General features: G+C 38.4%; 87 protein-coding genes (2 of these 87 cut by a window edge). 41 read left to right on the top strand and 46 right to left on the bottom strand.

Annotated elements, in window-relative coordinates:
- Positions 1 to 277, bottom strand: the 5' portion of a protein-coding gene (locus EZ428_RS12725) for a PA2169 family four-helix-bundle protein (protein WP_131553552.1). The gene continues 182 nt to the left of window position 1, outside the view; the window shows 277 of its 459 coding nt (coding positions 1-277); it begins with the start codon at positions 275 to 277; its stop codon lies off the left edge, out of view.
- Positions 278 to 375: 98 nt separating this feature from the next.
- Between EZ428_RS12725 and EZ428_RS12720 the strand changes: the two genes are divergently transcribed.
- Positions 376 to 864 (top strand): DUF4385 domain-containing protein, encoded by a 489-nt coding sequence (locus EZ428_RS12720; RefSeq protein ID WP_205945695.1) that lies wholly within the window; start codon positions 376 to 378, stop codon positions 862 to 864.
- 110 nt (positions 865 to 974) lie between these two features.
- Here the strand turns inward: EZ428_RS12720 and EZ428_RS12715 are convergent, their stop codons facing one another.
- Together EZ428_RS12715 and EZ428_RS12710 are read right to left on the bottom strand one after the other, a co-directional pair.
- Complete coding sequence (locus EZ428_RS12715; protein ID WP_131553551.1) at positions 975 to 3200, bottom strand: S41 family peptidase; 2226 nt, start codon at positions 3198 to 3200, stop codon at positions 975 to 977.
- Between the two features lie 207 nt (positions 3201 to 3407).
- Positions 3408 to 4043 carry a pyridoxamine 5'-phosphate oxidase family protein gene (locus EZ428_RS12710; RefSeq protein ID WP_131553550.1) on the bottom strand — a complete coding sequence of 212 codons (636 nt, stop codon included), beginning with the start codon at positions 4041 to 4043 and terminating at the stop codon, positions 3408 to 3410.
- 203 nt (positions 4044 to 4246) lie between these two features.
- On the opposite strand from EZ428_RS12710, the gene EZ428_RS12705 reads away from it, so the two are divergent.
- The 12 genes from EZ428_RS12705 to moaCB all read left to right on the top strand — a co-directional run bounded on the left by EZ428_RS12705 (position 4247) and on the right by moaCB (position 15529).
- Positions 4247 to 5131 (top strand): oxidoreductase, encoded by an 885-nt coding sequence (locus tag EZ428_RS12705; RefSeq protein ID WP_131553549.1) that lies wholly within the window; start codon positions 4247 to 4249, stop codon positions 5129 to 5131.
- Positions 5132 to 5211: 80 nt separating this feature from the next.
- On the top strand, positions 5212 to 6009 hold the full coding sequence (locus EZ428_RS12700; protein ID WP_131553548.1) for an AraC family transcriptional regulator: 798 nt from the start codon (positions 5212 to 5214) through the stop codon (positions 6007 to 6009).
- Between the two features lie 271 nt (positions 6010 to 6280).
- On the top strand, positions 6281 to 7519 hold the full coding sequence (locus EZ428_RS12695) for a PQQ-dependent sugar dehydrogenase (RefSeq protein WP_131553547.1): 1239 nt from the start codon (positions 6281 to 6283) through the stop codon (positions 7517 to 7519).
- Between the two features lie 653 nt (positions 7520 to 8172).
- Positions 8173 to 9282, top strand: coding sequence for an XdhC family protein (locus EZ428_RS12690; protein ID WP_131553546.1), 1110 nt, complete (start codon positions 8173 to 8175; stop codon positions 9280 to 9282).
- Between the two features lie 3 nt (positions 9283 to 9285).
- On the top strand, positions 9286 to 9876 hold the full coding sequence (locus tag EZ428_RS12685) for a nucleotidyltransferase family protein (RefSeq protein ID WP_131553545.1): 591 nt from the start codon (positions 9286 to 9288) through the stop codon (positions 9874 to 9876).
- Positions 9873 to 10853 carry a GTP 3',8-cyclase MoaA gene (gene moaA, locus EZ428_RS12680; protein WP_131553544.1) on the top strand — a complete coding sequence of 327 codons (981 nt, stop codon included), beginning with the start codon at positions 9873 to 9875 and terminating at the stop codon, positions 10851 to 10853. Before EZ428_RS12685 ends, moaA begins: the two co-directional genes overlap by 4 nt.
- Positions 10854 to 10860: 7 nt before the next feature.
- Complete coding sequence (locus EZ428_RS12675; RefSeq protein WP_131553543.1) at positions 10861 to 12039, top strand: molybdopterin molybdotransferase MoeA; 1179 nt, start codon at positions 10861 to 10863, stop codon at positions 12037 to 12039.
- Positions 12040 to 12042: 3 nt separating this feature from the next.
- On the top strand, positions 12043 to 12783 hold the full coding sequence (locus EZ428_RS12670; RefSeq protein ID WP_131553542.1) for a sulfite exporter TauE/SafE family protein: 741 nt from the start codon (positions 12043 to 12045) through the stop codon (positions 12781 to 12783).
- Between the two features lie 50 nt (positions 12784 to 12833).
- A complete protein-coding gene (locus EZ428_RS12665) occupies positions 12834 to 13067 on the top strand; it encodes a MoaD/ThiS family protein (protein ID WP_131553541.1) in 234 nt (77 codons plus the stop codon).
- Between the two features lie 3 nt (positions 13068 to 13070).
- On the top strand, positions 13071 to 14174 hold the full coding sequence (locus EZ428_RS12660; protein WP_131553540.1) for a HesA/MoeB/ThiF family protein: 1104 nt from the start codon (positions 13071 to 13073) through the stop codon (positions 14172 to 14174).
- A gap of 1 nt (position 14175) precedes the next feature.
- Positions 14176 to 14619 carry a molybdenum cofactor biosynthesis protein MoaE gene (locus tag EZ428_RS12655; protein ID WP_131553539.1) on the top strand — a complete coding sequence of 148 codons (444 nt, stop codon included), beginning with the start codon at positions 14176 to 14178 and terminating at the stop codon, positions 14617 to 14619.
- Position 14620: 1 nt separating this feature from the next.
- A complete protein-coding gene (gene moaCB / locus EZ428_RS12650) occupies positions 14621 to 15529 on the top strand; it encodes a bifunctional molybdenum cofactor biosynthesis protein MoaC/MoaB (RefSeq protein ID WP_131553538.1) in 909 nt (302 codons plus the stop codon).
- Positions 15530 to 15546: 17 nt separating this feature from the next.
- Here moaCB and EZ428_RS12645 read toward each other — a convergent pair whose 3' ends face one another.
- Positions 15547 to 16776 carry a helix-turn-helix domain-containing protein gene (locus EZ428_RS12645; protein WP_131553537.1) on the bottom strand — a complete coding sequence of 410 codons (1230 nt, stop codon included), beginning with the start codon at positions 16774 to 16776 and terminating at the stop codon, positions 15547 to 15549.
- A gap of 220 nt (positions 16777 to 16996) precedes the next feature.
- Here EZ428_RS12645 and EZ428_RS12640 point away from each other — a divergent pair, with 220 nt between their 5' ends.
- Both EZ428_RS12640 and EZ428_RS12635 read left to right on the top strand, forming a co-directional pair.
- Positions 16997 to 19900, top strand: a complete 2904-nt coding sequence (locus tag EZ428_RS12640) for a TonB-dependent receptor (RefSeq protein ID WP_205945693.1) — start codon at positions 16997 to 16999, stop codon at positions 19898 to 19900.
- 44 nt (positions 19901 to 19944) lie between these two features.
- Positions 19945 to 20757: a tyrosine-protein phosphatase gene (locus tag EZ428_RS12635; protein WP_131553536.1), complete on the top strand. Its 813-nt coding sequence runs from the start codon at positions 19945 to 19947 to the stop codon at positions 20755 to 20757.
- A 94-nt stretch (positions 20758 to 20851) separates the two neighbouring features.
- Here the strand turns inward: EZ428_RS12635 and EZ428_RS12630 are convergent, their stop codons facing one another.
- The gene (locus EZ428_RS12630; protein WP_131553535.1) at positions 20852 to 22138 is read right to left on the bottom strand and encodes an esterase-like activity of phytase family protein; all 1287 of its coding nucleotides are present in this window, start codon (positions 22136 to 22138) and stop codon (positions 20852 to 20854) included.
- A 155-nt stretch (positions 22139 to 22293) separates the two neighbouring features.
- Between EZ428_RS12630 and EZ428_RS12625 the strand changes: the two genes are divergently transcribed.
- Positions 22294 to 23076 carry an HAD-IIA family hydrolase gene (locus EZ428_RS12625; protein ID WP_131553534.1) on the top strand — a complete coding sequence of 261 codons (783 nt, stop codon included), beginning with the start codon at positions 22294 to 22296 and terminating at the stop codon, positions 23074 to 23076.
- 105 nt (positions 23077 to 23181) lie between these two features.
- The gene (locus EZ428_RS12620) at positions 23182 to 23460 is read left to right on the top strand and encodes a hypothetical protein (protein WP_131553533.1); all 279 of its coding nucleotides are present in this window, start codon (positions 23182 to 23184) and stop codon (positions 23458 to 23460) included.
- Positions 23461 to 23509: 49 nt separating this feature from the next.
- Here EZ428_RS12620 and EZ428_RS12615 read toward each other — a convergent pair whose 3' ends face one another.
- The 8 genes from EZ428_RS12615 to EZ428_RS12580 all read right to left on the bottom strand — a co-directional run bounded on the left by EZ428_RS12615 (position 23510) and on the right by EZ428_RS12580 (position 34124).
- A complete protein-coding gene (locus EZ428_RS12615; RefSeq protein WP_131553532.1) occupies positions 23510 to 24238 on the bottom strand; it encodes an esterase family protein in 729 nt (242 codons plus the stop codon).
- Between the two features lie 85 nt (positions 24239 to 24323).
- Positions 24324 to 24920 carry a GDSL-type esterase/lipase family protein gene (locus EZ428_RS12610; RefSeq protein ID WP_131553531.1) on the bottom strand — a complete coding sequence of 199 codons (597 nt, stop codon included), beginning with the start codon at positions 24918 to 24920 and terminating at the stop codon, positions 24324 to 24326.
- A 96-nt stretch (positions 24921 to 25016) separates the two neighbouring features.
- Positions 25017 to 25520: a hypothetical protein gene (locus EZ428_RS12605; protein WP_131553530.1), complete on the bottom strand. Its 504-nt coding sequence runs from the start codon at positions 25518 to 25520 to the stop codon at positions 25017 to 25019.
- A gap of 37 nt (positions 25521 to 25557) precedes the next feature.
- The gene (locus EZ428_RS12600; protein WP_131553529.1) at positions 25558 to 26739 is read right to left on the bottom strand and encodes a chromate transporter; all 1182 of its coding nucleotides are present in this window, start codon (positions 26737 to 26739) and stop codon (positions 25558 to 25560) included.
- Positions 26740 to 26819: 80 nt separating this feature from the next.
- Entirely contained in the window at positions 26820 to 27659 is an 840-nt protein-coding gene (locus EZ428_RS12595; protein WP_131553528.1) for a chromate resistance protein ChrB domain-containing protein, read from the bottom strand.
- A gap of 153 nt (positions 27660 to 27812) precedes the next feature.
- Entirely contained in the window at positions 27813 to 29837 is a 2025-nt protein-coding gene (locus EZ428_RS12590; RefSeq protein ID WP_131553527.1) for a M1 family metallopeptidase, read from the bottom strand.
- Between the two features lie 132 nt (positions 29838 to 29969).
- Positions 29970 to 31127, bottom strand: a complete 1158-nt coding sequence (locus EZ428_RS12585; protein WP_131553526.1) for a transglutaminase-like domain-containing protein — start codon at positions 31125 to 31127, stop codon at positions 29970 to 29972.
- Positions 31128 to 31970: 843 nt separating this feature from the next.
- Positions 31971 to 34124: a GH92 family glycosyl hydrolase gene (locus EZ428_RS12580; protein ID WP_131553525.1), complete on the bottom strand. Its 2154-nt coding sequence runs from the start codon at positions 34122 to 34124 to the stop codon at positions 31971 to 31973.
- 242 nt (positions 34125 to 34366) lie between these two features.
- On the opposite strand from EZ428_RS12580, the gene EZ428_RS12575 reads away from it, so the two are divergent.
- Positions 34367 to 35269, top strand: a complete 903-nt coding sequence (locus EZ428_RS12575; protein WP_131553524.1) for a response regulator — start codon at positions 34367 to 34369, stop codon at positions 35267 to 35269.
- Positions 35270 to 35336: 67 nt separating this feature from the next.
- Here EZ428_RS12575 and EZ428_RS12570 read toward each other — a convergent pair whose 3' ends face one another.
- The 10 genes from EZ428_RS12570 to EZ428_RS12525 all read right to left on the bottom strand — a co-directional run bounded on the left by EZ428_RS12570 (position 35337) and on the right by EZ428_RS12525 (position 55911).
- Positions 35337 to 36752 carry a glycoside hydrolase family 125 protein gene (locus tag EZ428_RS12570; protein WP_131553523.1) on the bottom strand — a complete coding sequence of 472 codons (1416 nt, stop codon included), beginning with the start codon at positions 36750 to 36752 and terminating at the stop codon, positions 35337 to 35339.
- A gap of 30 nt (positions 36753 to 36782) precedes the next feature.
- On the bottom strand, positions 36783 to 37673 hold the full coding sequence (locus EZ428_RS12565; RefSeq protein ID WP_131553522.1) for an ROK family protein: 891 nt from the start codon (positions 37671 to 37673) through the stop codon (positions 36783 to 36785).
- A 35-nt stretch (positions 37674 to 37708) separates the two neighbouring features.
- Positions 37709 to 39973, bottom strand: a complete 2265-nt coding sequence (locus EZ428_RS12560; RefSeq protein WP_131553521.1) for a GH92 family glycosyl hydrolase — start codon at positions 39971 to 39973, stop codon at positions 37709 to 37711.
- 18 nt (positions 39974 to 39991) lie between these two features.
- Positions 39992 to 42166, bottom strand: coding sequence for a hypothetical protein (locus EZ428_RS12555; RefSeq protein WP_131553520.1), 2175 nt, complete (start codon positions 42164 to 42166; stop codon positions 39992 to 39994).
- Between the two features lie 6 nt (positions 42167 to 42172).
- Entirely contained in the window at positions 42173 to 43333 is a 1161-nt protein-coding gene (locus tag EZ428_RS12550) for a glycoside hydrolase family 76 protein (protein ID WP_131553519.1), read from the bottom strand.
- Between the two features lie 95 nt (positions 43334 to 43428).
- Positions 43429 to 45246, bottom strand: coding sequence for a RagB/SusD family nutrient uptake outer membrane protein (locus EZ428_RS12545; RefSeq protein ID WP_131553518.1), 1818 nt, complete (start codon positions 45244 to 45246; stop codon positions 43429 to 43431).
- An 11-nt stretch (positions 45247 to 45257) separates the two neighbouring features.
- A complete protein-coding gene (locus EZ428_RS12540; protein ID WP_131553517.1) occupies positions 45258 to 48437 on the bottom strand; it encodes a SusC/RagA family TonB-linked outer membrane protein in 3180 nt (1059 codons plus the stop codon).
- A 53-nt stretch (positions 48438 to 48490) separates the two neighbouring features.
- The gene (locus EZ428_RS12535; RefSeq protein ID WP_131553516.1) at positions 48491 to 50953 is read right to left on the bottom strand and encodes a glutaminase family protein; all 2463 of its coding nucleotides are present in this window, start codon (positions 50951 to 50953) and stop codon (positions 48491 to 48493) included.
- Between the two features lie 285 nt (positions 50954 to 51238).
- A complete protein-coding gene (locus EZ428_RS12530; protein WP_131553515.1) occupies positions 51239 to 52891 on the bottom strand; it encodes a RagB/SusD family nutrient uptake outer membrane protein in 1653 nt (550 codons plus the stop codon).
- Positions 52892 to 52902: 11 nt separating this feature from the next.
- Positions 52903 to 55911 carry a SusC/RagA family TonB-linked outer membrane protein gene (locus EZ428_RS12525; protein ID WP_131553514.1) on the bottom strand — a complete coding sequence of 1003 codons (3009 nt, stop codon included), beginning with the start codon at positions 55909 to 55911 and terminating at the stop codon, positions 52903 to 52905.
- Positions 55912 to 56375: 464 nt separating this feature from the next.
- Here EZ428_RS12525 and EZ428_RS12520 point away from each other — a divergent pair, with 464 nt between their 5' ends.
- From EZ428_RS12520 to EZ428_RS12510, 3 genes are read left to right on the top strand one after another with little or no spacing between them, the layout of a single operon-like run.
- A complete protein-coding gene (locus tag EZ428_RS12520; RefSeq protein WP_131553513.1) occupies positions 56376 to 57107 on the top strand; it encodes an ImuA family protein in 732 nt (243 codons plus the stop codon).
- A 1-nt stretch (position 57108) separates the two neighbouring features.
- The gene (locus EZ428_RS12515; RefSeq protein ID WP_131553512.1) at positions 57109 to 58605 is read left to right on the top strand and encodes a Y-family DNA polymerase; all 1497 of its coding nucleotides are present in this window, start codon (positions 57109 to 57111) and stop codon (positions 58603 to 58605) included.
- Positions 58606 to 58615: 10 nt separating this feature from the next.
- Positions 58616 to 61846, top strand: a complete 3231-nt coding sequence (locus EZ428_RS12510; protein ID WP_131553511.1) for an error-prone DNA polymerase — start codon at positions 58616 to 58618, stop codon at positions 61844 to 61846.
- A 235-nt stretch (positions 61847 to 62081) separates the two neighbouring features.
- On the opposite strand, the gene EZ428_RS12505 is transcribed toward EZ428_RS12510, so the two are convergent.
- From EZ428_RS12505 to EZ428_RS12485, 5 genes are all read right to left on the bottom strand, one after another.
- Positions 62082 to 62780: a DUF1826 domain-containing protein gene (locus EZ428_RS12505; protein ID WP_131553510.1), complete on the bottom strand. Its 699-nt coding sequence runs from the start codon at positions 62778 to 62780 to the stop codon at positions 62082 to 62084.
- Between the two features lie 57 nt (positions 62781 to 62837).
- Entirely contained in the window at positions 62838 to 63083 is a 246-nt protein-coding gene (locus EZ428_RS12500; RefSeq protein WP_262711794.1) for an SLATT domain-containing protein, read from the bottom strand.
- A 381-nt stretch (positions 63084 to 63464) separates the two neighbouring features.
- Complete coding sequence (locus tag EZ428_RS12495; protein ID WP_131553508.1) at positions 63465 to 64865, bottom strand: amidohydrolase family protein; 1401 nt, start codon at positions 64863 to 64865, stop codon at positions 63465 to 63467.
- A gap of 642 nt (positions 64866 to 65507) precedes the next feature.
- A complete protein-coding gene (locus EZ428_RS12490; RefSeq protein ID WP_131553507.1) occupies positions 65508 to 66089 on the bottom strand; it encodes a TetR/AcrR family transcriptional regulator in 582 nt (193 codons plus the stop codon).
- Positions 66090 to 66157: 68 nt separating this feature from the next.
- Positions 66158 to 66907, bottom strand: a complete 750-nt coding sequence (locus EZ428_RS12485) for a glucose 1-dehydrogenase (protein WP_131553506.1) — start codon at positions 66905 to 66907, stop codon at positions 66158 to 66160.
- 241 nt (positions 66908 to 67148) lie between these two features.
- Between EZ428_RS12485 and EZ428_RS12480 the strand changes: the two genes are divergently transcribed.
- The 5 genes from EZ428_RS12480 to EZ428_RS12460 all read left to right on the top strand — a co-directional run bounded on the left by EZ428_RS12480 (position 67149) and on the right by EZ428_RS12460 (position 73569).
- On the top strand, positions 67149 to 67961 hold the full coding sequence (locus EZ428_RS12480; RefSeq protein ID WP_131553505.1) for an MOSC domain-containing protein: 813 nt from the start codon (positions 67149 to 67151) through the stop codon (positions 67959 to 67961).
- Positions 67962 to 68261: 300 nt separating this feature from the next.
- Positions 68262 to 68798: a hypothetical protein gene (locus tag EZ428_RS12475; RefSeq protein ID WP_131553504.1), complete on the top strand. Its 537-nt coding sequence runs from the start codon at positions 68262 to 68264 to the stop codon at positions 68796 to 68798.
- A 716-nt stretch (positions 68799 to 69514) separates the two neighbouring features.
- Positions 69515 to 71920, top strand: coding sequence for a TonB-dependent receptor (locus EZ428_RS12470; RefSeq protein ID WP_131553503.1), 2406 nt, complete (start codon positions 69515 to 69517; stop codon positions 71918 to 71920).
- 13 nt (positions 71921 to 71933) lie between these two features.
- On the top strand, positions 71934 to 72899 hold the full coding sequence (locus EZ428_RS12465) for an NAD(P)-dependent alcohol dehydrogenase (protein WP_205945691.1): 966 nt from the start codon (positions 71934 to 71936) through the stop codon (positions 72897 to 72899).
- Between the two features lie 49 nt (positions 72900 to 72948).
- Positions 72949 to 73569 carry a Crp/Fnr family transcriptional regulator gene (locus tag EZ428_RS12460; protein ID WP_131553502.1) on the top strand — a complete coding sequence of 207 codons (621 nt, stop codon included), beginning with the start codon at positions 72949 to 72951 and terminating at the stop codon, positions 73567 to 73569.
- A gap of 709 nt (positions 73570 to 74278) precedes the next feature.
- On the opposite strand, the gene EZ428_RS12455 is transcribed toward EZ428_RS12460, so the two are convergent.
- The 3 genes from EZ428_RS12455 to EZ428_RS12445 form a co-directional block, all read right to left on the bottom strand.
- A complete protein-coding gene (locus EZ428_RS12455; protein ID WP_131553501.1) occupies positions 74279 to 75307 on the bottom strand; it encodes a S1 family peptidase in 1029 nt (342 codons plus the stop codon).
- A gap of 7 nt (positions 75308 to 75314) precedes the next feature.
- Positions 75315 to 75548 carry a hypothetical protein gene (locus EZ428_RS12450; protein ID WP_131553500.1) on the bottom strand — a complete coding sequence of 78 codons (234 nt, stop codon included), beginning with the start codon at positions 75546 to 75548 and terminating at the stop codon, positions 75315 to 75317.
- 151 nt (positions 75549 to 75699) lie between these two features.
- Positions 75700 to 76899, bottom strand: a complete 1200-nt coding sequence (locus EZ428_RS12445) for a serine hydrolase domain-containing protein (RefSeq protein WP_205945690.1) — start codon at positions 76897 to 76899, stop codon at positions 75700 to 75702.
- A 736-nt stretch (positions 76900 to 77635) separates the two neighbouring features.
- Between EZ428_RS12445 and EZ428_RS12440 the strand changes: the two genes are divergently transcribed.
- The 3 genes from EZ428_RS12440 to EZ428_RS12430 are packed head-to-tail and all read left to right on the top strand — an operon-like array spanning position 77636 to position 78999.
- Positions 77636 to 78025 (top strand): hypothetical protein, encoded by a 390-nt coding sequence (locus tag EZ428_RS12440; RefSeq protein WP_131553499.1) that lies wholly within the window; start codon positions 77636 to 77638, stop codon positions 78023 to 78025.
- Positions 78026 to 78049: 24 nt separating this feature from the next.
- A complete protein-coding gene (locus tag EZ428_RS12435) occupies positions 78050 to 78547 on the top strand; it encodes a hypothetical protein (RefSeq protein ID WP_131553498.1) in 498 nt (165 codons plus the stop codon).
- Between the two features lie 41 nt (positions 78548 to 78588).
- Positions 78589 to 78999 (top strand): DoxX family protein, encoded by a 411-nt coding sequence (locus tag EZ428_RS12430; RefSeq protein WP_131553497.1) that lies wholly within the window; start codon positions 78589 to 78591, stop codon positions 78997 to 78999.
- Positions 79000 to 79236: 237 nt separating this feature from the next.
- Here the strand turns inward: EZ428_RS12430 and EZ428_RS12425 are convergent, their stop codons facing one another.
- From EZ428_RS12425 to EZ428_RS12410, 4 genes are all read right to left on the bottom strand, one after another.
- A complete protein-coding gene (locus EZ428_RS12425; RefSeq protein ID WP_131553496.1) occupies positions 79237 to 80118 on the bottom strand; it encodes a helix-turn-helix transcriptional regulator in 882 nt (293 codons plus the stop codon).
- Between the two features lie 8 nt (positions 80119 to 80126).
- A complete protein-coding gene (locus EZ428_RS12420; RefSeq protein ID WP_131553495.1) occupies positions 80127 to 80510 on the bottom strand; it encodes a VOC family protein in 384 nt (127 codons plus the stop codon).
- A gap of 258 nt (positions 80511 to 80768) precedes the next feature.
- A complete protein-coding gene (locus EZ428_RS12415) occupies positions 80769 to 81578 on the bottom strand; it encodes a helix-turn-helix domain-containing protein (protein WP_131553494.1) in 810 nt (269 codons plus the stop codon).
- Between the two features lie 204 nt (positions 81579 to 81782).
- Positions 81783 to 82175, bottom strand: a complete 393-nt coding sequence (locus EZ428_RS12410; RefSeq protein WP_131553493.1) for a hypothetical protein — start codon at positions 82173 to 82175, stop codon at positions 81783 to 81785.
- Between the two features lie 560 nt (positions 82176 to 82735).
- Here EZ428_RS12410 and EZ428_RS12405 point away from each other — a divergent pair.
- The 8 genes from EZ428_RS12405 to EZ428_RS12370 all read left to right on the top strand — a co-directional run bounded on the left by EZ428_RS12405 (position 82736) and on the right by EZ428_RS12370 (position 92919).
- Positions 82736 to 82942, top strand: a complete 207-nt coding sequence (locus tag EZ428_RS12405; RefSeq protein WP_131553492.1) for a hypothetical protein — start codon at positions 82736 to 82738, stop codon at positions 82940 to 82942.
- Positions 82943 to 83114: 172 nt separating this feature from the next.
- Positions 83115 to 83627 (top strand): hypothetical protein, encoded by a 513-nt coding sequence (locus EZ428_RS12400; protein ID WP_131553491.1) that lies wholly within the window; start codon positions 83115 to 83117, stop codon positions 83625 to 83627.
- 287 nt (positions 83628 to 83914) lie between these two features.
- A complete protein-coding gene (locus tag EZ428_RS12395; RefSeq protein WP_131553490.1) occupies positions 83915 to 84994 on the top strand; it encodes a serine hydrolase domain-containing protein in 1080 nt (359 codons plus the stop codon).
- A gap of 722 nt (positions 84995 to 85716) precedes the next feature.
- Positions 85717 to 88845 (top strand): SusC/RagA family TonB-linked outer membrane protein, encoded by a 3129-nt coding sequence (locus EZ428_RS12390; protein WP_131553489.1) that lies wholly within the window; start codon positions 85717 to 85719, stop codon positions 88843 to 88845.
- 12 nt (positions 88846 to 88857) lie between these two features.
- A complete protein-coding gene (locus EZ428_RS12385; RefSeq protein ID WP_165501767.1) occupies positions 88858 to 90540 on the top strand; it encodes a SusD/RagB family nutrient-binding outer membrane lipoprotein in 1683 nt (560 codons plus the stop codon).
- A gap of 13 nt (positions 90541 to 90553) precedes the next feature.
- Positions 90554 to 91519, top strand: a complete 966-nt coding sequence (locus tag EZ428_RS12380) for a DUF1735 domain-containing protein (RefSeq protein WP_131553487.1) — start codon at positions 90554 to 90556, stop codon at positions 91517 to 91519.
- Positions 91520 to 92012: 493 nt separating this feature from the next.
- A complete protein-coding gene (locus EZ428_RS24285; RefSeq protein WP_262711789.1) occupies positions 92013 to 92225 on the top strand; it encodes a hypothetical protein in 213 nt (70 codons plus the stop codon).
- Between the two features lie 217 nt (positions 92226 to 92442).
- The gene (locus tag EZ428_RS12370; protein ID WP_131553485.1) at positions 92443 to 92919 is read left to right on the top strand and encodes a DinB family protein; all 477 of its coding nucleotides are present in this window, start codon (positions 92443 to 92445) and stop codon (positions 92917 to 92919) included.
- A gap of 251 nt (positions 92920 to 93170) precedes the next feature.
- Here EZ428_RS12370 and EZ428_RS12365 read toward each other — a convergent pair whose 3' ends face one another.
- The 5 genes from EZ428_RS12365 to EZ428_RS12345 all read right to left on the bottom strand — a co-directional run bounded on the left by EZ428_RS12365 (position 93171) and on the right by EZ428_RS12345 (position 97760).
- Positions 93171 to 93839 carry a YceI family protein gene (locus EZ428_RS12365; RefSeq protein WP_131553484.1) on the bottom strand — a complete coding sequence of 223 codons (669 nt, stop codon included), beginning with the start codon at positions 93837 to 93839 and terminating at the stop codon, positions 93171 to 93173.
- A gap of 189 nt (positions 93840 to 94028) precedes the next feature.
- Entirely contained in the window at positions 94029 to 94442 is a 414-nt protein-coding gene (locus EZ428_RS12360) for a cupin domain-containing protein (RefSeq protein WP_131553483.1), read from the bottom strand.
- Positions 94443 to 94544: 102 nt separating this feature from the next.
- Positions 94545 to 95138 (bottom strand): DUF2652 domain-containing protein, encoded by a 594-nt coding sequence (locus EZ428_RS12355; RefSeq protein ID WP_131553482.1) that lies wholly within the window; start codon positions 95136 to 95138, stop codon positions 94545 to 94547.
- Between the two features lie 61 nt (positions 95139 to 95199).
- Complete coding sequence (locus EZ428_RS12350; RefSeq protein WP_131553481.1) at positions 95200 to 96390, bottom strand: epoxide hydrolase family protein; 1191 nt, start codon at positions 96388 to 96390, stop codon at positions 95200 to 95202.
- An 83-nt stretch (positions 96391 to 96473) separates the two neighbouring features.
- Positions 96474 to 97760: an epoxide hydrolase family protein gene (locus EZ428_RS12345; protein WP_131553480.1), complete on the bottom strand. Its 1287-nt coding sequence runs from the start codon at positions 97758 to 97760 to the stop codon at positions 96474 to 96476.
- Positions 97761 to 98069: 309 nt separating this feature from the next.
- On the opposite strand from EZ428_RS12345, the gene EZ428_RS12340 reads away from it, so the two are divergent.
- Together EZ428_RS12340 and EZ428_RS12335 are read left to right on the top strand one after the other, a co-directional pair.
- Complete coding sequence (locus EZ428_RS12340; RefSeq protein WP_131553479.1) at positions 98070 to 100409, top strand: tetratricopeptide repeat-containing sensor histidine kinase; 2340 nt, start codon at positions 98070 to 98072, stop codon at positions 100407 to 100409.
- Positions 100406 to 101785, top strand: coding sequence for a sigma-54-dependent transcriptional regulator (locus tag EZ428_RS12335; protein ID WP_131553478.1), 1380 nt, complete (start codon positions 100406 to 100408; stop codon positions 101783 to 101785). Before EZ428_RS12340 ends, EZ428_RS12335 begins: the two co-directional genes overlap by 4 nt.
- 373 nt (positions 101786 to 102158) lie before the next feature.
- Here the strand turns inward: EZ428_RS12335 and EZ428_RS12330 are convergent, their stop codons facing one another.
- The 6 genes from EZ428_RS12330 to EZ428_RS12305 form a co-directional block, all read right to left on the bottom strand.
- Complete coding sequence (locus EZ428_RS12330) at positions 102159 to 103547, bottom strand: serine/threonine protein kinase (protein ID WP_131553477.1); 1389 nt, start codon at positions 103545 to 103547, stop codon at positions 102159 to 102161.
- Positions 103540 to 104340, bottom strand: a complete 801-nt coding sequence (locus EZ428_RS12325; RefSeq protein WP_225871056.1) for an FHA domain-containing protein — start codon at positions 104338 to 104340, stop codon at positions 103540 to 103542. Before EZ428_RS12325 ends, EZ428_RS12330 begins: the two co-directional genes overlap by 8 nt.
- Before the next feature lie 28 nt (positions 104341 to 104368).
- Complete coding sequence (locus EZ428_RS12320) at positions 104369 to 108442, bottom strand: FtsW/RodA/SpoVE family cell cycle protein (protein ID WP_131553476.1); 4074 nt, start codon at positions 108440 to 108442, stop codon at positions 104369 to 104371.
- A complete protein-coding gene (locus tag EZ428_RS12315; RefSeq protein WP_131553475.1) occupies positions 108429 to 109865 on the bottom strand; it encodes a PP2C family protein-serine/threonine phosphatase in 1437 nt (478 codons plus the stop codon). Before EZ428_RS12315 ends, EZ428_RS12320 begins: the two co-directional genes overlap by 14 nt.
- 92 nt (positions 109866 to 109957) lie before the next feature.
- The gene (locus EZ428_RS12310; protein ID WP_131553474.1) at positions 109958 to 110908 is read right to left on the bottom strand and encodes a hypothetical protein; all 951 of its coding nucleotides are present in this window, start codon (positions 110906 to 110908) and stop codon (positions 109958 to 109960) included.
- 45 nt (positions 110909 to 110953) lie between these two features.
- On the bottom strand, positions 110954 to 112294 hold the full coding sequence (locus tag EZ428_RS12305; protein WP_131553473.1) for a serine/threonine protein kinase: 1341 nt from the start codon (positions 112292 to 112294) through the stop codon (positions 110954 to 110956).
- Between the two features lie 776 nt (positions 112295 to 113070).
- Here EZ428_RS12305 and eat point away from each other — a divergent pair.
- Positions 113071 to 114390: an ethanolamine permease gene (eat, locus tag EZ428_RS12300; RefSeq protein WP_131553472.1), complete on the top strand. Its 1320-nt coding sequence runs from the start codon at positions 113071 to 113073 to the stop codon at positions 114388 to 114390.
- A 2-nt stretch (positions 114391 to 114392) separates the two neighbouring features.
- On the top strand, positions 114393 to 115343 hold the 5' portion of the coding sequence (locus EZ428_RS12295) for an ethanolamine ammonia-lyase subunit EutB (RefSeq protein ID WP_131553471.1). It continues 438 nt past the right edge of the window; only the first 951 of its 1389 coding nucleotides appear in the window; its start codon is at positions 114393 to 114395; its stop codon lies beyond the right edge, outside the window.

Genomic DNA, 115343 nt, shown 5'->3' with positions numbered 1-115343 from the left:
CGCTTTTATCTGTTAAGGCTTCCTTAATATCTATCCAAGTACGGTGTATAGCGCCTAATATACCACCCTCTTCATTCTCTGAGTGCCCACCATGCCTGGCAAGATGAGACTTCAGTTCATTTTCGTATAAGGCCCTTTCGGCAACATACTTTAAAAATACAGCTTTCAATTCTACATTGTCGGTAGATTCAGCTGCTGATTGATAACCTTCTTTACCATCGTTAATGATGGATACTAAGCCTTTTAGGTCTGCTATAATTTCTTGATTGTTTTCCATGATAAATTATTTTTTATACAAACCCACAAACAGCACTAATGTTTCAATAAATCATACAACCAAAAGAAACATAACACAAGCTTAGCTGTTACTGAACCATGTTAACAATAGCCAAACCCTCCTACCTAGATTTTGAAATAGATGATTATCCTTGGAAAAAGGGCATTGATTATAAAAAGCATCCTGAACGGTACAAGGTTGGCAAGGGAGAGCAAGGTGTATTGATTTGTGAACCCTACAAATCGGCAATTGGCCAATACTGGCGTTTTAAAAACCCTGAAATTGCCTCAGAAAGTAGCACAAAAATCTACCAGCTTTTTATCGAGTACTTAAAAGCAAATGACTTTGTAGGTGCCGATATGGCAAGGAAATACCTACAGATGGGCTATACCCGGGCAAGAAGATATGCCAATTATAAGGGCGGGAAAAAATACGACAAAGACAATGATTATAAACAGCTAGAAAGAGGAACAGGTTCTGCCGAAAAAGCAGCCGCGGCGGCAATCTTTTACAAGGCCTATAAAATTGCAGCAGCTCACCCTATTTATAGTAAACTTAAAGCAGATTGGAAAAATAAATATGGTTAGGATGTTCGTTTATCGTTGAGCGTTTTTCGTCTTTCGGACTTTCGGACTTTCGGCCTTCCATCTTACCTCTTCAATCGTACATAAAGCATAGGTATTTAGGAGTTCAATAACTATTTAATTAGCGCTAATGCCTTTTCGAGGTACTCATCTTTACCAGCAGTAATGCCAGAGATGGTTTGGTTTACAAACACATCTGGTTGTATGCCTAGGCTAAACATTTGCCCCCCATCATGCAGTTTTACCTTCAGCCCTGTAAATCTTATGGAATAGTTTCCTGGCAGGACAAAAGCGTTAACATCCCCATTTGCTCCGGCTGTGGGCTGCCCTACAATGGTGGCTAATTTATAGTGTTTAATAAAGCCCATGTAACTTTCTGCATAGCTTACCGCACCACCTCCAGTAATGAAAATTATTTTAGCGGAGATATGAGGTTTTTTAGGCGTCATTTCCCAACCCAGCCCTGTATAGGTAACGTTTTGATAGTCAGGAGAAATGATTTTGGGAACAAACATCCACTCGTCTTTGTCTTTTTTGGTTAACAAGTAGGATATGAGATCGTGGTTGCCTCGCGGATAACCACGTAAGTCGCAAATAATGGCTTTAGCAGTAGTAAACTCAGGTAGCATGGCAGTTATATCTTTCATCTCGGTGTTTCCAATATTAACGTAGTATACGCCATCGGCTAATTTTCTGGTCTTAGCTTGTTCTGGTGATTTTCTAAGGTTGGCTCTTGTGAAACTAAATTCTTGCTCCTTTCCGTCGCGGCTTACCTTCAATGTGAATGCGGTATCTTTATAACCCTGAAGAAATTGCCTTGTTGCATTGCTGTTTTTCCACTGATCTGACCCTGAAATTTCGCTTTTAATGTTATTAAAATAATCAAGGGCTGGTATGCCGTTAATTGATAGGATGATATCGCCCACTTTTAAGGGAACTGTATCATCAGCGTGGCTGATGAGTAGCTTATTTTCTACGCATGCAACATCTGCTTGGATGGAATAATAATTTTGCTGCCCGAAAGTAACGCTAACATGCCCATCCTTTAATTTTGCTGTCATTACCCGTAAAACTTGACCAAATTCTTGGCGGGTATTCGATTTGTACGCTGCATCTAGCGCTAGCGGGAGTTCTTTTTCCCACTCCAATTTAATCTCTTCTTTATAAGGGAAGAAGTGTTGAAACACATTCCAGGCAATGTTTATGGAGGTTAGTCTGGTATACACATCGCTTGCATCAAATAAATCAGGGCTTGCCTTAGCCATGCGCTGCTGCAATTCCTTTAACAGATTGGCATTGGCTGACGGATAGGTTTGGCGCTCATCGCCTAACAACACCTGCGGCACCATACATTTAAGTCCGTTGCCTATGGGTTTTGTAAAATAGGCACCAAATGCAAGCTTTTCATCAAAAATACTTTTAATGATTTCATAACTGGAATTGTCGGAGATCAGCAATGCTTGTTGTCCATCAACATGGTCATCCTTTACCGTAGCATAGTTATAGCCTTTAGACTTGGTGTACCAACCCTGGGTGTCTGCTTGTTCAAAAGAGCTGTTCTGTAAAGGTATTTTGTTCCAAATACCATTCTCCTCTATTTCCAGTGTAAAGTTATCGATCCAAATTTTCCCTTCGCTAACCAGAAAAGCACCAAAATATAAGTAACTGGCATCAATGTCAATTGTTCCAGCTATTTCGTAGGCTTTCCATTCCTTTGATTTTATGGGCCTATCATCCATGTTATTAAAGAAGCCATAACTCTTTCCTTCACGATCTACCCTCACCCAAAACTGGCCTTGGCCATCTTTTACATCCGTTCTCATCCAAGCTTTTAACCTAAACTTTTTACCTCTATAGGCTTCCGCCTTAATGCTACTTGAAGCACCACCGATTTCGGCTCTTGTTGGATCTTTAGTCTTAAAACCTCGATTGGTTCTCGCACTTTTGTAAAAACCTCCTTCACTACCTAAACCATAATGTTGCCAAGTAATCTCTTTCATGCCCACCTTATTGGGAGGGCTAATTGACTTTAAATCAAAGGGCTTTGCGTTGTTCTCCTCAATTAGCTGTACAGCTGGTGCGATCGGGTTGAATAAGCCTTTAAGCTTTTCTACAAGCTCTTTTTGGTTAGCTGCATTTTCTACCTCTTTACTGCCATAATAAATAAACTTATCCCAATTGAGATTGGCTGCTTCATCAGAAGGATGGAAATACCTCACATATCCGCAAAGCCTGGTAAAAGTTTCAAGGTTGGCAACCTTTTGTTTTTGCGGAATGCCTTGAGCATTAACTATTAAACTTGTAAATATACAAACGAGGGTTAAGAAAGGTCTTTTCATTAAAAGAATTGATTTAGGGCTATCGTAAAACTAAAGTAGCCATAATATCCAGTCTCTGTACATAAGTCCCGTTGGCTTAACAACTTTTAACATTGTTTATCGCTGAAATCGTTTTTCGTTTATCGTTGATGGTTTTTCATCGTCCATCTTACCTATTCCCTATTCCCCATCTTCCCAACTCCACAACTCTACCACTTTACCGACAACTCAAGACTCTCTACTCCCACCTCCCAAATCGGCTATTTCTCTTCTCAATCTTTCGTTTGCCTCTTTTAACCGTTCTGATTCTTCTAGATGTCCCTTAAATGCTTCTTGGATTTCTTCCTGTGTATATCTAGGTGTGATGTGCTGGGGGCAATTCCAATCGTAACCTTGCACCTTAAAGAGCATGATGAACTTGGGTTTGTATTGATAATCTGCTAGGCTAAGTTTTTCAAGAAGATCGGGCCGTTCAGCCAGGGATACCACTTCCACTTCAGCGAACATCTTAAGCCGGGTTCGGGAAGCCTGGTCAAGAAAAAATAAAGCGGCCTTATTGTTGGTTTTAATGTTCCCGGCAGAGATGTACTGCTTGTTGCCCTCAAAATCGATGAAACCCAGAGTCGTGTGATCAATCACTTTTAAAAAACCTTTTGGGCCTCCCCTGAACTGTATATAGGGATAACCACTTTCGCTAATGGTTGAAAGGTAGAAATAATCCTGTTGCGTAATGAAGTCGATTTCCTCTTCTGACAGGCCATCGGTTGTTCGTGAATCTGCCATTCGGGCGTAAGCTGCCCTGCTGCCAAATTTTTCTTGTAAAGTTTTCACCTCCTTTGTAAAAGCAATTTCCGGATAGTTCATGTGATCAGCGTTTTTTATACAAATTACGATTAATTTTCAGGAACCGATCATTAGCATAGATTTTTATCATGGCGATGAATTGCTTTTCATTCAATTTTTACGAGACACTAGAAAATGAACTTTTCAACAAAGTAAATTGAGCCTTTAAACAAAACTGATACTGTGCTGCCCCTTTATCTTTGTATCAAATAAAAATCAACAACATGAAAAAAGTTTGGTTCATTACAGGAAGCTCCAGGGGACTGGGACGCAGCCTAACAGCAGCGGTATTAGCAATAGGCGATTTAGTTGCCGCAACCGCAAGGGATATTAGCGCATTGAAAGATCTCCATGAAAAATACCCCAATCAACTCTATCCACTCCAACTGGATGTTAACATAGCCGAAGCTATTGAAGCTGCCGTAACAGACACGATTGCACATTTTGGAAGGATTGATGTATTGGTTAACAATGCAGGCTTCGGCATCACTGGAGCCATTGAAGGTTACACAGCCGAACAAGTGAGCAGTCAGTTGCAGACCAATCTTTATGCCCCGATTGCATTAACCCGAGCAGTACTTCCCTATATGCGCAAGCAAAGATCAGGGCACATCCTGCAGGTAAGCTCCATCGGTGGCAGGGTTGGCAGTGGCGGCGTAAGTATTTACCAAGCGGCAAAATTTGGCCTCAGCGGTTTCAGCGAAGGTTTGGCGATTGAGGTGGCGCCATTGGGCATCAAGGTAACCTGCATTGAACCGGGCGGTTTTCGTACCGACTGGGCAGGAGATTCAATGACTTATGCCCCACACATTGAAGGGTATGAAACTACGGTAGATGCCAGGGTGAATGCCTTTAAGAGCGGGAGCATTAAACCAATGGGAGATCCTGATAAGGCAGCCAAGGTAATGATTGACATGGTGAACCACCCACAACCTCCACTTCACCTATTGCTTGGCAGCGAGGCCGTGGCCATTGTTAAGTATTCTGAGGCGGCAAAGCTCCGAGAGCTTGAGCAATGGGAAAACATCAGCACCTCTACAGATGCAGATGACGCCGAAAACTTTTTGCAGACAGAACACGGCAAAAAATACCTAAATTTAAAAAAGTAACATTCAATTAAGTTGATGGGCTGGGCAAGGACATTCATTCCCTAAAGCGAAATTGCTCTACCCCTCAACCCTTTAAAACTATGGCTCCCAAAATAGACCATCCAAGCATCGCTTATTCCTGCTATTACGTCAAAAATAGAGAGGGCGAACAGTTCGTGAGCGAGCATGTGTTCAGTTACCAGATTTCAGGTACCCTCACACTCAGTGACGGAGAAAAGCAGCATGTCTTTAACCCTGGAGATTTTAGGCTGATCAAGCGAAACCAATTGGTCAAATTCCTTAAGGAGCCCCCACCCGGAGGCGAGTTCCGCTCTGTTTCGGTGTACCTTGACCAACATACCCTGCGCAGCATGAGCGTTGAGCATGACATCCGCGCATCATCTCCATCGGGCAAGGGCAGTTTTGTTAGACTTGCTCCTCGTCCACTGCTCAAAAGTTACATGGATTCCCTTTCTCCCTACAACCAAGACGGAGTAAAAATCGATTCGAAGCTCGTAGATGTAAAGTTGCGTGAAGCCATCTTCATCTTATTGCAGGGTAATCCAGAACTAAAAGATATGCTGTTTGACTTTAGCGATCCCATAAAGACCGACTTAAAGGGATTCATGGAGAAAAACTTTCATTTTAATGTACCTTTAGAGCGTTTCGCCTATTTAACCGGGCGTAGCCTTGCTACCTTTAAACGTGATTTCCAGAAAATATTAGGCAGCACTCCTAGCAGGTGGTTACAGCAAAGGAGGTTGCACGAAGCCCATTACCAGATCAGCGAAAAGGGCAGGTCGGCCTCAGAAATCTACCTTGAACTTGGCTTTGAAAACCTTTCCCATTTTTCCTTCGCCTTCAAGAACAGGTATGGTGTATCCCCATCAAGGCTCTGAACATATCGGTCTTTCGTTGTTCGTTTGGCGTTGTTCGTTATTTGATCTAACCCCTCAACAACTCCACATCTCCACAACTAAACATCTTTTCTTCTTCTCTACTCCCTTATCTTCCGGACTTTCCGACTTTCGGACTTCTTCCATTATTCGTTGAGGTTAAATAAAACTTGATAATGATAAAACTTTATGTAACCTGTATACGTTAGAAGTTGAGGTAAAGACCGTGCTAAAAAAACACTCAGGTTAATTAATGGACGTTAAATAAATTGATATGAAAACTTATCTTATGATCCTTATGGCGAGTAGTTTAATGTTAGCCACATCTTGTAAAAAGAAAGATAAAACAGAACCTATTGATGAACCTGTACCTACTACTCCTACTAACCCATCGGTAGAAACCTTGCCACCAAATTCTAATTATAAACCTGCCTTTACCGGTCAGACAAGAATAGCTGCAGTAAAAACTACAACAAGTTATAGCACAAGCGTAGTTACTTCTTCGCTTACGGCACCTTGGGGAATTGCAGCCATGCCTGATGGCCGTTTTATAGTTACAGAAAAGGCCGGAAGAATGCGTATCGTTACCAGTGCTGGAGCTGTTACTGAAATTAATACAGGTATTCCTACGGTTAATGCCAACGGACAAGGTGGCTTACTTGGCATATGCCTTGATCCAGATTTTGCAACTAACCGTATGGTCTACTGGTCGTTTTCAGAACCAGGTACAGGCGGCAACGTTACTGCCATAGCAAAGGGAAGATTGGCTACCAACGAGCTTTCAATAGAAGGCGCCACCGTTATTTTTCGTGGAAGCCCTCGCTATTCTGGCGTAAACCATTATGGGGGAAGAGTGATATTTGATAGAAACGGAAATCTTTTTGCCAGCCTTGGTGAACGTTCAGATAATGTAACCCGTGCTCAAGCCCAGTCAACAAATGCAGCTATCGGAAAAGTAGTTAGAATTACTAAAGACGGACAGCCAGTAGCAGGCAATCCCTTTATCGGGCAAGCTGGTGCCCTCCCAGAACTTTACTCAATTGGCCATAGAAACCCACAAGGGCTGGCCATGCATCCCGTAACTGGAGATATTTGGCAAAGCGAACACGGACCTAGAGGTGGAGATGAAATTAATCGTGTGCAGCCAGGAGCAAACTTCGGTTGGCCAATTATTACTTATGGATTGGAATATAGTGGACAGCCAGTACTAACCGGGATACAGGCACAGAATGGAATGACGCAGCCAGTTTATTATTGGGATCCTGTGGTATCGCCAAGTGGCATGACGTTTTACAGTAGCAATCGAGTACCTGAATGGCAAAATAACCTTTTCATTGGCGCATTAAGCGGTATGCACATTGTACGTTTAATGATCACGAATAATGTGGTAACTGGAGAAGAAAGACTCCTGGCAAACGTAAACCAGCGTTTTAGAGACATTACCCAAGGAATAGATGGTGCGCTTTATGCCATCACAGACCAAGGAAGATTGTATCGCATAGACAAGAACTAGTTTTGTTTAAATTTTATAGATGAGATAAGTGTTTATGAATGTTTGAATAACGATAAATATGTGCAGTTGAGAAGAAGAATTTGGGGATAAATATTTTTGTTGAATAATGTGAGATCTGATAAATCGGATTAAAAATCCAGGGATAGGGCTTCGTGATTGCAAATCACGAGGAGCGGTTGCGAAGCTCTCTAACAAACTACGTCATTGCCAGCTTGACTGGCAATCGTAATGCTATTGTAGGCAAGATACATACATAACGCATTATATGCGGCTGGCAATCTTAAAGCCATGTGAAGGCTGATAGGCCATGAATGTTCGAATAACGATAAATATTTTTGTTGAATAATGTGAGATCCGATAAATCGGATTAAAAATCCTAGGATAGGGCTTCGTGACTTTCGGACATTTTCTATGTTCGTTTTTCGTTGATTGTTTGCTTTAGCGGACCGAACTTTTGATACACATTTAGGCAGAAGCATTTTTAAAGATTGGGGCTTTAAAGTTAGAGACCTCTCGTCGCTGCGCTCTGTCGAGGTGACGGTATGATGAAGAGACAGCATAACGCCTCCTCGCCTCAACACCTTAACGTAAAAATCAAACCATTTCTAGTCAATCGTAAAAAAAATAGCTAAATTCCCACCTGTAAAACGGCAATGAAAGAGATTACAGACATATTAAAAGCCTACATCAAAGCAGAACAAGAAAACAAAAGATCGGCATTAGCTACTGTAGTTAAAGTAGAGGGTTCATCCTATCGCAGGCCAGGAGCCAGAATGTTGGTTACCGAAGATGGCTTATTAACGGGTGCCATCAGTGGCGGCTGTTTAGAGGGCGATGCATTGAAAAAAGCGCTTTCGGCCATTCATCAACAACAAAAAAAACTGGTTACTTATGATACAACCGATGAAGATGATGCTAAGTTTGGCGTACAACTAGGCTGTAATGGGATTGTATATATTTTATTCGAGCCTATAAACAGTAAGGAAGTCAATAATCCAATCGACATATTAAAAGCGCTAGCAGCAGAACGCGAGCGTGCTGTGTTGGTTACCCTATTCTCTACAGATCATCAACAGCAATTGGGAACAAGCATGTTATATCGCCGAGCGAAAATAAGCTCCATTGTTTCAGACCAAATTTCACAGCAACTTACCGAACAAGCTCAGCAAGTATTGCTTAATCAAACCTCACGTTTTGAACCTTTAAAGGTTGATGAATTACCTTATGAAGCTTTTTATGAATATACCAGCCCTCCAATTGCCTTAATTATTGCGGGTGCTGGAAACGATGTGCAGCCATTGGTTCAAATGGCCGATGTATTGGGTTGGGAAGTAACCGTTGTAGATGGTAGACCAACACACGCAACAGCGCAACGTTTCCCTAATGCAAATAGGGTTTTAATAGCAAAACCTAATGATTTGCTTGATAAAGTTGAAATTGATGAACAAACCGCATTTGCGTTAATGACGCACAATTACAACTATGATACAGCATTGTTAAACTTGCTCTTAAACACCAATGCCCCTTATATTGGTACACTCGGACCAAAGAAAAAGCTAATCAAGATGTTGGAGGAGTTAAATTTGAATACTGAAGAAAATCAGAACCGAGTTCACGGTCCTATTGGCTTAGACATTGGCGCAGAAACGGCAGAAGAAATTGCCATATCCATTATTGCAGAAATTAAAGCTTTTTTTGCAGGTGCAGGCGCTGCCTCCTTAAAAAACAAAAAGAATTCCATCCATACCCACCAAATAAATTAAGGAATGGAAAACGGCATCATTATATTAGCAGCAGGAAGCTCGAGCAGGCTCGGAAAACCGAAACAATTGTTGAGTTACAAAGGCAAATCCTTATTGGAAATAGCTACGGAAGCAGCTATAGGAACAGGAGCTAAGGCCATTGTAACGGTGCTGGGGGCTTATGCTGATGAAATTTCGGCAACACATCAACAAGCTGGTATAAATTACGTTATGAATGAGCGTTGGGAAAATGGAATGTCGACCAGTATTCATGCCGGTTTAGCTGAATTACTTAAACTTAATCCAGCTACTGAAAATGTAATGATTATGGTTTCTGACCAAGCATTTTTAACCACAGCAACATTAATGCAGTTGGTGGAAGAGAAACAGCATACCGAATATCATATTATTGCTAGCAAATATGGTAACACCATTGGCACACCTGTTTTGTTTAACAAGAAATACTTTACAGCTTTAATGAATTTGAGCGGAGATACTGGAGCGAAACACCTGATACAACAACATCCAAAAGATGTAGGAACCATCTCTTTTGAAAAAGGAGATATTGATATAGATACTGAGGCAGATTACGATAATTTAACCAAACAACAATGATAGCAGATTCTTTTGGACGTGTACATGATTACTTACGGATATCACTTACTGATAACTGTAACTTCCGCTGCTTTTATTGTATGCCCGAAGAGGATTATGATTTCACACCAGCCTCAAGATTAATGCAACCTGACGAGATTTTAAGTTTGGCTAAGCTATTTGTAGCACAAGGTGTTAAAAAAATAAGGCTAACTGGTGGCGAACCATTGGTTCGTAAAGATGCAGCAGCCATCATTTCTAATTTAGGGAAATTGCCTGTCGAATTGGTAATTACCACCAACGGGACAAGAATTGCCGAACTGTTACCTACCCTTAAAGCTGCAGGCATTAAATCCATTAACATTAGTTTAGACACCTTACAGCCTGAGAAATTCATGCTCATTACCCGTCGCGACCTTTTCCATCAGGTACGTAGCAATATCGAACTTTTACTGCAACATAAGTTTACCGTAAAAATTAACATGGTGGTGATGAAAGGCTTAAATGATGATGAAATCAAAGACTTTATAGACTGGACCAAACATCATCCTTTGCAAATTAGGTTTATAGAATTCATGCCCTTCAGTGGAAATAGATGGACAAGTAATAAAATGTTCTCTTTGGCTGAGATACTGCAGGTTATTGAAAAAGATTTCAGCGTACTTCCTGTTAAGGCCGAGCCACATGATACCGCTAAAAGTTTCATGATACCAGGCCATGAAGGATCATTTGCCATTATAAGCACCATGAGTGCTCCATTTTGCGACACTTGCAATAGAATGCGCTTAACTGCCGACGGGAAATTAAAAAACTGTCTTTTTAGCGATGGAGAAACAGATTTGTTAACTGCTTTACGCAATAACGAAGATGTGCTACCACTTATCCACGCTTCTATTTTAAGTAAGAAAAAAGAATTGGGTGGTCAGCTGGGCAAACACTTTGAGCAGATTGACACCACCACCCTGCAAAACAGAAGCATGATTACCATTGGAGGATAAGCCAAATATGATTACCGTAGCTGAAGCAAAAACAATAATCCGTAACAACATCACGCCATTAGCAGCCATCAACTTAAGCCTTGCTCATGCTGCTGGTCATATATTGGCAGCAGATATTTATGCCAACTGTGACATTCCTGCATTTAGGCAATCGTCTATGGATGGTTATGCTTTAAAATTTGAGGAAGACTTAAAAGAATTGACCATTACTGGAGAAATGGCTGCTGGAGCACCAATAAAGTCGACGTTAAAAGCTGGAGAAACGCACAGAATTTTTACCGGTGCGCCATTACCTGAAGGAGCAGATACGGTAATCATGCAAGAGAAAGTCAGTGCAGCAAATGGTAAAATCATACTTCAAGATATTAAACTTAAAAAGGGATTAAATGCCAGGGAAAAAGGCTCTGAAATTAGTGCTGGAGATTTAGCGATGAGCAAGGGCAACCTTTTAACACCTGCGGCTATTGGCTTTTTAGCCGGCATTGGCGTTACCACTGTTTCCGTGTTCCCTATGCCTAAGGTTGCCATTATTGTAACTGGCAAAGAATTACAAAAACCTGGACTGGCACTTAATTTTGGCCAAGTGTACGAATCTAATTCCTACTCGCTTACGGCAGCATTAAAAAATGAAGGCATTACGGAGATTACTGTATTTGAAGCAGATGATGAGCTTGATATCTTAACCAATGTACTAAAACAAGCATTGGCAAGTGCCGATGTAGTTTTACTGACTGGCGGGGTAAGTGTAGGCGATTATGATTTTGTAATTGAGGCTTCGCAACAATGTGGCATAGCACAACTGTTTCATAAGGTGAAACAAAAACCTGGCAAACCTCTTTATTTTGGTAAAAAAGAACAACAATTAGTCTTCGGACTTCCAGGCAATCCATCTTCTGTACTGAGTTGTTACTACAATTATGTATTGCCTAGCTTGAAACAATTATCCCAGAAAGAAAATACCGTAATCGAACTAAAAGCAGCGCTTATGGTTGCTTATCAAAAACCAAAAGGATTAACACATTTTCTAAAAGGTTTTTATAAAGACGGACAAGCAACTCCGTTAAATGCACAAGACTCTTATCGTTTAAGTTCTTTTGCCCAAGCCAACTGTTTAATCTGTTTACCTGAAGAAGAAGAAAGCTTTAAGGAGAACCAATCGTTAACGATACTCTTATTACCTAACTAACAAATGCAAGAATCTTTTATCCTCTTTTACATCCTCCTCTTCGTTGTTGCATTTTTATATGCATCTGTTGGTCACGGTGGCGCTAGCGGTTATTTGGCCTTAATGGCCATTTTTGCGGTTTCCCCTGCCATCATGAAACCCACTGCCCTATTACTTAACCTTTTTGTGTCATCAACTTCATTTATACAATTTTATAGGGGTGGGCATTTTAAATGGAAGTTATTTTGGCCTTTTGCATTAGCATCCATCCCACTCTCTTTTATAGGGGGCATGATGGCTATTGAAAGTTCCATTTATAAAAAAATATTGGGTGTTTTATTACTCATCCCAGTAATTAGGTTTTTCTTTTTCAAGAACACCGACCCAAAGGATTTTAAGGCTGCAAATATTCCACTTTCTTTGCTTATTGGTGGTATCATAGGGCTCTTATCAGGAATGATTGGCATTGGTGGAGGTATCATCCTCTCTCCTGTTTTATTACTGTTAAAATGGACAGATCAAAAACAAACAGCTGCCATTAGCGCTGCTTTTATCTTTGTAAACTCTGTTGCTGGCTTGGGCGGTCAGCTGATCAAGGGGTTTGAATTTAACAACCACATGTTAGCTTATGTTGCCGTTGCCTTTACTGGAGGTATATGTGGTGCCTATTTTGGGGCTTTAAAGTTCCCTCAAGCTATATTAAAAAATGTATTGGCTTGCGTACTTGCCCTAGCAGCCTATAAATTATTATTTACGCATGCTTAAAAATGTAAAAGGATTGAGCAAAATTACCATCTTACGCGTAAATTAGTCAAATGGAAATCGAGATTATTAGTTTTGGGAAGATTGCAGAATTCATGGCAAATAGACGATTAACAGTAGATGGCATTGAAACTACTGCGCAGTTGAAAGATCTCCTTGAAAAAGAATTCCCTGCATTAGCAGACATCAAATACAAATTGGCAGTAAACAAAACCATCATTCAAGAAACCGCTGAGTTAAAAAGCGGCGATATTGTTGCGTTCATGCCACCATTTTCTGGAGGTTAATTTATGGCATCCGAAAGATATCACAGACAGCTTATATTGGAAGGTTTTGGTGCTAGTGCGCAATCAAAATTAACAGCAGCAAAAGTTTTGGTAATTGGTGCGGGAGGTTTGGGCTGCCCTGCCCTACAATATTTAGCCGCGGCTGGGGTTGGCTTAATTGGCATTGCCGATGATGATACCGTTGCTTTATCTAATCTACATCGTCAGATTTTGTATACCACCAATGATATAGGAAGACTAAAGGCAAAAGTAGCAGCGCTACGATTGCATGCAATGAATCCTGAGATTGAATTTGTTGTACATGTGCTGCGAATTGAAACAAATAATGTGCTTGAAATTTTAAAGGATTATGATTTTGTGCTTGACGGTTCAGATAATTTTGAAAGCAGGTACTTGATTAATGATGCTTGTGCCTTATTAAAAAAGCCATTGATTTTTGCTGCTGTAGCTGATTACGAAGGTCAGTTAGCTATATTTAATGCAACAGATGAAAAGGGAGAAACCACCAATTACCGAGACCTTTTCCCTATTGCACCCAAACCAGGAGAAATTGCCAATTGTGCCGACAATGGCGTAATTGGAGTATTGCCAGGGATAATGGGCACCATGGCTGCTAGTGAAACCATTAAACTGATTACAGGTATAGGCAGACCCTTAATTAATAAACTATTACATTATAACATACTCAGCAATGAGCAATATGAGTTAGCTATTATTGCAGGGAACGATTATCAACTACCCCAAAACGAAGCAGATTTAATGGCCTTTAAATACAACCACATTAGTTTAACTGAACCAATGGTGATAGAAATAGACGCAACAACTTTGAAAGATTTACAACAGAAAACATCAACCCTGTTAATTGATGTTAGGGAAATACATGAAGTTCCAGCGCTAGATCAAGCTATTTACCGTCAGGTGCCCATGTCTAGTTTTAATGATTTTTTATCAACCGATGTTGAAGCGCAAAACATTGTGTTAATTTGCCAACACGGAATTAGGAGTGTTGCCGCTGCAGAAGCTTTGTCCGAAAAGTATGGCAACACCAAAAACATCTACAGCCTTAAAGGCGGAATTGTGAAATGGCGCAATTATTTTATCAATTAAAATGAACGAGAAAAAGATAAAAAACATATTTGTTAGCGGACCCATCACGCCAGCCTTTATCGCCGATAGCATAGCTAAACATAGTGCTAAGACAGATATAGGTGGTCACAGTATTTTCATGGGGCAAGTAAGAAAAGATGAGCTAAATGGCAAGTTTGTTGCTGCCATTGAATATACCACTTTTGAAGAAATTGCCCTAGCCAAAATGCATGAGATAAGGGAAGCTATTTTTGAGAAATATCCATTGAACTGTATGCATGTGCATCATAGTTTAGGCACCATTAAGGCGGGAGAAATCTGTTTATTTGTATTTACTTCATCAGCACATCGTAAACCCGCTATAGATGCCTGTACCGAAATAGTAGAAAGATTAAAGGCAGAATTACCCATCTGGGGAAAAGAACTGTTTGAAGACGAAACACACCAGTGGAAGGAAAACAAATAACATGGTTAACATTACAGAAAAATCAAGCTCGTTAAGAATTGCAATTGCTACAGCAACGGTAAGCGTATCTAAAATAGAAACCATTGAAGCCATTGAGCAAAGAAAAGTACCTAAGGGAGATCTATTCGAATTTGCACGTGCAGCAGGATTGTTGGGTGTAAAAAAAACAAGCGACCTTATTCCAGATTGCCACCCACTCCCTATCGAATATACGGCTATCACTTATGCAATTGAGGGATTAAACGTAATCATCACAGTTGAGGTACATACCATTTACAAAACAGGTGTAGAAGTAGAAGCCATGCATGGCGCTTCAATTACTGCCCTTACCATGTATGACATGCTTAAACCGATAGATAAGGGAGTTGAGATTAGTAGCATAAAGTTATTGAAAAAATCTGGTGGGAAATCTGACTTTAAAAACAAACAATTCCCTGACCTTAAAGCAGCAGTAGTGGTCTGTTCTGATTCTATCGCAGCCGGCCTGGCAGAAGATGCCTCGGGTAAAGTCATCGTAGCTAAATTGGAAGCTATGGGTATTGAAATATTAGATTACATGGTAATTGCAGATGATTTTAATACTATCCAAGAAAAGGTAAAAGCTCTGTCTGGTGCTGGTCGAGATTTGGTCATCTTCACAGGTGGAACTGGTCTTTCTCCAAAAGACATTACTCCAGAGGCAATTGAGCCTTTAATTGATAGAAAAATAGAGGGCATCATGGAAACAGCCAGAAGCTACGGACAAGAGCGCATGCCTTATGCCATGTTATCACGAGGTGTGGCTGGTTTTGTTGGCGAAACGCTTGTACTTACTTTCCCTGGCGCTAAAAAAGCTGCTGAAGAATACATGGCAGCCTTATTTCCGCAGGTTTTGCATGTGTTCAATGTCAATAAGGGTCAGAAACACTAGTACCAACTAGCCTTGCATCATAAAGCCATTTCAATTTCTTGGGCAATTGTTTTGAAATATGCTGTAGGAGTTAGTCCTACAATTTCTTTAAAATATCTATTGAAAGACGACTTAGAGTTAAACCCTGCATCGTAAGCTAAAGTGAGCATATTTATTTCGATATCTTTTTTCGATAAACATTCTATCCTATCTTTTACATGTTGTATACGATATTCATTCACAAATGTGTAAAAAGGCTTATGCAAAAAATGGTTTAGGGTTTCGCTGATGTGATATTTATTGTGTTTAGTTAGTGTCGCCAATTTATCCAATGTCAGTTCACTATCTTTATAATACCCCTGGGTGGTCATTGCAGTTTCTAATTTCAGCAAAATACTCATCATTTCATCCATACTTAGTAATTCCCTTCTTTTCTCTGGAAATATTAGAGAAGAGAGCATAGGTATCACTTTGCTTTCTGGTTCTTTACCCGTCTCTGCTAATGACATGGCATTAGTGGATTGTTGGTTAAAGTTATCAATCTGTCTAATAGGATGATAATTGGGGATATCCGCAACCATTGGATTTAACTCTAGGTTTTCTTTTTGTACATATATAGCAGCTGAATATCTATAAGTGATAATCCTAATACATATCACAATCAAGAACGTGTAAATTATACTTCGAGCAATATAGTTATAAGTAAAGCCAAATGGTTTTAGCAGGATAAATGTAATGCTTAATATACTTGTAATAAGAAATAGATATGCAATTTGAGTAATCAACTTCTTCTCGTTAGACTGTTTATCCAAGTTCTTATTAGCATAATAGATAATCCAGCAAGCAAGAATAACATCCAATGGAATCAAAGTCCAAAGGCTAATTGTATTATACCAATACAGAATGTTGTGTCCTGCTTCAAGACTTGTTATCAATACACTCAATACAGAAAAAAAAGCTATTGTACCTATAGCAAACGGAACAAATACATACCATTGAGATGCCGGTATGAAATTAGGGCGTATGGTTTTAATGGTATAAAGATAAAGCAGTGGCAAATAACAGAACCCGATAAAAGTGTTCATCATATTTAACACTTCAAAATCTGTTACAACGGTATAAATAAAAAATTTTATAGAAAGATGGATGCCAATACAAGTTAACAGTGCAATCAATAACCCGTCTGCTTGGTTACGAACTCTACTGCGCCACAATAAAACTGCTGCAGCTAGCGCTTGAAATATACCTATCGCAATAATGTATTTCATAAAGCAAAATTATATGCTCAAAAATAGCAAACCATTGTTAGGTTAATGTTAGCTGCTTATGAAGAAAATATTGTTAACATTTTAATAACACAGCATAAATCACTGATAATCAACACCACATAGTGCCAATAAAATAATTAATACGAGCCTAAGTAACAGTTATTTGAAATGGTCGATGAGCTTTATACTCACCGCTACTTTTGTCGAAAATTATAAAACAATGATGCTTACAAAATTTACTTTAAAACCTCGAGCAACTTACAAATATATGCTTAATACGCTTTTTGTAATTGCCATATTAATGGCAGGCACAACATTACCTGCCCTAAGCCAAACCATTAAGGGTATTGTAGTTAGTGATGCAGGAACCCTGCCTGGAGCCAATATTAATGGCAAAACATTTAAAACAACTGTAGTTTCTGATTTGCAAGGTGTTTTTTCACTTGTTGCACCTGATACGGGTATGGTAACCATCGAATTTAAATACATGGGTTATGAAATAAAATCGATGACTTTAAAGCTAATAAAAGGTGTTAACGACATAGGGCTGGTAAAAATGATGCCCGACACCAAGAGTACTTTAGGTGAGGTAGTTGTTAAAGGAACAATGGCACCTTCACAAGCTAAGGCGTATAGCATTAAAAGAAATGCCAATGCGATCATGGATGTAATGGCTGCTGATGCAATTGGAAAACTCCCAGATCGTAATGCAGCAGAAGCAGTACAACGCATGCAGGGTGTAGCTGTTGCTAGGTATCATGGAGAGGCAGATCAGGCAGCAGTAAGAGGTACTCCTTTCTCTTGGACATCAACACTGTTTAACAGTAACCGTTTACCGAGCTCTAATGTAATGGGTAATCGCTCTTCTGTTTTAGATGTTGTTCCTTCAGAAATTATCCAATATGTACAGGTTGCCAAAGCAATTACACCAGATATGGAAGGCGATGCTATTGGTGGCGCTATCAATTTTATTACTCGAACTGCCCCTACAAAACGTACATTAAATGTTAGTGCCGCTGGTGGTTACAATACCTTTAGTAAAAATGGAACATACAATGGTTCCTTAGTTTACGGAGATAATTTTTTAAAAGGCAAACTGGGTGTTATTGTTGCCGGTGCAATTTGGAGCAGGCAATGGGGTTCTGATGAATTTGTAACCAGTTACAATACCGGGTCTGCAAATTTGCAACAAAAAAACTCTATTAACACCGTATTGTTTAAGCGTTACATGGGCGAACGTGAGACCAAGGGCTTAAATTTAGGTTTAGAATATAAGATTACTCCATTACATAAATTGTTTTTTAGAGGTATGGCTAATAAATTTGACGATATACGCCCTGTATATGAATCATATGTTGATTATACAAATACTCGTTTTCAATATAATTATCGTTATTCACACTACCAAACTACATTAAATGGTATTGAGGTAGGTGGAGAAAATCAATTGGCTCCAAAATTAAAATTAGATTGGAGTTACAGTAACCATAAATCTAAATACTTCTTAGAAACCCCTCCTACCGCTAATGGTAAAGGTTTACCAATTGCTACTTTCCGTCAGAAAATTACTAGCGGTTTTAATAATCTTTCTAGTGATGGTAAGCGCTATTGGAGTTTCGATTCTCCGAATGGCGTTGGTGGCACAGCCGATGATTTCCAATCGGGTATAAAAGATGTAAATGAAGTAATGAGTGCTGATAAATTATTGCTTTCTCAAATGGTTATTTCGCAACTAGATAATAGCGAGCACGACCAAATAGGACAACTTAATTTAAAGATAGACGCTACATCTAAAGTGCATTTAAAGTTTGGAGGTAAGTACCGTCATAAAGAACGTATCAGTACATTTGGTTCTAACTTTGTTTACCTACCAGGTGCAGCCCTTGGCGTACCAAACTCTCCTGCATTGCGCAGCTTATCGTCTTTACAAACAACTAATTTTCCTAAGGGCACTACTTTTTTTGGTAACATGAAAGGCAATTATAACCAATACATAGTAAATCCACTAGTAAAGGAGCAATTGTTCGATATGTTTAGCACTTCATTCCAATCTACCAATGGTATTATGGATGCTACTTCTAAAACTAACCCAACTGCACTTTATACAGGCACTGAAAATGTTAGTTCTGGTTATGCAATGGCAGAAATTGATGCAACTGAAAGATTAAAAATTGTTGGTGGTATCCGTAACGAATATACTAGTACAACTTTAATCGGAATGAAATCTACTACTTCTGGCACACCTGCTGTGGTTAGCATTACTCCATCAACAGTAGAGAACAATTACAATGCATTATTGCCAATGCTACACTTTAAATATAAGCTTTCTGAAAAAGCGAATGTTCGTGCAGCTTATACCCGTTCATTTGTACGTCCAAATTTTGGCGACATGACACCAGGTGGTTCTACCAATACTACAAGTGCACCAATGACTATCTCAAAAGGCAATCCTAATTTGAAGCCAACTTTCAGTAATAACTTCGATCTAATGGGAGAACATTACTTTAATAATATTGGTATATTATCTGGTGGATTATTCTATAAAGATATTTCAGATATCATCTTTACAGATGTTAACATGCAGAATATCGGTGGTAGCGATTATATGGTAACCCAGGCAAAAAATCTAAATAAAGCAAGCTTATTTGGTTTTGAAATGGGCATCAATAGACGTTTTGATTTCCTCAATGGTTTTTGGAGTGGTTTTGGCGTAGAAGTTAACTATTCGTACATCGATTCTAAAACAGAAGTACCGCGTTTAGGTAATGCAAATGTGATGGACAAAACTGGTTTACCTAATCAATCTAAACACTTATTCAATACAATTCTATTTTACGAGCGTAATGGTGTAATGGTTCGTTTAGCTGGTAATTACCGTGGTAATTCTGTAGAAACCATCAACCAGCAATTAGGTTCAGATTTTTATACTTGGTCTGCAGCTAACTTTACTATTGATGCTTCAGCAACAGTATCCATCACTAAAAGATTAAAAGCGTTTGTTGAGCTTAACAACTTAAGTGATTCACCTGTTAAAATGTATATGGGCGATAAGCGTCGCCTCACCTCATCAGAGTCTTACGGTAGTCGTGGTCAGGCTGGTATTCGTCTAGACATCTTAAAATAAACAGTCAAATAGAACAAATCAATTATATTTTACAAATAGAAATTATGAAAAAACTAATTTTAGCAATTACATTACTTATACCAATAATAGCTTCAGCACAATTGGCTGATAGTAGCAAAAGACTAGTCCATGTAAATGCTGCAAATTTTCGTGACATTGGCGGATACAAAACCACTGATGGAAAAGAAGTTGTATGGGGGAAAATTTATCGTAGTGCGGCAATTAGCAAGCTTACAGAAGCAGATTTAGAATTATTAGATAAAAAAGGAATACATACCGTTGTAGATTTTAGAGGCACTGCAGAATCAGCTGCTGCTCCAGATCGTTTACCAAAAAACACAGATTATACTTTATGTCCTGCAGGAAGTGAGAATTTGCCTGATGCAGCACAAATGGTTGCCTTGTTAAAAAATGGCAATTTCTTAGGTAAAATGTATGGTAGTGATGGTGCTAAGTATGCTGGTGATCGTTATCGTACTTTATTTATGAAACTACTTACTTTAGATAAAAAAGAAGCAGTATTATTTCATTGTACCGGTGGTAGAGACCGTACAGGTATGGCAACCGCGTTGTTATTATATATTTTAAAAGTGCCACAAGAGACCATTGAAGCTGATTATGTTGCTTCAAATGTGTATCTAAAGGAAATGCACAAAAACATGTTTACACCACTAGCAAAAATGAGTGGACTTACAGTTGAAGCAGTAGAAAAGGAAATGGCACTGAGGCCTGAATTACTACGTGATTTTTTTAACGAGCTAAAAAAACAATACGGTAGTATAGAAAATTTTCTACAACAAGAACTAGCAATTGGGCCAAAAGAGATTACTATACTTAGGGCAACTTATACAAAATAATTGATACGCTAGATCAATAATTACTTCTTAATACTCAAAAAAAGGCTGGCCATCAATTGATGGCCAGCCTTTTCAAGTTAACCTTCACTAATTATTATTTCAATTTTATAAAATATAAACGATTTCTATCTACTGAATTGGTTAATGGCAATATCTTTTGTGCAAAGCCACTTGCTCCATTGTCTACCACTCCAAAATCGTCATCATTAGAAATAACCAATATATTACCTGGTAATAATGCCAATCCTTCTGCTTTATCATGTGGATATACCGTTGGTAAATCTTTTAAAAGATCTAAGGCAAGGGTTTTAGTTACAGGAACAATACCAGCACCTTGCAAACCAACTAAATTATTTAGTTCTTCTACTGTTTTTCCACCATATAGTTTCCCTGTAACCCCGTTAGCAGCATCAGATATATCAGTTGCCCCATTTAAATCAATTTTAAAAACCTTTTTAAACGTAGCCGGATTAGAAGCCGCCCCACCGAAAAGCCCATCACGCTCAATGGTTAAAAAAGTAGTTGCATTTACCGCTACAATATCACTTACACCTGTTAAGGTAATGTTATCCATTAAATAAACATATTGTTTGGTTGCACCAGTAGCAATATCAAAAGTTAATATTCTTAACACAGTAGAATTTGCAGTTGCCGCTTTAGATGGATTGTACATTGGCGATTGCATCATACCGACCAAAGTTTTACCATCTGGAGTAATGGCTAAACCTTCCATTCCCCTATTTGCCCTACGATTGGCAAATACAGCTGGAATTTTGCGTCCACCTCCCCCTGTACCAAAGGGGTTAATTCTCTCTATCGTTTTTCCATTTGCATCAAAATGCGCAATATGTGGCCCGTATTCATCGCTAATCCAAAAAGAGCCATCAGCTGCTCTAACCAATCCTTCAGAATCTATTCCATCTGCACTTGGTGTAATTACATTCCCATTTAAATCATAAGCTGTTTCACCAGATGCCCCCATACCAATGGGGTTTGGTAGACCATTTAGCTTTGCACCTGCTTCATTTTTAAGTTCGATTACATTTTCTAATATCAATTTACCGTCTTTTAACCTGAATTTACCTATCTGTGGATCAAAATCTGGTTTGCCAATGATGATGGAGTTAGCCATTTGTCCAGCAACATTAGACCCACGATCAGTTAGCATATAGAATACATCTGGTTCATTAGGATCAACCGCAACAGCTGAACCAAAACCTCCATTATATACTTTAACACCAGCTGTTGTAGTGAATAACACAGATGGATTTACAGCTTCTGCCATTTCAGGATAAACAATTGCAATAGTTTCAGTCTTGTTCTTTTTACACGCAGTAAGCAATAAAACTGCGGTGGCAATGGTTAGTAGTTTTCTTTTCATATAAGGGAATTATTTTATACAATGATAACGACACCCTGTAAAGGCATCATTAACAGAAAAACAACAAAAAAAACATATACATAGGGTGTATTCCAAACTTAACATGTAGTAAATAAGAAATGCCTATTTTTGAGTTTTGAACTCACACACAAATTATGAAACAAGGCCTATTAATAGATATGGATGGCGTTATTTACAGCGGCGAAGAATTGATATTCGGTGCTGATAAATTTATAGCCAATTTACTCGATAAAAAAATTCCGTTTGCATTCATGACAAATAATAGTCAGCGTACTCCTTTGGAAGTAGTACGTAAACTAAAACTATTGGGCATTACGGTAAATCAAAGTCATGTTTATACGAGCGCTATGGCAACTGCTAAATTTTTATCAGACCAAAGTCCAAAAAGTACAGCTTATGTATTAGGCGAAGGTGGTTTGTTAAGTAGTTTACATGAACATGGTATTACTATGGTAAACACAGACCCAGACTTTGTAGTGCTTGGAGAAGGCAGGAACTTTACCTTAGAAATGGTACATAGAGCCGTGGATATGATTTTAGCCGGAGCAAAATTCATCACCACAAACAGAGATCCATCTCCTAAAAAACCGGGGTGGAATAACCTGGGTATAGCTGCCACAACTGCAATGATAGAAGAAGCTACAGGTAGAAAAGCTTTTGTTACTGGAAAACCTAGCCCTGTCATGATGCGTTCTGCCAGAAAATTTCTCGGATTGGAAACATCAGAAACAACAGTAATTGGCGATACCATGGAAACTGATATACAGGGAGGCGTACAAATGGGTTATAAAACCATATTGGTACTTTCTGGCATATCTAGCAAAGATACTTTAGGTCATTATGCCTTTAAACCAGATATGATTGCTAGTTCTGTTGATGAAATTAAATTCCCTTTGAACTGGTGGGAAGCTAAATAAGCCATACCTTTTTAAATGATATGTTAAGAAATGCTAAGTTACTTAACATAAATATAATATGAAATTAACTTTGCAATAACATAGCTTTGGAAAAATTCAATTTTTATGAAAAAGAAGAAAGCCATCGTTAAAGAATCAAGGAAATTAGCCAAAAAAGAATTAACAGCACAAATTGTTGCTGCATTGAGCACTGTGACAGTTAATGCATCAGGAAACCAGAAAAAACTAGACAAAGTAATTGCAAAAAGTGCAAAGCAACTAGCTAAAAAATTCTCTAGCTATATTACAGCTACAGAAAAACCTGTAGATGCTACTCCAGTTGCACCAGTAAAAAAGAGTGTTAGCAAAAAAAGTGCTGCAAAGAAAGAAGAAGTTCCAGCTTAATATTAAGGATAAATTAACAATTACTTCCAGTTAAGCTGGAAGTAATTTGCTAAAAATAGATGGGCACCATTTTTATCCAGTCTGCGGCCTTATGTGCAGTACCTTCCCAAATGTGTAATTGATTTGGCATTTCCTTTTCATTTAATAACCTGCCGAACTCTAAGTTCCCTGGTAAAAATGGATCATCTTTACCTACTGCTAATACAACTTCCAAATCCCTGAGTTCAGAAAGTAAATAACCGTCTGCAAGATTTGGAACAAATTGTACCGGCATGCTAAAGTATACTGCATCATTTTGATGGCCATCTAGTAAATCCCTGAAATTGCCATAGTTTTTGGTAAGGTCATACCTACCACTTAACCCAATTGTTTTTTTAAATAGCCAAGGATATTTCATGGCAAGGTTAACTGCGTGATAAGCACCCATGCTACAACCAGCAGTTTGAATATAATCGCCTCCGTTAATTTTATAGATTAACTGTACAACTTCGTTAACCAAATAATCCTCGTATTGTTTATGTCTGGCTATTCTTACTTCTGGATGTTCATCTTGATTGTAAAAACTCTCTCTATCAATGCTATCAACACAGAAAAGCTGTAATTCGCCATTATTAATCTGCGTTGCTAGTGCATTAATTACTCCCCAATTTTCATAGTCGTAAAACCTAGCCATTCTTGTCGGAAAAAATAATACAGCTTTTCCCTTGTGGCCGAAGACCAAAAGTTCCATATCTCTTTGTAAGTGTTCACTGAACCACTTATGGTATGCCCTTTCCATTTACAGATTTTACTCAAATGTCTTGAGTTACTGTTAAGTTGATATTAAGTGAAAGTCATGTTTGCTAACAAACAAAAGAAAAACATTAAAGCACCTTAGCCAATGCCTCGGCTATTGATTCTCTCCAAAGTTCGTAACCAAATGGCCCTAAATGAAGTCCATCTGGTGCATATAATTTTGTCATTGGCCTACCAGATTTATCTAACATTCTTTTAAACACATTGATAAATTTCCAGTTTGCATTATACTTTATAATCTCGTTCTCAATTAAGTTATTCGTGTACTTAAATTGATCTTCCATTTGCCATCTTGCCGGACTTGGTTTGAGCGAAACAAAGAAACAAGGTATATCCCCTAAAACAACTGATACTTTGGTCATTAATTGCTGAAAAAAAATGAGAATTTCCTCAGGATGTCTTCCATCACCTAAATCATTATCTCCTGCATACACAACAAGGGCTTTAGGATGATAGTTTTGCATGACCCTCTCAAAAAACCAAGTACAAGCCGCAAGTGTTGAACCACCAAAGCCAAGATTTACCATGTTATATTCGGGAAAGTCTGCGCCTAAACCTTCCCATAACCTAATGGAAGAAGAGCCATAAAAAAGCACAGTAGGTTCATGACCCAAACTTTTGTCTATCCTTTCTATTCTTTTTATTTCTTCTTCGTACCAATACATAGGTGGTAAAAGTAAAAAAGATTTCTATATCCAATCTTAAGGCTTTGTTAAATTTAAGTTGCAGCTGAACGAAATAGATACATGTTTTCTACCTTATTAAAATGACACCCCAACCTGCAAGCCTGTTGTTAAGGATACAGGTTGATTATTCCCAAACCTAACTGGTAATGGAGCGGATAAAAACAAACTGGTGTTTTTCCCTTTCTTAATAACCTGATTAAAAACAGGCGTAAAACCAAAACGACCATTGGTTTCAAATGCCATACGCCCTATAAAGGTAAAGCCATGCTTAAAGCGAAACATTGCTCCGGGATGAAACAATACAGAACTTACTTTAGCTATGTTATGCTCAGTACGAACTACTGGCGCCACTTCAAAGCTAACTCCAAATTTATCGCTTTTTAAAATGTTCATTCCGAATGGAAAAACAACAGTATATACATTAGAGAAGTTATCATGGAAACCATCTTTGTTCCATGTGCCAATGGGATGCATGATGCTAAAATATCCAGTTATTTTTGGGTAGTTATTGACCTGTTGAGCTTTTGTAGTCAAATTTAAAATGGCAGTTAAAAACAATATTACTGCGCAACGAAACATAAATGTTCTGGTAAAAGATATAGACATGTAATTATAATTAAATAAACTTGATCAATAAACCAACAATTGCACCTATACCTATAATGTAAGGTTCTTGCAGTTTTTTAATATAAATTAAGGCAAGCATGGAGGCAATGGCAATTAAGGCAGTTGGAATATCTTTAATGGAACGCATGGCTATTACAACCACAGATCCGACTAATGCACCAATAACAGCAGCAGTAATACCTTCTACAAAAGCTTTAACACTGGCATTCTTCGCAATTTTCTTGAAAGATGGTGCTAGGGCAACAGTAAATAAATAACAAGGCAAAAAAGTTGCTAATGCAGCAACACAAGCTCCAGGAAATCCTGCAACTAGGTAACCAATAAAACCAACCGTTATTACCACAGGACCAGGTGTAATCATTGCCACGGCTACAGCATCTACAAACTGCGTTTCTGTAAGCCAACCAAACTCTTTAACAACGCCGCCATAAAGAAAAGGCACAATGGCCAAGCCGCTTCCAAAAACAAAGGCTCCCGCTTTTAAAAAGAACCAACCAATTTCATACAGTGTCTTGCCATCATAAGTCCAAAAACCAGTACTTATTAAAATGCCAGCGGGTAATGTAGCAGGTTTTTTGATCCATTGTGGCGGGGCTTTAATGAGCATATATAAAATACCACAAGCAACAAATAACAGCATCTCTTCTCTTTCTGTTATAATGGTGATGACAATACCTGTTACATAAAATACCCACAACAACCATTTAGATTTTATGGCATTTAGTTCAAATTTACTAATTGATTTGATGGTGAGTTTGTAAGCGCTAATTGCAATAATACCAATAACCGCTGCACCTACCCCATAAAATACGGCTTGCATCCATGGTAAGCCGCCATATAATTGGTAAGCCATACCCAACAGCACGACCATGATAAAAGACGGCAAAACAAAAGCAAGTCCTGTTAGTGTGGCACCTAACAATCTATAATGTACGTAACCGATATAAATACCTAATTGAGCAGCTAACGGGCCAGGTGCCAGTTGTGCCAAGGCTAAACCCTCTTTATATTCATCTTCAGTAATCCAGCTTTTCTGCTCTACTAAATCTCGTTGCATGTAGCCAACAAGAGCTACTGGACCACCAAAACCCCAAGTACCCAACTTCAGAAAATATTTGGTAAGCTGCGCAAGTGAATATGGAGGACGTGTTTTTTGTAGTTGTTCTTTCATTAAGCATTATTGTATTTAGCTACAATATTGCTTATTCTTTATAACCTATAATTGTACGGATTTAACCATTTGTATCCTTTTTACTTTTTTTTACCATTTTTTCTATAAGCAGAGGGATTTTGTCCAGTTTGTTTTTTAAATATCCTGTTAAAATGGCTTTGATCAGAAAAGCCTGTGAGATAGGCAATTTCAGTTAGTAGGTAATTTGTGGTTTCCATCAACAACATTGCTTTTTCAATACGCATCTTGCGGATGTAATCTCCAAAGGATAAATTATCAAAATACTTAGAAAATTCCCTCGACAAGTAAGCAGCATTGATTTCCAGTTCATCAGATACCTGTTGAAGGCTTAAAGACATATTCGTGTCCATTTGATCCTGTATCATCTCTTTAAGTTCCTTTGTCCATTGTGGTGCTTTTTTGGGACTGGCCACTTTCAAATATTTATGATAAACATCGAGTAATAACTGCTCTACAGGAGCTTGGGTATGCTTTTGTTGATGTAGGTGTTTTGCCCAAGTGTAAAGGCCATCGTAAACCTTTAAACCAAGTTCTAAAAGCTCTTGGTCGTTTTTAATATTTTGAGACAAACCTAAAAATATAGCAGATAATCCTGCCGCTTGAGGTGCAATATCAAGACGGTCTGTATCTGCACCTCTAATTATTGTCGCCATTCGATCTAAAGCCACATCCTTTAACTGATGCTTTTTTAAAAAATAATCGAAGGTACATTGATCAGCATAATGACTGTATTCTACACCTGGTAAATCGAAAGGTATGGCATCTAACTCCTTCGCCTTGCTCGTTACCTGCTCAAATGGCACATAAATTATCTCTGCGTCTGGATCGATAAATCGTTTAATAAGCCAAGGACAAGCAATTCGATCTATTTTAGGATGTTCACGAGTAATCCATTTCATTTCGAGAGGTTTTTGATACGAAGTTAATAATTGTTTACGAATCGTTTACCGTTTGATGCCCACCGTTTACCGATCAATGAAAAACGAACCAGATTAAAAAATAAAAAGGCCTTAGTAAAAACTAAGGCCTTTCAGTTATATTGTATTTTTACACTATTTAACGCTCTTTTCTCTTGGCCAAATGTTATCGGCCACATTAGCATCAGGGAAACGTCCATTCGGGTCAAATGTTATTTTCTTGATTTTGCGTTCGCCAAAATCCATAACTGCATTAAAGCTACGATTACCATTGAACCAAACTGATGCAGGCCAGGTTACTATTGCCGTAGTTGCGTCAATCATCTTAGCATTTGCCACTTTTTTAAGAGCTGGACCTGTTGTCTCAAATTCTACTTTTAATACCACTGGTGATGGCATTTGTCCGGCTTCATGCACAGTTACGGTTGTTTTACCTTTAACTGTTTTTACATCTTGTACTGATCCTTCTACAGTTTCTGTTGTAAATAACCAGTAATACCAAAACCACTCTAAGTCTTGGTTCAATTCATTATTCATGAAGAACATGTAATCCCATGGTGATGGATGTTTGAATGACCACGTGGCTGTGTATTTTTTCATTGCATTAATTACGGCTTCATCACCAACAATACCACCTAACATAGAAAGCATTAATGGTGTTTTTCCATAAGTCTGGAAGCTGTAACCACTACCTGCATCATTTGCACTCCACATCATTGGTGCTTCGCTTTCACTACCACTATTTCTACCATAACTTTGTCCAAGGCCATCTAAACTATAAGCTCTTTGTCTGCTATCGGCACCAGATAGAATATTCATGTATTGGTTAAAACCTTCATCCATCCATCCGTAACGAGTTTCGTTATTACCCACTACCATTGGCCACCATTGGTGGGCCGTTTCATGATCTGCTGCACCTTGGTTAGAGTTAATTACCATTGGGTATTCCATACCAGCACTTGGACCATCTTGCATGGTAAATTGAGGGAAGGGATAAGGAGCCCAAAGTTTCGAATAAAACTCTAACGCATGACGAGAAATTTGGCCAGCTCGTTCAAAGGATTTTGCTCTTTCTGGTGCATAAACCATATGAATGGGAATAGCACCCTTACCAGGAATTGTTGCTCTTGTGGCTTTCCAAATAAAGTTTTCGGCAGTTGCCCAAGCAAAATCATTTACCTTATCGGCAAGAAAATGCCAAGTTAATTTATCGCCAGGTGCAGTTGATTTACCTGGTCCTTTTTCAGACTCGCCAACAATAGTCACTTCATCATCTGAATTAAGCACGGTAGACAAACGTTGTCTGGCAGTTTCTGTTAGAACTTCTTTTGGGTTTTGGAGTACACCAGTACCACTTACAATCCATCCACTTGGTACTGTAAGGTAAACATCAAATTTACCAAAGTTGTTATAAAACTCAGATGGACCTAAATAAGGACTTGTTTCCCATCCACGTAAATCATCATATTTTGCTAGACGTGGGTACCACTGGGTAGGCTGAAAAAGTTTATCATCAAAACGTTGTGTCATTCTATGGCCCCTACCTATCGTACCACCTGGAAGTTTGGTATGCCATGCAATTTCAACCTCTACTGTTGCACCCGCTTTGATGGGATCGATCAAATTAATACTAGCTACAGTTTGCGTTAATCCAGAAACAGTTATTTTTGTAGGTGCAGCAGCGCCACTACCACCACGACCACCAAATGTAGGGGCAGCAGTAAGATCTACAGACTGACCAGCTACTTTTATGCTGGTTAAAACCATTCCATCAGTTGCTTCGGCAGGTACTGATGCACCACGTTGGGCTTCTGCACGAAAAATATTATGATCTAAACGCAGTACGATGTTTCTCAGCTCATCTTTACTATTGTTATGCACACTAATTTTTTCTGTTCCTGTAATGGTTTGGGTTGCTGGATCTAGACTAGCCTTAATGTTATAATCGGCTTCTAGTTGCCAATAATTCGGTCCAGGTTTGCCCGAAAAATCACGTGTTCCTGCAGTAAATGCCTTGCGAATGGAATTCGTCATTGGCACATCTAATCGGATTGAACGTTTTGAAGTTTCAATGCTTTTACGGATTGGAACTGTAGTTTGCTGAGCTGATGCAACGCTGGCGGTTGTCAGTAAAGCGAGAAGGGTAATTCGCATATTCATAAAATGAATGGTTAAAATTTGTGCTAAAATAGAGCTAGCTAACTTACTAAAAACTTATAAATGAAGCTAAGGCAATGTTAATTCTATCCTACTTATTACAATCTGATAAAAGCAATCAACATTGTTTCTTACTTATGGTATAGTCCAAAATAAACTTGGATTATTCGTTTTATAATAGGTAAACTTAACACCTGTTTTTTCGTTGGTTGATTCTCTTTTCTGTGGCATTTGCACTATTCCATCCAAAGGCAATAATTCAACATAACTTACTTCTTTACCGCTAACCCATGTTTCTGAATCGTATTGGCTGATTAAGGGGGTTTCTAGGCGGTAAAGATTTTTTGCCATATAGGTTTGTAAATAATATTCTTTTGTTTGCAAGGTTGAGCGATTCCAATTGGCATCAGCATTTAAAACCAATGGCATTCCTTTTATCAATCGTTCCCTCACTTCTTGTAAGCCAAGTAGATTTCCTTTTTCATCCATCACATAAGCATCAAACGTAGGATCAATCCATATCCACTTTTTTAGATTTTTAATATAAACCATATTGATGACATGGCAATCGTCGAAAACGGTTTCCCTAGGCATACACGTAATATATCTTGAAGTAATACCCATTGCTAAATAACATTCATTTAATACGGTAGCCAACATCCTACAGTTTACACCCCTATTTTCAGTTTTACAAACTTTAATCAAGTCTATTGCATTTTTAAGTGTCGGATTATTACTACTACCGTCATGTCTAATTAGGTTATGCACCCAATGCAAAAGATTAAAAACCTTAGAAAGTTCATTTCCATTACCAGCAATTGAATCTAATTTTAGATCCTTTCTAATCCTAATCAAATTAGGGTTATCCATCGACTGATAGATAAATTTTGGGATTTCACGTTTATCGGCAAGGTTATATTTCTCCGCGTTGCGAAGTGTATCTAAATAAGCAGGCGGATTTCTGTTGGGTGCTTTTGCATCATATTTCACTTGCGTTATGGCTGTATCTTTGCCATTAACTAAGATGATAAAATTATATTCACCTACTTTAGGATCAACATTAAATGAAATAGATTCTTGGTCTGTATAAAATGTTACTTTTTTGGCTGAAGTAGTATAAACATCTAGTTTTACAACCGGCTCTACTGTCCATGCATTTTTCCTCAATGGATAATTATCGTCTTTGATATCCACATGAGTGGAAGTTGCTCTAATGATTGGCAATTTCTTTTGAGCTAAAAGCGTGTTAATAGAAAATAATAGTAAGAAAGTTGTAAAAAATCTAATTTTCATATCGAGTTCAATAGTTAAACAATGTTGTTTAACATAAGACGTTCGAGATATTTAGAAGGTTGCATGAAAAGAGAATCTTATTCAAGGCCCATTCCAATTAATGTTGGGATGCTATTATCTTATTAGCTGTATACCAGCCAAACAAATATTAAAACTACGAATAAAAGACTTTATAGCAGTTATAACATTTAAATCGTCTTTTTTCTGTCCACCAAAGAAAAAGCTTAAATAAGGTTGGTCGACTAATTCTCTCAATTGTTGGTTGTTTACAATCGGGACAAACGATTTTCTCACGTGGTTTGCTAGGGGGAGTTGGGGCTTGAGACATGTTTAGAACGTTTAGGTACTGAATATATTACAATTATAATACAAAGAAACTATTTTTCTTTTAAAATAAAGTTAAATTTTAGAGAAAAATAGAATAAAATAAGACTTTTATCTTATTTTTTAGCCTAAAATTTTGTTTTCATTAAATAAATAAGAATTAATCAACTTCTAAATTCACAATTCACAACATTTAGTTAATTTTAAGTTAACATTAAAGGCATACACGTCCCTTTTAAACTCAACAACCACAACAACCAGCATTTTTTTTTCAAAATTATCTGAAATCACCTTGATTTTTCTTCATAATTTTCAAAAATCGCAACACAAACTAACATCTACCATACAAATACCAACAATTGATTCGCTTATAGGCATTTTTAACTATAAAAATATGAAAGTTTTAAACTAGCAGTTTCTACAAGTAAGATTCGTAAAATTATTGAATGCAAAAAGCCTTACATAATGCTGTAAGGCTTTTATGGTGTTCCAAGCGTTTAATATCTTATTTCATAGTAATCATTTTGAAATTATATCAATCACTGCCCCATTCTTAAACACGTCATGTGGGATAAAATAACTGCTGTTCACCTTTCCGTTAACCCTTATATCCTTCAGTGCCCTGCCTGCATTAGGCTTCTTAATGATGATTGTCTTACCATTGGAAGTCTTCCATCTTACCTCATCAAAAAGGGGAACGGTAACGAGGTACTCTGGGTCTGTGGCAGAGAATGGGTAAAAGCCTATAGCACTGAACACGTACCAAGCTGACATTTCTCCGGCGTCATCCATTCCGGAAAGTGCCAACCCATCACTACCAATGCCATACAGGTTCTCCATGATATTGTCCAAAATCTTCTGTGACTTCTCTGGCTTCCCGATAAAGTGATACGCAAAGGGTGCCTCATGGTCGGGCTGGTTACCCTGGCAATACTGGCCTATCATAGTTTCTACGTTCCTTGCTATGTAACTTGGGTTCCACGGCACGGTGAACAATGAATCAAGTTTGGATTCGAATCCCTTGGCTCCCCCGTATAATGCGATCAATCCCTTCATGTCATGCGGGGCATAGAATGAGACCTGCCAGGCATTGGCCTCCCTGTACATATATTCGTAGTAGGGAAACTGAGGGTTAAATGGGGTAATCCAGCTCCCATCCTCCAACCTGCCACGCATAAATCTTGTACTCGGATCAAACATATTCTTATAGTTATTCGATCTTGCCATTAATATCCTGTAATTAGCAGTATCTCCCAATTTTTTAGCAATCTGAGCCACTGAGTAATCGTCATAAGAATATTCAAGGGTTTTTGACACCCCAGCCTTTGCTTTAGTTTCTACATTGGGCCTGGCAACATCAGGATCAGAAATGTAGCCTTTTTGAATATACTCAGCAATATGGGGTCTTGCCCCACCTGAAATATTGGCATTCCGTAATAAAATCTGATAAGTACCTTTGATATCAAAATCATCAATCCCTCTTAGGTAGGCCCCCGCTATGGAAGAAGCACCATGATCACCATGGAAAAAGGTTGGTATGAAACCTTTTTTATCACCCACATCCTTCATAGTCTTGATCACATCGAGTGCAACCTTTGGAGAAATAAGACCTAGAAGGACGTCTTTATTCCTGTAGGTATCCCATAATGATGGTTCTGTGTAATAGGCAAAATCCGCATTGGCCACGTTCCTCTTGGCATCCGTGAACTGTCCGTTCACGTCACTCCTTAGGGCTGGCCACAAGAAAGAACGGTACAGGCAAGAATAGAGCATCTGCTTTTGTTTATCGGTACCTCCCTTTACTTGTACAGTTGATAAAAGGTCTTCCCATTTTTGAGTAGCTTCATTCCTAATCGTAATAAATGATTTGTTGCCAATTTCCTTTTCAAGGTTTTCCTTTGCATTATCGATACTTACAAAAGATAAACCTATTTTTAATTCAACAGGTCTACTAGTACCATTTTTTAGGTATGCAATGGCAAAACCTTCACGTTTGCCAACATCGGTAATATCCAATTTATCAATTGGTGTATTAATTATGGCATAAAAATAGACATTCTCGCCGCCCTGGAAACCTTGGACAACATTATTGCCAACCTTCTCTATTTTCCATGTAGACACCCTGCTGTTGGCCTTGCCCATATCAAACAGTATTTGTCTGTTGTCATTATCTTTATATTCATATTTGTGATAGCCAGCCCTTAGGGTAGATGTCAGGCTAACATTCACTTTATAATCTTCAAGGTACACTTGATAAAATCCAGGAGAGGCACTTTCATTTTTATGTGAGAACCTTGAACCAAATTTACTGCCTGGATTAGAAAGCGGTAATATTGGAATATTGCACAGATTCCAATGCCCCTTGTTGGTGTGCGTAAAGCCATAAATCATCTCATCTTCATATTCATAACCTGCGCCAGAGCCATATTCGGTCATCGGGCTCAACTGCACCATTGCATTGGGCAATGAGCTACCAGGGAAGGTTAACCCTGCCCATGACCTCCACCCGCTTGGCAGCTCATAGCCAAGTACCTTTGGGTCGGTGAGCGGCGCAGTACCAATGAATGTGTTTACAAACTTTGTGTAGGTAGTCTTTCCCTGTCCTTTGACTAGGTTTGTTGCCAACGATATTACCAGCAAAAGGCTTAAAACTCTTTTATAATCGGTTTCCATGTGTTTATATTAAAATAACTAACATTAAAAATAATGTGCTAACTATTAGTGTTTTCTTTAAAAAATGCAATTCATAAATGGTTTTACTAAAAGGTTTTATTAACTTGTAGCTACTAACGCTCTTTTTTACTAATGCTAGATAATTTGATTATTTACAAATAACCTCATGTTGTAAACAAGCTGCTTGTAAAAATGATGTTTTTATCAAATAGTGCCTAACTAATTAGAAAAAAGAAGTGAGAATGGACAATCAATCAAACCCCCTTTCATTAATTCCACTGAGTCAAACCCCTGCATCTTCGCATGCAGCAAATACCAAAACTATACTCTTGGTTGAAGATGATTTTGAACTTTCTAGCTTACTAAAACAGCTATTTGAAAAAGAATATGTCATTTACGAAGCAAAGGATGCAGATTCGGCGATGTCCATTGCCTTAGAAAAAAATCCAGATCTTATCATTAGTGATACATTGATGCCAGAAATGAATGGCGTGGACTTCTGTAAATTAATAAAGCAGACTTTTGCAACTAGCCATATCCCATTTATACTGCTTTCAGGTAAAGACACGTTAGATTCAAAACTTGAAGGCTTAAGGGCTGGGACAGATTTTCATTTTGCTAAGCCTTTAAGCGCTGAGCTTCTAACCTTAACCATCAAAAACATCTTTTTACAACAACAAAAATTAAAAGAACGATATACAGATCATTACCTTGCAGATCATACTGAACTTGTTTGCTCTGAAAAGGGTAACATCTTTGTAAATAAGCTTTTAGAAATAATTGAGAAACATATTGACAGTGAGGATCTGGGCGTAGAATTCTTATGCAATCACCTCTTCATCAGCAGAACAAAATTATATCAAAAAATTAAAAGCTTTACTAATCAATCAGTAGGTGAGTTTGTAAGGACAGTTAGGTTAAAAAAAGCCATTCACATCATGACCCATGAAGATGTAACCATCTCTGAGGTTGCTGAACGTATTGGTTTACCAAATGTGTCTAATTTTTCAAGGTTCTTCAAAAAAGCGCAAGGAAAATCACCATTACAATTTATCCAATCGTTAAAAAAACAAACACCTACCAAAACTTGGTCATACCTCATCATGAATAGTTACTTTTTAAACTTTTGTATCCTATTAGAATAGCTATTTATATTAAATAAGTAAATTCATCATCTTTTACTAGGTCATGACTAACATCATCTCTTTGGTATTATTTTAAGAGATGTGGTTTTTCATTGTACACTTTCCACAAGAACTCACCAAACAATGTATTTGCCCAAGCGAACCAACTCCTAGTAAAATTCTTAGGATCATCCTTATGGAAACTCTCATGCATAAATCCCTTTCCTGCATGAGTGCTCTTTAACATTGCAATGCATCTTTTTATCTCTGTATCACTAACGGAGGTTAAGCCTTGCATGGTAATCGCCATAGGCCAGATCATATCTGCACCAACGTGTGGTCCACCTAAGCCTTCAGCAGCAGTTCCTTTGAAAAAATAAGGATTATCGGTAGACAGGATGAATTTCCTCGTGTTCCTATAGATTGGGTCATCAACTTTTAGGGCGTCAAGATACGGTAGCGACAACAAACTCGGAACGTTGCTGTCATCCATCATATAGGCACTTCCAAAACCATCAACTTCAAATGCAAACATCGTTCCGAACTGAGGATGGTTCTTGGTCGCATATTTTTGGAGTGCCGCATCAACCTCAGTGGCCAATGCCTTTAGCTTACCTGCCAGAACAGTATCGTTGTGCAGGGCAACCACCATTTCTGCTGCCTGCCTAAGGCTACCCACTGCAAAAAAGTTAGACGGAATTAAAAATGGATAAACTGTTGCGTCGTCACTTGGACGAAAGGCAGAACAAATCAGGCCCACGGGCTTAACAGGAAAACCATAACCATTCATAGGTAGCGAATCCGTAGGTTGTGTGGTTTGTCGCTGAAAGCGATATGGGCCTTTACCAGTCTTGCGTTGCTGTTCTATAAATGTTTGCAGGGTAGCTTCTATCGCTTTTTTCCAGTTGGCATCAAACGGCGCCTTATCCCCAGTTTTTTTCCAGTAGTTATAGGCAAGTCGGATTGGATAACACAAGGAATCAATTTCCCACTTGCGCTCATGAACACCTGGTGTCATTGCTGTCCTGTCACTTTTCCATTCCCCCACCTTGTTGGGATCGTTGTAAAAGGCATTTGCATAAGGATCCTTTAAGATATATTGGGTCTGCCGATTGATCACGCCTGCAATTAAGTCCTTTATCTTTTGCTCCTCGTTTACGAACTGCAAGTAAGGCCAAACCTGCGCTGAGCTGTCGCGCATCCACATGGCATCAATATCGCCCGTAATTACATAGGTATCTGGCTTGCCATTTTGTAGGCTATAGGTTACCGTGGTATCCAATGTATTGGGAAAGCAATTCTCAAATAGCCAGCCCAATTCCTTATCGGCAACATTTGCCTTAAAGGTCTCAATGGCCTTATCCACTGCAACACTCCTGAAATGGCGCTTTGCTGACTCGACCCTAACCACTGGAAAATCTGGCAATGCTGCAAACGACCATTTTGAGGCCAGTACCCCAGCTCCAAGCAGGCCTGTATTCTGTATAAATGTTCTTCTTTTCATGTTAAGTTTGGTATATGGTTTTACATGGTTCTAATTTTCTTTGTTTTTCTTGGTATCCAAGTTCCAGCTACTTGCCGCACCAATGAGCGGGGCATATTCATTTAATGAAGTGGCCTTAACAATGGTATTAAGGTGAAACGCTTCTAAATTGCCAATTAAATGTGGTGCAAATAAGTGAAATGATTTTGAAATATTTCCACCTAGTACAACAATGTCTGATTTATTGGCGTTGATAAAGTCTACCAAAAAATGGCCAAGCGCACGGCCAAATTCATTAAATACCTGCCTTGCAAATGGATCTATCTTTACTATATCAACTAATTCCTTTACACCAACAACTTCCTCTCCTGTTAATGTTTTATATTTATTTACGAACCAACGGGTTGACAGGTAGTCTTCCGCTATGCCTCCAAGGAAGCTGGAATTCCAGAGGTCTGCATCTTTTGCTATCCCGTTAACGGCAATGGCAGAGCCAAGTCCTGTACCCAATGTTAATCCTAATGCATTCTGGTAACCTTTTGCTGCTCCGCAACACACTTCGCCTTGCATGAATGCAGTTGCATCATTCATGAACCTCATATCTGATGGCTTGATCGCTAATCTCTTGGCAAGTTCTTTCTTGATGTCTACTTGATAAAGTGCCTTAAATTTATCCTGGTTCTTAATTAGGGAAATCCCATTTCCATAATCAAATGGACCTGGAAAGGCAATGCCAATTTTCTTTTCACTGTCTATAACATTTCCAAAAGCTGCATTGATAACCTCGCACCATACGGTTAAAATCTCTTCTTGGCTCCCCCCAGAATTGACCGCACTGCGCTTTATAGAGTCATGAATTAACGTACCTGTTTCTAAATCTACCAAAGCCGCAGTTATATGTGAACCACCAATATCTATACCTAAAACGTTACGTTTTTCCATTTTTGTATTATACTATTAATAACCACTTAAAACTTTTACTTAGTTAAGGAAAACGGTTTATCCTCTTTATTTAAACCTCTATTAAAATTAGGCTTATCATCCATTTCTAATTTTAGGACACCACCGTTTGTAATATCTTTATGTGTTAAAAAATTAAGAGAATAAGATTTTCCGTTTAAAGTTGCAGATTTGATATAAACATTGTTTTTATCGTTTGCAGGGGCGTCAACAATAAACTTTTTTCCATTCTCTAGCGTAAGCGTAATTTTTTTAAATAAAGGGCTTCCGAGCACATACTCTCCAGTGCCCGGTGTTACGCTATAAAAGCCCAAGGCGCTTAATACATACCAAGAGGAGGTCTGGCCCTGGTCTTCATCGCCAGGATAACCGTTTTCAGTTGCATTATATAATTTGCGCATTACCTCTCTAGCATAAAACTGCGATTTCCAAGGCTGATTGGCATAATTATAAAGATAAACCATATGTTGTATAGGTTGATTTCCGTGAGCGTATTGTCCCATATCTGCAATAACCATCTCCGTCATTTCGTGAATCATACCACCATATGTTCCTACTTTTACCTTGTTCGGTTCAGAAAAAACCGAATCTAGTTTGGAAGTAAATTTGTTATTACCACCTACTAAATCAATCAAGCCTTTGGTGTCATGAAAAACAGACCATACCCAATGCCAAGCATTTCCCTCGGTAAAGGGACCGCCCCATTCTATTGGATCAAAGTTTGAAGACCATTTCCCTTCTGCATCTTTTCCTCTCATGAACTTTGTAGATGGATCGTAAACATTACGGTAATTATACATCTGACGGCCAAAAATATCTTTATAAAATGTATTATCCGTTAAGCTAGCTAACTGATAGCCACAATAATCATCATAAGCATATTCTAAAGTTTTTGCCGTTGCCTCTCTATATTTTGGATAAGGAACATACCCTAACTGAAAATATTCCTTCCAGCCATCTCTGCCATTTGCTGGCCCCCAAGGACCTTTGTTTGTGGCTTCATGATAATAAGCATCTAAAGCTTCCTTCGGGTCGAAAGTTCTAATTCCCTTTACCCAAGCGTCTGCGAGTAGAGAAATTGCATGATTACCAATCATACTTCCAGCTTCGCTAGGAAAAGACCAAGAAGGTAGCCAACCACATTGTTTATAGGCATCAAGCATGGCCTGCATATACCTTCCCTGCATTTCGGGATGTAACAAAGTGTTTAATGGAAATTGTGCCCTAAAGGTATCCCAAAACCCAGTGTCGGTAAACATATAGCCTTCATGAATTTTGCCATCATAAGGGCTAAAATAATAAGGCTTTCCATTTTTATCTATTTCATAAAATTTTCGAGAAAATAAGCTCGCCCTAAAAAAACAAGAATAAAAAGTCTCAATGTCGGCTTCTGTTCCTCCTTCTACCAATACTTTTCCTAATGATTTGTTCCAAACTTCCGCTGCTTTGGCTTTGGTTTGCTCTAAATTTTTATCCAAACCAAGTTCGCTTTTTAAATTTAGCTCTGCTTGTTCTAAACTGATATAGGATGATGCAATTTTTGCCTGAACTTTTACACCTGCTTTAAACTCTATATAGGCTCCTTTACCAAAACCTTCTGTGGCAATGGAATCGGCATTAATCTTATTTGTTTTATTTTCCCAGGTTCCATAACCCTTAATTGCCTGATCAAACTTAATAACAAAATAACTTTTCCAGCCTCGTTTAAAACCTTCTCCATTATTTACCCAACCCATTATTTTATTTTCTTTCGGGAATATTTGAACACCACTTAATCTGGTATAACCATCTAAAACCAAGAAACTTTTTTTACCTGCGGGGTATGAAAATCGAATGTGCGCTCCGCGTTCTGTGGGCGATATTTCTGTTGTGATTTGATTATCAAATGTAACTTTATAATAATTTGGCTTAGCTATTTCATTAGTATGGCTAAATTTTGCTTCCCTGTCATTTTCATTTACAACTAATTTATCAGACATTGGCATTAGCGAAAATACAGCGTAATCCCTCGTCCATGAACTGCATTGGTGTGCCTGCTGAAACCCTCTAATTTTGTCCTTAAAATATTGATATTTCCATCCATCTCCATTTCTGCCAGTTTGTGGTGTCCAAGTATGCATCCCAAAAGGTAAAGCTGTAGTTGGATACGTATTCCCTCTGGTTAATTCGTGTTTAGAATTAGTTCCTTGTAAAGTATTTACATAATTAACTAAATCTTTTTCTTGTGCCATTAGCTGGCTTAACAAGCAAAAAGTAAATAATAGGGTTAGTTTAAGTTTCATGTTGTGTGTTATGTGTGTTTACCAATTGATGTTTACGTTTACGCCCTCACTGTAATTATCAAAACTTAATAGCAGAGTTTTAGAATTTTCATCCCATTCATTTTTAAGTATCGATAAGTCTTTATCGCCCAATTTTAAAGTAATTTGATTAGGTTTTTTAGGCAATAAAATCCGCATGGCGTTTATTGTTTTAGCTGGGCTTCTAATTAAAAAAGTATAACTATTTTTTGTGATAACAGTAGCTCGATCCTCTAACCTACCTGCTGCTGCTAAAACTTGTGGTGTTTTTTCATCTGTTACTTTTGCAACATCAAAAAGATATGCCTGTGTATTAGGTTGTATTGTTTTTGTTTTTAAAATAGGTAGTTCTGGATTAAATAAATCGATGAAAGTTCCATTTAAGGTTAATGGATTTTTGTTCTCATTTTCATCTAAAACCGCAGCAATAACAAATGGCCCACGTGCTAATACAAAGTTATTTTTAGAAATTAATTTTCCTGCTTTTGCATCTGTTTCATAAGCTGACTTAACATTTGCGAAAAATTCAGCATCACCATTGGTTTGCATAATTAGTTCTTTGGGATCTTTCCTTACTAAATAGACTTTCCCTTTTCCAACTTGATATTTTGTCTCGCCTTCTTTTTCGGTTAATCTCAACAAACCAAAAAGATGTTCGGATGGCGCATTGAAAGTACTTCCATCCGTATTCCACCATTCTTTTACGTTTTGAAAAGGATCTGTATCTTTTCCGTAATATAAAAGTACGCCACCATTTTTAACCCATTTCGTTAACTCTTTATGATAATCTGCCGATAAAGGCTTCATATTGGCATAACTCATGATTAACACTTTAATGTCTTTTAGTGTATTTACATTTGCTAGGTTTTCAATGTGTACGGTTTCAACCGGAATTCCTTTTTTTAGTAATGGAATTACCATTCCGTAAAAGTTAGAAAGCTGCGGATCATCATACCCTGCGTGTGTGGGAAAACGTTGAAACATCATAGAGTTAGCTAACAAAACACCAATACCATGGCTGCCATTAATTACATTTTTAGATAATGGCATTTGGTTCAAAGAGTTAACCATAACCTGCATTTGAGTGGCATAAGCCGGCGAGATACCTTGCTTTTCTTTTTGTCCTTCTACAACAAACTTACCTCTGTAAATTCTATTGGGCCAAGGCATTACTTCATAATTATTTACCATTGGATACAACAATTGCGCAGTAAATGTTGCTTGATAATTCACCTTATAATCATCCCATGATTTTGCCCTATCTTCAATCGGATCGGTTAAAAAGAAGAGTTTTCTACCGGTTGGGGCTGTCATCGAAACCATTGAACCATATTCTAGAAAAGCATTTTCGAAAACACGTTCTTTCTTAATTCCATTATAAAAAACCGGCTCTCTAGACGTTCCCGTCCACACCTGTGCGATGTAACCGTCCATACCTTCCAAATTTGCCAAGCTAGCTTCTGGACTTACGATTTGCCAAGATGAATAATTGATTAAAGAATGAGTAGGCACGTAACATTTTACTCTTTTCCCTTTGCTCTCACTATAAGTTTTAATATAAGTGAAAACATCTTTTAAGGCATTAAAATAGAGCTGGTATTTGAGTTTTGAAGATAAATAAGTAGCCTCTGGCGATTCATGTTGTGCCATCCATGGGAAGCCGTAATACTTTTGCCATTCTTTTTTAAATGCTTCGCCATAACCAGCCCTTGCCCAAAACTCTGGTTCTTCTAAATAAATTGCAGTAACACCAGCATCAATTGCTCGTTTTACATGGGTTTTCATATAGGTTAAAAAGTTAGCGGATGGAACAATGTATGGCACATTTTCGCCGTGCCAAATGGTTTCGCCATTACGCATCACCTGCCCCTCATCCAAATGATTTTTCCCGTCCCATTCTCCCAAGAAATAATCCTTGTATTGCCCCCAAGCGATACCTGTCATGAATTGAACCTCGTAACCTTTGTCGCGATAGCTTTTTACTCTTTCTTCAAATTTCCCTCCATCATCATTTATGCCATAAACCATTGCAATATCCGCTCGTACATCATAATCTGCACTCCAAGGTGCTGATGCCTGAAAAGAAGTTTTTTCTTTAGGTTTTACCTGCGAAAACGCCTCACCATGAGCAAATAGGATGAAGGCCGAAGCGACTAATAAGTTTCTCGTTTTCATGATCTACTAATTAGTTGAAATAAATAACTGCATTAAAGCGACTGCACTGCTTGATTCATAAGATTGAACAACACCTGATGGGCAAGCAATTTTGTAATTCCTATGCATGATTCCACGAGTTTGATCACGATTGTTCCAGGCGGTATTGGCATTAAATATTGCCCATTTAGCATAATCAGTAGTTGGTGCCACCTTTACTAGTTCCGCTAAATACTGCGCAAAAATAGATTTTAAAACCCCTTGTTCATTCCAGTCTCCCTCTGCTGGCAAAATGCCATTTGCATCGCTCATTGTTGCCTTTGTATAATTGGCAACCAATTTTGCATCATCTAAATAACTTTGGGTATTTGTTTGTTTGTAAAGCAAAACCGCAGCACCTATAAAAGTTCCTTGGTTGTAAGTATAATCTTCGAAACCAGGATTATTATTGCCCACTTTATGATCTGCAACCCTACCTTTCGAAATATCAAGTAAATTATCCCTAGACCAAGCATAAATACTTTTCGCTTTAGTAAAATAAGCTTCATCATTAGTAATTTTATACAGTTTCATTGCAGCAATAACGGTAGGGTAATTAATGCAAGCATTTTTTCCGCTATGCTGAAAATCCCAAAACATCCCACCTTTTACAGGATCATAAGCACCATTCCAAACCCTAGTGAAACCGCTTTTTGCCTTATCTAGATAAACCGTATTTCCTGTAATTTCATAGGCTTTGGTTAATGAAATTATCCACCACATCATGTCATCGTAAATAAACCATTCAGTGGTGTTATCCCAATTGTAACCATCGTAGCGTTTAAAACCACCCTCATAAATATCATTGATTAACTTTAGGTAACCAGCATCTTTTGTACGTTCGTAGGCATTCATCGCCATATCCCAGTAAATTGCCTGTGTCCAAATTGCAGCTATACCTTTTTTCTCAGTTGTGCTGTAGTAAAGTTTATCAGCTGGGCTGTAATAAGTTGTGTTAAAAGAATTATATGCTGTTGTAGCGTCAGCTGATGTATAGTTTTTAATAGTGGTAACTGGCGGAATAGGATTTGGGCTAGATTCCGTACCTTTCTTTTTACTACATGAACCTATAACCAATAAAAACAAACTTAAGGCAAGGATAGATTTATTAACTAAAAACGAACGAGTGGTAGTATTATGATTTTCCATGAAATACTGTAAATGGTAAGTATTAAGGCAAGGCTACATCCTACAAATAGGATGTAACCAAACCTGAATTGTTGTTAACATTGGGGATTTTTATCTTACCAACCTGGATTTTGAACCATCAAATTATCCGAATTCACATCTTTTGATGGGATTGGGAATAAATAATGTCTCTTAGTAAACACCCTTGTTTCGAAAGGAACTACCGTTAAAAAATCAGGTAGGTTCTTTGTAATGCTTAAGCCGTAAATTGGACCATTGTCTGTGGTTTCAGCAATTTTCCATCGTCTGGTATCGAAGTATCTTACGTTTTCAAAAGAAAGTTCTGCACGACGTTCTTTTCTAATGGCAATACGCATTGTAGCTTGATCTGCCGGTATAGGAATCTGCCCCACACCTGGTCCATATTGAGGAATACCGGCTCGTTCACGGATGAGGTTTAAATATTTTACAATATCAGCATCACCTGGAGTAGATTCATTTAGTGCTTCTGCATAATCTAAAAATACATTAGCCACACGATACAAAATTACTGGTCGGTTACCAATATTCCAGTTACCTAAGCCCATGAATTTTCTAACAATATAACCAGTAACTGAATAATCATTACCACCTGTAGCTTTGCCAGAATTACCATTATTATTTAATTCTGTTATTATCTGTCCGAAGTTAGTATTTAACCAAATACTGTTATGGTAAGTAATGTTTACATAAAAACGTGGCTCACGATTTACCCATTGGTTATAAGTACTTGTGGCAGCTGGTGCGCCAACAGGCTGATAATTGGTAAAACCAGATGTTACATAACCAGACGATGGATCATCAATACTACGTCCGTTTGCCATAAAATAAGCATCAACCTGATTTTGTGTAGCTGCCAAACCTCCAGAACCTCTAGTTTCTGAATTCTTACCGCTGTGATATGGTGTTAACTCATATTGCCTAGATCCAATAGCAGACTCGATACGTGTCATGATAATCTCGCTATTAAAGTTATCTAAAAACACATCACGACAAGATAAATAAGGATTTAAAACACCATTAGTATTTTTTCTGTATAAATCATAAGTACCTGGAATAAACTGAGCGATATATGCTTTGTAAGCATCTGAAGCTCTTTTCCATTTAGAAGCATCAAAAGCTTGACTAATTAATTGTTTGCCATCTTTATTTTTTAATGTAGCTAAATCTGTATTTCCATTGTATAACGGACTTGCAGCCAATAAATAAGCTTGCAAACGATATGACAAAGCCATTCCTTTTGTAATTCTTCCTACTTGGGTATCACTAGAAGGTGTAGTCGGCAAGTTAGCCGCAGCAGCCTCTAATTCCGAAGCAATATAATTGATACACTCATCAAAACTACTACGAGGTAAATGGATACTTTCTGCAGGAGCATCTGCTTCAATTACATCATCACCTAATATTACAACTGGCCCATACATACGTACCAAATAAAAATAGTACATCGCTCTTAAGGCCCTTGCCTCGTTTTTATACTGAACAATTAATTGAGGAGTAATATCTTGGGTAACCTTATCAATATTTGCCATAAAGAAACTTGCAGAGCGGATTCCCCTATAAAAGTTATTCCAATAATCATTTACGAAACCAGTATTGGCATCCCAGCTTCCTATGTTTACATTATTGCCTTGGTTAAAACCCCAAACATATTCTGCCTCATCAGATGCACTTGTCCAAATCCCTGCATTTCTTCCAGTATTCGGATTTCTTTGATCATATTCATCAGGAATGCGACTGTAAACGTTATTTAGGAATTTTTCGGCAGTTGTTCTATTGGTAAAGGTTTCATCAAGCGTTAACCTATCATTAGGTACTTGATCAAGGAAACCCTTTTTACATGATGTAACCAATGTTAAACTAGCTACAAATGCGATATAAATATATTTTTTCATGATTAAATAGATTAGAATTTAAGGTTTAAGCCTAAAGACAAGGTGGTTGATAACGGGTACTTAGATCCATTAGCTCTACCGCCTGTATTTAACTCTGGATCCCAAAGATCCCATTTACTAAATGTTAAAAGATTTGAGCCAATTAAATAAACAGCTGCATTTTTTAAGTATAACTTTTTAGCAAATGTTGTCGGAAGATTGTAACTAATTTGGGCACTTTTTAGCCTCAAGAAATTTACATCTTTAACCCACCATGAACTTTCTAAAGTGTTGTTGGTATTATCGGCTTCACCATAAGCTAAACGAGGATAAAACGCATCTTGTCTTGGGTTTGTAGGCGTCCATCTGTCTGTTGCAATTGCATAGGCATTACTTAAACCGCCACCTCCATTAAATGGAAATATACCTGAACCACCTAACATGATATCAGCATTGCCAACTCCCTGAAATAGCGTGCTGATTGCAAAGCCTTTATAAGACGCAGTAAAGCCAAATCCATAAACATTATTTGGAACATCGCCTCTACCAATTCTGGTTTTATCATAATCATTAATTAATCCATCCCCATTTAAATCTGCATATTTAATATCACCCGGTTTAATGCTCGCTTTTGAACCAGGTGTTGCACTTGCATCAATTTCTGCTTGGTTATCAAACAACTTCTGAGCTACATAACCATAACGAGAAAGAATGTTATCACCAATTCTACTCATCCATGGATAGGGTTGTGCGGGGCGATCATCATTAATTAACTTATCTTGATTATAAGTATAGGTTCCACGTAAACCGATATCCACCTTGCCTACTTTAAAATTATACTCTAAAGTTGCATCAAAACCACGATTATCAACTTGACCCAAATTACCAAACGGCTGATTTGTTAGTCCTACATAACCAGGAATGGACTGACGTTGCAAGAAAATGCCTGTACGCTGCTCTTTAAATAAGTCGAATATTAAGTATAAATTATCTTTTAAGGTCCTAATTTCTATACCCAAATCCTGTTTTCTAGATTCTGCCCATCTCACATCAATACCATAATCAGTAACATTAATACCACCAGTATTTAAGAAGTTCTTACCCAATTGGTAACCAGTCGCGTTATCTGCTACTAAGGTTAGGTAAGCGAATCTTCTGCCGTTGATGCTACCAATACCGGTTTTACCATCAGAATATCTAAACTTTAAGAAAGAGATGGCATTTTTTAATGGTTCCCAGAATTTTTCGTTAGACGGAATCCATCCAATACCAAAAGCAGGGAAAGAACCATACCTGTCTGACTTTGCAAATAATTCAGATCCATTATAACCAAAGTTTACCTCCGCGAAATAACGATCATCATAAGAATATGTGGCACGAGCTGCTAAACCTACTTGCCTTTCTGGAATTGATGATGTAAAATCACCTGCGAAAGGATTGATATAATCTTGCGTATATCCAAGAATTAATCCCCCAACGCGATGTTTCCCAAAAGATCTATCGTAGTTTAGGGCAGCCTCTGTGTAAAATTTGCGATTACCACCTCTTGCTGGATCAAAACTTAAATAATTACCCGGACTTGTATAGGTTTGAACCAAGTTCAAGCTTCCATCTGGTTTATATGGAGAACTAGTTCCAGTTACATTTTGAATAAAATACGTGCTTTCCCTTTTTGATCTTCGAATGCTATTTGAGTTATTAACATCAAAAGCTACCATTGCCGTGGCGTTTAAACCTTTTATTAAATCTTCTAAACTTTGTGTTAAACGTAAATTAGAATATAATTGAGTTGCAAATTCGGTTCTGTAACCTCTTCTTGTTAAATCTGCATACGGATTACGAAACCCACCATTGGAACTTTTACCAGGAACAGAGCCATTTGGATAAATTTTTGGATATTCTACTGAAGAAACATCTAGAGCAGATCCAAAAATACTCTCAGTGGTTTCACCAGGGTAGTTTCCATTGGAGGCATAACCCTGTAAACCCAAATCTAATTTTGTTGTACCTGTTAATTTTAAATTTAAATTACTGGTAAAATTATACCTTTTAAAATCCAGCTTAGAGTTGTACTGACTTAAATCATCAGTTTTCAAGAAACCGCTTTCATTATAATAGGCCAATGAAACATAATATTGTGCATTATCAACCCCTCCACTTGCATTTAAATTTGCTCTTCTATTGCGACTGTATTTATTGAACAATTCATCCATCCAATTTACATTTGGATAAACTAATGGATCTACACCAGATGCGGTATTATTGATATAGTCTTGCGCATATTTTGGCGCTTGCCCCCTACCAACCAAAGCCTCATTAGCTAAGTTCATGTAATTTACTCCATCAAGCATTTCAGGCTTTTTGGTAAATGTACTTACGCCTTCATTATAATCGAAAAAGATGGTTGGCTTACCTACTTTACCGGTTTTTGTCTTTACTATAACCACACCGTTAGCACCTCTAACACCGTAAACCGCAGTTCCTGATGCATCTTTTAATACCGTGAATGATTCAATATCCTCTGGGTCTATGTTACTGATGTTTCTCTCTACACCATCTACCAGAATTAAAGGAGAACTTGAGCCTCCACCGAAAGTTGCTATACCCCGGATCCAAATATCTGCTGCACTTCTTCCTGGCTCGCCACTTCTTTGCACACCAACTACACCGGCAATTCTTCCCGCTAATGATTGTGTAATACTCGCAACGGGCTGTTTTAGTTCTTTTGCATTAATGGTAGACTGTGCTCCAATCAATGATACTTTACGCTGAGTACCAAAACCTACAACCGCAACTTCTTCTAAAGCGCTACTTGTAGGTTTTAAACTAATTGTAATATTTTTTTGAGTTCCTACTGTTACTTCTTGAGTTTCATATCCTACATAAGTGATAATTAAAACAGAACTTTCTGAAGGAGCAGTAACGGAGAAACTGCCATTAACATCGGTTGCTACAGTGGTTAACGTTCCTTTAACTTTTACACCTGCTCCTGGAATAGGTGCTCCCGTCTCATCTTTCACAATACCTCTAATTACAACATCAGCTGTATAATTTCTCAGTAAATTGTTTGACGGCTTCAGTTCGTTTGCAATCTTAGCATCTGCTGATGCATTTAAAGCCAAACAAACTACCATGGAAAAAGTGCCAATCTTAACGGCCCCTCTCCTCATCATCAGCTTTCGCGGATTGAATCTAGTAATCTTTGTGTTCATATTTTTATGTTTATAGTTGGTTGTTTTTCTTGATTTTTCGAGATTGTTGGTTTCTATTTTCCCATAGGCTGATCTTTAATATTCCATTTATCTGCTAATAATTTGATAAAATACGCACCAACCACACTTCGAGCTTGAAAACCAACCATCTTTCCGTTAGTTGTTTCATGCCAATCACTTAGCGGAACTCTACTCTCAGTTTCTGAAGCAAAGCGATATACTGGGTTTATAAATTTTTGGAAATCTGATTGATTATCAGCTAATGTTGCTGTCCATACAATCCAATCAGATTTAGTGTAAGTTTTACGACTATCTAAAGGCAAACCAAATTTGTTCTGCTTGGTTAAATAATAATTGATTTCCTTTTTATAAAGTGACTCTGGAAAAAGATTTAACTTTAATAACTTATCCCAAACCAAATTGTATTTCTGGCTCCAAGTATTTTTGTCATTAAAGGTTAAGGCGTAATGGTCTCCATCTTCGGCTAGTTCCATCCATTTTTTAGCCATGATTAATGCCGCATCTCTAACTCTTTTTGCTTCTGCTTTTTTGCCTAATGTTTGTGCCATTTGAGCATAGGCTCCTAAAGCAACAATTGCTTTAACAGATAAATTAGAATTTCTTGCCAAGTGACCTGCAAAATCATCGGTACATAACTGATTGGCTGGATCAAACCCTTCTTTTAATAAATAGTCTGTCCAAACAGACATCACTTTCCAATGTTTTAGAGCATAATTTGCATTACCTTCTGCTTTGGCTATTGCTCCTGCAAGAATAATCATGTTACCAGCCTCTTCCACCGGCATATCCTCGCCATAAGTTTGTCCATTTGCTATAGGATATGTACCTAAATCATGCGCAGGAAAAGGTTTTTTCCATTTACCACTTTCTGAATAATAAAAAATACCATTTAACATCCCTTTAAGTAATTCGGGGTTGTAGATTAAATATTGCGGAGCAGATGGATAAGTGATGTCAACCGTATTGATGGAACCGTTACTGAAATTCTCTTTAGACAGAAAAAGTAAATCGCCATTTGGTGCATAAGCTATTTTGTGAGCGGAAACACTTTGACGATATGCATATTTACATAAATCTGCATATTTCTTTCCTCCGGATTTAAATGCATCAGCATAAAGTTTTGCATCAAAAGCAGCACATTTAATTTTTATTGCAGGATAATCCGTGTTAGCAATGGCCAATTGATCTTCAAATTTTTTAGATCCCAATTTTTTCCATAATGGCAAAAGGTGTTCACCGAAATATTCTACAGATTGCAAATCATCATAACCTAACATCATATATTTCTCAACGGCGATTGATGCTATTTTACCAAAAGGAATTACACTATTTAAGGTTAATTGTTTGTCGTTTAAACGCTGGGTTTGCTTTGAGTAACTTTTATTTATAAAGCTCGAATTAGAAGATGTTCCATCAATATATTGAGCAGCTTTAAATTTTGATGGAATTGCCACATATATATAACCCCAATCAATTCTAACATCGTCACCTTTCTTTTGCAAAACAGGTTGTTCTACTGTTCCAGCTTTTAAGATTGATAAGGTGTTAGTAGCTGTTTTCCACGCAGACACCTGCTGCGTATTTTTGTTAACTGCAATGTTCGAAGAGGCACTAAAAAATAAATCTACGTCATGCGTTTTAGCATCATTGGCTTTTACAGTATAACTGATGTAACTAATTGGCCTGGCTGTTAATTTAATATCATTTAATAGCAATGGGGATGTGAAGGTAACTTCTAGGTTAACGCCCCCACAAGCAAAATCATACTTTGTGGTTGTTGCATTAAAAGTAACTTTTGTTTGTTTAGCCTGTTCGGTTTTGGCTACCGTAGGAACATCTTCAACTATACCGGCATCTAAATGTCTTCCACCGGCACTATTTTTCACATGGATCGCTAAAACATTCTCGCCTTGTTTTAAGATGCCATTTTCGATAGGGATGTTGATGAATTCATGAACCCATCCTTCTTTCTGGTAAATCGTTTTACCATTTAAATACACAATAACATTGTCATCATGGTTAAGACTTAAATACTTTTTTGCTTGAGATAAATCATTGACAGTAAATGTTCTTCTATAATATAAATCATCTGTAGTCCATTTCGTTTTAGCGTTACCTTCATCGCCAAATGGAGCAGAACCTTTCTGCCATTTTGAATCATCGAAACTTGAAGTAAACCAATTTTCACCAGGCTGTGTAAATGTATAGTTAGCCTGATAAGCAACTTGTTCTGCATTTGGGAGTAAAATTGAGTAAGCTTTATTTTCTGCTCCTAGAAATTTATAGAATTTACCATCTACCTTTAAGATCCCCACTAAGCCATGCTCCCTTCCAGTCCAATGTTTGGTTGACGTTTCATTTAGCTTATCACCAAATGACCAAATACTAAAATACGTATCATGGGTAATTAATGGATATGCTGGAGCCTTATCTTGTGCTATTAAGTTAGACAATGAAACTAGGCAAACAATTGCCAATAAATAGAATTTTTTCATACAGAATTTGGTTAGTTTATGTGGTAAAACGTTTTACTTATGCTGCAGTACTTAATCCAAGAATCATAACTTTTTTAAGCTAACCGTAGTTAATCAAAAGATAGGCTAGGCACACATAAAACGTTTTAGTAAATCAATATTATCAATAAATATTCAAATTATCACACAGCCTTTCGTAACTTTAATGATACAGGATTAATAATTTACCAACGAGGAATATCGTCTTTTAATTGAGTGTTAATAATTATGCAAAGGGTGCTTTTATAAGCACCCTTTGCATAATTATTAATTGTATCCTGGGTTTTGGGCTAAATTTATATTAAGTGTTCTTTGTACCTGCGGGATTGGGAACAGATTTCTAAATGATGCGGAAGGAACGTGATCCCACCATGAAGCAGTTGTAAATTTACCAAAGCGAATAAGATCATCTCTCCTAAAACCTTCGAATATAAATTCTCTTCCTCTTTCAGCTAAAAACTCATCGTAAGTAAGCGTTGCAGTTGTGTATGGAACAAAATCTGCTGGTGCAAAAGCACGTTGTTTACAAGCATTAATCAAGGTTAATACCTCTGCATTAGCTATTCCTCCATTTTTACGCATCAAAGCTTCTGCTTTTGCAAAATAAATCCAAGTTAACCTGTAAATATTCCAATCTGTATTATTATAGTTTGGATCTATTGGAACTGGCACACCATTAATAATACCCGGCACCGAATTTCCAAGCTTGTATTTATTAAAACGGACACCACTGTTTTCTTCTCCTTCACTCATGGTAGAAACTGTAGAACCAATTTTGTTTTTGCGGATATTATCTACAAAAACTACTTGTGAGCCACTATATTCATTACCACCACTCGCTAAGTTTGGCTGACCATTATCAAATCTTACCATAGGCCCCTCTAGCAACCAACCTCTTTTTCTTAAATCGCTATCGCTATAGGTTGTAAATACCCCTGGAATAACAACTACACCATCGTTACCATTACGAGTACCGCCATAAATTGGTCCTTGTTGGAAGTGATAAAATTCACCTGTCCATGAGGGCTCAAATACCGCTAACTTATATTCATAAGCAATTGAGAATATGGTTTCTTTAGATAAATCGTTAGTACTTTTAAATTGATCAAAAATATTAGGATCTAAAGCCATTGCACCATTTTGACCTCCTGCTGCACCTGAAATTAATTTATCTGCTGCTGCAATACAATCATCCCAGCGTGCTGTACCTGTCCATACTTCTGCATTTAAGTATAGTTCAACCAGCATAGCATACCCACCTGCCTGACTCATTCTACCTGTCATTGCTTTTGAGTGTAATGGAGCTTTTGCAATGTTATCTTTGATTTCTTTTTCAATAAAATTGAATACCTCTTTTCTGGCAACAGTTGCTGGTTTAGCTGGAGTACCCACTTTTGTAACGATCGGAATGTTACCAAATAAATCCATTAACTTCAGGTAATGAAATGCCCTTAGCAATTTCAACTCTGCGATGTAGGCATCTTTTTCTACTTGTGTAATTCCCATTTTAGAAATATCTCTTTTTTCTAGATTTTCAATCGGGTCGTTGCACAATCCCATACCCCAGAACATTAGAGACCATGCATTATTTAATGGTCCATCATCGCTTAGCCACGTATGATAATGTAGTCTTTTCCACTTACCACCATCTTCACCGTGTTTACCTTTTGTTGGCCAAGCCAATTGATCCCCAGATAGCTCTGAAGGACGCCACCAGCCATCTTGTCCTGATGGAGTTGCCCATGCATTTGCATGTGTATAAGGCCTAAGCACTGCTGATAGTACTTCGTTTTTATTGTTATAAAAATTATCAGATATTAACTGATCATATACATTTTCATCTAGTTTCGTGCAACTATTCATTAATAGCATTGGTGCAGCAACTAAACATGTCAGAATTATTTTACTATATGTTTTCATTATCTTAATTATTAAAAGCCAAAATTAACACCGAATAAAAATTGTCTTGTACTTGGGTAAGGACTTCTTGAATCGATACCTGGGCCTAAACCTGTATCAGAAACAAAGTCTGGATCATTACCCGTATAACCTGTAATTGTCCATAAATTCTGACCAGTTACATAAGCCCTTAAATTTCTAACTCCTTTTAATCTAAAGGTGTAACCTAGCGTTACCTCATCCACTTTCAAGAAACTTCCTCTCTCCAAATAATAATCAGAGTACATGTAAGTATCCTTAATGGCAGCATATTTGGTAAATGTGCTATTTAACAGGTTTGTTCCAGCACCATTTTTATTTCCATAAGAGATGGCCATGGTATTAAGGATATCGTAATCTAATTTACTTCTTAAAAACACCCTTAAATCGAATGATTTATACCTAAAATTGTTGGTTAAAGACAGGTAATATTTAGGAATTGCATTACCAATAACCGCTAAATCTGTTTGATCTCTGAAGGTTGAGGTATTAATTTGAGCATTAGGAACTACTTCATTCTTCCTGTTATAGAATGTCCATTTTCCATCGGGTGTAAAACCTGCAAACCTCTTACCCCAAAACTCACCTAGGTCTCTTCCTTCGTAAGTACGAATTGCATCACCCAATGCACCAAAACCACCAATACCGCCAAAAGTTTTTAAATCTCTCTTATATTCATCATTAGAGTAGCGATCAAGTGTGTTCTTAGTTGTACTAGCTGTAAAATCGATATCCCAAGTAAAGTTTTGATTTTTCACTGCTAAATAACCCAAAGTAATCTCAATTCCCTTGGCAGAAATTGTACCTACATTTGTATTAATAGAACTTACAATAAAAGGAGGTTGTGGCGAGGTGTAAGAATCTAATAGATCTTCTGTTACCCTGTTATACAATTCAATTGAACCAGATAACTTATTGTCAAGAACAGTAAAATCGATACCTAAGTTGGTTTCTTTTTTTCTTTCCCATCTAATGTTTGGGTTCGGATTTCTATTTGGTCCGTAAGTTTGCAAATACTCTCCAGTTGGGAATAAATAAATACCACCTCCACTAAGTGTAACCAATGAAGCATAGTTAGCAAAACCAGAGTTTCCTGTTTCACCATAGCCCAGTCTTATCTTCAAATTATTTACCCATTTCACATTTTTCATGAAATTCTCTTGAGTAACATTCCATGCACCAGAAACAGCCGGGAATGTTGCCCATTTATTATTAGCCCCAAATCTTGATGAACCTTCTCTTCTTATGGTAGCCGTTAATATATATTTATCATCATAAGAATAAAAACCCCTTGCAAAACCTGCAATTAAGGTATTGTCATTTTTATTACTACCAATACCTATTCTGTTTACCACAACAGGTACACTACCCATGTTATTGTCTTCGAATAAATCGTTAACGTAACCACGGTTGTTTGCATTAAAACCTTCATTAACTTCATAACGATACATGTATCCTGCAAGACCAGATACTTTATGTTTTCCAAAAGATTTAGAATAATCTAATGTTGGCTCTATGTTAAAATTCTGGCTTAAACCTGTAGCTCTTGCTGCATAACCACCACCGGGAGCATTCGAATCTTCTAAAGAGTTCTGGCTGTTTTTATCTCTATATTCACTAGAAATTGTCCAATCACGTTGGTGAGCTGCAAAAACAGAGCCTGTTAATCCTGGAATAATTTCCAAGGTTAATTTACCATCAACTGAAGAAGTTTGTTGTTGCAACCTGTTTTTCTCTAAAGAAAGTCGAGCAACCTCATTTGTAATGGTACGTGTAAATAAAGGTGAACCATCAGCCTTAAAGTAGGATTCTGTTGGGTTTTTGGTCAACACGTTTTCCCAACCACCACCACCTAATCGGTTTGCATTGTTAAAATTAGCTGCTACGTTAAACTGTGCTGTCAGTTTATCTTTTAATCCACGTTGTGTTAAACTTAAACGTAAACCATACTCTTTTCTAGCATTTTCTTTAGCAAAGCCTTGAATATCCCTATAGTTTCCACTTACCCTATAGTTAGCATTTTGCGAACCTCCAGAAACTGCCAAATTATGGTTGTGTGATAAATTATCATCATTAATCAAATCGTAGAAATAATTAAAATCGCCTCCTAAATCTGGAATTACATATTCTCCACTTTTAATTCTTTCCCTTAATTGGGTTGCATTCATGAAGTCGGGTCTTTTAACCAAACGCTCTGTTCGCACGTACGAATTGTAGTCGAACCTAGAAGGACCAACTTTACCTTTTTTAGTAGTGATGATAATTACACCTGCATTGGCTCTTGTACCATAAATAGCAGCTGCCGAACCATCTTTCAGGATACTAAACGATTCAATGTCATCTTGTTGAAGAAGATCTAAGTTACCTCCTGGAATACCATCAATAATAATTAATGGAGATTGAGATCCTGAGATAGATGTTACACCACGCAATTGGATGCTTACACCTGAGTTAGGATTTGTACCCCCTGTTCTGGTAACCTGTAAACCAGCTACTTTACCAATAAGTAAATCCATTGGGTTTCTAGAGCCACTTTGCCTAAAACCAGAAGAATCAACTTTTGTAACTGCCGAAGAAATCTGGTCTTTGTTTAAGGATCCATAGCCAATTACCACAACTTGATTTAAATTGGTAGAATCGCTAAGCAGTTTAATTGATAAGGTAGTATTGTTACCTACTTTAACCTCTTGAGTTTTAAAACCAATAAAGGTAAATTGAAGCACATCATTTTCGCTATTGGTTTCGATGCTAAACCTTCCATTAGCATCGGTTACCGTGGTTTTACCTGTTGCTAAATTTTTAACACCAACCCCAGCGGTGGGCGTATTGGTGTCATCAACAACGATGCCTGTAACTGTTTTGCGCATTTGGTCTCGTTGCAATAATCTTTTAATTTTCAAAGATTCTGTGATGAATTTACCATCAGAATGCATCGAAAACACAGAGGTACTGAGCAAAATACTCGCACAGAGCCCTGTAATTTTGAGTAAATTAGTTTTCATTAGCCGTTTTTGTTTAATATTTGGTGTAGGTTATCTGTATTCAGGTTAATAAGATTTCGAATAAGCAGAAATCTTAAGTTTTAGATTAAAATGTGAGTCTGACGGGTTGAAATACTCGAACCTCAAATAATTTAAATAGGTTAGATTTTGGATGGACCGGAGCCATCGCATGGAGATTAAAACTATTCATACCCTTTTTTGCTTAGTAATTAGTAAAACGTTTTACTAATTGTTACAAATAACATTAATAATGACGAAAGACTGGATGGCAAATCGTACATATTTTTTGACACAGCGTACATATTTTTGTTTTAATGATTTGTATTTCAACTCTGTTTATTTAATCGCAACTCAAGAATATGTTGATAATTATACTAATATTGTTAGTAAATACTAATAATATTAGTAATAACTTTACTGTTACTAAAGTTATTTGCAAACTCACGGCATAATGACTACTAGCAATGACAACGGAAAAACAGAAAATATTGACTAGGCTCAAAAGGCAGCTACTGGAAGCCCAAGAATCCAATCCCACCCTCATTGCCCCTGGCGATGGTTTTGGCCTTGGCCCTCTTGAAGCCTGTTTTCCCTTCAAGGTTTTTCCGACTGGCACCATCCACGAGTTCCTCGCCGAAAATCCGGAGAATATTGCGGCAAGCGAAGGCTTTATGGCAGGTCTAATGGCCAAGTTAATGGAAACAGGAAATCCCTGCCTATGGATCAGTCGTAACCGCAAGCTTTTTCCTCCTGCCCTGCAAGGCTTTGGTGTATGGCCACAGCAAGTAATCTTTATAGACCTGTACCGAGAAAAAGAAATCCTGTGGGTCATGGAAGAAGCTTTAAAATGTGAGGGCTTGGCAGTGGTAGTTGCAGAGTTACCAGACATAGATTTTGCGCAAAGCAGAAGGTTGCAACTGGTGGTAGAAAAAAGTAGGGTTACAGGCTTTTTATTAAGGAAAGAACCTAAGCGCTTATCTGCCACAGCCTGCACCGTTCGCTGGAGCATCAAGCCACAGCCAAGCGAACTACAAAGCGGTTTGCCCGGTGTTGGGCAACCACGCTGGGAAGTAAACCTCTTAAAGGTACGCAATGGGCATACTGGCAGCTTTTTATTGGAATGGGCAGCAGATCATTTCAAGTTTTTTGAAACAACAACAGCAATAGATTCAGCACACAGCAAACAAGCGGGATAAGATGAAAAGGTATGTAGTGATATGGTTCCCGAATTTATTAACGGACTGGCTTGCCATCCGGAAGCCTGAGCTAAAGGAAAAGGTATTTGTGTTCACTGCTAATGTGCGTGGCAGGGTAATGATTACCGCAGCCAGTAAGGCAGCAGAAATGCAAGGTATATTTGTAGACACTGCCCTTGCAGATGCCAAGGCCATTGTGCCTGAGATACAGGTCTTTGATGATCAAATAGGCTTGTCGCAAAAACTATTGACACGTATTGGCAAATGGAGCATCCGTTTCACGCCCATCGTTGCCATAGATTTACCCAATGGTTTAATATTGGATGCCTCGGGTTGCACACACCTTTGGGGTGGCGAGAAAGGTTACCTGCAAATGATCTTGCAACGCCTGAGGGAAGCTGGCTACCATTGCAGGGCCGCCATAGCCGACACCATTGGCACAGCCTGGGCAATTGCAAGGTACGGAACGATTAGTCCCATAATCTCATCAAACCAACAGTACAACGCAATGTTAAATTTACCACCCACTGCCTTGCGCCTTGATAACCTCATTATGCAACGCTTGCACAAACTGGGCTTAACCCAAATAGGAAAGTTTATCCAAATGCCCCGCTCTGTTTTACGTAGGCGTTTTGGGGAAGAACTATTATTAAGGTTGGGGCAAGCCTTGGGAACCGTAGAGGAATCCATTAAACCCCTGGTGGTAGTCTTGCCATACGAAGAACGATTGCCTTGCCTAGAACCCATTCGCACCAAACCTGCCATAGAAATGGCAATTACCAAGTTGTTGGAATTGCTTTGTTTGCGCTTAAGCAATGAAGGTTTGGGCATCCGCTCTGCTACACTTAAGGGCTATCGGGTTGATGGTAGGTTGACCGAGGTACAGATCGGCACCAACCAAGCCACCAATCAAGTTGCCCATTTGTTTAAACTATTCGAGTTAAAAGTTGCCACCATCGAACCTGCATTGGGCATTGAGTTATTTGTTTTAACAGCTACAAAGGTAGAAGCGGTGCTGGTGCATCAAGAAAAATTGTGGTCGGGCAAACCAGGTTTGGCAGATACCGGGCTTGCCCAGTTATTGGATAGGTTGGCCGGCAAGATCGGTCAACAAGCCATTCGTCGCTATTTACCAGCTGCGCATTATTGGCCAGAACGTTCACTTCGCCCTGCCCTTTCGTTAGAAGAACAGGCAGAAACCCAATGGCAAAACACCAACCCCCGCCCAATGGAAATGTTAAGCAGGCCAGAACCTGTACAGGTAACTGCGCCCATCCCAGATTATCCACCAATGAATTTTCGTTACAAGGATGAGTTGCACATGGTTAAAAAGGCTGATGGACCTGAACGCATTGAAAGGGAATGGTGGCTAGAAAAAGGCGAACATAGGGATTATTATATCTTGGAAGATGAAAAAGGGAGAAGGTACTGGGTGTTTCGTTCAGGGCATTACAATGAGCAAAAGTCTGAATGGTTTTTACACGGATTTTTTGCATAGTTAATTTGTTATGGGCTACTGCGAATTACAAATCACCAGCAACTTTAGCTTTTTAAGAGGTGCTTCACATCCCGAGGAAATGGTGCAACAGGCTGCTGCCTTTGGTTACCCCAAGATTGCCATTACAGATGTAAACACATTGGCTGGCATTGTTAGGGCGCATAGCGAAGCAAGAAAACACAACATCCAATTGATACCAGCCTGTAGGTTAGATTTGTTGGACGGAAGCAGCCTACTCGCCTATCCTACCAATAGAGAAGCATATGGGCGTTTATCTGCCTTGCTGAGCCTGGGTAACCTGAGGGCAGAAAAGGGAAAATGCCATTTGTACCGAGCCGATATATTTGCACATAAGGAAGGGATTATCTTCATTGCCATTCCACCAAACGCATTAAGCAAAGGCTTTGATTTTGAAGCCACCTTTCCAGACGAGTTAAGGCTTTATAAACAGGAATTTGGTAAGCTACTTTATCTGGCGGCTAACCGAAACTATCAAGGTCAAGACCAGAAAAGGATGTATCGCTTGGCAACATTGGCCAAAAGCCTAAACATTCCCTTGGTTGCCACCAATGATGTGTACTATCATGACCTGCAAAGACGAGAGCTACAGGACGTACTGACCTGTGTTCGTGAGAAATGTACCATTCAAAACGCTGGCTTCCGTCTGCACCAAAATGCCGAGCGGCACTTAAAGCCCATTGAAGAGATGGAAAGGTTGTTTAGGCAATATCCCGAAGCGATTGAAAAAACGATGGAGATTGCAAACCTGTGCCAATTCACGTTAGATAGCTTGGAATATATCTATCCCGAAGAAATTACCTCAAAAGGACGCACGCCACATGAGGAACTCGAATACCTGTCATGGAAAGGCGCAAAAGAGATTTTTGGCGAACCCCTACCAAAAAAGGTAATCGATAACATTAACCACGAGATGGCATTTGTGAAGGAGATGAATTATGCTTCCTATTTTTTGACGGTTTATGACATTGTGCGTTTTGCAAGGGAACAAAAAATATTATCCCAAGGGCGTGGCTCTGCAGCCAACTCAACCATCTGCTATTGCCTGGGCATTACCTCTGTAGACCCTACCAAGTTCGACTTGCTCTTTGAACGTTTCATATCATCGGCTCGTAACGAGCCACCAGACATTGACGTGGATTTTGAGCACGAGCGCAGGGAGGAAGTAATCCAGTACATCTATAACAAATATGGTCGTGACCGAGCAGCCATTGTTGCCACCGTTACGCAGCTACACCAAAAAGGAGCAATAAGAGATGTGGGCAAGGCAATGGGCTTATCCGTTGATACCATCAATAGGCTATCTGCTTCCATTTGGGAGTTTACCGATGAATGGTTTGAGGGCAACAGAATTACAGAACAGGGATTAAACCCTAAAGACCCCTTGCTTTTGAAGGTACTGGACTTAACAGGTCAAATGATGGGTTTTCCGAGGCAATTAGGGCAACATACCGGGGGTTTTGTGATTACCCGAGGTAAACTCACCGACCTCTGCCCCATCCTTAATGCTCGGATGGAAGACCGCACTAACATTGAATGGAACAAGGATGACATAGATGCATTGGGCTTCCTAAAGATTGATGTATTGGCACTGGGGATGCTAACCTGTATCAGAAAGGGATTTGATTTGGCAAAAAAACACTACGATCTGGATTTGACCTTGGCCAGCATCAACAAGGAAGATGACCCCAAGGTTTATGAGATGATAAGCCATGCAGATACCATTGGCGTATTCCAGATAGAGAGCAGGGCACAGCAATCCATGTTGCCAAGGTTGCGTCCACAATGTTTTTATGACTTGGTAATCGAGGTTGCCATTGTGAGGCCCGGCCCCATACAGGGAGACATGGTACATCCCTACCTACGCAGGAGAAATGGCGAGGAAAAAGTAGATTATCCATCTGAAGAATTGAGGGAAATATTGGGTAAAACTCTTGGTGTTCCCTTGTTTCAAGAACAGGCGATGAAGATTGCCATTGTAGCCGCTGGCTTTACGCCTGCTGAGGCTGATGAGCTGCGACGAAGCATGGCCACCTTTAAGATGCATGGCATGGTAACCAAGTTTGAAAAGAAATTGGTAGATGGAATGACGGGAAATGGCTATACCGAAGAATTTGCCAGAAGGGTGTTTAAACAGCTGGAAGGTTTTGGAAGTTATGGTTTTCCAGAAAGCCATGCAGCTAGTTTTGCACTTTTGGTCTACGTTTCTTGTTGGCTAAAGTGTTACTATCCAGATGTTTTTGCAGCAGCATTGCTTAACTCTATGCCAATGGGTTTTTATCAACCTGCCCAGATCGTGATTGATGCCCGCAGGCACGGTGTGGAAGTTAGGGAGGTAGATATCAATGTGTCTCATTGGGATAACATCTTACAAGAAAAAGCTGGAAACTATTGCGCACTTCGTTTAGGTTTTAGGCAGATTAAGGGAATACGTGAGGATGATATGCAATTATTGGTTAATGGGCGTGGAAAAGGTTATACCAACATTCATGGCTTACTGGACGCGGGGGTTTCACTGGATGCACTGGAAAGGTTGGCAGATGCAGATGCCTTTCGCTCCCTACGGCTCGATCGTAGGCAAGCACTTTGGGAAGTATCTGCCATGCAAGACAGGCCAATTGCCCTATTTGAGGGGCAAGCCTCTGCAAGTGACCTAGAAAGCCAGATACAACTGCCATTGATGAGCAAGGGTGAGCATGTGGTACAGGACTATGCCACCACTGCCCTATCACTGAAAGCACACCCAGTTAGTTTTGTAAGAGAGAAACTGAACCTGCTACACGTTAAGTCTAGCGCAGACCTACCAGACATAGCAGATGGAAGGCTGATCAAGATAGCCGGATTGGTTTTGGTAAGGCAGCGCCCTGGCACGGCTGGAGGTGTTTGCTTCATCACCATTGAAGATGAAACTGGCTTTAGCAATCTGGTGGTATTTCAGCACTTATTTGAGAAGTACCGAAAGGAAATATTGCAATCGAGGTTACTGATGGTGGAGGGAAAACTGCAACGAGAAGGAGAAGTGGTGCACATCATTGTACAGAAGTGTTTTGATTATACTAAACTATTAAAGGGATTAACAGCCAAAGACGATGATCAATTGCCGTTACTTACCCTTTCCCGAGCAGATGAAAGGTCTGCTCCCTACACCACAGAAAACAAGCGTTCGCAGGTGAGGGAAGCTGCACCCCAAGAGATATTTCCGGGCGGCAGGAATTTTAAATAAGGAAGATATGGAGCAATTGAGTTTTTTCCAGAACATGGGCAAAGCTCCGGATTACCAGTCGAGGTTTTGAAATACCGTACAAGTGTTGCTGAAGAAAATATGATCATGCGTTAATGGATAAATTCATTGAACAAACCCCTTGGACCCAAAAGGTGGTACAGATATATGATAAGCAGGTAATCACGCCTCGCCTATCAGCTTGGTTTGTAGATGCAGAAAAGTACTGCATTAATTATCAACAAATCAAAAGTAGCCTGTATTCACCATCGTTTTCTTTCGGTGCCCTATGCACACATGGTAAAACCTGTTGTTCAGGATAATCTACTGCCAATTTCCACAGGTGGCCTACGCCTAAATTTACAGGATTTGCATTCGCTTTAGGTTGATAATGCAGGTCAAAAGAATACTCTTTCAAAAAGTCTTCAAACCCTGTCTGTGGACCATTATATAATTCCTGAAGTTTTTGCCGAATATCAGGAATTAAAACCCTTTGTTCAACCTGATCATTGGGTATGATATCACTTGCAGCGCCATGATAGGTACATAAAAAAGTGTCAATAGCAATAGGCGAACGATCTACATGATAAGAATATACATCGGTTGAAATGAAATCTAATTCCTCATCTCGTTCATAACTTTTCAGTAAATTGAGAGTCGGCAATGCCCCCAAACCTGCCAATAACCTTAAATCGTTTAATATAATCTCCCTGGCCATGGCACCTTCCTGTGATAAGGGCAGGGCTAAAAGCTCGTCAATTGAAACATCTGTAACATTTTCTTTTAATTGAAGCTTAGCAACAATTTCCCTGAAATCTCCAACTAGTTCCCTTTGCCAGCAAATTGCGTTTGTTGTGTCCTTAAAACCTGTATTTATCAAATCATCAAATGTAGAAACCACTCCAACCTGATTGCTTTCCGAAAAATTGCTGCTCATATTATTAGTTGCACAATTTAGCCAATCAATTTAAAAAAGGCAAATGCTCGATCTTAGCTACTTGGATTTAGATTCTGTCCATTTATTATTCACCTTATCAAGAATATCTTGATATTGATTTTTGAATGATTCTATTGTTTTATCATCCACCGGAACTCCCTGCTTTTCAGCAAAACTAATTTCAAGTTTTAATTTGTAGATTTCGTTTAGCGCATTGTTATAGGCAATCCACATCCCTTTGTTGTCAAAGAAAGTGTTATAGGCACTAATTACGGTTATACAACCAGAAATAATCAATGCAATAATCCTAAGAGTATCTTGTATTTCCTCAATATTGAGCCCTCAGACTATTGTAGAGAAAGCAGCCAAAATAGTTACACTTAGATATGTCCAAAAGGCTACTTTCCTGTAATATAACCTACTACTATTTATTCTTGTAATTCGATTATCGATTTGCTCCTTAAGATATTTTAGTTGTTCTGATTCCATTACTATTTTGTTTGATGAAAATTTGGCAATGTAGGTTTCCTAATGGGGTTAGCTGCTCATTGTTTTCAATTTAGTAAATATAGGTCATTTCAGAACTACTGCTTAATAGCCGTACAAAAGTTCATTTTCTTTGAAGGACTTACTTGATGGAACATTCATTTAGTGCCTTTCTATTTAATAAAAAGAACAAAGAAGCTACACTAATCCCAAAAATGATATCACATTTTTACGTAATAGATTCTCTTTCATAACACCTAATTGGTCTAAAAATTTTCGCTGATCAAGGTTTAAGTTCGACATTGGTAATACCACCCAAAAATCAGTACCAAACATTGTTCTACTTCTTATAAGATCTCCCTCTTCGTTATCTTCCTTTAGTTTCTCCATAAACTTAGCAGTTGCCTGCTCAGATTCTAGGTTGAACGAAAAGTCTGAATAAACCTGATGCTTTTTCATAAGATCCATTATTATTTGCACCCTTTTTGAATAAATGCTATTTGGTTCCGACCACGCTTTTCCAGATCCAAAATGGCCAAAGCAAAGTTTTAGTCCTTGAAATTCTTCCAATACAGGCGCCCATTCAATAGGTTCATTCAAGATCCTGGCTTTTGCAGTCCTTGTGCTTTGCTTTATTTCTTGCTCAATTCCATTTCGGTTTACAAAAAGTGGCTTTGCGAATGTGGATACTGACTCTCCTCCACAATGTGTCATAATGGGAATATTCTTTTCTGCACAAATTTGAAAAATCGGTTTTAACCTAGAATCTGTTGGAGCATATCCAAGAGCTGGATAACACTTAACTCCAAAGAATTTGGGTTCTACCGAATCAAAAGCACTAAGGAAAACATCATATAAGTTTTCCTCTGAACTATTGTTGTCATGATCAGCTCTTCTAGGGTCTATTGGCAAGAAGGGCAATACTGGGTATTGAGCCGACAATTCCGACAATTCCTTGTTTTGTTCCTGTTGGCTTTTCTTGATAGAATTATCCCATGCCATATTCAAATCCATACCCAGTGCTATGGTTACAAGTTCACAATCCTCACCACTTAATTCCCTATTAACATGGTGTATCCCATATTTATCACGAAAAGACTTATAAACATCCTCCATTTTCTTTGAGCCCAATAGGTTCAGAATAAATCTACATCTTCTCAAAAATTCACCTAGGCCAAGTTTAGAAAGCTCTACCTTATTTGATGTTGCCCTTTCCAATTCAATCAAATCCAAATTTAATTTCATCTTGTTTACGGCTTCTTCAACATCTGAAATAGAGCCTATGATAGACGGGTCGTCATAAATGTTTTCTACCAATTCTTTGGTGGAGGCGATCTTCATCTCGTGAGGCATTGAATTTCCTGTTAATATTTTATATGCTGTAGGCTTAAGCATTTCAGGAATTCCAGCAATCATTCTTATGGCCAAATACATGACATTAATGCATTTACTGTCAAATAAATGGCAATGGGCATCAAAAACGAAGTTGTTTCTTTCTATTACATCTTTTGTAACAGAACTTAGTCTTGACCTTGGGTCTTGACTGATTCTTTGGCGTGCTTTTTCAATAAACTCTAGCTGTTTTGGTGTATATGACATTTCTATTTGATTAATGTTTTAACTCACTGTAAAGGCTAATCCGGTTTCCTAATTTCTATAATTAAATCCAAAATTCAATATAATTCCTAATACTGAACCTTGTACAATTGCTAGGCAGCATAAATCCCCAGACTTTTATATTTTTGTCAATAGGTAAATGCGACTATACAGTACGATAAACACCTGTTTAACAACTGTTTATTTTATTCATTTTCATTATACATTCACAAATATACTGCGCCAAAAAACTGAAGTCAAGCGTAAAAACACCCTTTTTAAAACGTGTTTTTACGCTTGTTTTAGAGTAGGATTTTTTGTAATTAAAAATAACCCTCACTTAATTTTAACGAGCTTTCCTGTTTGCGTGGTAACACTTTTAATCCCAATGCGTCATAAATTAGAACATTTGGATTACTGATAAAATGGTGGAGAAAAATAAAAAGACAAGATTGGCTTCTGTTAAGAAAAAAATAATAGCGGAATTGGAAGATAAAAATATGTAAAGCACCTCATAAAGGTGGAAATCAAAAAAGCCAATATCTCTATTGGCTTTTCATTTTACTTAACAATCTTACTAACACAATTGTATCCAGCACCTGAGTCGAACCACTTAAATGCAAAATTAATAGCATTTAGTCAAGCTTAATCCAACACCGCTACTGTTAGCTTAACAATATTACCAAAACTGGTGGCATCTGGACTAGTTTTTGCCGTAACCTGCATTCCCTTTACCGCATTGAAGATAAATTTGGCCAGTACCAATGCATCCTGCGTATTTTTAATCTCTCCACTTTCCTGACCTTTTTTAATGACCTGAAAAAAAGCGGTTTCCATTTGCTTTTCGTTTTGGCAAACCAGTTTACTTACTTCTTGATCATGTGGTGCTACCTCAACTTCGGCATTTACCATGAAACAGCCTTTCTGCTGTTTATCGCCCACTAAATCATTGGTGGCCAATTCCATCAACTTAATCACCGTTTCTTTCGCAGAACTTGATTGATCTATAATTTCGTTGATTTTTGCATTTCCAGCCAGCTGGTAGCTTTCTAATGCTTTTAAAAATAGGGTGTGTTTATCACTATAGGTATCGTACAAACTCGAGCGACTAATGCCCAGTGCATCTACCAAATCCTGCATAGAAGTAGCATTGTAGCCCTTATGCCAAAAAAGTTGGATTGCCTTGGTCAGCACCTCATTCTCATCAAAATCTTTCGTTCTTGCCATAACCAGAAATAGCCTTGCTTAATAAAGCAAAGCTATTCATTTTAAATTAATTCTCGTAAAACGAAGCACTACCTTACGCCACCACTTGCAATCAGGATTTCGCCAGTTAACCAACGAGAATCTTCCGAAGCCAAAAATACTGCGATATCAGCAATATCATCTGGGTTACCACCACGACCTAATGGCGTTGAAGCAATGGCTTCTTTTTGGAAATCGCTGCCAATAAAACCAGCAGTATGTGTGCCTTCAGTTTCTACCATACCTGGATTGATGGAGTTTACACGGATATTCTTAGCACCCAATTCTTTAGCCAATACTTGCGTAATTGAGTCAACGGCACCTTTGGTTGCCGTGTAAATTGAGCTTGCCACCGGTGTGATGGCAGTTACTGCCGATCCAATGTTAATGATGCTACCACCACCTAAATTGAAATGTTTCAATGCGCCTTGTGTGCTCAACAACAAACCAAGTACATTGGTATCAAATTGGCGGTGAAAGTCTTCTGCTGTAATTTCTTCAATGGCACCAAATTGATAAACGCCTGCATTGTTTACCAAGATATCAACTGGACCGAAAGTGGTATTGGTTTCGTCAAATAATTTGGCTAAATCTGTTGCATTGGTCACATTGCCCTGGATAGCGATTGCCTTGCCTCCTGCTGCGGTAATTTCTTCAACCACTTGATCTGCACCAGCTTTTGCAGAAGCATAATTTACAACTACACTTGCTCCTGCTGCAGCAAGACTTTTAGCAATACCAGCACCAATACCTTTTGAAGCGCCTGTAATTACGGCTATTTTATTTTCTAATTTTTTCATGTTTATCTTTGCTATCCCCTTATTGGAATAATCGTTCCACAAATATATAATCAAATTCGGAACGATTGTTCCATTATTATTTCTTATTATTTTTAGATGACAAATGGGGAAGGTTTTTAGGGATAGGGTTTATTATTTAGTCTTTCAACGCTGAGCTTAAAACCAATAAAAAGGCTCCTTTTTTGGTCCTTTGAGTTTCAACCGATCTACTATATCTGCAAAATCTTGTTTATCTTTAAAAATGGATAAACTTCACCTTTCACAGCTATTCATTTACCCAATCAAATCGCTAGGGGGCATTGCGCTTCAGCAGGGTTATATCAGTAACCGTGGACTTGAACATGACCGAGAATGGATGCTAATTGATCAGGAAGACACATTCATTAGTCAACGAAAATACCACCAACTTGCACTCCTACAAACCAGCATTACTGCTACTACAGTCACTGTCCAACACAAACACAAGCCAAATCAAAACATCTCTTTTTCGATAGCTGAACACCTCGATTCACCAATCGCGGTAAATATATGGGATGACCATTGTACAGGCTTGGAAGTGAGTACCAAAGTTAGCAAATGGTTTTCGGCCTACCTGCAAATGGATGCTAAACTGGTAAAAATGCCACAAACAGAAAACCGTAAAGTTGACCCAAGATATGCGCATCATGCTGAGACTGTAGGTTTTGCTGATGCCTATCCTAGCCTTATTATCGGGCAATCTTCATTAGACTTATTGAACACAAAATTAGCGCATCAAATTGGTATGGACCGTTTTCGTCCCAATCTAGTCTTTACTGGTGGTGAGGCACACCTTGAAGATGACATTACTGAATTTTCAATTGGCGAGGTTCAATTCTATAGCGCCAAACCTTGTAGCCGATGTATAATGATTACCGTAGATCAACAGACAGGAGAAAAAAGTCAAGAGCCATTAAAAACACTTTCTACCTACAGGAATTTTGGTCAGAAAATACTATTCGGGCACAATATAATGCATACTAACCTAGGCTTATTACGCATTGGCGATGAGCTAAAGATCACTAAAACGAGATAATTTAGCCGATGTGTGGTTTAAAAACAATCTGCTTAAGTAAGCCTTTGGTTTTTTCCTCAAAAAAACAATTGCTATGAGGTGCAAAATACATGAGGTGATGTTTTATTATTTAGCAGGTACTAGATTGGTATTTATTCTATCGTTTGGATCAAAAGATTTAACCACTTTTAGAATACCCCCATATCAAATACTATTTACGATTTATTTACAAAATTTACATTTTAATTTACAATCCAAATCGCTCAATCCGAAAAATATCAAACTAGATTCGCTTAATCAATTTGAAGGGATATGAAACATATGAAAAAAACCATCTATATGCTGATCTTACCGCTGGTTGTGGTGAGCGGTCTGGTATTTGCAAATCGTGAAACTAAAAATGAAACCAAGCCAATGTCCATTGCTGAAAGGAAAGCCCGTATGGTGGAGGACAGGAAAAAATGGGAGGCTTCTCCTGACGGTATAAAGTACAAAGAATGGGAGGTTTCTCCTGAAGGCAAAAAAGTGCATGCCAGTCATGATAAAATAAGCAAGTATATTAAGGCTTTCACCAATATGGAGGCCTTGGTAACCTCAGTTACTTTTCAGCACGCAAACGGTAAATCAGTAGAACCAAAATGGATCATAGTCAGGATCAATGGTGAAGAATACATGATGCAGTTTAGTCTAAAGGAATTTCAGCAGTTAAATAGCCTGAAGGTTAACGACAAAATAATTGTAAAAAGCCGTAGCGCAGGGTATTCTCCCAATCATCCATATTTGATTGTATCGGGCGACCATATTGAGCTTAATAATAAGATACTTTTTAAACGTGACTTTAGCAAAAACCGGTGCTGAGGATGATACCCATTTGTTCCTTAAAGTAACCTAAAAGAAAAATCTTGATTGACATAGATTTTCTAAAAATGACTAGAAAGGTTAAATCCTGCTCATTTTATCTATGCTAAAGCAAATGGGCTTTGAAATTTATATGTTTCCGAGAAAGCATCCCCTTTATTCCGATGTAAAGTGGCCGCCTGATTGGCTATAGTAAGAGGTAGGAATGATCTCTTTTGTTTAACCGAATGTAAACTAATCCTTTTAATACTAAAAAACTACTAACCCGGACGCTCCTAAAAATTACATCTTCGATCTTCAGACTGCATTTTTGATTACAATACAGGCACTATAAAGGCCTATCCTTTCCGTCTTGACCAACCATCTCAAATAGCCTTACGAACGGCTCGAATCCTCCAGACGACGCTGAGGTCAAACAGCTACCAGACGAGGTTCTGTAGCCTTTAATTCTACCTGTTTTATAAAGAAGGCAACTAATTATTGGAAAAAAAATACCCTAAAGCGCTAAAAAGCCCACCTTCCACCAGAATAAGGGGAGTCAGTTTGCATCGGAATGAGCGGTCACTTTCCCTGAAATACCTTTGTCATTAAAAAATACGACCACATAGGTTTGCATTTGATTTAACACACCGCGATTTTCATTAAATAACCGAAGTCAAGAAATATGTTTAAAAGTTAGAGTTGTTTTGCACTCAGTCTTTTAAAACGTATATAATATGAAACAAATAAGTACAATCGTTTTCTTTTTATTTTTCTTATTCACCTCAGCTTTCTCCCAAAATTTCGATCAAACTGTGAGGGGAGTAATAACAGACCAAGACAGTAAGCAGCCTATAGAGGGTGCCACCATATCCGTCGCTGGCAGTAATCCTTTAAAGGTTATACTAACCGACAAAGACGGGAGCTTTAGGTTCGCTAATATGCCAATTGGAAGAATTACCTTATACGTGTCAAACGTGGGATACGAAAAAATTATACTTCCTAATATTGTTGTTAATTCGGGCAAGGAAACCGTTTTAAATATAAATATGCAAGAAGCTGTTGCTCAACTGGAAGGAATAGTATTAACTTTCGATAAAAACAAAGGTCAGCCCTTAAATGATATGACCTTGGTAAGTGGTCGGTCTATTTCTCCAGAACAGACGAATAGATATGCAGGTGGCTTCAACGATCCATCGAGGATCCTGTCTAATTTTGCGGGGGTTACCAGTTCTCAGGATGGTAGCAATGATATAATTGTGCGAGGTAACTCACCTAAATATATTCAATGGCGGTTAGAGGGTATGCAAATTACAAATCCCAATCATTTTTCTGATCAAAGCGCGGTAGGTGGTTCTATTAGTGCGTTAAATAATAACTTGTTAGCAACTTCAGACTTTTATAGCGGTGCCTTTTCAGCAGAATATGGAGATGTATTGTCTGGAGTATATGATGTTAAACTAAGGCAAGGAAATAACGAAAAATTCGAATCAACATTCGGTTTAGGTGTATTAGGCACAGAACTTACATTCGAAGGACCATTTAAAAAGGGCTATAAAGGTTCCTTTTTAGTGAATTATCGCTATTCTACAGTCTCGCTGTTAAACGACCTCGGAGTGGTTAAGGGTTTAAATGGGACATTAAATTTTCAAGACGCTACTTTTAAAGTTGTATTGCCTACTAAGCAGGCTGGGCTGTTTTCCTTTTTTGGTTTGGCGGGTCTTAGTAATTTTCTGTTTAAAGATGTATCTCCTGACTTTTGGCAAACACCTGGAATCAGGTTCGTGCCTAACAAAATAGGTGAAGACTATGATAAAGGTTCGCACCTTGCGAATTTGGGTATGAACCATACCTTAACTATCAATAAAAACAGCCATATCAGTACTGGTCTGTCTTTCTCGAGCGAAGGTATTGACGATGATGTTTTCGAGAATTTCAAGACCGACACGTCCGAATTTAATCAACGAAATTTTAAAGGCCGACTGATAAGATCGACATACAGGGGCGAAATTACCTACAACAACAAACTCAGTTCGAAACTTAAACTACAGGTGGGCTCTAAATATGCGTTGCTCGATTACAATTTTAATCAAAGCATGTTCAGAGATAGTACGAACGTTAGATCGACATTGGTTAATTTTAACGAAAATATCAGTACAATTAGAAATTTCATTAATTTTAGGTATAGATTTAATGAAAAGGTGACTACCGTATTTGGTGTGCAAAACATGAATGTTTTGCTGAACAACAAGAGTACAATCGAGCCACGTTTATCGTTCAATTGGGAACTAAGTAAGACTAGCGCTTTAAGTGCAGGCTATGGCAAACATAGTACAATGGAAAGTATTCATCATTACTACACCCAGGTTAAATTATCAGACGGAAGCAATATAGAGCCTAATAAAGACCTTGATTTATTAAAGGCGCATCATTTCGTGCTGGGATACGAGAAACGTTTTAGTAAAAATATGATGGTTAAGTTAGAAACCTATTATCAAGATCTGTATAACTTGCCAGTAGCAAGCTCTAAAGGGAATATATTCGCGACTATTAATGAGCGGCTCGATTTTCAGTATCTTGACTTGGTAAATAAGGGAAGCGGTAAAAACTATGGAGTAGAATTAACTGTTGAACGCTTCTTTAACAAAAATTACTATTACCTTGTGAATGCTTCGGTTTATAATTCGACATACAAGGCCCTTGATGGAATCGAACGTAATACACGGTTCAATGGAAACTACCTTGTAAATGTTCTCTTTGGTAAAGATTTCCCAAAACTTGGTAAGGCACAAAATAAGACGATCAGCTTCAATAGCAGAGCATTTTTTGGGGGAGGTAAAAAAATAATCCCGTTGTTAAGGGGTGCAGATGGGAACTTGGCTGTAGACCCAGCTAACAATAGATATTATGATTATAGTAAAGCGTATCAAAATGACTTACAAGATTTATATCAAATTACGATGTCGTTTAGTTATAAAATCAACAAACCAAGAGCAACCCACGAAATTTTTCTTAACATAGATAATATTACAAATAATAGAGGTCGACTTACAGAGTTTTACGATCCGGGAGAACCTGGTTCTGTTGGTTACACGAAACAGGGTACCGTGTTTCCTAATTTGATGTACAGGGTCTATTTTTAACTGATGAATGGATATGATGAAAGCCGCAATAAGGAACGAATATTGTACTCCCGATCAACTGGAAATTGGCAGGATAGCTTTGCCAAGGCCTGGCGACGATGAAATCTTAGTGAAAGTAAAGGCCACCACGGTAAACCGAACAGATTGTGGTGTACTTACGGGAAAGCCATGGGCAATTCGGCTTTTTACTGGTTTATTTAAACCTGTTCGCCCAATTACAGGAACCGATTTTGCGGGAATAGTTGTAGACAAGGGGAACAATGTAGACCAATTTCAAATTGGCGACCACGCCTATGGCTTTTTTGATCAGGGCTTAAGTTCACATGCTGAATATTTAGCGGTGTCGACAAAAAAAGCAGTACTTAGAAAGCCTGAAAATGTGACCTTTGAACAAGCAGCAGCCAGCCTGGAAGGAGCTCACTATGCATTTTATTTCTTGAAAGATCTTAAGTTGAATGCGGGAGATCGAATTCTTATCAATGGTGGAACTGGGGCTATTGGCAATGCTGCCCTACAATTATTAAAGCATATTAATGTTCGCGTAACCGTAACCTGTGAAACTGAATTTATTGAGGTATTAAAATCGCAAGGAGCAGAAAGGGTGATAGACTATCAAAAAGAAGATTTTACTACAATAAATGATCAATTCGATCATATTTTTGATGCAGTTGGGAAAAGTAGTTTTGGAAAATGCAAGCCACTGCTGAAATCAAAAGGAATATATATATCCTCTGAACTAGGGAAAAATTGGCAAAATCCAGTCCTTGCATTATTGTCTCCTTTTATGCCAGGTAAAAAAGTGAAATTTCCATTTCCCTACTCTATAAAACGAAGCATGAAGTTTATTGATGAACTTGTTGTGAATGAAGGGTTTACTCCTTTGATAGACCGAAGATATAGATTGGAAGATATCGAAAAAGCCTACGAGTATGTGCTAAGCGGGCAAAAAAAGGGAAATGTTGTTCTAGCTTTCGATTAACTTAATAAAACTTTATGGAGTTTTATCAAATTTATCTTAATTTTAAGGGATGAAATTTGATAATACAACAGATCCTGACCAAGAGGTTTTGGAGTTCAGTAAGTCTTTAGTAAGCTCAGACTACAATACGCAAGAAGAAAAGGACTTTTTTGCAGAAAAAATTATTGTCAAAAAAGTAAAAAAAGGCGAACTCCTTTTAAGAGAAGGTCAGTTCATCAAAACCTCATACCATTTGTTTAAAGGATGCATCAGGGAATATTATCTCAAAGACGGCGAAGAAAAGACTGTAGCTTTTTATACTGCTGGCGATAGCCCTTCCGTTGATGGAAATAAAGACGATCAGGTTCAAAGTGCTGTAAACTGGGAATGTGTAACTGAATGCATTATCTCTATTTATGCCTACGAAGTCGAAACCGAAATGTATAGAAGGTTCCCGAGATTAGAGTCGATGTGCAGGATAGAAACCGCAAAGCACTACTCTAATTACAAAACAGAAGTAAATAACTACCTTTCATCCAGCCCGAGCGAGCGTTATGAGAATTTAATGAAAACAAAACCTGAGATTTTTCAATTTGTTCCGCTCTATCATATCGCAAGCTACCTCGGCGTAAAGCCCGAATCGTTAAGTAGAATAAGAAACAGATTACGTACATCATCATCTCTGAAGTAAATCGTTTTCTATGTTTTAAATAATTACTCTATATGCGTATCAAATCGTCAAATATATTGACCATCTGATCGCATGGTAAACTGTAGAAAAATCTTTAAATATAAATTAGTACCTGACACTACTTAAATCGTTAACTAAAGTTATTTAAGTAAACAGATTAGATGAGTTTTGAAACTTTTCTGCATTTGATTGAAGGAAATGGCTTACTATTCGGGCACCTTTCAAGGATGGTTGATATTGCAGGGCTATATCACTTGGATAGGGTTAATTGAGCTGTTCAACAAGAAGTCCAGCGCAGGCAATGGCGTTAATCCAAAAAGACAAAATCTGATGAAAAATTGGTGTTTTAAATTTTAAAGGCTATTGATAAGCCCCAAAAACCAAATGCAATGAATGGTATACACAGAATTGCAAGTGAGTGCGAGAACATAAGCATACTCTTAATCTGGGCTATCTCATTTAGGTCACTTCCTAGTGGATGAAGTATCATCCTGAGGCTGTTGCCTTTTGGAAATTTCCATTGCGATTTTTTGGGATGAACCGGGATTTTTTCTAAATTGTTTATCTGCTACTTTTTCCTTTCACATCAATGACTTGGGAGAATTACCCATTGCAAGATGTAAGTTTTTCATTTTTCAAATGAATAACCTCATCAGCGCTCTCACTTTTAAGAACACCAATAAATCCATTCTTACAGGTTATGGGTTTTCTACTTCAATTCTCCACTTATAAAAGGTCTCAACTTTGCTTGATCGGTAATTGAAAGTGAGGTGTAAAAAGAGATGAGCTTTTGTTTGATATATTTTATCCTTACTACTCTCAATATCGGCTGACCATTTAATTGGGTAGCCCTTACCATTATACCCAGTAGTTGCCCATTTCTGTTGAATACACCTCCCCCACTCATTCCTGCAACTGCAGCAACTTCAGCGAAGAATTCAACTTGTGGTTGATATGGGATCTCTCCTTCCACATCATTTTTGGATTTCAAGGATTGTATAATATTTGCTGCTTGTGTATCTGAATAGACTTTACCAGTAGAAACAGCTCCGTTTGGGTATTTGGTTCTGTCCTGTGGATAGCCAATTGCAATAACATTTTCGTCTGTTTCTGGATTAGTCCATACCTGAAGAGCTTCGGTACGTTTGTTCGGATCATACAGTTGAAGTGGTACAACTGTTTGAACCTTATCCGGGTAAATTGCTAAACCATTGTCCAATTTTCTTTGGTTATCAATAACCCCCAAATAGAAATCGTCTCTTGGAAGAATGGTAATATTAGTGGCTTCTAAGGGGATACTTGGGTGATAAAGACCAAAATTCGCAACTAGTTCGCCTGTCAATTGAATGTTTCCATTTATCGCCGGCAACTTAGAGCCCAGAAAAATCCCGTTGTTGATGGCTGACAGATCTATGAATTCCTCATGATGGGAATTCCACATTTTTACCCCATACACATGGTTAGCTGAAACAAATAGCCCAAGCTTATAATCATTATTCTTACTCCAAATCACTTTACTTCCAGAACCATTAGTACCAACGCTTCCCCTAATTTTATTGACCAGGTTCACAAAGTTCAGATCTGAACTTTTTAAAGCATCTTCGATCTTCATTAAACTTGCTCCTACAATATTGTCAGAAGGAGAATCAGGTGTTGGGAGAGGATGTTTTTTTGAACATCCCATTGAAATGATTAAGATAATTAAAAATGGCAAAAGCAAGCCTCGTATATTTCTCATGGTCAGTTTAATAATAGTTTAGTTGGGTTAAATGCTGTTTCAAACACCACAGTTGAACCTCCAATATTCTTTTTAAAAGGGTGGAAGCGATGATTTTCAACCTACCCAAAATTCCATCATGCGAAATTTTATCAGCATTAGCACGAAATATTTTTTCAAAAACCAAACCCTTTATTAATAGTAAACATATTAAAAACAGTAGTTCTAAACCTATTTTTTTTAACCAATTAATAATTTTCATGATTGTAAAGTTTTGATGTATTACTGCTAACGTTTTGCAGATTTGCGATGGGCGGGCTTTTCAGCACAAATGTTCATTCGGAGAAACTATACTTCCTTTAACCACAAATGTGTCACCGAAGCACGTCACCCCGCCTATCTCAAATCTGCTGTTAGCGGCTGGTTGTTTGTTTCGCCTTCAAGTCTTTTGCGTATTTGTAGAGTTCTTCATAAATGTCGAAGAATTTTCCTTCGTCCTTTTCATCCAATGAAGTATTGAAAAATACAATTACAGCAAATTCTTTATTCAAATCAGAAAGCATAAAAGTTCTAACTCCTGGGTCAGAACCATTGTGCCCAATTCGTGTAGTACTTAACTTGGTCGCCCAAAAGATACCTTGATTAACTTTGTTTAATTTTACATTGTCAGGTTTATTCAATTCTGTGTATTGAAAACGAAGCATTTCTTCAACTGTTTCCTTTTTTAGAATTCTTGTTTTTTTGTATTTCCCCTCGTTTAGGAGGCTAATAAAAAATTTAGACAATTCTTGTACCGAAGTTCTAACTCCACCATCTGGGTAAGTTGTTCCTTCATATAATCCAATTTGTACAATGCTGTCGCTTTTTTTTTCATAAAGTTTAGAATGTTTATTTATATCAATTTCATTCAAAGCCCAACCTGAATTTTGCATTTTTAAAGGTTTGAAAATATTTTTTTTAGCATACTCATTTAGTTTTTCTCCTGTTCTCAATTCAATTATATAGCCTGCCAATCCTGCTCCAATGTTAGAGTAATCTCTATTTGTTGCTGGCTTGGCATTTAAAAAATTATCCTTTGAGTAATATTTGCCACCTTGCACAAAATAGTTTTTTAAGAACTCTCCTAATGGTTCTGGTTTACTACCGCCGTAATAATAGGTGTCTGTATAAATTGGATTACGGTCAGCTAAACCCGATGTATGTGTTGCCAAATGTCTTAATGTAATTTTTTCATTAGGAAAATTTGGATTAATCAATTTGAAAGGCAAGTAGTTATTAATGTCCTCGTCAAGTGAAACTTTTCTTTCTTCAACGGCTTTCATTATACAAACTCCTGTAAAAGTTTTGCTTATTGAAGCAATATTCATAATTGTTGAAGGAGTAAATGGGATTTTATTTTCTTTGTCAGCATAGCCATATCCATTTGTCCATACTACTTTTTTGTCAACGATAATAGATGCTCCAATTCCAACAATTCCTGTTTCATTCATTTTGCTTTCAATAAAACTATCTATTGAAGTTTTCTGCGTCGTACTATTGATAGACTGACCCATAATATTCGCGCAAAATATAGTTGTCGTCAAAAATATTGTTAATGCAAATTTAGATTTCATTTTTTCTTTTATTTTAAATCAACTGTTTCGACGGTGTTGATTGTCGTTGTTTGTCAACTTGCCGCTAACACTGTATTTAGGACTTCTTTGCTTTGGCGTTAATTTCTCCTCCGTAACAAAATTACTGAAGGATACCAAGGTCAATAAAAGATAAATATACGTGTAATCTAAAAATCAAAATGTGCGAAAATCACCTTTTAAAAACTGGCTTTTCCAACCTCTATCCTTCCTTCTGTCCCCCTATTGTTAACAAAACCTACTGTCTAGATTGAATCAAGAGATCTTGTTTTTCTCTTGTTTGCAACCACTGAAGTGTTGGGCACTATCCTGAAAAATCTTGAAACTTGACAACGTAATTTGCATCTCCTGTAGACGATGATGATTATCCCTTGCCATGTGCATCTCCAATATCCATTACCAAAGCATTGCCGCAACCCCATAAGCCAAGCATTGCTTAAGCAAATAGCCATCGCTAAGACAAGGAAATGGATTTTGCCAATATCATATTATCATGCAGCAGGCATGATACCCATACCCTGTATTGAAAAGCAAAGACTCGAAGTAAAAAAGATGATTTTAGCATATCCAGTTCATCATGATCGTGCTAGGTTTGAATTTTGAAATATGTACCAATATGATCATGGCTCTCAAAAAACTAAACGGTGCAGCGCAGTGCATGATAACATAACAGGCATATTCAAATTACACCTTATATTTTAAACTAAAAAACATCATCATGAAAAATTTAATGATCCCATTTATCATCTTATTTACGCTTACGCTATCTTGCAAGAAAGACTCAGACAATAGTCCTGATAACAACTCAAGAACACTACGTTATGAGTTATCAGGAAATTTTACTGGATCTATTGTTACATCATATACCACCGCATCAGGAGGAACAGTTAATGAAACAGTTACTGCTATTCCTTGGACAAAGGAAATCGATTATGCTACAAATGTCACAGCAGCCATCATTGCCCTATCTGGTTCTGGCGGTGTTGCCGGACAAAAGGTCAATCTTGTAATTAAAAGAGGTGGGGTACAGGTAGGCAGCACAATTGAATTGGTTGCAAAATCCTCAGGAGGCATAGAACCTGCCACTGGTCCCGCTATAGTTTTCTAATTTTTTTTTTAATCAACCTATCTGATGAAAAACCTGTGCTGCACCATATTTTTGATAGTTGGCTTTTTACTGGCCAAGGCTCAAAATTTACCAGAATTCAATGAGAAACCCGCATACCTGGATAGCAAGACTGGCATGTTGCTAGAGTTGGAAAAATCCCAGTACAATGCCATGGCCAAGGCTAAGGGCTTGTTTAAAGCGGAAGGTGGTTTTGTTTTAAACGGCACTTCCTCATCTGTTAAGCTTACAAAGCAACAGGAGTTAAAATTTGTGGCAAGACTTGCCCCAAATGTTGATCCCACATCCATTTTAGATTTGGTTAAATTTACCGTACGTGGAAACCAAAGGGTATTTATTACAACGACTGCAAAAGCAACAAGTACATCAACCTCGTTTGATAAGATCAGCTATGAGGTAAAGAAAATCAAAAATGAGTACTACTTCTTGATTGTTAGCAATCTTAGTGTTGGAGAATATTTTTTTGGCACAAAAGACTTTATGTTTGCCTTTTCTATTCAATAGTACCAGCAAATAAGGCCAACATCACTAAAAAGAAATCAAAAATGACCAAAAATCAGCCTTTTTTACGAATTGCATTGATCATCATATTTTTGGCACATGCAGTGCCTGGCATATTTAACAATGGCATAAATGACTTTGGAAACCAATACCTAAATGGTGCAGGTTTCAAGCCATTTGGCTTGGCCTTGGCATGGGCAATCAAAATGTCTCACGTGGCTTTTGTCTTTTCGCTTATTAGTAATAAATATCTAAAATTAAGCTCCGCCATTACCATCATTGTTTTGATAGTGGGCATATTCATGATACATCTAAAGGAGGGATGGTTTGTAGTAGGCGGTGGAAGGAATGGGGTTGAATTTAATTTCCTGTTAATTTGTTGCATTATGTCCATCCTCCATCAACAAGGCCATTTAACCTTTAAACGTCAAGCACAAATTAACAACACTAACTAAATTATCCCTGCTAATTAGCTTTTAAACTAACTAAATTGGTCATTGTCTTATACAATGGCCTTTTTTGCTTAACATTTAAATTTGGTTTTTTCCATTACCTTTAAGATAGTACTTCTCCTTTTACCATTTATTTGGTAAAATTTAAGTTATGATAAGGCTGTTTCAATCGCTAAAGATCAATACCGTGTTAATGAAGCTTTCAAACTCTAAACTTATACGCTAAAAACCCCTAGTGCTTCAGGCAATCTGGTAATCATAGCTCCTGAATTTCCCCGGAGTGTGGCTAAAATATGACTTATAGAGCCTGATAAATGAGCTAGCGCATTCAAAACCTACCAAGGCTACAATTTCATTTATCGGATAAAGCGAGTTTTTGATCAGATAATTTGCTCTCCTTAGCCTTAACTTTGTTAAAAACTGGTATGGAGTTTCTCCAAATACCTGCTTGAAAGTCCTCAACAGGTGATTTACGGATAGACAGCTGTTCTCAGCGATTTGTGTTAAGGTAATCTGTTGGTTATAATTGCAGTACATAAAATCCTTGGCTATGTTTAACCTCTTAATCACTTCAATTTTTGTATTTTTCTTGAGGCATTTCAAACGGTCCCCTGCAAGGACAACATCACTGTTGATGATTTCAAAATAATTGATGAAGGTGTGATGAAGATACTCTTCAAGCAGGCTATCGTCTCTTAAGCAGTCCCGAACATATCTTCTTATGTGCTTAAGGTTGAAATTCAGGTTACTCTTTAAAGGCAACAAGGTCTCAGGAAAACGGAGATCGCCCGCATCACCCTCCATCAGATTGTCCAGCAGGTAAGCTGTCGACTTGATCAAAGTCCCTTGCATGTCCTTTATAAAGTCTGGGGCAAAGGAGATCGAGAGAGATTGTACGCATTGATCAGACTGGACTTTACTTTCAAAGCTCGTGTTCTTGTTGATTGCAAGAAAACAATCAGGGTGCACGACCAAACTCCTTCGGTTGATTTTATAGAGCTTGGATCCTGAAAAAACAAATTTTAATGTAAAATCATCATTCAGATGATCACCAAAAGCGTATCTTTTGTTTTCCTGATGCAGGCTATTGTTATTACCTAAGCGTTTGAAATAAGTTTCCATATCTTCTATTAGTTATCTAATTCATTATATTTTCGTTCCTCCAACAAAATGATCCTGTTCCCAGATGGGTCTGAAAAACTTATCGTTAAACCAATTGCAGAATAAATGGGTGCTGAAAGATCATTAATCTCCGTTTCCTTAAGCTTACAATATTCAAAAAGGCAATCTTGAGCATTCAATATCAGCGTACATGGCTGTCTGTCACCGTCTTTCTTTTTTATTAGAATCAATCCCAATGGTACCCCTTCGCAATTGTTTAAAAAAGACCACTCTTCATTTACAGTAATTTGAACGGTACTGTGTAGCTCAAAGTTTAGGTATTTCCTATAAAACAGTATTGATTCCTGCTTCTTATCCACATCAACTGCCACGTACTTGATCTCTTTACTCATCGTTAACCTATTTTTTTAACTTAAATATCCATACAGGTAGTAAGTTTGCTTACCCAGTCTAAATTTGTTCTCTGCTTAGCCAGCAAAATAAAATCTTAGGAATACCCTTATATGAGCATATAAATTGTACAATCCTTTAACTCACAAAAAAGACTTAAACAAAGTTAGGGATAGTGAAATTTGGGAAATAGTAGAAAACCGACACTTCTATAAAATGTCAAAAAAAAACATAAGTCTGACAATATAGAATAACAGTTGCTAAATCTTTGATATAAATGCCGAGCTCTCAGAGGTGTGAAAACTATTTTTTTGAAACTGGGAAGGAGTAATATTGGTAAACGTCTTAAAATCCTTAATAAAATGGGATTGGTCTGTATATTGTAAGAAGGAAGCTACATAGCCAGAATTTCCATTTAATGGGCTTTTGAGAAGATTTAAAGTTCTTTCGAACCTAACCAATCGTTGAAATGTTTTTGGAGAGATACCCATTGATTTTTTAAAGAGTCTTTCCAAGGTGCGCTCTGTAGTCTTGTATTTCTTTTGCAACCTGAATAAATCTTCATGTTCTGCCAATTGGTTGTGCAATACAATTTCTATGACATTTTGATGGACCAATCTTTTTTGTCCACTTTGCAGTTCAATAAACCTGCACATAATTTCTACTCTATCTAAGTGTGATTTTGCATCCCTCAATTTTGAAACTATATGCCTAAGCTCCAGATCGTTCAGATCAATAATCGAATCTACTAACGACATACCTTCAATGCGGAAAATATCTGTTAGTGCAAATGGGTTAAAGCTAATACCAAAGTGTGAAAACTCAGATTGAATACTCATTGTAGAGGGAACTGTATCGATACCACATAAATAAGCCTGAGGCGCAAAGCTGTGTTCATCCAATTTCAACTTTGCTTTATCTTCTACCTGAAATACTAAACGGGGAAATCTATCTGCATAATTCTCAAAGAAAATGTTTTTGTACAATCCATGCTCTTTCACATCACAGCTCCAAAAGTATCGTATATACTTTTCTAAATGTTTTGGAGGTGGATAAAAAATGATATTCATGTGTATAGCTACTTAAAATTAAATACGATAAATCAATTTTATAAAGTCTAATAATTTTCAATGATAAAACTACACATTTTCTGAGCGATGATTTTTTCTACTGAAAGTATAATTTTTTAAACTTAATTTAATTTTAAGTAAACAACTTCGCTTTAACCTTAATTTTCTTAAAAATCCAAATGAGGCAAACAGCCAAAGATAAGGTTAATCAATTCTTTTCTTGAGGTAATAAAAAATCTCAAAACCAGCATTTACTTCCCTTGTAACCGCTACCGAAAGTTCCCAACCTTCTGCTCCTAACAAATCTAACGCCGATTCTCTATACTTAACTTGTGCTACCGATTTTTTTAAATCCTCCCCTAAGCTGTCTCCGTTTAAAGAAAACTTATTCTCTCCATAAAGTCTTTGGCACAGCAGTTCTGCATATACAAATTTAATTTTAGCCTGGGAACTCATTGGGGGCAAACGCTTAATGGTATCTGTAACTTCAGCAATATGCTGAAGTTTATTTTCAACATTAGCAAAATTCGTAACCAGTTCAGCTTTAGCTTCAGCTAATGAACAAAAAAATAATAGCACAACAAAAACTCTTACCATAACAATTGAATTTGAAATAAAACTTAGCACTTTCCATGCACCTAAACCACTAGCTGTCTAAAGATCTATTCAGGAGAAGACATTTCAAAAGTAGCCATCAATAAATTAAAACAAATTGACTTTGGTTAAGAAATACCATTCAAGCAATATTAAAAACCATTTTTATTCATCCAATCCATACACCACTATCCGTATAGTGGATTATAAATTTTCCCCTATATGTTTTTGCTTAAGGTTGCAAAAACATATAGTATAGGATTATACTTCTATACCTTAATAGAATTATCTGGAGAAAAAAGGTTTTAGTTTTTCAAAGTCGGAAACAGAAAGCGTTTCTAGTGGCGTCTCTGCTCATATTTACATTAACAAAGAAAGATTCGTTTACGAATGAGCCAATTTTTGAATTAGCTGCTAATCAACATGAGTAAACGATGCTTAATTTATATCATAAAGACTATTCAGGAGATTTGTTTATAAGCTGCAAAACAGGTTGTTCCATTTCCGATCGATACCTGTCAGAAAGTTAATTACTTAGTACTAAATCATTTGACTCGACCATATTGGAAAATCAAAATCAAGCCACCAAAAACTTCTTGCTAAATGGACCAATGAGTGAAACAGGCAGAGCCGTTCCTGGTGGTTTATCGAAAGTAAGAGAATGTCAATCTATTTTTTATGCTATTGCTCCGAGATGCACCCAAAAGAAAATCAAAAAGCATTTTGTCTCTCCAAATCACATCAACGGTTTCAATATCATTAGAAATTAAACCACCTAGAGATACGCATGAAAAAATTGTGTTTTAAATATCACTTCTTAACTTAAGTTAAGTGGTTTGGGTTGTGTTGTTTCTATTTTTGTAAAAGATCCAAATTATCAAAAAGTCGCGAAGTACAATATTAAATCAAGATCATCAAAATAAAAATTTAACCTTAAGAAAAATGAAAACAAGAATCACCATTATCCTATTATTCGTAACCACAACCTCATTATTCGCACAAAACGGCGCCTTCTCTAAACAAGACAGATTGTTAAATATAGGTATAGGAGTAAATTCCTTTTATGACGGAGGAATACCAATTGGAGCCTCTTTCGAGAAGGGAATAACGAATAACATCAGTATTGGAGTAAACGCAGACTATCTCTCTAATGATTACCAATCCTTTAAATTTACCGCCATTTACTTTGGTGTAAGAGCCTCTTATCACGCTAATGAATTGTTAAAAATAAACAACAATAAGATTGATTTATATGGTGGCCCCACACTAGGGTATCGAAATTTTTCTTGGAAAGATACCGACCAAAATCTGGGAGACAGTTATGGAAGCGGTTTATTTCTAGGCGCCTATATTGGAGGCAAGTACTTTTTAAGCAAGAAAATTGGACTATTTACAGAGCTTGGATCTATTGGTAGCACGAATGCTAGAATTGGGATAGCATTTAAATTTAACTAAATAATATATGCCCAAAAAAGTGACACCTTACAATAACTGCTGTAAACATCAATACAAACATCCTACGTGAATGAACTCACCGTTACCTTGTATATTTTAAAATGAAAAAGGATTCAGGTTTAAAAATACAGCAAGAAGTTGGTGGCAGAGTGTGTCGATATAAAATAAAGTTGGGCTTAGTATATAGTTCAAGAAAATAGCAAATGAATAAATCTTCGACAAATAACATTAGCAAAAATGGATAACGAACTAAGGTCCTTTCGGAATAAAATCTTTTGCATTAGATAATGAGAAAATTATTGACAATTTTATTTTTAACTTTTACGACACTATGTTTTGGACAAAAGACTATTCAATTTTCCGACTCAATAAGTAAAGTATATAATATTCCTGAAATTAGTTATGCAGTTATTGATAGTAAAACAATATTTGAAATTTCAGCTTTGGGAAAACACTCTATTGGACTTTCTGATACAGCAACACTTAATGACAGATTTCATATTGGCTCTAATACCAAAGCAATGACTGCATTTATCATTGCGAAATATGTAGAAAAAGAAAAATTAAAATGGACAACAAAATTCTTTGACTTATTTCCTGAATGGAGAGTAAATAGCAAATCGGATTATCTGAATATTACTCTGCAAGAGCTACTCACGCACAAAGCAGGAATACAACCATTTCAAGGAAATAACGACCCGAAAACACCTGAATTTAAAGGAACAAATCAAGTAAAGAGAAACCAATTTGGACAATTTGTGTTGACATTAGAACCCGTAAAAATTGACAATAAGAATCCCTTTAGTTACTCTAATGCAGGCTATACTTTGGCAACTTTAATGTTAGAAAAGGTAACAAAAAAAAGTTGGGAGCAGTTAGTTGAACTGGTATTTAACAAAGATTTAAAATTAAATGTAAAACTATCTTGGCCTGAAAATCAAAAGCAAAAAGATACTTGGGGTCATTCTTTTGAAAATGGTAAACTAACTCCAATTCCTTCAACAGTTGATTATCACCTGGATTATACTGAGCCTTCGGGTGATATAAACATTAAGCTTAAAGACTACATTAAATTCATACAGTTAAATATAAAAGGGTTATCAGGTAAAAATAATTATTTGAATGCTGACACATACAAATTCATTCATAAGGGAATTGAAAACTATTCCATTGGTTGGTATAACATTTATGAAAACAATAAGGACCTTTCAACCCATTCCGGAACGGCAGGAACATATTATACCCTTGTTCACATAGACAGAATAAAGAGTAAAGCTTACATAATTTTCACAAACTCTTTTAATGCCGACACACAACAAGGTGTTAAAATATTGATGAGAAAACTAAAAGAAAATTACGGGAGTTAACATCGGCCAGGCAATATGACAAACGGAGTACTTCCAACCGTTTTACTATCGGCCCCTAATGTATGTCTCATAATTTTTTGGCTTAAAAGTGTAACTGGATTTTTCGCTGTAAAAAAAATTGTTTTGTTGTCTCTTGGGGCTCAGCGATAAATCCGGGGCTGGTAATGGCGTTTATCCGAAAAGAAAAAGTCAGATGAAAGCTGGTATCTTGTTTTTTTTTGTAAAAAACAATCTCCAATCCCACATAAATTTTTGTGAAATATTTAATGACATAGATGAGTGCTGAAACTATCTCTGTAAATCGATATCTCTTGTGAACAATACCCCTCTACCCTCCCTTTCCCAATGCTTGTAGAATAAGTTGCTTTCCTGATTCCCCAAGTTGCGATATCTACACATCCCAGGCAACAAAAATCCCTCCCACGTTTAGCACACTTTTATAAATAAGCCTGGATGTTTTGCTAACAGTCAAAACAAACCCGAAGTACAATTTCAGCATATGAACTGGTTGATTGGCAGCGTCAGTGGCATCAAATCTCAAAAGAACCAAAATCTACAGAAAAGGATGAAGCATGTTAAAAAGGTGATTTTCGCATATTTCCAAAAAGCCATAGCACCTAGATTTATGGATCACTAAACTGAGATTCAACATGGAAAGAGCTCCACCCAAGAGATTTAATTTTTCAAGAAACAAGCAATTTTATTTATTCAATCACAACTATATGAAAATAAAAATACCAATTATAATATTATTTTTGATTGCTGGTTTAGCCCTTCAATCAAGTGCACAAGAGCGTACGGTTATTGGTACCGTAAAAGCCAGTGAAGATGGGTTGCCAATACCTGGTGCATCGATAAAAGTGAAAGATGCCAGCTCGCTTGGCACAACAACTGGGGTGAACGGTGAGTTTACCCTGAAAGTCCCTTCAAATGCGAAGACCTTACAGATTTCCTACCTGGGATATACTACCCAAGAAATAGCAATATCTGGTGCGGCCCTTAATATATCCCTAGTCTTGGATTCCAAAACCCTAGATCAGGTGGTTGTAACTGCTGGCGGTGTCAACATCAAGCGTCGTGAGCAAGGTAATCAATCAACAACAATCAAGGCAAGAGAACTAACCCAGGCTAAGGCCTTTAACGTGGCAAGTGCCTTAACGGGTAAGGTTGCAGGGTTACAGGTAAACGCCGTAAGTTCGGGTGTCAACCCTACCATAAGGTTAGTGTTGCGGGGAAACCGTTCCCTGTTGGGAAACAACCAGGCATTGGTCGTTTTGGATAACGTAATCGTGCCAAATTCTGTATTGGGTAACCTAAATCCAGAAGACATTGAGGATATCCAGGTATTGAATGGTGCCGGTGCTGCCTCTTTATATGGATCTGATGCTTCCAATGGAGCGTTGATCATTACAACCAAAACAGGAAAACGCGGAGTGACCGCAATTAACCTAAGCAATACTACCACTTTGGAGCAAGTCAGTTTCTTGCCCATACTGCAGGAAGAATTTGGGTCAGGTACTGGGCCAGATGATGTACCTACCTATACTGAGTACGAAAACCAGCAATATGGCCCAAGGTTCGACGGCTCCCTCAGAATTATTGGTAAACCGCTCTCTGATGGTTCCATCCAAAGTGTTCCCTATAGCTGGAATGAATCTGAGGGCAAACAGAATTTTTGGGAAACTGGAATAGCGAATCAAACAGACTTCAGCCTTTCATCTGGTGATGATAAAGGTTCCTATTATGTTTCAAGCCAGTATTTCAATCAAGAGAGTACTGTTCCAGGTGATAAATACAATCGTTTTACGATCAGGGTAAATGGTAAAAGAGATCTGGGCAATAATGTTGTCTTCCAATTCAACACCAACTATGTGCAAAACAGGTTTGACACCAGTACTGCTAGTGGTGCTGCATTTACAAATGTGCTGATGTCCCCTGGCCAAATTCCCTTGACCCGTTACAGTGACTGGAAAAATGACAGGTTTGCAAATCCAAATGGCTATTATAATGAATACTTTGCAAATCCTTATTTTAGTTTAGCGAATAACCGCGGCTTGACCAGAAATGATTACCTGACTGGTCTCGCCTCAATCAAATGGAATCCGATCAAGTCCCTATCCCTTTTGTTCAGGACAAGCATCAACACGCGTAACTTTTCCAGCAAGTCATACACCAATAAATTTACCTATTCAGCATACAGGAAAGGGATCAGCGGTGCTAACGTAGCTGATGTATTGGGTGCGGTAAACGATGGGGCTGGTTACACCACCCAGATCAGTCCCGAATTTCAGGCACAGTACATCGGGAGGTTGTCCAATGATTTCTCACTGAATGCCATCTTAGGGGCAAGCTCAAGGAGCAATACAGCAAAAACAGTGAACGTAAGTGCCACCAACCTCATCCAGGGAGGTCTATTCAACATCGGAAACAGCCTGTTGAATCCTGGGGCCGGTGAAAACAACTCTACAGAACGTCAACAAGGTGTCTATGGTGACCTGCGCCTAGGTTTTAAAAATTACCTTTACCTGCATGCCTCTGGTAGAAATGATTGGCGTTCGGTACTGGCCAAGGAAAACAGGTCTTTCTTCTATCCAGCAGCTGACATTTCCTTTATCGCTTCTGATGCCATACCATTCATCAAGAAAATTAAATCCATCAACTCATTAAAGTTAAGGGGTGGCATCTCAAGAGTAGGTAACGTAAATATTGGCGCTTATTCGCTGGTGCCCACATTTGGCCAACAATTTGGCTTTCCATTTGCAGGCGCCCCAGGTTTTGGCCTAGGCAATAGAATCATCGCCGCTTCCCTGGAACCAGAATTGACCGACCAGATAGAAGGTGGTATTGATTTTGAGTTGTTCAATTCAAGATTAACAGGGGCCGTAACTTACTATAGTTCAAAAACTACAAATCAGACCGTACCAGTAGGTGTACCAAGTGCCACTGGTTTCACCTCATTCTTGACCAATACCGGCGAGGTAACTGGTAAAGGTTGGGAAACTTCCCTTAGGCTAGTTGCCGTTCAAAATAAGTCAACGGGTCTGGAAGTTACCGTTGGTGGAAATTATACATTTAATGATAATAAAGTTGTATCAATTAGCGATGATTTACCCCAGTTGAACATTGTAACAAGTGGCAATGCGATTATCAGTGCAGTACCGGGAAAGAATTTTCCTTTCATCAAGGGAACAACTTATCAAAAAGATGACAAGGGAAGAATTATTGTAGACAGGATAACAGGATTCCCTTCAGTTACAACCACAAACTCTGACCTTGGCAATACTGATGCAAAACACCGCTTGGGCCTAGATGCCACAGTTGCTTACAAAGGGTTTAGGTTGGCTGGTCTATTCGAATACAGAGGTAGCTTTGTGATGTACAATGCAGGTTCGGTTGCATTTGATTTCTCTGGAGCTGGTATTAGAAATACCTATTTTAACCGTGAGCGCTTTGTGGTACCAAATTCTTCATATTTAGATCCAGTTACCAATACCTATGTGGTGAACACAAATATTACCACTAGGACTGGTGGTGTGGATTTCTGGACTAACGGTCCTTCCCAAACAGCAGTCGTATCCAATTATTTGCATTCTGCAGCATTCTGGAAATTACGTGAACTTTCTTTGAGCTATGAGCTCCCAAAATCTGTATTGGGAAATATCAAATATATTAAAGGTGCAGTCATTAGTGTTCAGGGCAGAAATTTATTCATCTGGACTCCGAAGACGAATATTTACACAGATCCAGAATATAGTGCCGCTGGTGCAGATAGCAATGGGCTTGGTATTACCAATATCAACCAAACCCCACCAGCTAGATTCTATGGCGCTACTCTTACATTAACTTTATAATTGAAGATGAAAATGAAAAAGATATTAACTCGATTAATAATTTGTGCCGTTGTGATGTTCCTCGCGTCCTGCGAGAAGTTCCTGGACGTAAATGTCAATCCAAACAATGCAACAGATTCAAATGCAGACCTAGTCTTACCACAGGCCATCGTTGCCACGGCGGCACATACAAGTGGTTTTAACCAGAGCATGAACGTTCCTGGAGGCTTTTTCGCAGGTGTTGCAGGTGTTGGCGGTTATGGTGCCACTTATACCTGGGCATACACTACCAATAGTTTCACTGCCATGTGGACCAATACCTATGATAATGCAAACGATTATCAATATGTGATTGCCACAAATGCCGGAGATCCCCAACTGGTATTTACTACTTCTATCGCCAGAATCATGAAGGCTTACGCATTTGCACGTCTGGTTGACCAGTACAACGATGTGCCCTATAGCGATGCATTAAAGGGTGTTGGTTCATTAGCACCAAAATATGATAAGGCTGAAGATATCTATAAAGATTTAATCAAGGAACTTACCGAATCCATTAATGCAATCAGCGCAGGGCAAGTTGCACCAATTAGTGCAGGCATTAAAGCTGTAGCCAGCCCTATCGATCCATTGTATAAGGGCAGTGGCACTTTTGCAACCAGTTTTTCAGGCATGGACAAATGGAAGCGCTTCGCAAATTCCCTAAGGTTGCGCATGCTGGTTAAAATGGCTGGCGTTCCTTCACTTAACGCTTACGCAACCCCATTATTTGCCACTACTGCATCTGTTGGCTACATCCAGGAAGATGCACTGTGCAATCCAGGCTACACCAAGGAAGCTGGCAGGCAAAGTCCGCAATGGAACAACATGGGCGCCAGCATATCTGACTTGGCAACAATCACTCAAAACGTACCTACCAAATGGATCCTCTCTTTCTATAATGGGGTTAAACTGGCAGACCCGGTACGTGGTAGCGTTAGCTTCAGGAGTTTCCCAAATACCAATTCAAATCAACTGGGAGATGAAACATCTGGTTCTGTAGCTGCCGTTGCTCCACCTTACAATGCATGGTATTCTGCAGCAACCTGGGCAGATGCGGCCGCAGGCAATGCCTATGGAATCGCAAAGGGGCCAGCCCAGGGCCAACCAATGTTTTTACTTTCTGAACTTAACTTTCTGTTAGCGGAAGCCCAGGTCAGAAATTATATCCCAGCTGGTGATCTTGGCGCTGCTGCCTTCAAGGCAGGCATCACTGCATCATTTGATTATCTTTACAGGAATCAGAACGGGGTGCTTAACCCAGCCAAGGTGGCCCCAAGTGCCTCATGCCCAACCTGTACAACCATTGCCACAGATGTAGATAACTATATAACGAATAATGCAGGGGCCGCTAAACCGTACTTGGTCAACTATGCCTTGGCACTCACCGCCGCACAGAAAATAGAGGCCATCAGCACACAAAAGTATATTGCATTGGCAAATATCATGAACGATGAGGCATTCAATGAGTACAAACGTACAGGTTTTCCTGCAGTTATCACCAATGGCCCAAATTCATCAACTGATACTTTTGCATCAAAACAATCAGTGGCAACCAGTCCAGATAAAATAATCACAAGATTCTTGTATCCACAGGAAGAGTATAACCTAAATGCAGGCAATGCAAAGCCTGGCATCAGTTTATATACTTCTAAAATATTCTGGGACGTAAATTAATTAGAGAGAAATCATGAAAAAATATATTTATAAATCAATAGGCCTGTTATTAGCCATTGTTACATTGTCCTCTTGCCTAAAAGATGATAGCTTAGTATTGGACCCGGATAAAGGAACTAATGTCATAGAATTCCAAAACCTATCGGAGATTGTTGTCCATGGAAGTACCATACCCCTATATTCCTTAAGTTTTGAGATTGCAAATACTCCAACCATTGTACCCCTAACCGTTAGCTATTCTGGCCCAGCCGATGGAGCCCCTGAAGATATTACAATTAATATGGGTCTAGGAACACAAACAATGATCAATAATTATAATACCGAGCAAGGTAAAACTGGTGCAGTTGGAGCTAGCAATGAGCCATATGTAATCTTACCAAGCAATATGTTTTCTTTAACGAGCAACTCTGTAGTTATACGGAAGGGACAAAAAACAGCAACGATGAACTTGTCATTAAACACTAGTTTATTTGTCATTGGTGTTCCCTATGTTGTTCCTTTGCAGATCACAGGTACTTCTTCGGGTACGATTAGTGGTAATTTCAGCAAGATCTTGGTAAACGTAGTACCGAAAAACAAATATGACGGTGTTTATCAAAGCATAGCTGGAACAATTCAAAGATATAGTGCCCCAACAACACCAACCGTGGGTGATGCACTTAACGGTAGCCTGGCGGGAAACAAGGATGTATCCTTGGTTACCCTTGGTGCCAATGTGAATAGGATAACAGGCCTGCAATGGGCAAGTAATGGAGGTGCCGTAGGTGGAGTAGACCCAATCCTTCTTACCGTTGATCCTGCCACGAATTTAGTAACATTATCGTCCGGAACTGCTCCATCGCTTAAAGCAATAGTAGGCAAGGATAATAAGTACGATCCTGCAACAAAAACCTTTACTTTAAACTTTGACTGGAACCAAACTGCCAATAAAAGAGAGGTTTTGGGTTTAGTGCTTAAATTTAAAGGTGCAAGACCTTAATCCTTAGATTGAATCGTAATGCTTTATGAAAGGGGATACTTGCAAAGGTATCCTCTTTTTATTTATACGATAAAGTTAGTCCCAAGGTCTTCCTACCTAAACACCAAATGTCTCAGGTCGTTAGCTTGTGCAACGAAACCATCTGTCAATTTAACCCAGAAATAGTGCAGCGACTTAAGTAGAATACAGATTGGTCAAATCTTAATCCTCCAACTGTTGATTATTGAAAGTTACATTAATGATGTAAAGTTCCAAAATGGAAAAACCATTCAAGGTTATATCAAAACTCATTAGTCGATTTTTTTCAAAAAAAAAGTAGTCGGGTACCTAATCCGACTACAAATTAACTATTAACTAACTAAATTAGAACTTATGAAAAAATTCATTTGATTAGCCTAAACGAATCTACCTGAAACCTTTAAAGAAAAATATGCAAAAATCACCTTTTTAAACCTAAAACATTTAGCCCCTACCGCGTAAGGAAGGTCGCCAGATGGCAACTGCACCAGTCGGCTACATCAATAAAACTTCCGAAGCCGGCAAGAAATACATCGACTTTAACCAGCCGCAGGCAACTTTGTACCCGATGTGTGATGGTTACCGTAGATCAACAGACAGGAGAAAAAAGTCTAGAGCCATTAAAAACACTTTTTACCTACAGGAATTTTGGTCAGAAAATACTATTCGGGCACAATATAATGCATAGTAACCTAGGCTTATTACGCATTGGCGATGAGCTAAAGATCACAAAAAAGAGATAATTAAGCCGTTATAAGGGGGTAAATCTCAAATCAATGCAATTTAATCATATAATCCCTACGCTTAGATTCCTAAAAAATGAGATAATTTTGAACTTTAATGTGAATAGGTTATTTTAGAAGCATTACAGCTTCTTCCCTTCCTAAAGACTTAAACTAATTTAAATGATTAATAAGCATTTCGAATGTGAAATTTTAAGAGCTAGCAGAACTAGGCTATTGCATTTAATCGAGACAACTAATCACGAGACCTTATTTAAAATTCCAACAGGTTTTAACAATAATATAATTTGGCAGATTGGTCATTGTATCACTTCCCAACAAAGGCATATGTATATGCGTAGCGGATTACCCATATATATTTCTAAAGAATTCATGGAGTCCTTCAAAATTGGATCGTCTCCAGGTTCTTGGAAAATTACTCCAGATGTTAATGAGGTAAAACATTTATTGATTGATACAGTTAATCACCTTGAATCAGATCTGGCATCTGGATTATTTGTTAACTATGAGCCCTTCAAGTTACCCATCGGCTTTCAAGTAAAAAATCATATCCAGGCACTACAAGCCGCTAACTATCATGAAGCAGAGCATAGTGGGAAGATTTTTACCTATTTGAAGTTGCTATCACACGTCACTTAAAATCAATAAAAAAGAGATGCTTTTTTATGAGCAACCCTATAGATAAGTACACAAAGGTCTTTAGGTTTGTAAAGGCAAACTTCAAGACCAGTTGGGGCCTTCTACCCTGTAACCATACGCTAGATGAAGTGGTGGGTACAATGACAAAAGCGGGAAAAATTATAAAAAAGCGCCCAACATTTAAGTCAGGCGCTAAAATTGTTAGGTTTCTAGAGCTTGATCAAACAGCTTTTGCCCAAGCCTTAAGTGGTTTATTTTTTAGCCTTAAGGTTCAAACCAATTTCTACATCTTTTGATATCATCCAGTTTTCAGGACTTCCCTCGGCTTTATAATTAATTCCCCAGGCACTTCTATCGATTACAAACTTAGCAGTAGCACTCACACCTGCAGCAGAAACATCTACCTTGGCTGGAAATGTGATGTTCAAGGTGCTGTCTTTCAGGGTCAGGTTTCCACTGATCAAATAGTTAGGATCAGTTAACAGGTTAGATGTTTGAGTTCCTGTAAATGGTTCAACCTTGGTAATCACAAACTTTGCAGTAGGATATTTAGCTACATCGAAAAAATCAGGACTTTTCAAATGTCCTTCCAAATCACTCGCTTTTTTATCTTTTTCAGTAACTGAAGCAGGATCAACCTTTAGCGAACCTAAATTAACGATAAACTCTCCACCAGTTAATGAATCCTTATCAACTGAGATAGATCCTGAATTAACGCTAATTTTTCCCCATCGTGGTGCTAGACCACCTTTGTGGGTAGCTTTCCAATCAACTGAAGTACCAGTAGTGTCCAGTGTTAAAGTTTCACCCTTTTGTGCTGCAGCTGTTTGCTCAGTAGTTGTTTTCGCACTATCAGTTGAAGATCCTCCGCAAGATGCGAGTAAAAATAGCGCAGGTAGCGCAAAAAATAATTTTCTCATGGTTTAAAATTTAATTAATAATCAGGTTGATTTCTTGAACGTCTTATTCGTCAAAAGTAGTGCCCAAATTTTATCTTTCAATTGATCTATGATAATAAATAGACTGTATACAAATTTACACCAACTAGCACAAGTCTTTAAGCCGAAGCGTAGCTCGGCAGTAACTTGTGCTTTCAAGCAATTGTTTTTCTACTTATATTTAACATTAACCAAAGGTTTACCTTTTTCTACGATATAAGTAGCGAGTTCTTTTGCTATGCCTTTGCCTGGGTTTCTAGCGGCATGTATTGTCCCAGCAGGAATAAACAATACATCACCACTTTTTAAGGTCACTGTTGATTTTCCAGCTACTTGATATTCAAGTGAACCTTCCAGAACGTAAATAATTTCTTCCCCTGGATGCCAGTGTTTGCCAAATGCCGTTCCTGAATCGAAGTCAATCCGCACTTGCACAACTTCTTTTCCTGGCGTGCCAAGGTCGTGCCGCTGTAGTTCGACGCGTTCTATGCCCGACTGTTCTGCCAAAGCATAATGAACTATGGTAAGTATTGTTAATCCTATAATGGCAAGGATTGCGAGGCGGAAGTTTTTTTTCTGTTTCATGTTTTAAAGTTTTATTTGTTTTGACCAAATCGATAAACTGCGTTGAACTAACAGATTTGAGTAGCCTTAACCGAATCGATGGAAAGGCTTTCATACGCACCGTTATATTTCAATAGATTTTAAATGGTCCAATTGTGCAAAATGAAATGAGATTTTATCTTCGTTTATCCATTTACTCCCATGGTGCCATCTAATTAATGGGGTAAATTTTCCGGATGGGCTCCCTCCAGACAATTGATTTGTTATGAGCCAATATTCGTGATCTGGAATATCATTTTTCAAAAGCTGATGCGCCACAATAACATCTTTGCCAATTAACTTGAGAAAGTCTTTTATTCTATATTCTTTAAATTCTCCATAATGTGTTATTATTTTTAGCGACAAGTGAGTTGCAGCAATACAGGCTTTACAGTGGCAGGTACGCTTGCTTTCATAATTTTTGAGCTGTTGGTGAAAGGACTGGAACATTCTTTCTACTTGCTTGTAAGTAATGTCAAGATCTGGGGATTTTCCAAGCTTGTAGAACAGTATAGCATCGCCTTCCACTTCCGAGACCTTTAATTCCATTTCGTTGGAATCGAGTATTGCTTCCAGCAGTTCTTGGATAATATGCTGACTGTGTTTTAGCTCTACATTATTCACAAATTGAGTAAACCCGCTGATATCGGGAATAAATATTAAACCACTATGTTTCATGAGAAAAAAATTAATGAAGTGAGAAAAGACGACGCAAAGGTTGCGTCGTCTTTCATTATTATTATCGCAGTGACCTGAATCCTTCGCGGATATCACCAACCAAAAGCTCGGGTTGTTCCCAAGCAGCAAAGTGCCCGCCCTTATCATGTTTCTTGTAATAGATCATATTAGGGTAAGCTTGCTCAGCCCAACTCTTAGGTGCCTGATACAGTTCATCGGGGAAAGTACTCACCACCACCGGTATTTTGACACCAAATGGTGCTAAAAAAGCGTCCTTATTTTCCCAATAGATCCGGTACCCTGAAAGCGCTGTGTTTGTTAGCCAGCATAGTGTAATGTTGTCAAGCACATCATCTCTGGTAAGTCCTTCAGTATGTCCAGCAAATGAGCGTGAAATTAGTGCCAAACTAGGCTGGTCATGATCAAGAAACATCGTAGCAAGACCAATAGGCGAATCTGCAGTTGCAAGTAATGTTTGTGGACGTGATCCCATAATGATAGCGTAAGAAACATGCTTATAGGAAAAAACCAATTGATCATAAGCTTTCTTTTCTTCAGCGGAGAGACTAACTGGTGCAGGTGCTCCCCCAAATGCTGCATTGTTAAGTTCGACAGGTACGGCACAAGGAAAATTTGTGGCCATTCCTAACAAATTTTCTGGTGCCTGTACGGCCATCATATCTGTAATAACCCCGCCCCAATCTCCTCCTTGCGCAAAAAAATTATGATACCCCAGGCGTTTCATCAAGGTTACCCATGCATCAGCAATGCGTGAAGGCCCCCAACCTGTTGTACTTGGCTTACCAGAATACCCATAACCAGGAATAGATGGAATCACTACATCAAAGGCATCTTCCTCACTTCCACCAAAGGCTGTAGGATCTGTTAACGGGCCGATGAGCTTCATTTGCTCAATAATCGAACCTGGCCATCCATGGGTGATGATAATAGGCAATGCATTTTGGTGCTTTGACTTCACATGAATAAAGTGAATGTCAAGCCCATCGATTTCTGTTATAAAATGAGGCAAAGCATTCAGCTTTGCTTCCACTTTGCGCCAATCATAATCAGTGGCCCAATAGCGAGCAAGGGCTTCCACTGTAGCAAGTGGCACACCCTGAGACTGATCTGAGACTGGTTCCTTTTCTGGCCATCTTGTTGCTAAAATCCTGCGTTTTAATTCATCAAGCTCTGCCTGCGGAACGTTGCCCACCTGAAATGGACGGATCAAATTTTCTGTGTTAGTATTCATATTATTAATTTTTAAATTGTTTTAATATTTATTGTTTATGAAATGATAAGCTTATCAAAGCCAAGGTTTGGTATATTTTAATTCTACTTTCGTAATGACCTAAAGCCTTCACGGATATCGCTAACTAAGAGCTCGGGCTGTTCCCAAGCAGCGAAGTGACCGCCCTTACTGTGCTTCTTGTAATACACCAAATTGGGATATGCTTTTTCGGCCCAACTTTTAGGCGCTTGGTAGAGTTCATCAGGAAAAGCGCTCACCACAACTGGCACCTTCACGCCCAGGGGCGCCACGAAGGCATGCTTGTTCTCCCAATAAATGCGGTAGCCCGATATAGCAGTATTCGTTAGCCAACAAAGTGTGATGTTATCCAACACATCATCTCGGGTGAGTCCTTCGGCCTTTCCTGCAAACGAGCGAATGATCAGGGCCAAACTAGGCTGATCATGGTCTAAGAACATCGTAGCGAGTCCGATGGGCGAATCTGCCGTTGCAAGTAGCGTCTGCGGGCGAGAACCCATAATAAACGCGTAAGAAACATGTTTATACGCAAAAACCAATTGATCATAGGCACGTCTCTCCTCCGTAGAAAGCCCTTCTGGCGTTGATGCGCCAGCGAACGCAGCGTTGTTAATTTCTACAGGAACCGTGCAGGGGAAATTTGTGGCCATGCCCAACAGGTTTTCAGGCGACTGTACCGCCATAATATCTGTAATTAGACCGCCCCAGTCTCCACCTTGTGCCAAGAACTTCTTATAGCCGAGGCGCTTCATCAAGGCTACCCATGCATACGCAATGCGTGAGGGGCCCCAGCCCGTAGTAGAAGGCTTGCCCGAAAACCCATAACCTGGGATGGAGGGTATAACTACGTCAAAGGCATCTTCCGCCTTTCCACCATAAGCGGTGGGGTTGGTGAGCGGCCCAATGAGTTTCATCTGTTCGATTACAGAGCCGGGCCATCCGTGGGTAATAATAATCGGAAGTGCATTCTTATGCTTCGAACGTATGTGGATGAAGTGGATATCTAGCCCGTCAATTGTTGTAATGAACTGGGGCAGCGTATTTAGCTTCGCCTCCATCTTGCGCCAATCGTATTTGGTGACCCAATAATTCGCCAGTGATTTCATCGTGGCAAGCGGTACGCCCTGCGATTGGTCTGAAACAGTTTCCTTTTCAGGCCACCTCGTAGCCAAGATACGGCGCTTTAGATCAGCAAGTGCTGCTTCTGAAAAGTGTATCCTCGGGAAAGGACGGATAGTTTCATTAGGTACGTTACTTGGTGAAGTAACTTTTTGCGCATAGCTTAATTTTACTTGCATCAAACTGGCACATAAGAGCAGCGCAATTGCAAGGAGTTTTTTGGTCTTTTTCATTGTTTTAAGTTTTAATTTTGAACTATTTGAGTTTTGCTATTCCATTACTGTGCCTATATACAATCATCTATATATCAGTCATTTATTACAAATACAAGAAAATTAAAACGTTGATATTTCAAAGAAGTGAGGAGCATGCCGACGAAATCTCGTCATCGCAGACAGGGAGGCTGTTTATCTTAAAAAAGGGAGGTTTGCTTTTCTAAATAAAAATTCCGAACTTTAATAACAGTTTGATAAGTGCCTATATGTCAACCTAATGGGGAGCGATTCCCTTAAATTGTTGTGTGACATTAATTTTCATCGCAGATGAGCAAGGTTTATCAGACTATTACCTATTACGTTAGCTTCGTAATTAAAGGTAACTTATACTTTAAGTTACTGTTGGTGGGTACATTCCAAATTTTATTAGTATTCCAAGTCACGGCCCAAGACTCCCCTGCTTTATCTCCAAAAGATTTGCTTCAAAAAATTAAAACAAGCAGACCAGATACCAACAGAATAAGCCTCCAACTACAATTAGGAAGTTATTATCTTTTTAAACCAGGCGAGTATAAAAATGACTTGGACAGTGCGGTTAATTTTTTTAAGCAGGCAGCTCAATTAAGCGTTAAGCTACATGAAAACGACTGGCATTATAAAGCCTTAGGAATGATTGGAAATTACTATTCAGAAATGACTGATTGGGCACGTTGTAAGGAATATTTTGTGCGCATTGCAGGCTATTACCACCAAACAGGTAATGTAGAAAAGGAAGCAAATGCCTGGAATACTTTAGCAAACCTTTACGATATTACTCCGCTAAATGGTCACACGCAGGATAAGATTAGATTTTACCAACGTGCTCGTTCCTTGTACTTACAAGACCATGACCAATTAAATGCAATTACAGCTTTAAAAGGAATTGCTAGTATTCATGTATACCAAAAAAAATATGACCTGGCTGAAAAAATGTTGCAACAGGTTTTGACTGAATATAAAACTTTAGGGTTCAAAGAACTGCACCACACTTACGATCTTCTCCAATCTTTAGAATATGTAAGAGGCAATTACACCCGAGCTGTAGCCTATAATTTAGAAGCAATTAAATACATGCGGGCAAGCGGAGACACTTCCCTGGCTACACGTTATTATTATTTCCTTGCAAAAAGTTATTATACCTCACAAAAATATAGAGAAGCATTGCCGTGGGCACGTAAGGTTGCAGCAAGTAAAGATTCCAATTCAGACATTAAAACTGTTCTGGTGCAAATTCTACTACAATTGAATATGACAAAAGAAGCAGGAATCGCATTGAATAAGCTTATAGCAACAAAAGCTAACCTCAGTTTTTCTGATACTCTAAGTCAGTATCGTGTTGCTGCGCTTTACTACGATAAAATAAATAGAAATGACATGGCAATTCAATATTATAAGAAAATATTGAATCTTAAATTTAACATAAATTACGCTCCGACTGCGGTTAACATTTGGACACTCGTTTGCAATATTGAATTGGCGCGTATTCATCTGGAGATTAACCAAGTGGAAAAAGCGGCAAACTATATTAACAATACCTCTATAAGACTAAAAACCTCAAAAATCCCCCTAGAGCCTGGCTATTGGTTAGGTCATTATAACAATTTGTACCTATATGATATGGCCAAGGGTAATTATCGTCAGGCCATAAAGGATTTAGCGCTTCGTGACCACATCAAAGATTCACTTTTTACTGCTGCTAAAGATAAGCAGGTAGCAGAATTAAATATCAAGTATGAAACCACACAAAAGGAGCAATCTATAAAGGACCTCCAAAACCAGCGTGCAGTTCAGCAGGCCAGATTGGATAAAGCCAATCTGCAAAGAAACATTACGATTGGTGGTGGGCTACTATTACTTATCGTAGCCGGAGCTGCATATAACGGATACCGAGCAAAACAACGCAGTAATCTAAAATTGATTGCCAAACAACAGCAAATCAATACACAAAATGCAACTCTCCAACATCTGCTCTCAGAAAAAGACTGGTTGCTCAAAGAAGTTCACCACCGCGTAAAAAACAATCTGCATACGGTAATCTGTTTGCTGGAAGCACAAGCACGCAACCTTGAAAATGATGCACTGGAAGCAATAGAAAACAGCCAGCACCGCATCTATGCCATGTCGCTCATCCATCAAAAACTATATCAGTCAGACGATATTAAAACCATTAACATGGCAGAATACGTTCCAGAACTGGTTCAATCTCTAGAGGATAGTTTTGGCATTTCAGATCAAGTTAAATTCAAACTAAATATCGATCCGATAAATTTAACGCTTTCGCAGGCCATCCCATTGGGACTAATTTTAAATGAAGCCGTGACCAATGCTATCAAATATGCATTTCCTGATACTAGAAATGGTGAAATTTCAATTTCGATGATGGATGATCGTAACCTAATCACATTGAAAATTGTTGATAATGGTATTGGAATGTCCCTATTTGATCGTGAGACTGAACCTGAATCTATGGGACTACGGTTAATGAATGGTTTAAGTGAAGATATAGAAGCCACCATTAACTTTGAAATTGATAATGGCACCATAATTACCATTGTGTTTAAGCCTGACACATTAAGTGACATGGAAGGGTTCTTAAGGTCAACAGAAAATAAAGAGGAGTTTATATGATCGTTCGTGTGCTTATTGTTGAGGACCAGTTTATTGAAGCTGATAACCTGAGAGCGATTCTGAGAAATGCAGGATACATCGTTTGTAAGATCGCACGTTCTGTAGATGAAGGATTGCTGATCGTTGAGAAGGAAAACCCTGATTTGGTACTGTTAGATATCCGCTTAAAAGGTGATTTGACAGGAATTGATATGGCAAAAATTTTAAGGGAAAAGAATATTGCTTTTCTATATCTATCGGCAAATTCAAACCGGGAAATACTAGAAGCAGCGAAAGAAACGAAACCCTATGGATTTTTGGTAAAGCCCTTTCGGGAAAAAGATGTATTGGTTATGCTGGATATTGCTTTTTACACCCATCATCAAAACCAGCTTGCAATTAAGGCATTAAGACGTTCAACACCTGCTATTTCAGAGGACGTATTTAAAGAAACAATTGGAAGCAGTGAAGTAATGCGTGAAGTAATGGAAAACGTGAAGGTGGTAGGTGCCTCTGATATATCAGTTTTAATATTGGGTGAAAGTGGTACAGGAAAGGAATTGATTGCACAGAGCATACATCGTTTGTCTTCGAGAAAATCAAAACCATTCATACCGGTTAATTGTGCAGCATTACCAGCAAACCTAATCGAATCGGAGCTATTCGGACACGAAAAGGGCGCTTTTACAGGCGCAGCTGATAAAAGAATCGGAAAATTTGAACAAGGAAATGAAGGAACTGTGTTTTTGGATGAAATTGGAGAACTTCCGCTTGAATTACAGGTAAAATTACTTAGAGTACTGCAAGAGAAGGAAGTAGAACCCCTTGGAGGCAAGAAGAGAAAGATAGATATTCGTATTATAGCAGCCACTAACCGCAACTTGGAAGAAGAAATCGCAAAAGGCTGCTTTAGGCTTGACCTTTATTATCGTCTGAACGTTTTCCCTATCACATTGCCCGCTTTACGTGAACGTAAGGAAGACATTGCACCACTAGCTAAACATTTTGTTGATGTTTTTGCACGTAAAGAAAATAAGCCCATCACAGGAGTCGCAAACCATGTGTTGCAAACCATGCTTAACTATCACTGGCCCGGCAATATAAGAGAATTAGAAAACCTGATCGCAAGATGCGTTTTGCTCACCAACGGCGTAATTATCGATACTATAAAATTACCAGCTCAAAATAATGTGACATCCAATGGTGCCACAGCGCCACTAAAAACCATGACCGAAAACGAAAAGGATCATATTTTAACAATCTTGGAGAAATGTAAGTGGAAGATACACGGAGAAGGTGGTGCAGCTGAGTTATTGGATCTTCATCCATCTACATTGAACTCAAGGATGAAAAAATTAGGTATTGGTAAAAAATATTTAGGGAATGATAGCAACTAATTATCCTTTAATATATTCTTCATTGAATCATGCTCATCCGATAAGCAGTTAACCGATTATTGAAACTTAATTTGCCAAAACAAAAAAGCTCCTAGAATAAACTAAAAGCCTTTGAGTGTACTCTCAACAAGCCTCCAAACAAACAATCTTAGGCCTGATTTTTAAGAAATCGCCAAATTTGACACTATCGATTTTGACCCTAATGGACGAGAACGAACACCGATGGATGCCGTAGAAACTGAAAGGAAAACACCTTTCTTTTGGAAATAACACCTGATTGATTTATAGAACAAGCTATTAATATGGTTATATATTAACTCCCTCCAACTACTTTGGCAATTCTCAAATGAACAACCCGTATTAGGTGCATTATTTAAAATATGCCAAGGAATTTTTTCCTTTTCTTTTTCTTGGCATTTTGCTCATTAACTTCAATTGCCTTAAGGTTTTCTGCCAATTGGGCTTTCGCTATACTATCCTCCCTCGCCTTTAGCAACCGCTGTTGGTATTCTTTGCCATAGGTAATAAGTGGAGATTCGTAAGGGGCAACAACTTTAGCTGGAACAACGACTTCTTTTTTTGTGAATACGCTAAAGCTTAAAAAAACAATAAGGAGTGCACATACTGTTGCCAATCCTACAAAGGCAGTTTTTGGGGCCCTGATATAGTTGCCAGGTTGGTATATCCCACTAGCTTCATCGTATTTTATTCCTGCTGCTGATACCAGGGGTTTCAGCAATTTTAATTCTTTTTCAAGGCGGTCATTCCTTTCGCGTAGTTCCTTTTCTGATGCTGCTAATCGTAACAATCCGCCAGGTAGCTCATGATCATGGTTTCGAGCGCCCTGTGGCTCCCCTAATAAAAGACCTTTTGTTACAGCATCATATAATTCAATTCCATCGGCAAAACGGTCGGCAGGATTCTTTTGCAAACAACGTTCAACTACTTTAATTAGCCATTGAGGTACTTGCATCTCGTTTTGCAGTACCTCATCTGAAACTTCATTAACCAAGTTGTTCTTACGAAGCAACATTACATCTGGCACCTCCTTTTCCAGATGCCCAATCATCACAGCATTGCGACCTGTATCTCCATTCCCCTCTAGTGGGAAAGGTACTTGGCCACTTAAAAGCTCGTATAGGATAACGCCATAACTGTAAATATCAGACTGCAACAACATTTTTCCCTCATGCTGTTCGGGCGCCATGAACTCAATTGCTCCTGCATGGCGGATACTGGTTCTGCGTTGCTCTTCACTCATGATGGCCAATCCAAAATCCAATAACACATAATTAGCCGTGTGCACGTTGTATTTTACATTATTGCTTTTAATATCGCCATGCTTAACACCAACCCTGTGGCAATGTGCAATGGCTGATGCCAATTGTTCGGTTACTTTTAACAACTCCCTAACGGCAAATACCTTTTGATTGGGAGGCAATAAAAGCTCACTTAACTCTGGCCCATCAATGTATTCCATTTCAATGTAAGGGAAAGAGCCACTCTCTGTAATGCCAGAACTTAAAATCTTAACCACGTTTGGGCTAGGCTTTTCATTTACATGTTTAAGTTTTGTTACTTCATTCAAAAAGTTCAGGTAGTTTTTATCGCTTTCATCCTCTACATAAATTGGAGTTGGAATGAGTTTAATGGCAGAATAAACCGGCCCCATCCGCATTCCCTTGTACACTGAACCTTGCCCCCCTGTTCTTAACGCCCCTAGGTTCTGCAGCCCTTCTGCAATGGTAAAAACTTTACTCATGGCTTTTGGTTAGGTAGCTAAATTCTAAAACAACAGATTCGCCCAAGATAATCTGGTCGCCCTCTTCTAAGTCTTGTCCAATTTGGGTAGCATGCAACTTTAAGATTTTCTCAGTTGATGCGGAGCGTAGTTTAACTTTATTACGAGGTGGTATTCCTCCTTCATCCGCAAAGATCATGAATTTGGCCAAATTTTTATTCCACTCAATATGCGCATGCTGTCTACTGATAAATTTGTTGCGTTCATCATCACTCTCTGAAGGAAACGCAATATGATTGGTACGGAAATATCCTTCATCAGACTGCACTTTTTCATCTCTACCTATGTTATATCTCCCACCTTCAGAACTCAATTTATAAATTGGTAACGAGGTCTTACCGCTAAGTGCTGTTATATAGGCGACTGCACTTTGCTTCACAAAATGAGAGTTAGTTTTTATAAACAATGCCACTGGAAGATTAGTCATGGCTACTGCTTCCAAAGGAAATGACTCATCAAAAGTTTGTGTCAATGTCCAATCATTGGGCAAGTCAAGAGAATAATCATCGCTTATGCGTTGTATTTCTGATTTTAATTGATCAGGATCATCCTTATATAGGGCTGCTTCATAAACCTGTCGTTCTGCTGAGGAACAATTGATATAAATGCCTAAGCCTTTAATATTTGATCCTTCACCACCTTCTGCCTTTTGTAGCTCTTGCTTTATGAATTGAAGCAAGGCGTGCCTAATTCCTTTTACATCTTCAGGGCGTTCGTTGGCTCCACCTTTAAATAAGTCAAATATCATTTTCATTTTTGTTAATTAGAGCTTGATGTTTATTTTAATTAATATTTTCACTATTAGGACCTATACTTTTAACATAACCACCTTCTTTTAAAAATGGAATGACGTGTTTGCCAGCTAATTTAACTGCATCAGACGAGCCTTTAGTTGCTTCAATTCTTACACATACCACAATGTTTCCTTTGCCGTTACCTGTGGGTGCAAAAAACACATACCAACCATCGTTAATCTGCTGCTTTTTCCAAATGCGCTCTGGTGTACCTGTTTTGCCCGCCACCGCAAGACCAAGTGTACCTGTTTTTAACTCGCTCTGTTTAATCATGTAAGCTGCCATCAGCTTTGCGTACGCTGGATCATTTACCAATTTTGTACCAGTTTTTATGGTTTGCGGCTGATCACTTACTTTAAGTACAAACCTATTGGCAAGCATATTCCCATTGTTTGCAATTCCGGCTGCCATTCTCGCTACTGCTGCTGGCGTGGCAATTAACTCTCCCTGTCCCCAAGACATACCAGAAATACCCTTAGCCCTGGTTCTGCGGATGTTGTTGGGATCATATTTTGGTTTGGTATTAAATTCTGTTTTTCGCCACAGCTTTTTCCATTTTTCTTCTTGAACCGCATTTTCGCTTGGTTTGTTGTAATAATATCCACCAACCCCATGCAAAAACATACCAGTTTTTAGGTATAGTTCGCCCATTTGTTCTTGTAACTGTTCTTGGTTAGCGAGTTTAATAAAATACACATTGTTAGATTTTACCACTGCCCTTTCTAAATCAATCCACCCAGTTTCATCAGGCTCAATTCCTTTGGTACGAATACGTTCCCAAGTAGAGACCTGATACTTTTTTTGAGCGGCATTTAAGCCCAATTTATTAAAAGAAGCCATTGCCGTGATTAGCTTTGCCGTTGACCCGGGCTGGGTAAAATGCGTAAAGCCTAAATCAGCTGTGGTAACCCAAGGCGAAAGTTGGTTCTGTTCTGCAACCGTCATGGTTAACCTTTCCCAATCATGAATGGGAGGTAATGGATATACTGCCGAGGTAAGCACATCACCCGTACTTGCTTCCATGATTACTACAGAGACACGATTGTCTCTTAGCGAAGTATCTTGTGCAATAGACTTTTGTATTTTTGTTTGCAAGCCCGCATCCATCGTTAGCTGTACATCGCGATTGCGGTTTTTGAAATCCTCCACTTCCTTACTGCCAATACCAGCCAATAACAAAGGTGCAAGTGCTCCATAGTCCTTTTTTACAACTGTCATTTCTTTAACCCCACGAACTAAGAATCGGTTTTCGCTATAATTATTGGCAAGCACAGGGAAGCTTTTTGAAGGCAACTTAAAGCCACGAAGTTCTGCGGCATGTTCATAATCTGCAAAATAACCATTTATACTGCCATTAAAAACGCCAGAGTTTGCATCGCCTGTCCAAAAAAACAATTGTTCCTCAAATGGGTAATAACGTTCTAAACGTTGGTGTACGGCAGAATCGAGGTTATAGTGAGCTATACCAGCCCCCATTAACTTGAAGCGTTGTGCTTTTACGCTATCCGCATTGCTTGTTGCCAACAAAATTCCTTTGCGGTCATGCAAGTTTCCTGCCTTTAATCGTTTCATTAATATGGCAATACGTGGGTTGTAACTAAACATCCTGGCCCCACTCCGATCTGCAACAAGAGTAGGCTGTACCACCCATTTCTGGTTGTTTAGCACATATCCAGCTACATTAATGCCTAATAATATAATGCCTAAACATGCCGCCATTAGTGCAGGCACTAAATTCTTGTCCTGTTGTTTAGCAATGTATTCCATCTGTACTTTAGTACCACGCAAGGTTGATACCGAAATCAAAAAACCTGCTGCCAAAAAATTGAGCACAAGCGATGAGCCACCATAGCTTTGAAAGGGTAACGATACACCGGATAAGGGTAATGCACCCGTAGAACCACCCGCTATGAGCAAAAACTGTACAAATGTAGATACACCAATTCCCGCACTCAAGTAAAACAAGAAGGGTGAACCGGTTCGTCTACCAATAATTATTGATCGATGCAGGTACAATAGAAATAACAAAAAGATGCAAAGCATACCAGTTAATCCAAATTCTTCACCAATTGCTGGTAAAATCATATCTGTATGGGCCTCGGGAATGGTTTTGGCGAAACCTTCGCCCACACCTTGCCCAGTGGTACCACCAGTAGCCATTGCCCATAAACCATTGGCCACTTGGTCTCCACCATAAACTTCATTGTTCCAAGCATTTTGCCAAATTGCCTTCCTATCGCCTAGTCGCTGTACTGGGCCGGGTATAATGCGATCTAAATATGGAATTTGATCAATGGTTAAAAACGCCGACATGATGACCAATACAATCACCGTAGATTCACTAATTTGCTTGCGTTGAAAAAACATGATTGCTCCTACAAGCACCACAGTTATCCCGGTAGCGATCCAAATATTATCAAATACCCAAGAGGCCATTACATATAGTACCACGCCACCTGCCATGAACATGAAATCGCCACGAGAAAATGAGAATAAGATAATAAATGTGAAACAAACTACCATGGCTGGCCCCAAGTCTCCCAATACTAAAAAGAGCATAAGGGTAATCAATATGGCAAATAATGCCAAGGAGAAAAACGACCACCTCTTGTTCCAGCTTGCATACTCACTAATTAGTTTTTCGTTTACGGCAAAAAATCCCGCTAGGAAGAAAATAACCAAATACTTAACCACTTCACTGGGTTGAAAACCAAACAAGTTCACCTTCACCCCACTACCCTCTGGACCTGTTCCAAATACTATAGTAAGTGCTAAGAGCCCAATAGCAACCATTGCCCATGGCCATCCATTTGCTGCTGAACGTATTTGCTTAAAAATAATAAGGCGATAAATTAAGGTATCGTTATGAAATCGTCGCCAGTTAAAACACAACATCAATAACATTCCGCCCAAACCCATAAAAAGATAAATGAGCGAATCTTTTGCTAAAAATCGATCTCGCAGCGGATCCTGCAAGCTTAACAGGGTTAAAAACGAAATCCCGGTAAGCAACATCACCATTGGTAGCATAACTTGATCTGCGGTACTAAATCTCCAAGAAAGAACAAGATGCACCATTAAAAAACCGCCTATAAAACTTCCGCAGATAATAAAAAACCATTTATTAAATTCTTCAGGGGTTCTAATAATAAGTGACTTTTCTTTTTTAAGGATGCTAAAATCCTTTGTAGAAAATAGCTTGATGGTATGAGGGCGTTGCTCGAAAGTAAACGCCTTATTACTAGTAAGACTTTGCACACCTTTAACAACTCCGAATTGAAACCCTGGCTTTAGGGGCAACACTTTAAATGCTTTATTAGGTAAATGGGTAAACATGAATTCGCCTGTAGCATTAGTCCTTGCATAAGCCGTAAGTTGCTGTAATTTTCGCTTGCCACTATCCAAGGTAAAAACCTTTGTAAAGCCTACAGCATTTTCTACTATATTTTTAATGTTTTCAGTAGTTTCATTATTGAAAATGCTGTCTTGTGGTAAAATCATTTCAAGACGGACAAGCACTCCAGGCACTGGCTGCTCATTTTCAAAAACCTTGCCCGTAATATCATGAGCACCCAATGCCACATCTACGCTTGAGGAGTATGGCTTAGGATTTTTAAGCTCCTGATTAAACCTTAAGGAATCATCACCTGTATACCCAAGTAATGCCCTTGAGGCCATTACCCTAGCCTTAAATGATTTCCCTCCTTTATCAAACGCTTCATCTGCTAAAAGAAAATATTTCCGCTTATTTACCTCGCCAATATTGTCAAGTTTTTCTGTAGTTTGGGTAGCATTGGCAACAGTTTTTTCAATCAGATCGATATCTCTATGATCTTCAAAGTAATAACCATTTTTCAGCAAGCTTCGTAAGCTTTGGGCAGGCTTTCCAGCGTTTAGGTTTACCATCGTACCCGCCTTTAAACGGGGTGCTACTTCTTCAAATCTAGGCTGAATAACATGGTACAATTGATAGAAAAATAGCGTAAAAACCACTCCGATAACCAGTATAAATATACGTTCGCGATTTCTTCCTGTTTTGCCAACCGACTTAATTTGCTCCATTTTTTGAATCTGTGGCTTTAGTAATGTTTTTTGACTGATTTACACTGGGAAACAACATATTTATAAGCTGTTGGTTTGGAAAAACATAACTATTATTTACAGGAAGAACACAATTGATAAACCTGACATTCTTAAGGAACAAGGCTTGGTTAGAAGCTGCAATGGCGAGGTTAAATCCTTTGAATTGCATGCTATCCAAGCTTATTAATTTAGACTGGGATTTTAAAATTATTGCCGCACCCTTGTAACCACTGTCTGCCTGCAAGACAATACCATGGGCAAAAATATGTAGGGTATCTTTTCTAATTCGCAGCGTATCACTAAGGAGTATCGGACTTTTGAAAATGCTGTCAGACAGAACCAATGTATCCCCTGGTGCATGGTCAATTGCATCTTGCAACAATTTCTCTTGGTTATTACGCACCAAAATTTTGGCAGGCGCAGCCCTCATTGATCCATGATCTACTGTTTGTTGTGATTTTAAAAATAGCAGCAAGGTGGTTCCAAGCAACACAATGCATAAAATGATCAAGGCAATAAAACCAGGATGTTTCTTACTTCGGCTATTGGTTTCAGGCTGAACATCAGTTACTGGTTCTTCCCTCATTGTAGCAGTGGTAGATAGAGGAACTTGTTGTGCCAGACCTGGTCGGGTTGGCTCGACGTTTTGCTTGGCCTTGTTGTTTTGTAACAGTACAACGGTGATATTGTCACGTCCACCGTTTTCATTGGCAAGCGCAATGAGGTTATCCGCTTTTTTAGCAAGTCTATCACCTTGCATGAGCAAACTTGTGATATCTTGCTTATTGACCATATCGGTAAGGCCATCACTGCAAAGCAACAGGGTATCGCCTGGCAAAAATGGTGATTGACCTGTTTCTATATAACTCTCGACATTTGTAATTTGATCACTAAAACCAATAGCTTTGTTTAGTTCATTGCGTTTTGGATGTTGCATGGCAGCAACCTCATCCAGTCTTCCAGAATCTTCAAGGAAACCTACAAAAGAATGGTCTTTTGAGATTTTAACAAGCGATCCGTCTCTTAATAGATATAATCGTGTATCGCCAACATGGCCATAATAAAATTGATTGTTTTCAATGTCTGCAAGCACTAGGGTAGCCACGCAAGCCATTTCTGAAAGCTCTTTTTCTGTTTCCTTTTTTGCTACAATGAGCCTATTTGTTTCTCGAAAAGCATCAATAATTTGCGAAATTGGATCTTTTGGACGGGCAATAAATTGCCTCATCATCTCTTCTTTCGCTATGGCAGCAGCAACCTCGCCACCATGATATCCGCCAACGCCATCTATTACTGCTGCCAAGATATATTGCTCGCCATTAATGGGCTGTACAATAAAGCTATCTTCGTTGTTGTCTCTAGTCTTGCCAGTATCTGTGAGTCCGAAAAAGTGTTTAGCCATTTTTATTTCGAGAGTTTTTAATGTCTTTAAAATGTAGTATCAATAAAGAAAATACAACCAATAACAGGATGATGGATAACAATTGCGACATGTCAAGATTTAAATAAATTTAAGCCAATAATTCCGTTAAGAAGCAATCTAGAATTCAAAGGCAAAGCAATCCACTGTGGTGAATTGATCTCGCTTCGTTGCACCAACACTTCATTCAAGGTGGTGAGCTCACCGAAAGAAGCCAAATAGAAATTACCGTCTGCTTTATTATATCTAATGTGCAAGTGAGGTGAATTTGCCCAATCAGAAGGAATTTTAAATAGGTTAGGGTCATCGCGTACCTCATCGCTGCCCGATACAATGGTATCCTCAGATTTGATTAAAAATTCTATCTTTTTACCTGCAAACTGTTTGTCGGGGACGATGGTTTCCAAGCGAGCAATCACTGCTTGGTTGCTCTGAGCGGCATTACCTTCTACGTATTCGAGCTGCGCCTGATATGGGATTTCCATGTAACCATCACTGTAATAAGTGAAACCCTTTAAAATGTCATTGTTTACATCGAAGGTTTGTGCAATACCAGTTTGACGTGGAATGAAGGTTACCCGAAGGTTTTCCGTTTTCTGATTGTTACCTGGCAACAGTTTCCCGATAAAACCTTTATCACCCCTCACGTAATCGGGGTGCGACACCAACCTAAAAACCCATTTTGACCCTGAGGGCTCTACCGTTTTCCCGGCAATGCGATATTCTTTTAAGATTTCGTAGAATTTTTTAACCGTTTCTTGAACGATGAGACCGAAAATACCCTGTTTATTTTCTATAAACTCACGGTAATCCTCCTCGTTAAAGCTGATGATAAATTCGTGATAGAAGACAACACGATCGGCAAACGAGAGTTCCCTGATGGATTCCTTGAATTTTTCGATAATGTAGGTATATACCGCTTCAGGCGTTAACTGAGGCGTTTTACCATTGATCCCATTGGTTTCATCGGTTAAAAACCAATCCTGAATGCCAATACGCTGCCAGAAATTAGACTTTGTTTCCATATTTAACTTAACTGTGCCAATCAAGGCTTTTTTTTATCGGTGTAACTAAAATCCCTGTGGGGTGGCGGTTGTATCGGGTGTTGGCTCTTCGGTAGAATCTGTGGTTTCTTTTTGGCTGTTTCTCATTTCCTCCCTAATTGCACTGTCTAATGCCTGCTTAACTGCAGCCCTGCGAATCATTTCACGTTGTCGTTTCATCTTCTCAGCATCATATTCACTGGTATCGGCTTCAGGCACTAGCGAATCAACTGGATTTATCACAACCTGAGAAGGTTCCCTTTTTTTATACTCCGAATAGCCAACCAGGCCCATCAATCCAACAATGGCAATTATTAAGAAGGCAAATACAATGGGCGAAAGCAATATTCCAGGTTTCTTTTCATTTATCCCATTTTTCAACTCGTTTATTTGCTGGCGGAGTGCGTTGTTTTCTTCAGCAGCCTTATCCGTTACGAGACTGTATGCAGGTTTAGCAATGACTGATAAGCTCCCCGAAACCAATGCTTCTAGCAGTGAGATCCCATCATCAAAACGATTTGCTGGATCTTTCTGCAAACATTTATCTACCAGTTCTAAGAGCCAGCCAGGAATTTGCATTTCCCTTGCCTTCTGGTCCTCGCTCCAACTTTCGGGCAAGTTCGCTTTACGCAGTTCGATAACATCTGGCAGTTCACTTTCCATATGTGCAATCATTACCGTATTGCGACCAGTATCGCTGTTACCAGCTAATGGGAATGGTACTTGTCCGCCCAATAGTTCGTATAAAATTATACCATAGCTATAAACATCGCTTTGCGGAAGCATTCTACCATCATTCTGTTCTGGTGCCATGAACTCAACCGCACCAGCATGCCGAATGCTGCTGCGACGCTGCTCATCGCTCATGATCGCCAACCCAAAATCAAGCAGCACGTAATTGCCGGTATGAACATTGTATTTTACATTATTGCTCTTAATGTCGCCATGCTTAACACCAACCCTGTGGCAATGTGCAAGGGCAGATGCCAGATGCTCTGCTACCTTAATCAGTTCCTTTAGGGCAAATATCTTGTCATGGGGTGGCTGGAGCAGTTCGCAAAGGTCAGGTCCATCAATATATTCCATCTCTATAAACGGAAAGGAGCCACTCTCTGTTATACCAAAACTGAGCATCTTAACCACATTTGGGCTCGGATTTTCGTTAACTTTTGATAACTTACCTACCTCATTTTGAAAGTTACGGTAATTTTTATCGTCCTGATTTTCGGTATGTATTGGCGTGGGGATTAACTTTACGGCTGAATAGATTTCGCCAATGCGCCTACCCTTATATACCGAACCCTGACCACCGGTTCGCAGTGCGCCTAGGTTTTCTAGCCCCTCTGTGATTGTGAATACCTTACTCATTATTATCTTAACAATTATTTTGGTGTTTTGTTGCCAAATATGGATGAAAACTAAAGAAAAATATCAACAAAATAAGCAGCTCTGCCATACAATTAAAAACTTAGAGGGATTCCCTACCTACTTTTCTGATAGAAAATGTAGTATGTGCATTGATAAGCCGCTCTACTCATCGGATAAGCTTCGTCTGATGAGCAGTCTATCTAACGGTTAAGTTTTACCTTAACAGAAAAATGTCACCTTTAATTTATTCCCCTAAAAAAATTCGACAGCGTAATGAAAAAATTTCAAGTACAAAAAGAAACTATCCTTTTGACATCAAAAAACAGAACAGAACCTTAAGGAAAACTCGAACAAGGGAAAAACCTAATAGACAATATCCCGAACCCACAATCTAGATTATATTTAAAAATAGTCTAAGACCTAATTTGTGTAGAAACCGAAGGAAAATCAGCCAAACCGCAACAAATTGGCTAACAGCTATTTATTATCATAAAAAAAGGGAAACAACTTAATAGAGCTGTTCCTTAAGTACCCAGTAGTATCATTTTCTAACCAAACAGATTTACCGTTCACTGGTTAAATCATTAAATACCTATACCAAATGACTTTTATCGGCAATAATCAACTAAATATGGCAACGAATTATCTCTACAACCATAAATAATTGTCAGATTAAATACTGAGGCTGATGATGTAGCTTCTTTTTATTAATTATGATGCAGCGTTCAACCATTTTTGGAATTAAATCCCTAACTTAAAGGCAAATAAAGGAACAATTGAAAAAAAACTCAACTGCTCAGCTAAAAAAAGTACTAAAGCCGATTCATTTATGGGCAATAGCAGTAGGATTAGTGATTTCTGGAGAATATTTTGGGTGGAATTTTGGATGGGCAGTATCGGGTACGATTGGTTTTTTGATTGCTACAGTAATCATTACCATTATGTATGTTACTTTCATTTTTAGTTATACCGAGTTAACAGCTGCTATTCCTCATTCTGGAGGAGCCTTTGCTTATGCATATAGGGCGCTTGGTCCGTTTGGCGGGCTAATTGCAGGTTATGCCACACTCATTGATTTTCTTTTTGCTACACCTGCCATTGCCTTTGCATTGGGTAGTTATCTCCATTTTTTATATCCAGGAGTACAGGTCATTCCAGCTGCGATTGTCTTCAATATTACGTTTATTTTACTTAATATTTCTGGTGTAAAAGAATCGGCAATTTTCTCGGTATTTATTACCGTACTTGCCGTAGCAGAATTATTGCTTTTTATGGGTGTTGTTGCTCCAAGTTTCAAGCTGGCAAATTTTACGGCCGATCCAATGCCTTTTGGCTGGAGTGGTATTTTCGCTGCCCTCCCCTTTGCAGTTTGGTTTTATTTGGCAATTGAAGGCGTAGCAATGGTAGCCGAAGAGGTAAAAGATCCAAAAAAAAATATACCGAGAGGATATATCTCTAGTTTAGCTACCTTAATATTTTTAGCTTTTGGGATCATGATCCTTACAGGTGGCATTACCAATTGGCATCAGTTAAGCAGCATAGATTATCCATTGCCCGAAGCCATAGCCATTGTTTTGGGCAAATCAAATGTATTAACCAAAATTTTTGCTAGCATTGGCCTATTTGGGTTAATAGCTTCTTTCCATGGTACTATTTTAGCATCGTCGCGTCAGGTATATGCAATGGCAAGAAGTGGTTATTTGCCTTCTCCTCTAGCAAAAATCAATACCCGATTTAAAACACCGCATTGGGCACTGGTAGCTGGTGGATTAATTTCTTTTCTAGCTTTATTTTCAGGTACAACTAGCCAGATCATCATTTTATCTGTTTTGGGAGCTATCGTAATGTACATCATGAGCATGATAAGCCTATTCATTTTGCGCAAAAAAGAGCCTGGGCTAGAGCGACCATTTGTTGCACCTTTTTACCCTATATTTCCAGCTATCGCCCTCTTTATTGCCATAATTTGTCTCATTGCAATCGTGTATTACAATTTTAAAATTAGTTTGATGTTTTTTGTTGCCTTGTTTATTGTTCTGCTTATTTTCATATTTTTAGGCAAACATAAAGTTCCCATTTTGATCAATACGGATTAAACATGTCATACCATTTTACCATTGATCATCAAAGATATCAGTTTAATGATTTAAAAGCTTTATTGGCCAAAGCTTCTCCATTTCGCACGGGCGATGCCTTAGCAAATATAAGTGCCAGAACCTATAAAGAAAGAGTGGCGGCTCAGCTAGCTTTGGCTGATGTTCCGCTAAAAAACTTCTTATCAGAAACTATTATTCCATACGAAACTGATGAAATTACACGGCTAATCATAGATGATCATGATATGGCCAATTTCATTACAATCGACCATTTTACAGTTGGGCAATTTAGAGAATGGTTATTGAGCGATGAAACAGACACAGCAAAACTTCATCATATTGCTGCTGCAATTACTCCAGAAATGGCTGCAGCCGTATCCAAAATTATGCGTAACCAAGATTTAATTGCTGTTGCTAGAAAAATTGAAGTAGTTACCAAATTTCGCAATACCATTGGGCTAAAAGGACATTTTGCAACCCGGCTACAACCAAATCATCCAACAGATGATCCGAAAGGTATTCTAGCCAGTATTATTGATGGATTAATGTATGGGAATGGGGATGCCGTAATTGGCATTAACCCCGCATCAGACAATCCATTGGCCGTGCTAAAGTTATTGGCACTCATTGACCGGCTCCGTACCCAATTCGACATCCCAATACAATCATGTGTACTAAGCCATGTTAGCACTACCCTTAACTTAATTCGCAAACAAGCTCCCATTGATCTCTGCTTCCAGTCTATTGCTGGAACTGAAAAAGCTAATCATGGTTTCGGTATTTCTCTCGCCCTGCTAACAGAGGCGCATGAGGCTACCCTATCGTTAAAGCGAGGTACCATTGGAAACAATGTGATGTACTTCGAAACTGGACAAGGCAGTGCTTTATCTGCCAACGCACATCATGGGGTTGATCAGCAAACCTGCGAAGCTAGAGCCTATAGCGTGGCCCGA

The sequence above is a fragment of the Pedobacter frigiditerrae genome (assembly GCF_004331645.1).
Classification (GTDB): domain Bacteria; phylum Bacteroidota; class Bacteroidia; order Sphingobacteriales; family Sphingobacteriaceae; genus Pedobacter; species Pedobacter frigiditerrae.
This window is presented reverse-complemented; position numbering and strand designations above follow the sequence as displayed.

Excerpts from the sequence above, each read along its gene's own strand:
- EZ428_RS12305 (WP_131553473.1), bottom strand. The coding sequence starts at position 112,294 with ATGAGTAAGGTATTCACAATCACAGAGGGGCTAGAAAACCTAGGCGCA.
- EZ428_RS12505 (WP_131553510.1), bottom strand. The coding sequence starts at position 62,780 with ATGAGCAGCAATTTTTCGGAAAGCAATCAGGTTGGAGTGGTTTCTACA.
- EZ428_RS12365 (WP_131553484.1), bottom strand. The coding sequence starts at position 93,839 with ATGAGAAAATTATTTTTTGCGCTACCTGCGCTATTTTTACTCGCATCT.
- EZ428_RS12600 (WP_131553529.1), bottom strand. The coding sequence starts at position 26,739 with ATGAAAGAACAACTACAAAAAACACGTCCTCCATATTCACTTGCGCAG.
- EZ428_RS12555 (WP_131553520.1), bottom strand. The coding sequence starts at position 42,166 with ATGAAAACGAGAAACTTATTAGTCGCTTCGGCCTTCATCCTATTTGCT.
- EZ428_RS12490 (WP_131553507.1), bottom strand. The coding sequence starts at position 66,089 with ATGGCAAGAACGAAAGATTTTGATGAGAATGAGGTGCTGACCAAGGCA.
- EZ428_RS12425 (WP_131553496.1), bottom strand. The coding sequence starts at position 80,118 with ATGGAAACTTATTTCAAACGCTTAGGTAATAACAATAGCCTGCATCAG.
- EZ428_RS12435 (WP_131553498.1), top strand. The coding sequence starts at position 78,050 with ATGAAAAACCTGTGCTGCACCATATTTTTGATAGTTGGCTTTTTACTG.
- EZ428_RS12700 (WP_131553548.1), top strand. The coding sequence starts at position 5,212 with ATGGCTCCCAAAATAGACCATCCAAGCATCGCTTATTCCTGCTATTAC.
- EZ428_RS12685 (WP_131553545.1), top strand. The coding sequence starts at position 9,286 with ATGGAAAACGGCATCATTATATTAGCAGCAGGAAGCTCGAGCAGGCTC.
- EZ428_RS12335 (WP_131553478.1), top strand. The coding sequence starts at position 100,406 with ATGATCGTTCGTGTGCTTATTGTTGAGGACCAGTTTATTGAAGCTGAT.
- EZ428_RS12690 (WP_131553546.1), top strand. The coding sequence starts at position 8,173 with ATGAAAGAGATTACAGACATATTAAAAGCCTACATCAAAGCAGAACAA.
- EZ428_RS12550 (WP_131553519.1), bottom strand. The coding sequence starts at position 43,333 with ATGGAAAATCATAATACTACCACTCGTTCGTTTTTAGTTAATAAATCT.
- EZ428_RS12420 (WP_131553495.1), bottom strand. The coding sequence starts at position 80,510 with ATGAGTAAAGAGATCAAGTACGTGGCAGTTGATGTGGATAAGAAGCAG.
- EZ428_RS12625 (WP_131553534.1), top strand. The coding sequence starts at position 22,294 with ATGAAACAAGGCCTATTAATAGATATGGATGGCGTTATTTACAGCGGC.
- EZ428_RS12430 (WP_131553497.1), top strand. The coding sequence starts at position 78,589 with ATGACCAAAAATCAGCCTTTTTTACGAATTGCATTGATCATCATATTT.
- EZ428_RS12400 (WP_131553491.1), top strand. The coding sequence starts at position 83,115 with ATGAAAACAAGAATCACCATTATCCTATTATTCGTAACCACAACCTCA.
- EZ428_RS12525 (WP_131553514.1), bottom strand. The coding sequence starts at position 55,911 with ATGAAAACTAATTTACTCAAAATTACAGGGCTCTGTGCGAGTATTTTG.
- EZ428_RS12360 (WP_131553483.1), bottom strand. The coding sequence starts at position 94,442 with ATGAAACAGAAAAAAAACTTCCGCCTCGCAATCCTTGCCATTATAGGA.
- moaA (WP_131553544.1), top strand. The coding sequence starts at position 9,873 with ATGATAGCAGATTCTTTTGGACGTGTACATGATTACTTACGGATATCA.
- EZ428_RS12585 (WP_131553526.1), bottom strand. The coding sequence starts at position 31,127 with ATGAAAATTAGATTTTTTACAACTTTCTTACTATTATTTTCTATTAAC.
- EZ428_RS12410 (WP_131553493.1), bottom strand. The coding sequence starts at position 82,175 with ATGGTAAGAGTTTTTGTTGTGCTATTATTTTTTTGTTCATTAGCTGAA.
- EZ428_RS12395 (WP_131553490.1), top strand. The coding sequence starts at position 83,915 with ATGAGAAAATTATTGACAATTTTATTTTTAACTTTTACGACACTATGT.
- EZ428_RS12520 (WP_131553513.1), top strand. The coding sequence starts at position 56,376 with ATGACAACGGAAAAACAGAAAATATTGACTAGGCTCAAAAGGCAGCTA.
- EZ428_RS12615 (WP_131553532.1), bottom strand. The coding sequence starts at position 24,238 with ATGGAAAGGGCATACCATAAGTGGTTCAGTGAACACTTACAAAGAGAT.
- EZ428_RS12480 (WP_131553505.1), top strand. The coding sequence starts at position 67,149 with ATGGATAAACTTCACCTTTCACAGCTATTCATTTACCCAATCAAATCG.
- EZ428_RS12385 (WP_165501767.1), top strand. The coding sequence starts at position 88,858 with ATGAAAAAGATATTAACTCGATTAATAATTTGTGCCGTTGTGATGTTC.
- EZ428_RS12310 (WP_131553474.1), bottom strand. The coding sequence starts at position 110,908 with ATGGAAACAAAGTCTAATTTCTGGCAGCGTATTGGCATTCAGGATTGG.
- EZ428_RS12325 (WP_225871056.1), bottom strand. The coding sequence starts at position 104,340 with ATGAAAATGATATTTGACTTATTTAAAGGTGGAGCCAACGAACGCCCT.
- EZ428_RS12705 (WP_131553549.1), top strand. The coding sequence starts at position 4,247 with ATGAAAAAAGTTTGGTTCATTACAGGAAGCTCCAGGGGACTGGGACGC.
- EZ428_RS12630 (WP_131553535.1), bottom strand. The coding sequence starts at position 22,138 with ATGAAAAGAAAACTACTAACCATTGCCACCGCAGTTTTATTGCTTACT.
- EZ428_RS12570 (WP_131553523.1), bottom strand. The coding sequence starts at position 36,752 with ATGAAAAGAAGAACATTTATACAGAATACAGGCCTGCTTGGAGCTGGG.
- EZ428_RS12580 (WP_131553525.1), bottom strand. The coding sequence starts at position 34,124 with ATGGAAACCGATTATAAAAGAGTTTTAAGCCTTTTGCTGGTAATATCG.
- EZ428_RS12675 (WP_131553543.1), top strand. The coding sequence starts at position 10,861 with ATGATTACCGTAGCTGAAGCAAAAACAATAATCCGTAACAACATCACG.
- EZ428_RS12720 (WP_205945695.1), top strand. The coding sequence starts at position 376 with ATGTTAACAATAGCCAAACCCTCCTACCTAGATTTTGAAATAGATGAT.
- EZ428_RS12590 (WP_131553527.1), bottom strand. The coding sequence starts at position 29,837 with ATGAATATGCGAATTACCCTTCTCGCTTTACTGACAACCGCCAGCGTT.
- EZ428_RS12355 (WP_131553482.1), bottom strand. The coding sequence starts at position 95,138 with ATGAAACATAGTGGTTTAATATTTATTCCCGATATCAGCGGGTTTACT.
- EZ428_RS12470 (WP_131553503.1), top strand. The coding sequence starts at position 69,515 with ATGAAACAAATAAGTACAATCGTTTTCTTTTTATTTTTCTTATTCACC.
- EZ428_RS12455 (WP_131553501.1), bottom strand. The coding sequence starts at position 75,307 with ATGAGAAATATACGAGGCTTGCTTTTGCCATTTTTAATTATCTTAATC.
- EZ428_RS12655 (WP_131553539.1), top strand. The coding sequence starts at position 14,176 with ATGAACGAGAAAAAGATAAAAAACATATTTGTTAGCGGACCCATCACG.
- EZ428_RS12660 (WP_131553540.1), top strand. The coding sequence starts at position 13,071 with ATGGCATCCGAAAGATATCACAGACAGCTTATATTGGAAGGTTTTGGT.
- EZ428_RS12315 (WP_131553475.1), bottom strand. The coding sequence starts at position 109,865 with ATGGCTAAACACTTTTTCGGACTCACAGATACTGGCAAGACTAGAGAC.
- EZ428_RS12535 (WP_131553516.1), bottom strand. The coding sequence starts at position 50,953 with ATGAAAAAATTCTATTTATTGGCAATTGTTTGCCTAGTTTCATTGTCT.
- EZ428_RS12495 (WP_131553508.1), bottom strand. The coding sequence starts at position 64,865 with ATGTCATATACACCAAAACAGCTAGAGTTTATTGAAAAAGCACGCCAA.
- EZ428_RS12330 (WP_131553477.1), bottom strand. The coding sequence starts at position 103,547 with ATGAGTAAAGTTTTTACCATTGCAGAAGGGCTGCAGAACCTAGGGGCG.
- EZ428_RS12530 (WP_131553515.1), bottom strand. The coding sequence starts at position 52,891 with ATGAAAACATATAGTAAAATAATTCTGACATGTTTAGTTGCTGCACCA.
- EZ428_RS12620 (WP_131553533.1), top strand. The coding sequence starts at position 23,182 with ATGAAAAAGAAGAAAGCCATCGTTAAAGAATCAAGGAAATTAGCCAAA.
- EZ428_RS12695 (WP_131553547.1), top strand. The coding sequence starts at position 6,281 with ATGAAAACTTATCTTATGATCCTTATGGCGAGTAGTTTAATGTTAGCC.
- EZ428_RS12575 (WP_131553524.1), top strand. The coding sequence starts at position 34,367 with ATGGACAATCAATCAAACCCCCTTTCATTAATTCCACTGAGTCAAACC.
- EZ428_RS12665 (WP_131553541.1), top strand. The coding sequence starts at position 12,834 with ATGGAAATCGAGATTATTAGTTTTGGGAAGATTGCAGAATTCATGGCA.
- EZ428_RS12415 (WP_131553494.1), bottom strand. The coding sequence starts at position 81,578 with ATGAATATCATTTTTTATCCACCTCCAAAACATTTAGAAAAGTATATA.
- EZ428_RS12610 (WP_131553531.1), bottom strand. The coding sequence starts at position 24,920 with ATGTATTGGTACGAAGAAGAAATAAAAAGAATAGAAAGGATAGACAAA.
- EZ428_RS12485 (WP_131553506.1), bottom strand. The coding sequence starts at position 66,907 with ATGAAAAAATTAGAAAATAAAATAGCCGTAATTACAGGCGCTTCAAAA.
- EZ428_RS12715 (WP_131553551.1), bottom strand. The coding sequence starts at position 3,200 with ATGAAAAGACCTTTCTTAACCCTCGTTTGTATATTTACAAGTTTAATA.
- EZ428_RS12390 (WP_131553489.1), top strand. The coding sequence starts at position 85,717 with ATGAAAATAAAAATACCAATTATAATATTATTTTTGATTGCTGGTTTA.
- EZ428_RS12540 (WP_131553517.1), bottom strand. The coding sequence starts at position 48,437 with ATGAACACAAAGATTACTAGATTCAATCCGCGAAAGCTGATGATGAGG.
- moaCB (WP_131553538.1), top strand. The coding sequence starts at position 14,621 with ATGGTTAACATTACAGAAAAATCAAGCTCGTTAAGAATTGCAATTGCT.
- EZ428_RS12670 (WP_131553542.1), top strand. The coding sequence starts at position 12,043 with ATGCAAGAATCTTTTATCCTCTTTTACATCCTCCTCTTCGTTGTTGCA.
- EZ428_RS12450 (WP_131553500.1), bottom strand. The coding sequence starts at position 75,548 with ATGAAAATTATTAATTGGTTAAAAAAAATAGGTTTAGAACTACTGTTT.
- EZ428_RS12445 (WP_205945690.1), bottom strand. The coding sequence starts at position 76,899 with ATGAAATCTAAATTTGCATTAACAATATTTTTGACGACAACTATATTT.
- EZ428_RS12475 (WP_131553504.1), top strand. The coding sequence starts at position 68,262 with ATGAAAAAAACCATCTATATGCTGATCTTACCGCTGGTTGTGGTGAGC.
- EZ428_RS12645 (WP_131553537.1), bottom strand. The coding sequence starts at position 16,776 with ATGAAATACATTATTGCGATAGGTATATTTCAAGCGCTAGCTGCAGCA.
- EZ428_RS12605 (WP_131553530.1), bottom strand. The coding sequence starts at position 25,520 with ATGTTTCGTTGCGCAGTAATATTGTTTTTAACTGCCATTTTAAATTTG.
- EZ428_RS12560 (WP_131553521.1), bottom strand. The coding sequence starts at position 39,973 with ATGAAACTTAAACTAACCCTATTATTTACTTTTTGCTTGTTAAGCCAG.
- EZ428_RS12350 (WP_131553481.1), bottom strand. The coding sequence starts at position 96,390 with ATGAATACTAACACAGAAAATTTGATCCGTCCATTTCAGGTGGGCAAC.
- EZ428_RS12370 (WP_131553485.1), top strand. The coding sequence starts at position 92,443 with ATGATTAATAAGCATTTCGAATGTGAAATTTTAAGAGCTAGCAGAACT.
- EZ428_RS12345 (WP_131553480.1), bottom strand. The coding sequence starts at position 97,760 with ATGAAAAAGACCAAAAAACTCCTTGCAATTGCGCTGCTCTTATGTGCC.
- EZ428_RS12565 (WP_131553522.1), bottom strand. The coding sequence starts at position 37,673 with ATGGAAAAACGTAACGTTTTAGGTATAGATATTGGTGGTTCACATATA.
- EZ428_RS12545 (WP_131553518.1), bottom strand. The coding sequence starts at position 45,246 with ATGAAAAAATATATTTATATCGCATTTGTAGCTAGTTTAACATTGGTT.
- EZ428_RS12595 (WP_131553528.1), bottom strand. The coding sequence starts at position 27,659 with ATGAAATGGATTACTCGTGAACATCCTAAAATAGATCGAATTGCTTGT.
- EZ428_RS12380 (WP_131553487.1), top strand. The coding sequence starts at position 90,554 with ATGAAAAAATATATTTATAAATCAATAGGCCTGTTATTAGCCATTGTT.
- EZ428_RS12515 (WP_131553512.1), top strand. The coding sequence starts at position 57,109 with ATGAAAAGGTATGTAGTGATATGGTTCCCGAATTTATTAACGGACTGG.
- EZ428_RS12320 (WP_131553476.1), bottom strand. The coding sequence starts at position 108,442 with ATGGAGCAAATTAAGTCGGTTGGCAAAACAGGAAGAAATCGCGAACGT.
- EZ428_RS12340 (WP_131553479.1), top strand. The coding sequence starts at position 98,070 with ATGAGCAAGGTTTATCAGACTATTACCTATTACGTTAGCTTCGTAATT.
- EZ428_RS24285 (WP_262711789.1), top strand. The coding sequence starts at position 92,013 with ATGGCAACTGCACCAGTCGGCTACATCAATAAAACTTCCGAAGCCGGC.
- EZ428_RS12510 (WP_131553511.1), top strand. The coding sequence starts at position 58,616 with ATGGGCTACTGCGAATTACAAATCACCAGCAACTTTAGCTTTTTAAGA.
- EZ428_RS12440 (WP_131553499.1), top strand. The coding sequence starts at position 77,636 with ATGAAAAATTTAATGATCCCATTTATCATCTTATTTACGCTTACGCTA.
- EZ428_RS12710 (WP_131553550.1), bottom strand. The coding sequence starts at position 4,043 with ATGAACTATCCGGAAATTGCTTTTACAAAGGAGGTGAAAACTTTACAA.
- EZ428_RS12465 (WP_205945691.1), top strand. The coding sequence starts at position 71,934 with ATGATGAAAGCCGCAATAAGGAACGAATATTGTACTCCCGATCAACTG.
- EZ428_RS12635 (WP_131553536.1), top strand. The coding sequence starts at position 19,945 with ATGAAAAAACTAATTTTAGCAATTACATTACTTATACCAATAATAGCT.
- EZ428_RS12640 (WP_205945693.1), top strand. The coding sequence starts at position 16,997 with ATGATGCTTACAAAATTTACTTTAAAACCTCGAGCAACTTACAAATAT.
- EZ428_RS12460 (WP_131553502.1), top strand. The coding sequence starts at position 72,949 with ATGAAATTTGATAATACAACAGATCCTGACCAAGAGGTTTTGGAGTTC.